Origin of the sequence: Methylophaga sp. UBA678, from assembly GCF_002299105.1 — a bacterium.
Classification (GTDB): domain Bacteria; phylum Pseudomonadota; class Gammaproteobacteria; order Nitrosococcales; family Methylophagaceae; genus Methylophaga; species Methylophaga marina.
The window spans coordinates 1-90,989 of record NZ_DBNG01000033.1; the positions used below are offsets into that span (position 1 = coordinate 1).

The window sequence follows — 90,989 nt, forward strand, 5'->3', positions numbered from 1 at the left end:
TTTCATAATATGCCAAAGAATAGGCTTTCCACCTATTTCTATCATTGGTTTCGGCTTATTGATGGACTCTTCACTGATACGGGTGCCTAAACCACCAGCCAGGATTACTGCTTTCATATTTTTATAACTGACGAGTGTAAAAATGTCAGTGTTTCATAAAAAGTTAAAGAGGGACAGTCCTTGCACTTTGACATAGGCTTGTTGAGCCGCCTGCAAACCCGTTGTTTGCGAGTTTAAGCGTGAAATGGCTTCGGCATAATCCAAGTCTTTAAGTTTAGTTAGGCTCGTTTCCAGACTAGCTAAGCTGTCTTCATTAATACTACGTTGCTGGTCTATTGAATTGATTCGGGCACCTACAGCGGTTCTTGCTGTCGTTAATGAATCAATGGCTGTCGACATATTATCAAGAAACTCACCATTATTAGGGGCTGTGCCTATAGTATTGGCTTTAAGCGCGGTAGAAAAATCATCAATGGTTTGGAAAACCGCCTGAGTAGTTGTGTCGGCATTGGTGATAACAAATAGCTCATCGCCGGGAAAGGTTGCTTCAACAGAATAATCGCTGCCTACACGCATACTGCGTTGCCCACCATCGCCGCCATAAGCAAATGTGGTAGTGTCAAACGCTTGTGTAAAAGATTGATAACCAGAGAATAAAAACTCGCCGTTCGCATCTGTGGTGTTCGCCAGGCTCACGAGAGACTTATTCAACTCATCAATTTCTTCTGCGATACCTGCTCGGGCATTGGCATCGTTGCTGTCATTAAGTGCTTGCACAGCCAGCTCACGGATCCGTTGAACAATATTTGTTGCACTGGTTAAGGCATTTTCAGCGGCATTAAGTTTGTTATTAGCCACATCGGCATTCGCCTGATACTGTTCGTTGATGCTGACTTCACGCTGATAGTTCAATGACTTTACTGCTGCCACCGGGTCATCTGACGGTCTTAGAATTCGTTGCCCCGTTGAGACTTGTAACTGGGTATCCGCCAACTGCTTTTGTTGGGCCAGCATCGTATCAACACTTTGCTGTTGAATATAGGATGTAGAAATTCTCATGATAATCTCCTAAACAGCATTAATCAGTGAATCAAAAATAGTATTGGACACAATAATGATCTGTGATGCCGCCTGATAGGCTTGCTGAAACTTGATCAGCTGAGCGGCTTCTTCATCCAGATTTACACCGCCTACCGCGTCGAAACGCTGTTCGGTCTGCTGCAACAATGCTAATTGTGTTTCCTGACTGGCTTCTGCTTGCTGAGTTCTGGTGGCGACATCAGACACCAGCACGGCATAACCTTCTGATAGGGAACGAGTTACACCGGGGGCAATGGTCACGAGCGTTTTATCTGTTTCCAGATTAGCCAGCGCCAAAGCGTTTTCGTTATTGCCAGAGCCAGAAATATTTATCGTACCTGTTGCCGCATCAAATTTAGAGGAAGCGGCAATAGCACGCGGATCACTGATTGCCAAGGAGATCGTGGCAGCGGTAATATTTGCCGGGTTAAAGAAATCCCCACCATCATTACCATCCAAATCAACTGAACCCTGACCGCCATTGGCAATATTCGTCGTGTTGTTGTGGACAGCATTAAAACCTTCCACAACGGCTTGTGCCAACACATCAAGCTCCGCTCTCACATCATCGATAATCGTGTCACGGAAATCCAAAGCCCCACCTAAGGTACCACCAGATAACTGACTGGTAATATTCGTACTACTATCACCGTAGCCAATACCTAATCTTGGTGGACTGGTTGAGGTATCCGTAACCGTCGTTAGAGCCATACTTTTTGTGCCCGCGACAAGGGCCTGGCCATTACCAATCAGGATATTTGTGGTGCCGTTTGATTGCTCAATAACATTCACTGAGACGATCTCGGAAAGATCTGTGATCAGTTTGTCACGCTTATCAAGTAAATCATTCGGTGATCCACCAGCACCTGTGGCGGCAGTAATGGCCGAATTTAACTCGGCAATACTTTTCGACAGATTATTGATGTCATCAATGGCAACGGTGATATCGTAATCAACCTGCTCGTCTAGCTTTGTTAGCTGTGAGTCCATGGTGTTAAAACGATTCGCTAAGAGTTCACCACGGGTCAGCATCAATTGTCTGGCCGCTATAGAGGTAGGATCGTTTGCCACCTCATTTACTGAGTTGAAAAACTCACTGATGCCTGTACTCAGACCTAAGTCTTCCGAACCAAGTAGATCATCTACCTGTTGTGAATAACTGAGATAGCTTCTTTGGGCTGCTTCTTGTGCGGTATACGTTCTAACCTGGCTCGCCAGAAAGGTGTCATAAACACGTTCAACCGAGGTTATCTGTACACCCGTACCAAAATACATATCTCCTTTGTAGTCAGGTGTACGGGTGGCTTGGTCAGCACGCTGGCGAGTGTATCCCTCAGTATTGACGTTACTGATGTTATGACTTGTCGTCGATAAATTACCTTGGGCTGTTAATAATGCCGATGTCCCAATCCCTAGCAGACTCATGGCATGCTCCTTAACTCGTCAGCGTGATTATGCATGGTCTGACTCCAGCGAAATTCGTGCCAGAATGTCACTATTCATTATGCGTTTTATTTTGTCAGCGTATTGAGGATCGGTTGCAAACCCTGCTTTATGCAGGTGTTCAACAAAGGCTTCAGCATCATTGGTGTGCTGCAATGCGTTACGGTAGCGTGGTTGAGTTTGTAAAAACTCAACGTAGTCATTGAAGCTATCTTGGTAAGAATCATAAGCACGGAATTGAGAAGCCTCGTTGTAAGCTTTGCCATCACGATACTCAAGTGCCACTTTACTGACACGCTCTCCGTCCCAGCTTTTATCCGCTTTGATGTTAAACAGGTTAAAGCTTGTTTCACCACTTTTGCTTTTTAATACAAATTTACCCCAGCCGGTTTCGAGTGCAGCCTGCGACAATATTACTTCAGGCGACACGCCTATTTTATCTGCAGCTTGTTGTGCATACGGCCACAAGGTTTGCACAAAATCTTTGGGTGAATTAAAAACCTTTTCCCCAAGATTCATTAAGTCTGCTTTTGTCTCAATCTCACCGTTTTCTGCATGAATCTCACGGATTTGTTTGATCATCAGTTCATTCACTTTCTTAGCAAGTGCTGGCCGAATAGTCACTGTGTCATAACTGTATGATTGATCCGTTCTCGCTGGTTGAGAGGACTGCAACTGATAACTTCCTAGCTGTTTGATGATGGCATCTTGCAGTCCCAGACCACCTCGCATCGATAAATCTGAGGCCAGTTGCTGATCAGCCATATCCTGATACATTTTGCTTTGTGTCGAATCAAACATGCCTTCAGCTAAACTGGCTTGGCGCATGGACTTGAGCATCATATTCACAAATAAAGACTCAAACTGACCAGCCACCTGCTTAAGTGTTTGCTCAGCATCACTACCTTTCACCGCTTGCTGACGCAGTTGGTTCAGACCATGAAAGTCAACAGCGGACTGGGCAATATTCGATTCGTAAGCCATGATTAAATGACCACTAAGTCTGCTTTAAGCGCACCCGCTTGTTTGAGAGCCTCAAGGATGGCGACCAAATCACCAGGTGCGGCGCCGACTTGGTTTACAGCACGTACGATTTCATCCAGTGACACGCCCGGGTTAAACACAAACATACGACTATTTTCTTCCGTGATGTTGATGTCGTAGTTAGGCGTCACCACGGTTTGTCCTTGTGAGAACGGTTCAGGCTGGCTAACCTCAGGATTTGCTGAAATAGTGACTGATAAGTTGCCATGAGTGACAGCAGCTGGACTCACTCTGACATGCTGACCAATCACGACCGTTCCGCTGCGTGAGTTAACCACGACTCTGGCAGGGGCCTCACCTGGGCTCAGCTCTAAATTTTCAATCAGTGATAAAAAGGGTACTCGTTGATTAGGATCTCGTGGCGCATTGACTTTTACGGAAGAAGCATCCATCGAAAAGGCCGTGTTTTTACCCAGAGTATGGTTAATCGCATCACTTAAACGACTGGCGGTGGTGAAGTCAGGGCTATGTAGATTCAGAATAATCGAATCTCCTACATTCAATGCATTTCTGACCGCCCGCTCGACGGTTGCACCGTTAGGCACACGACCAGCACTGGGAATATTGACGGTAACGCGTGAACCATCAGCTGCGTCAGCACCAAAACCACCTACAATTAAATTGCCTTGTGCCATGGCATAAATCTGTCCATCTGCCCCTTTTAAAGGGGTCATCAATAAACTACCACCACGTAAGCTTTTCGCATCCCCTAAAGAAGAAACGGTGATATCAATGGTTTGTCCAGGCTTCATGAAAGGCGGCAAATCGGCATGAACTGAAACGGCTGCAACGTTTTTACTTTTTGGGTCGGTGCCTGGTGGAATATTGATGCCCATTTCTACCAGCATGTTTCGTAAACTTTGGCCGGTAAACTTGGTTTTATCACCCGTACCATTGAGGCCGACCACAAGGCCATAACCGATTAATTGGTTATTTCGCACACCCGCAATTGAGGCTAGATCTTTGACCCGTTCGGCATAAGCCATACCCGAACTCATTATTAACGCAAATGCGACAAACACTTTGAACTTCATAACTTTCACCCTTTAGAAAGGCATTAATGCACTGACGAAGAATCGACTTAACCAGCCCATCACATTGGCATCATTAGTCGGACCATCTCCTACATAAGAAATCTGGGCATCGGCAATGCGGATAGACGAAATAGAATTATCGGCCTCAATATCTCTGGGACTGATCATGCCTGACAACCGAATATATTCATTGCCTTGGTTGATAGTGATGACTCGCTCACCACGAATCACCATATTGCCGTTTGGCAGTACTTCTACAACCGAAACACTGATATTACCGCTCAGTTTGTTATTCTGATCACTGTCGCCCGCACCAGTAAAATCTGAGTTAGAGCCAATACCAAATGCCAAATTGTTATCTGTTGTGTTGGCTAAAGGTAACTGACTGGGCAAATTGAATTGAGGAGTAGTACCAAACAATGTTGGATTATCGATGTTGTTACTATTTGATTTACTGACAGTAGTTTCTGTTTCTTTTTCGGCATCAGTCTGCTCTTCCAGCTTCACCGTCAAAATATCGCCGACTCGTCTTGCACGATAATCTTCAAATAGAGAAATATTATTGCGTGCGTCAAAAATAGCACCGTCATAATTATCTTGTGGCTCAATAGGAGCAGGACGAACAGCAGCAAACGCAGGGTCACGTTTGACTTCATTGTTGTAGCAACCCGATAACATTGCCACAGCAAGAAATACTAAAAATGGGGCAACTGTTTTCATTTTGACACTCCGAAAAAACCAACTTCACATGAAATAATGCTGCAGAGTTCGTGCCAAAAATGAGTGAGGTAGTGAATATTGAAAAAGAAAAAAGGCTACCTGGTGGGGGACCAGGTAGCCAAGTGCTGTAACTAGAGATTTTGGCTGGCGTACTGCAGCATTTGATCGGAAGTAGAAATCGCTTTTGAGTTCATTTCGTAGGCGCGTTGCGTTTCGATCATGTTGATCAGCTCAGTCACCACATTCACATTCGATGTCTCTAGAGCGCCGCCAATCGTTTGGCCAAACCCATCCAATCCAGGTGTTCCCGTTATCGGTGTGCCACTGGCACCCGTTTCCTGAAATAAATTCTCACCGATAGGCTGTAGACCTGTTGGATTAACAAAGTCAGCTAATTCGATGTTACCTACAATGGTCGGGGTAGCCGTACCTGGCTGAGTCACGCTGACCGTGCCATCTGAACCTACCGTGATACTCTGCGTGTCAGCAGGAATCGTAATGGAGGGTTCCAGCGGGTTACCGTTTGACATCACAATCTGACCATCAGAGTCTAATTGAAATGTACCATCACGAGTGTACGACAATGTGCCATCAGGCATTAAAATCTGAAAAAAACCACGACCATTAATAGCAATATCCAATGCTTGTTCAGTTTGAATAATATTACCTTGACCATGTAACTTTTCCGTCGCAACAGTGCGAACACCTGTACCAATCATTAAGCCGGATGGTAGTTGAGTGCTTGTTGAAGACTGGGCACCAGGCTGTCTTATAGTCTGATATAGCAAGTCTTCAAAAACGGCACGGTCTTGTTTAAAACCTGTTGTGTTCACGTTAGCCAGATTGTTTGAAATAACTGACATTCGTGTTTGTTGGGCATCAAGGCCGGTTTTGGCAATCCACAAAGCCTGATTCATAATTGTCTCCTGAAATCTATGCAGTCAGTATTACATTGAATGCTAATTACTCATCTGCATTAAACGTGCCGATGCCGCACTATTTTCCTGGGTTGTATCCATCATTTTGACTTGCATCTCATATTGACGCTGCAACTCAATCATATTTACCAGCGCCCCAACCGCATTCACATTGCTTCCTTCCAGTGTGCCGGAAGCGACTTTCACTGTGGCATCTAAAGGTGCTTCAGAGCCATCTTGCATACGCATGAGGCCATCACTATCTTTAAACACTTGCTGCAAGTCTGGTTTGACTAATTTAATCCTGTCTAATACGGCAAGGGCGTTTGCCGCTTCACCGATAGGACGAATAGATATCGTGCCATCACTGCCGATTTCGACAGTTTGTGCCGGTGGGATGGCAATAGGTCCACCTTCTCCCATCACGGCTAGGCCCGTTCCTGTGACGAGCTGCCCTGCTTCGGTGACATGAAGATCACCTGCACGCGTGTATCCTTCACGGCCATCTTTACCTTGCACAGCAATAAAGCCTTCGCCTTGAACAGAAATATCCAGATCACGCCCCGTAGATTGAATCGAACCAGTTTGATAATCCGTCTGAGGCCGTTCCAGCATTGAATAGACCCTGCTGGGTAAACCTTCACCAAACACTGGCATACTTCTGAACTGCTCAAAGTCAGCCCTGAACCCTGTTGTGTTCACATTCGCCAAATTATTGGCATTGGCTGCCTGAGCAAGCATGGTTTGTTGAGCGCCATTCATGGCGATATATAAGCTACGGTCCATTTTTTCACCCTCAATACGCTGTTTTAAACAGCGCATTTAAACTAAAAACGTTATCGCAGGTTGATAATGGTCTGAGTAATAGCGTTATTTGTCTCAATCGCTTTGGAGTTAGCCTGGAAGTTACGTTGTGCTGTAATCAGTCCTACTAGCTCTGCTGTCAAATCAACATTCGAGGTTTCTAATGCACCCGCCTGTATTTGACCAAAACTACCTGTCGCAGCTTCTCCTGCAATGACCGGGCCAGAATCCGTTGTTTCCTTCCATGCCGTACTACCAATTTTGTTCAGCGCTTGTGGATTGGCAAAGTTACCCATGGCAATCTTACCGATTGGGATGGCTTGACCATTACTATAGTTTGCGCGAATCAGTCCTTCTTCACTCACATCAACACCCGTCAAACGTCCGGTCGGAAAACCATTGACCGTCAAGGCACCGACGTTAAAGCTACCTGAGTTCTGTGTCGACCCTCTCAATGAGATAGTAATATCTTGAGTTTCGGCACCACTGGCCCACTCCGTAGCACCACCATCTGTGAAGGATATGACCACATCATCAAGCGCCGCCGTACCAGGATCGGCATCAACGCTGGCAAGTGTACCGTCGGCATTAAAACTGATTCTGGCATCGGTTTCTAACGCATAGGGGACACCAGCCGTACCACCTTTGACTTCACCACCATCCACATAAGCAGCCATTTGCCATTGATTGTCACCGACAGGTGTACCACCATCCAAGGCTGCTTCATCAATGTGCTGATAGTAAGTGGTCACAATATGTTCATTACCCAATGAATCATAAATCGTCGCTGATGTTGAAAAGCTGTATGTGGTGTCATCCGTCGGATCAATCGCCAAAATACCACCAGTACCACTATCGATAATGCCATCAGAAGTAGAAGGCAAATTGGTTGCAATGGTTAATGCCGTAGTTGCTTCAGGCGCACCCACTGAAGCAGGTAATTGAATAGGTGAAGTCGCATTCATGCTAGTAGCTGAAATATTGCCCTGTAAATCTACAGGGAAGGTTCTCAGATACCACCCCTCATTTGATACGATATAACCATCTTTATCCACACCAAACTCACCCGCCCGAGTGTAGATGACTTCACCACTATCCAACTCAGGTGCTAAAGCAAAAAAGCCTTGCCCACTTATCGCTAGATCCAAGGAATTATCGGTGAATTCCAGATTACCCTGGTTAAATTGCTGAGCCACGTTCTGTAACACTGCGCCACTACCAATCGCGGTTTGATTGGTTGAACCAAACGCCGACACGGCAAAGACGTCACCAAACTCTGCACGAGACATCTTAAAGCCTGTCGTGTTGACGTTAGCAATATTGTTTGATTTGACATTTAGATCGGCGGTTGCCGCATTCAAACCACTTAAAGCTGTACTAAATGACATAAGATGTTCTCCTAAAGAATTTCAACTACTTCGCTAAATGACGCAGAACCAATTCCGGCCAAATTCACTATCAGGCCATCGGTCGAGCTAATGGATACACTCGATACCTGAGCCATAACCCCGGTGGCAAAAGCCGTGTTAGATCCGTCTACCGTACCCGAGGCTTTAAACTGATAAACACCTTCTGGTAAGGCCTCACCATTGTCGTCAAACCCATCCCAGGTGAAATCGGTATAGCCCGAAGCAGCACCCATTTCGATGGTACGAACCACAACGCCAGCTTCGTCGTAAATATTCACTTTTAGATCCGTGACAGGATCGGCAACATTTATCCGCCCGGACATACCATCTGTTGCCGTTAAATTACCGATTGAAGATGGAAGTAGTACTTTACGTCCTACTAATGATGATCCCTGCAGTGCTTGGTTAGACTGCATCGAGTTAGAAAAAGTAGAGAACGAATCCTGCAAGTCAGATAAGCCTGTGACCTGAGCAAAAGATGCGATTTGTCCAAGAAAATCACCATTTTCCATGGGGTTCATTGGATCCTGATACTTTAATTGGGTGGTCATCAAAGACATAAAATCTTCCATGCCCAATGTGCCAGGATCTTTTTTGGTTTCTTCACTTGAACGATTTGAGTTCAAGAATGCATACGGATTGTTATCGTTAACGCCGCTCACAGCCATCTTTCACCCCTCCTTATTGCCCTAACTGTAATGTTCTTAACAGCAATTGTTTTGAGGTATTCGCGATTTCAACGTTATTTTGATAAGAACGTGACGCGGACATCATATTTGCCATTTCGGTAATGGGATCCACATTAGAGTGGAAAATATAGCCATCTTCGTTTGCCATTGGATGACTTGGGTTGTATTCCTGTCTAACAGGTGCCTGGCTTTCAACGACTCCCTGAACTTGCACTGCGCCCTGCTTATAACCTTCCTGAACATCATCAAGTACGGTCGCAAAGACCGGTTGTCTGGCTTTGTATGTTTGATCAACACTGCTACTGACACTGTCCACATTCGCTAGATTACTTGCTGTTGTGTTCAGACGCAGAGACTGAGCACTCATGCCACTACCGGCAATATCAAAAATATTAAATAAAGACATAGTGCCTACTCTCCTTTCAGTGCTCGTGTCATCGAACTAAACTTGCCACCCAAAAACTGAAGGCTGGCCTGATACTGAACAGCATTCTGCATAAACTGTGCCTGCTCAACCTCCTCATCGACACTATTGCCATCAAGTGAGTCCTGAGTGGCCACTCGATATTGGATGGGTCCCATCAGTCCATTGGATTCCGGATTAGTGGCATAGTGTTTGTTATTCGTCGTGTTCAGTTGGCTAGGAGAAGATCCTGCCATCGCATTCTTCAAAGTCTCTTTAAAATCAATATCCTGAGCTTTGTAATTAGGCGTATCAGCATTTGCCATATTGCTGGCCAGTAACTCTGCACGCTGTGATCGCACCCGCAATGCATCAGCATGAATTCCAATCGCACTATCAAAATTAATCGGCATCTGTACGCCTCCATCCTCATTTACAATTGTCCTTGAGCATTTAACGTGCCAACTAAACTAAGCGTATGAATTGCCGATAAACAGCTATGAATTCGGCAACATATTGGTCGAACATAGCGGCAAAGATTTCCCCCTATTGCCGCCATGTTGCTACACTTAAAAATGACGATATGGCTGATATTCACCGTTATTTTTCAAAATATGAGACAAGCCCCACAAAGTCTATTGATTGAAGCTTGACTGAGAAAATAAATAAGACTAAAACCGACCACATGGAGAGGACGATACGACGTGGTAAAAGACAAAATTAATCAAGGATTTACTTTAGTTGAATTGATGGTAACACTCGCTGTTGCAGCCATCATATTAGCTATTGCTGCCCCTAGTTTTTCTCAAATGATTCGAGACCACCGCCTTATCACGACAGCAAATGATTTTATGGGCACCATGCAACTGGCACGCAGCGAAGCTATCAGAAGAGGCATTCAAGTCACCATGCTACCGATTACCAATGGTGACTGGAGTAGTGGTTGGAATGTATTTACTGACTGGGATGCTGATGAATCGCTTGGAGATGTAGGGGCAGTTTGTGCAGAGAATCAGGATTGCTTTCTATCTCAACAAAATGCATTGGACAGCGTTACGTCAGTCGCTGCCGGAAATACAGGCAGTGGATTTCGGTTTATGCCGACAGGTGAAATTCTATCCACACTAGGTTTCCCAAATGGCAATATCACTTTTTGCTCGACAGGCAGCAATGAAAGAATTATTACCGTGAACCAGTCAGGTAGTAGCAGAATTTCTATCGGGAATGTTTGCCCATGATGAGACGTCAACAAACCGGCTTTACCTTACTGGAAGTTATGGTGGCAGTATTTGTCTTAGCTATAGGTTTACTTGGTATGGCACATTTACAAGTCACCACCCTCAAGGCCAACTCAACCGCAGGCCTCAAAACCCAAGCTAATATTCTTGCTGGCAGCATACTAGAGCGCATGAAAGCTAATACCACGGCAGCCTATGCAAAAAACTATGACATTCTTTTTAATCAAGGTACGCCAGCTGGCAATAGTGTTTCTGATACCGATATTCGTGAGTGGCGAGCTGCTCTAGCAGCCTATCTTCCAGCAGGTGAAGGACAAATTGTGTGTGGCAACTTTCTTGTGAACCAGCCCTTCATTTGCACAATCACGGTGAGATGGTCAGATATTCAAATTGGTGATGAGAATACTAATTATGGTGACTATGCGACCTCGACAATGGTTCTGGAAAGTGCAATATGAATAAAGAAAAAGGGTTTTCTCTAGTCGAATTGATGGTGGCACTTGTCATAGGCCTTTTACTGATTGCTGGGGTAATAGAGTTATTCGTTAGTACGCGTCAAACCTATCGTGTACAAGATATGAAAGCGCGCATGCAAGAAGATGGACGCTATGCAATTCATCACATTTCATCGCTTTTAGACCGCGCCGGTTACGTCGGTTGTAACTCTATCCCTACAGGGAATAGAGGGGCTACAGGAAGAAATTCAGGGGGTACAGGTAGAAGCCTAGTCAATAATCTGAACACGGCAAATAATTATTTCTGGGACATAGGTGGTGCCCCAGTCTTAGGCCACGAAGCAGATAACAACGGTGGCTGGTCTCCCGCATTACCTGCTGGAATCAATCAAGCGATTGCAGGTAGTGATGTTTTTACATTACGTACGGTTAACAATGTCTTTATTGAAGTTAGTCATTTCGATAGCAGTTTAGGCCCCTCTGCTCCGGTCAAAATTCCACAGAATAATCCTCTGGATGATTGCGATCCGGCGACAGAAGCAAATCCTGGTGAGTGTGCCAACATCGTGATTGCTTCTGACTGCAATAATAGCGTGATTTTTCAGGTGACCAATGATCCCTCAGTAGACGGCAATCTTCAACATGAAACAGGTATCGGTACACCTGGAAATAGTCGAGTTGACTTGGGACTATCTGGCCTAAGTCAGGGCTGGTTAAATACCATCACTACACATACTTTTTTTATTCGAAATGGCCCCAGTAATTACCCTTCTCTTTATCAGATGGTGCTGGGAAAAAATCCAGATGTACTTATCGAAGGTGTCGAACAGATGCAGGTGGAGTATGGTGTCGATACCAGCAATAACGGTAGTGTAGACCAATATGTCAAAGCAAATGCAGTGGCTGACTGGGAGCAGGTTATCAGTGTTCGCATCTCCTTAGTCATGATCAATATTGACCCTCAACAAAATGATAATGTGGCATTAGGGGATGGCACCTATACCCTCGAGGGCAATGTCATCACCCCGAATGACGGCAGGTTGAGACAAGTCTTTACTAAAACAATAACGCTCAGGAACCGTATATTATGAAAACTCAACAATCAGGTGCGGCCTTGATTGTCAGTCTCATTATGCTGTTATTGCTGACCATGATAGGAATCTTTGCCATGCGTACAGGTGTCATGGAAGAAAAAATGGCAGCTAATCAAATTGACAGAGATATAGCGTTTAAAGCAGCTGAAGTGGCGTTACGAGCTGGTGAAGGTACCGTCTTAAACTGGGTTAATCTGCCAATTTGTTCCGATACTGGTGCCCCCGGGTGTTGGACCAAACAATCTATGGATCCTGTCGGCACAGATGCGACCCCTTGGTGGCTTCAACGTAACGCCGCCTGGTGGACTGCAAATGGCACAGCCGCCACCCAACCACAAGGTGCTGTCAGCCCACCACGTTATGTCATTGAAGAAATTATAAAACCCGGAAATAGTAACGGTAATAAGCCTCGAGACCAGCAACAAGGTGGTGCTAAGTTCTACCGCGTTACTGCCCGCGGTGTGGGTGGCTCAGTGCAATCCGTGGTCCTTTTACAGTCTGTCGTTCGTATGAGGTAAAAATATGAATAAATTATCCTCTTTCACAGCGCTCGTATTATTGGGTATTTACTCGCTGACATCTTCAGCAGCTAATCTCAACATCAGTAATGTGCCACTCTATCTCGGTGGTGTGGTTGCACCGAATATCATGTTTACACTTGATGATTCAGGTTCAATGCAATGGGAGGTCATGCCTGATGAGAATTTACATTATGCGAATTACCTGTTCCCTAGACCGTCCAGTCTTTATGGTGGTGTTACCTACAGTAACCAGGTACCAAACTTTGATGACGATAACGTCCATAACTTCTTTTCACGCTCATCTGTCAACAACGCAGTGTTCTACAATCCAGATGTGACTTATGTGCCTTGGAGTAAGGCTGATGGCACGAGTATGGGAAATGCGAATCCATCAGCTGCGCTATATAATCCGGCCGATCCTTCACGTGGAAGTATCAACTTAAAAACTCAACAAACACAATATTCATGCTGGTTCAAACATGGCAGTAGCCTCGGTAGTGCTTATGGAGACCCATGCAATGGTAACCATAGTTTTTGGCCCATCACATACTACAAATACAATGGCAGCGCTTCTGACTCAGAGGCATTGCGATTAGATCGCTCTCGCTATACACGGGTAAGAATTACCGACTCCACTTCAGCTAGTACAACATTCACCAGTCCAAACGGTACGACTCGGACTCGTGATGAAGAAATACAAAACTTTGCTAACTGGTTTCAATATTACCGCTCAAGAATTTTGACAGCTCGTGCTGGTGTAGGCCGCGCATTTGCCACCCAATCTGAAAATTCCCGTGTCGGTTTTGCTGCAATAAACGAGGGTAGCCGCACTATCGATGGTGTCAGCAGTAACAGAGCCCTCATCAGAGGAGTCAGAAAATTTAGCGGTGCGAACAGGACCGCATTTTACGATAACCTCTACGATCATGTGATTAACAATTACGGGACACCACTCAGATCAGCTGCGGCCAGTGTAGGCCAATATTACGAAAGAACCGACAACAGAGGACCATGGGGAGCTAACCCAGGTACTGATGACTCCTCTGCTCACCTGACTTGTCGTCAGAGCTATCATATTCTCACTACAGATGGCTACTGGAATGGTGGAAGCCCAGGACTTGGAAATGTTGACAGTAGCAACGGCACCACCATCAGTGGTCCTAATGATGACGATTATACGTATTTAGCTTCTCCCCCTTTCTCTGATTCATGGTCAAATACACTGGCTGATACAGCCATGCACTACTGGAAACGGGATCTTCGCACAGACTTAGAAAATGAAGTACCAACCAATACGGAAGATCCAGCATTTTGGCAACACATGGTCACATTCACCGTGGGGCTCGGGGTCAAAGGCTCACTCGACCCAGAGAATGATTTAAACGCGCTTTCAGCCACCCCTCCGACCAAATCATGGTCTGACCCGGGAAGTTCAAACCCAGCAAAAATAGATGACTTATGGCATGCTGCAGTCAATAGTCATGGTAATTTTTTCAGTGCTGCTGATCCTGATGAGTTTGCCGAATCACTTGCTGGCATTTTACAAAATATCACATCGAGAACTTCGTCCTCCGCTGCTGTTGCCGTTAACTCGGGTGCCATAACTAGTGACAGTAAAGTCTATCAAGCCCGTTTTAACAGTGGCGACTGGACAGGACGACTACTAGCGTTTGGCTTTGATGACGATGGACAATTATTACCTTCAGCATTGTGGGATGCTGCTAATAAAATTCCAAGCGCTAATCAACGTGTGATATTCACCTCTGATGGTAATAATGGTTATGCATTTGACTGGAATGCATTGAATTCTAGTCAAAAATTATCATTAGGTAGCGAAGATGTATTGAATTATCTGCGTGGTAACCAATCGAAAGAACAGAGTAAATCTGAGGGTATCTATAGAACACGAACTAAATTACTTGGCGATATTATTAATTCCTCTCCAGTGTTACTTGGTCCTCCTAGATCAGATTATTACGATCAATGGGGCAATAGATCAGAAGATGATGAGCCAGAAGATTCTGTCCTATATTCTGAGTTTGTCAGCACCTATCTGAACCGAACCGCTATGATTTATGTAGGGGCGAATGATGGTATGTTGCATGCGTTTGATGCTGATTCTGGAGTTGAAAAGTTTGCCTATGTGCCCAATAGTGTCTACAACAACTTGAAAGAATTATCATCCCCCAGCTACTCACACAAATATTACGTTGATGCCAGTCCAACTGTGGTAGATGCATTTTTTGATGGCAGTTGGCATACAGTACTTGTTTCAGGTCTTGGCGCGGGTGGTCAAGGTTACTTTGCCTTGGACATTACGGATCCTTCAGCATTTTCAAATGAAACAGAATCAGCTAAAAAAGTGTTGTGGGAATTTACCGATAAGAATGATCCCGATATGGGATACACCATGGGACAAGCAAATATTGTTCGTTTGAATAACGGTAAATGGGCGGCCTTATTTAGTGGCGGGTACAACAATACTTTTGATAATGACGCTGATGGCAGTGCAAATAATGCAAGCCATGACAGTGAAGATGGCAATGGTTATATCTATATCGTAGATATAGAAACTGGTAGCCTGATTCGTAAGTTTGATACACAAACAGGCAAAAATGAGGATCCAACCGAACAGTTTAGACCAAATGGAATCGCCACGCCGACAGCTATCGACACAAACCAAGATGGCACCACCGATCTGATTTATGCCGGCGATATGTTTGGTAATGTTTGGAGCATTGAAATTGGTAGCAATAATAAGAATGACTGGGACTTTACATACAGAGATGCGGATACCAATAAACCACTGCCTTTATATTCGGCGTGTTTCGGAACAAGCTGTAACAAAGACAACATTCAACCAATTACAACACCAGTTAAAGTAGAGCTTCATAGAGAAAAAAATGGCTATTTACTTTTATTTGGTACCGGTAAATATTTTGAAGTTGGCGACAATACTCCAGTTGATCAAGTTACACAAAGTTTTTACGCTATTTGGGATCCGAGAGTATATGATGCTGATACATCCTCCTATACACGTTATGCATTTTCTCGGGCTCAACTCAATAAACGGGCAATGGCTGAATTTACGATTCTAGGCACGAATTATCGGACAATATCGGCCTCAGAATCAGATAAAATCATTAACTGGGGTACAGCTAACACTGATGACCGAGGCTGGTATGTTGACTTAGTCAGTGCATCATCAGGTGAAAATAGTGGTGAAAGACAAGTTTCTGAAGCCATTATCCGAGATGAAAAAGTGATCTTTACGTCACTTGTTCCATCAGAAGATGCATGTGATTTTGGTGGTAGTAGTTGGTTAATGGAATTAGATTATTACACGGGACTACCTCTGAACTATCAGCCGCTGGATATCAATGGCGATGGTGTGATTGATGCAAATGATCTCTATGTAGATACTGATGGTGACGGTGAGCCAGATACCGAGGTGCCAGTTGTCGCAGGTAAAGGCTATGACAGTATCATTTCTCCACCTAAAATCAGCAGACGTGTTCCTGGTTCTGGCTCCACTGAAGTGAAATTTATGAGTGATGCCGAGACAGGTGAGCTTATTTTAGAAGAAGAGTCTTCAAGTGAGGATGCGATAGGAAGACGATCTTGGATTCAACTGACTGATTAAGGACATATGTATGTTTAAAAAAAATTATTTATCCATCCTCTCTGTGTTATTAATACCAATGTCAGTATTTGCACAGACTTTTAGTCAGAGTGGAACAGTAACGGACTCATCGCTATCCTCAGATAGATTAGTGATTTCTAATCAAGAGTATCTTATCGACCATAATACGGTTGTGCATGGTCTTGCGCCACAAGGGGAAAAAGGCCCTATTGTGAATGTAGACACAGCTATAGGCTTTAACACGAATCGTGGTGCTGATGGCGAGCTCCCCTATATCACTGAAATATGGTTATTAAATGAATAAAACAATATATAGAGAAAATGGTTTTACACTTATCGAATTGATGATTGTGGTTGTCATTCTCGGTATTTTGGCTGCCATTGCTTATCCATCCTATCAAGAGCAAGTCAGGCAAACTCGACGAGCTAATGCTCAGGCTGATTTAATGGAACTGGCAAGTTATATGGAGAGGTATTACACAGAAAACTTTACTTACGTAGGCACACGGGGTGCCTTACCTTTTGCTCAGTCACCTAAGACTGGAACAGCCTATTACAATATCGTTGTAGCAGCGAATCCTACGGCGACAAGTTATCAATTAGTGGCAACAGCCCAAGGGAGCCAAGCAAATGACGTCAACTGCACCCCCCTGACAATAACTCAGACAGGTGCCACTGGTCCAGCTGGTTGCTGGTAGAAACATATAAAATAACCCAGTAAAAAAGCCGACTAACGTCGGCTTTTTTACTTTTCTCATATACTGAATTAACTTTGATCTACTTGTATCTGACCACTAGTAATCAAAGAGTTGATAATATCTGCATTTGACATACCAGATGCATCACTACCAACCAGTTGATCAATACTGGTATTTTGTAAAGTGATTGTTTGTGTCATATCACCACCATCGCCTTCTGGGGTTAACGAAAGTACAACGTCGTTACCTTGTTCAGCGACTGAGATATAGTCGGTAATATCATTACTTTCTTCTCCCTGCAGAATATCAGAAAGATCCAATATATCACCTTCACTGCCATTAAAATCAGTGACAGTATCTTCAGCAGGATTTACAGCGGTACCTTGGTCACCATCATGCCAGACGAATAAGTCAGCACCCTCGCCACCAGTTAAGATATCATTACCTGCTCCGCCGATAATAATATGCTCCCCATCTCCACCAACGACAATATCATCACCAGCTCCGCCATCAAGTGTTTCAGTGACAATAGGATCATCGTCAACACTTGCAGAACTACCACCATTAGTCGTGTCTGGCTGATATTTACCATCAAGACTGGTTCCATCACTGAAAGAGACCTTAAAAGGCACTTCTCGTGATCCAAAATCTTCACCTCTCGTCATCCCCCGGCCATCAGTATCAATACCGAAGGTGAGAGTCTCTCCATTCGTGAAAGTACCAGGTTCAAACGTGATGACTAGCTCATCAGTATCGCCATCTGTAACCATCTGAATGTCATCACTTGATATAGTTGAACCATCACCGAGGGTGAAGGTATAGCTATCGGTTCCTACCTGATCAAAAAAGGCATTATATTCGGCTAAGGAGATACGTACCTCCGTGACATATAATGCAGCAGCGGCTAATGCAGTCAAAGTGAAAGAAAACTGATTATCATTGCCCGTACCAGTTTGTCCTGGACTTACCCTGGCAATGACTTCTCTTTCACCTGAGCTATATGTACCGCCTGTACCGCCAATCAGAACATCATCACCAGCGCCGCCGTAGATAAAATCAACGTCGTCGCCACCAATCAGAATTTCATCTCGGAATGTGCCTTCCAACAGACTTCCATTCACATATGTAACAGAGACATTGGCAGAATCTTGCTGACTGCCTGCTTGATTCTGATAACTGAAACTGCCGCCATTACTATTGGCATCATTGAAGGTCACACTATTACCATTGACTAAAGCACTATCGGAATCCGATGAAGCACTAACTCCATTTAGGGAGTATGTTTCACCATCAGCACCACTATCATTAGCAAATAAAGCCCATTCAGGAATATCAACAGAGTTTTGATTAGTAATAACGACGTCATCACTGACGACTAACGTAGATAAATCCACATCTACATCGATAGTAAATGTGTTACTAGCACTATCACCATCGCCATCAGTGACCGCGTAGGTTATTTCTTCAGTGAAGCTACCGTTCGCAGAATCCCCTACCGTGTAGGTATATTCACCGTTATCCATATCAACCGTTAAAACACTTCCATTAGCGGTTGTAATCGTCCATACGTGTGTTGTCACATCAAAACTGGCGACAGCGCTACCGGCAGAAGCTGTATTCGTTAGTTGATTGTAAGTATAGCCAACACCATCGATCGTAATCTGACTAATCCAACCGCCATCGGCTCCTGCACTAGATGGGAGCCCACCATCAAGTAGATCACCAGAGACACTATTGCCTGTGACAGTGCTTGTTAAAGTATCACCAAGCTGAGAAAAATCTGTCACTGTAATGACCGGAATCTCTGAACTATTCACTCCATCATAAGCTATAGGCGCTAATTCCTCTGCTACAGCATCAGCCCCCATACCTAAAGCGTATGAAGTGATGCCATTATCAATTAAGAACTGCTCCCAAGCTTGTTGTTCACCGCTATCGATACCAACACCGATATACTTGCCATTAGCATCCGTTTCATTACTTTCATTTGGTGCGCCATCAGACATGAAATAGGCAAGGTTCTGAGCATCATCCAATTTACCTGTGTCATTAAACGCATCTATGGCTTGTTGGATAGCATCATCATAATTTGTTTCACCATCAGCTGTAAGCGAGTTGATGATTTCTTTTGCAGTGGCAGTGTCAACCCAGAGATTGGTTGGATTCTCAGCGTTATTGTTAAATGTCACTAAATTCACCATGACATCACCAAGGGCTTCGTACTGCTCGATTAAGTTCAAACTGGATTTAATCATTACTTCCAGTTTCGTCATGCCCTGAAACTCAGCAGATCCATTCATACTGTTAGACGTGTCAAGGATCAATAGTAGATTTGTATCAACTGATTGTCCTAGCGTTGTTGCACGTTGTTCCGGATTTGCGACAGGCGCATCATCTTGCACTGTAACGTTGAAACTAGCTGACGATGTGCCACCGAGGTCATCAGTTACGTTAACGTTTACATTTATGTTTTCAACAACACCATCGACATCACGTAACGGTTGAAGAAGCTCAACGGTGTAGGATGCTTGCGAATTTGAAATAGTACTGAGTAATACTGTAAAAACCTGGTTAGCTGAGTCACTAGAATCTGTTCCACTGATATAACCTATCAATGTCCCTGTAGAACTATCCCAAACGGTGTCTATCGCTGAACCATTAAGTGTTAATAAATCAGTGGTATCACCTGTGGTGGACAAAGAAATAGAGCTTAAATCATTTCCACCGAGATCCAAGCTAATCGTTTGTGTCGATGTTGCCGAACCACCTGATATTCCGTTCGCTAGTCCGCCTTCAGAAACCAAACTGGATGGCGCCTGGATAACAATATCACCTGGTGGCGGAGGAGGCGGTGGCGGATCAATTGGCGGTACATCAGACTGTTCAGGATCAGTATCATCAATAAACAGTAGATCTGCCTCAGGAAAGTCATAAGTATTGCTGACGCCAACGGTATCAAATCCTGCCTCGGGTATTCTTTCCGGCTCTAAATAGTCGACAAAGACCGCATCATGGCCTTCATTTCCCGCTGCATTACCCGCGCCAGCAGCAGTTTCTTCAGCAGTTTGTGTAGGATCTTGCCCTTCTAAAATAGCCTGTTGGATAGCATCAACATCGTCACTGACAGACTCTTCATTATCAGCAACGTCAATATTGACTGGATCAAATACTTCACTATCCAGCAATGCTTGAGAGCTTCGGCCCAGATCCATAACACTGCCGTCTGCAAACTCGATTTCAATGGCACCTTCTGCCCCTGTTGAAATCAAATCATTGGCATAAACCACATCACCCACTTGTAGTGTTCTTACAGAACCATCCGTGGAGGTGGCTGTTACAGCGCCAATGAGCGCTTTTACAACACCAATTTCTGTAGCCATATTTATTCCCCTGATCGCTGTACTGGAATAGCCAGCACGCGTAACTTATTCATCATGTCGTAATATTGCCCTGAGAGCCTTATTTGATCTACTGTACTTTGGTACTACACCCGCCGTTAAATGTGAAACTGTTCACATTTTTCAAATTCTTGATGGCGAATTCCTGCTTTTGAAAGCAATATCAGTACCATTAATTTCAACTAAGGGAGGAATGAGCTATCAGCTCTTGATGAGATTTTGCCGTTTTTCTTCTTTAGCTAGGTGATCAAGTACATCCGTCACTAACTTTCTAGGAATCCAGGCTTCCCCATCATGCACAACACGCACAGCTCTAACAATGGCATGCCGTTGTTCGTAAGCTACAAATCCTCGACATGTAAAAGCAGACAGCTTTAATTGTTCGTAAGTTGCAGGTTTATCGGTAATAATAATCGTTTTTGTATGCGGTGAGCGCAAATTAACATAGAAGCAGAGCTCATCAGCTGAAAGTTCGTCAGTCCGGTCTGAAATGACTAGTACATCAGGCTTAGATTTTGCGATCGCTTCCAGAAGTATTTCAAAGGAAGAGTCATATAATGCATTGGTCGTAATGTTATGCTGGCTCTGCAACAGAGCGAGTTCTTTCTTTATATCAGAACCAACCAGACACACATTTATCATGCATAAACCTCAAGCATTTTTGCCAATAACTGCCATTTTTGATCCCAACCAATAAGCGGTGATTGCCGGTAACTACTTCTCACATATTGCTGCATCTGACCTTCCACCACAGCAAGTAGTAAATTAGCCGTTTCATTTACAGGCCTTCCTCCGGCCTGAGTCAACGTCAACTCGCGTTCTCTAAGGATCTGCCTAAACTGCGTTTCTAAACGGTCAAAAAATTGACTCACTCGCTGTCTTAATCGTTCTGTTTCACCCGTTAAAGCTGCGCCCATTAATACACTGGTGATCCCCGGATTTTTGGTTGAAAACCCAAGCAGAAGCGTCATGATTTTCTCAATACGGTGCAACGCATTTTGTTCGTCTTGCAAAATACGTTGAATCAAGCCAAACACCGTGTCTTCAGCGAAACCAATTAAACCTTCAAACATCCTGGCTTTACTTGGAAAATGTCTATAAAGAGCCGCTTCAGACACGCCTAAACTCGCAGCGAGCTTAGCGGTTGTGATACGTTGTCCGGGACGCTGTTCTAGTTCTGATGCAAGCGCTTCCAGAATATCCTGACGTCGTGAACGTTTTGTTTCAGCTCTACTCGTTTGCACAGCCTCGCTCATCGACCACCTCCACGAATCAAAGTCCCTACCCCTTCATCAGTAAACATTTCTAGTAAAACAGCATGCTGAACACGCCCATCAATGATATGTGCAGTCGTCACACCCGACTGAACAGCGTCTAGCGCACAGCCTATTTTGGGGAGCATACCACCATATATGACCCCTTCGTCAATTAACTCATTGACTTGCTTAGCATTTAATCCAGTTAATAATTCACCATCAGCATCTAATAGTCCGGCAGTGTTAGTGAGTAGAATTAACTTCTCAGCTTGAAGAACTTCTGCAATCTTTCCTGCCACCAAATCAGCATTGATGTTGTATGACTCACCATCTTTACCAACACCAACTGGCGCGATGACGGGAATGAAATCACTGTGTATCAGCATATCAATTACGCTGGTATCAATGCTCGCGACTTTACCGACATGACCTAAGTCGATTAATTCTGATGGTTTGATATCAGGCGACCCGGTTATCTGCAGTTTCTCCGCAAAAATTAAACTGCCATCCTTACCTGTTAAGCCCACAGCTCTACCACCGTGATTATTGATTAAGTTAACTATACTTTTGTTAACTTGACCGCCCAACACCATTTCTACGATATCCATGGTTTCACGGTCAGTAACGCGCATACCATTCACAAATTCACTTTGCTTACCAACCCGCTGTAGTAACTCACCGATTTGCGGGCCTCCACCATGAACAATGACCGGATTAATCCCTACTGCTTTGAGTAACACCACATCTCTGGCAAAACTGTTTTTTAGGGCTTCATCGACCATGGCATTACCACCATATTTGATGACCAGTGTTTTGCCAGAAAACCGCTGAATGTAAGGCAAAGCTTCAGTTAATACCTGAGCGATATGGGTAGCACGTTGTGTGTTTAAACTCATTCTTATTAGTCTTAATTAAATTATAGTTTTAATGTCAGAGTGGGTTTCACTTGCTGCATTTGTTCCACAAACAACTGTTTGATTCTTTCTAACTCAACATCATTTGTGGCTTCAAAACGTAATGTCAACGCAGGCAATGTATTTGAAATACGCACTAATCCCCAGCCATCAGCATAATCCACTCGTATACCATCAACCGTCGAAACGTCACCACCATCTGCATTGAAATTGCTTATGAGCGTCGTCATAAACCGTTTGGCTTCTGGGTATGGCATGTTCACCATAATTTCAGGTGTTGATACACGTTGACTAATTTCAGAGAACAACTGGGTAGGTGTTCGTGACATCGGATCGGCGGCTAATAACTCGATTAACCTTGCTGCGGCATATGTCGCATCATCAAATCCATACCAGCGGTCATTAAAGAAGAAATGTCCGCTCATTTCAGCAGCCAACGCGGCATTATACTGTCGCATTTTATTTTTGATAACAGAATGTCCAGATGGCACCATCATTGGCTCGCCACCCGCAAAGCGTATCACGCCCTCAAGCAAACTCGTACTTTTTACATCATAGAGTATCGTAGCCCCTGGCGACTTTTCCAGAACATCCCTTGAAAACAAGATCATGAGTTGATCTGGCCAGATAATATTACCTTGCGTGTCGACCACTCCGAGGCGATCACCATCCCCATCCACGGCAATACCCAGCTCTGCGCCTGTAGACTTCACTTCAGAGACGAGTGATTTTAAGTTTTCTGGTTCGCCTGGATTAGGGTGATGATTAGGGAAACGGCCATCAACTTCACAGAATAATTCAATGACATGGCAGCCTATTTCTTTGAGCACTTTAGGTAATACTTTACCTGCAACACCATTGCCACAGTCCACTACCACTTTAATTTTGCGCTCGGGTTTTACCTCGGTTTTTATTCTTTGAATATAGGCATCTGTCACATCCGTTGCACTGATGTTGCCTCGTCCTGTTTCAAATGCACCCGTTTTAATACGACGGTATAAGGCGTGAACTTCATCACCTTCAAGCGTTTTTCCGGCGATAACGAGTTTTATTCCATTGTAATTAGCAGGATTGTGACTGCCTGTGATCATCGCGCCAGAATGCGTATTTAAATGCTCACATGCGAAATAGACCACAGGTGTGGGCACCTGCCCAAGATCAACCACATGACAACCTGTATTGGTAACACCGCGCATGAATGCTTTAGCTAAAGGTTGACTGCTTAAACGTCCATCATGACCAACAACTAACTCGGACACGCCTTGCGCCAACATTTGACTGCCCACAGCGCGACCAATCAATGTCATCACGGGAACAGTTAACTGCTCACCCACAATACCTCTAATGTCATACGCTCTGAATATGCCTTCATCAGGCATATTCTGTGCTGACGGTGGATTCAACTCCAGTTTCTTTTCTGGTGTTAACTGACTTTGCTGAGTATCTTCATGGAAGCTTTCTTTTGCTTCCTCGGGGCCCTCATCGACTTCTAATTCAAAATTAATAGTTGGCTCAGGTGACGTTTCTTTTTCGTCTAAAGAGTCGGGTTCAATAAAGATAGAAGAATCATTCTTGTCCGTCTTTTCTTCTTCATCATTTAATTCGAGCTCAAGAACATCAGAACGGTTGTCAACGGTTTCATCAAGACGATTAGATTTGAATTCATCAGTCACCATCTCATCATCTATTTGCTGAGGGGATGTCATCTCAGCATCTTTGTTCTCATATGGTTGGTCATAATCAATAACGTCATGATTGCTAGGCTCATTATCAGTAATTAACGACGTCTCTGTTTCAGCACTTAAGTCTGCTTCTGTTGCCTCATCATCTATGACAAAAACGCTGTTTGGTTCATCCACGGGGACGGGACGTTTCTTTTCTGGAATCGCCAATTGTTGAATAAACTCTCGAACGCCATAAAACTCCTGGAAAATCAGTGGGTATTTTGGTTTGAGTTTGACGTCTTGTAGATCATGAAGCTGCTCTTCCAGCGTATCGGCATCTGATCGTAATAATTTTTTCTGCCACCACTCTCGCACCCACCATATCAGTGCAATTAATAGCATCACAGGTAGAAATATCATCCATAGCGATGCACTAGTTGCAAGCGGTGCGGCCCAGAGTTTCACTTGCCAGTATGAATTGGATATTGGCTGACTAACAACAGTATCGGCATGTTTATATTGACTGTTGCCGAGCGTTGTCAGAATGCCCAGTGACATATCGCCCTGAGTAATTTCAACATACGCATCAGGAAGCAGTCCTGGATTAATCATTTGGATATCGACAGGCTCAAGCGCAACTGCCACCGCCGCATACTGTTGCTCATCATCAAGAGGTACTTTCGCCGCCAGTAAAATATGATCTGACTGGCCATCCTGCATGATCATAGCGACATCAGCCTGCGCTTGTGTATTCAGTTGTCGTAAGCTTTTTAAGGAAGCATAGGTAATGGGCAGGCAAGCTTCACGTGTAGGCGACTCATACTCTTGTGTGATTAAACAGACGGCCTTGGCTGTTGGAAAAAAAGTGTTCGCCACTGTCTTCCAGTCGTCAATTACGAAGATATTCTTAGTTTTTGCCAATTGCTTGGTTTCGTCTAACTCAGCCAGCCTCAGCGTTTGTTGCTGCCAAGCTGTTATTTGTTGCTGATAACTCGCAACAACGGCATCGATAATCTGTTGGTTATGTTGGCGCTCAGTACTTTCTTGTGCTGTGTTGGCCTTTTTATCAGCGAACAGGACGGCAATGCATAGCAATACGAGCACGGACAATAACAACATACTACTAACGAGCTTGCTTCCCAGCGCTATCGCGAGCTTATCCTTCATCGCCATGCCCATCCCCTTTGCTTGCTATCACTGACGTCCGGTATGGCCAAACCCACCCGTTCCGCGCTCCGATGAACTGAATTCATCAACTTGCTCAAATCCTACCTGCACGACAGGCACAAATACCATTTGTGCAATCCGTTCTCCTACGCTGATCTCAAAACTATCGCTACCGCGATTCCAGCAGGAAACAAACACTTGCCCTTGATAGTCACTATCAATCAGTCCAACCAGATTGCCTAAAACAATACCGTGTTTATGACCTAGCCCGGAACGTGGCAATAACACAGCCGCCAGACTGGCATCATCAATATGAATAGCCAGGCCTGTGGGAATTAACACTGTTTCGCCTGGAGCAAGAGTGACAGACTCATCAAGACAGGCACGCAGATCTAAACCGGCCGAACCTGATGTTGCATAGTCGGGCAGTGCAATCGTGTCGCCAAGGCGAGGGTCAAGAATTTTTAATTGAATTTTTTGCATAGAATCTTTTTATTATTAATGTCATCAGTTCTCGCGCCAACTGAGTTTTAGGCATCAGTGGCAATGTTTGTTCACCATCATTCCATATCACATGCAAAGCATTGTCATCGGCAGCAAACCCCTGTTTTTGTCCAACCCAATTCGCTGCGATCATATCGAGCTTTTTTCGTTCTAATTTCGACTGTGCATATTCCACCAGGTTTTGTGTTTCTGCAGCAAAGCCAACAACAAATGATGGCCTATTGTGGCTTGTCGTTACAGCCGACACAATATCTTTTGTTGGCTGGAGTTCTATTTGTAACGGCTGTTTTTCTGTTTTTTTTATTTTTTCTTGCTCAAACAGTTTAGGTCGGTAATCGGCCACTGCGGCACAGCTAATGAAAATATCACATGATTCCAAGCTGGCATCAACTGCATTTGCCATTTGTTCCGTCGTTTCCACATCAATCCGTTTCACGCCTGTGGGCGTTGTCAGACTGACCGGGCCGCTAATCAGCGTCACGTTTGCACCTGATTCTCTCGCCGCCTGAGCTAAAGCAAAGCCCATTTTCCCCGAACTTCTGTTACCAATAAATCTAACAGGATCTATCGGTTCGTAGGTCGGGCCAGCTGTAATCATGACGTGTTTGTCTATTAACTGGCCTGGCACCATCAACCGACTTAATTCCTCAATAATAGCCAAAGGCTCGAGCAATCTACCTTCTCCCTGTTCGCCGCAAGCCTGGTCGCCACTAGCAGGACCAATCACATGAATGCCGCGATGCCGCAGCAAGCTGAGATTGTTCTGTGTGGCAGTGTTGGACCACATTTTATTATTCATGGCCGGGGCGACAGCAATTGGCGCTTCCGTTGCCAGGCAAACAGCACTCAGTAAGTCGTCAGCACGACCGGCAACCAGCCTCGACAGACAGTCAGCCGTTGCCGGAGCAACCAGTATCCAATCTGCCCAACGAGCTAATGCAATATGGCCCATTGCAGACTCTTCATCAGCGTCCAACAAGGTCATCGATACAGGATGCCCACTCAATGTCTGCAATGTCAGTGGTGTAATAAATTCGGCCGCGCCATGTGTCATGACGACACGCACTTCAGCACCAAACTCTTTCAATCGACGAATTAAATCTGCGGCTTTATATGCAGCAATACTTCCTGTAACGGCGACAACAATTTGTTTGTTTTTTATGGATGAAACATTGCTCATTCGCCATCTTTCCTCAGCGCAAGTTCACGCAATGTTAAATCGCCTAAGACCTCGGCTTGAGCATCACCAATGTCTTTAAGTAATTTGTTCACATCTTTATCCATCATACCTTTGACATGATAGGCACTGTTCTCTTCGGCAGTGCGTAAACAGTTCAATAATGCTGCTACCTTGATTGTTGCCACATCACACGAGGGCACATAACGTGTTTCATCACCAGCAATTTCAATAAGAAACCCGCCTTTTTCAAGACTGGTGAGTAAATCCTGAACAGCATTATTCGTCAGTCCGGTTTGCTCTTCCAAGTGTTGAATCGTCAGCGGAGGTTGATTTTGACAAAATCGTCTTGCAATCACTGTCATCAGCCAAAGTCCTTCTCGTTCCCGTAGTCGAGGACTTAATATCAGCGGTTTACCTGCTAATTTCACCAGCTTAGGATGCTGAAGATAAAAGGCTACCTGAGATCCTGTTAATAAGATGAACCAGGCGAGATATAACCAGATCATAAAGAAAAACAAAATAGCAAAGCTGGAATAAATCGCCGTGTAGTTGGATGAAGAAGCCACAAATTTGGCAAATACGGTGCCGACCCCAATCCATAAAGCACCCGCCACTGAAGCACCAATCAGTGCCGGACTGAACTTCACTTTTGTGTTCGGTATAAAGGTGTATAAGAACGTAAATGCCGTGATAATCATCAGGTAAGGCAACAGCTTTGTGCCAATCACCAGCAATGTGCCAAAAGGTTCGATACTGCTTAATTGTTGAACAAACTCATGGTTTACAACGGTTGCCACCAGTCCCAATGCTGAAAAAATCAACACCGGGCCAATCATCACCACGCTCAGATAATCCGTAAAACGCCGGGCGAATGATCGCGATCGCTTTACACGCCAGACAAAATTGAACGCATTCTCAATTTTCTGGACCAGCGCAATAATGGTGTAGAACAACATCGCCACACCAATTGATCCTAAAACGCCGACTTTGACGTTCTGCACAAAACCAATAATATTTTCCGTTATTTCGGGACCACGCTCACCCAGCGGCTCCAACAAACTCAATAACATCGGTTCCATTTGGTTGTGAACACCAAACGCTTTCAAAACAGAAAACGCGACAGCAATTAAGGGGACCAAAGAAAGAATGGTGGTAAACACCAGACTCATGGCACGTAAATTCAACTCACCGGTTGCCAGTTCACGAATCATGATATATGTGACACGAATGGCATTAACCCATAAACGCCATAATGGCGAAGCATCTTCAGCAATGTCTTGCCACAAGGTTATTTCAAAAAAACGTTCAATGCGAAGTCGTTGTTTTTCATAAAAATTTAGAATGGAATTAAACATAAAAAACCTAAACCGGATTATCGATATCAATAAAATGATGGGTGATTCCAAACTGTTCCGCCAGCCGTTCACCCAATGCTTTCACCCCATAGCGCTCCGTGGCGTGATGCCCGGCCGCCATGTAGTTAATACCTAATTCACGCGCTATATGCACAGTTGGCTCAGAGATTTCACCACTGATATAAAGATCTAACCCCAGTTCAGCAGCCTGCGCTAAATACCCCTGAGCGGCACCAGTGCACCAACCAACCGTATTAATTTGGCGATCATGCCCTTGTATTACCAGCGGATCTCGTTTGAGTTGTTGTCGAACATGACTCGTGAATGCAGCTAGAGATACAGGCTCGGGTAGACTCCCACATAAACCTATTGCTGGATCTCCCATACCTGAAATTCGCCCATCAACTTCGATGCCTAACAATGCAGCAAGCTGGGCATTGTTACCTAAGTTTGGATGAGCATCCAAAGGCAAATGATAGGCGATTAAATTAACTTCATTTTCCAGCAATAATTTTAATCTGCGCTGCTTCATACCGATTATTCGGGCATCTTCTCCACGCCAGAAATAGCCATGATGGACGATGACAGCGTCGGCATTTCGATCTATTGCTTCCTCCAACAAGGCTTCTGAAGCCGTAACACCGGTCACCAGCGTTGAGATATCCTCACGACCTTCAACCTGAAGACCATTCGGGCAATAATCGTTAAAACGCTCAGGCTCTAAAAGTGTATTGATGTAGGCGAGAAATTCAGTTCGGGTTATCATCGACTTAAATCCCTGTGGCTAAGTAAGTCATCACTATAACAAAATGGAGAGCCATCAATGGAAGCAGTCAACATTATTGCACTCAGTATGGGTGCTGCATGGGCAAGCGGGATCAATCTCTATGCCACTATTTTTATGCTTGGTTACATGGGAATCACCGGAAATATTGTCTTACCTGATGAACTTCAGATTCTAACTGATCCGATGGTGATGGCCGCCGCTGGCTTTATGTACTGCGTAGAATTCTTTGCTGACAAAATTCCAGGTGTCGATTCCGGCTGGGATACGATGCACACCTTTATCCGAATTCCTGCTGGGGCGATGCTAGCCGCAGGCGCCGTAGGTGATGTCAGTGCAGCTGCTGAATTAAGCGCCGCGTTATTAGGAGGCAGCTTAGCGGCTGGCAGTCATGCAACCAAGGCAGGTGGTCGTTTATTGATTAATACCTCTCCCGAACCTGTGACGAATTGGGGCGCCTCTATCAGCGAAGATTTATTAGTGATTGCTGGTTTATGGACAGCGCTTCACCATCCAGTACTGTTTCTGATACTGCTTGTTGTGTTTGTTGCTTTGATGATTTGGTTATTGCCAAGACTATGGCGCTTGCTCAAGGCCATATTCAGTAAGGTTGGTCGTTGGCTTGGACTGACAAAAACGCCAGAAAGCAGTGTGGGTGAATCAACAACAAATACTGAAGACACACCAGTCAAAAAAATTGAGCACGATCCAAACTAATCTTTTTTGCGATAAACGGTGCTATGTGGCGTACGAACGAGATCAAAGGCATCGGTGTAACCACTAATTGTTTCTGACGCCCCAAGGAAAAGATACCCACCTTTGTTCAGTGATTGCGCCATCCGCTGCAGAATGTCTTTTTTGCGATCGGCCGAGAAATAAATCAGTACATTTCGACAAAAGATAATATCGAACTTGCCTAAGGTACCAAAGCTTTGCAACAGGTTCTGAGGTCTAAAACTTACTCGCTGTTTGACTTCATCAATAACACGCCAGCGCTCTCCCTGTTTGGTGAAAAACTGTTGGCGCCGTTGATCAGATAAGCCGCGACCAACGGCCACATCCTCATATTCTGCTTTTTTTGCCTGTACTAGCATTGAACTGGAAATATCTGTGGCGATGATTTGGCTGGAAGCCAGTCTACTTGATGATACTTTTCGGCAGTATTCACTTAACATCATGCTGATGGTATAGGGTTCCTGCCCGGATGAGCATGCGGCCGACCATATTCTAAGCGACGTTCCTCGCACCTTCTCTAATTCGGGGAAAATCACCTGACCAAGGGTCTCAAAAGGCTGAACATCTCGAAACCAAGACGTCTCATTGGTTGTCATGGCATCAATAACCGCATCACGCAGATGATGGGGCTGACCTCGCTCAACCGCACTAATCAACTCTGACAAGCTTGTCATCTTTTCATCGCGCAACAGACGCGTCAGTCTGCTGACAATGAGATATTGTTTGCCATCCCCGAGAAGAATACCGCAGGCATCTTCTAAGAAACGCTTAAAGCGCTGGTAATCAATATCCGTTATTTCTTGCGTCTGCATAGTGTCTCAGGGTTAAGTGTTAAAGGAATATATAGCATATCGGACAACAGACTTAAACATTTACCCTAACATCGGATAAAGTGATAAATCATTTCGTAAAGATGAAGTAATCAAATGAAAACATGTCTCATCACAGGCTGCTCCAGCGGCATTGGTTTATGTGCCGCCATCACATTACATCAGCGTGGTTATAAAGTCGTGGCCACGGTCCGCCAGGACAGCGACAAAGCAGCACTTGAGGAGCAAGGTATCTATACCATCATTATGGATTTAGCGGATGAAAACAGTGTGAGCGCAGGTTTTCAACAAGCATTAAACCACCTTAATCATCAACTGGATGGGCTGTTTAATAATGCTGCTTTTGGACAACCAGGCGCCGTTGAAGACTTATCACGCACCGCGCTGACAGAACAGTTTGAAACGAATGTATTTGGTACACAACAGCTAACCAATCTGGCTATCGCTCATATGCGCCAACAAGGCTATGGACGCATTATTTATAACAGTTCGGTCTTGGGATTAATCGCCTTAGCTTACCGGGGCGCCTATAACGCCAGTAAATACGCCATAGAAGGTTTGGCCGATACCTTACGAATCGAACTCCATGGCTCAGACATCCATGTCAGTCTGATTGAGCCAGGCCCAATCAGCAGTCGTTTTCGCGACAACGCCTACGCAAAGTATATGCAGCATATTAATAAAACTCACAGCGCTCATCGCCAAACTTATGAAGCGATGGAAGCCAGACTCAAAAAAAAAGGCCCAGCCGCCCCTTTCACGCTGCCTGCAGATGCTGTTGTAAAAAAATTTATTCATGCGTTAGAAGCTAAAAAGCCTAAAAGACGTTACTACGTCACTTTTCCTACTTATCTTTTTGCATATAGTAAGAGACTACTGCCAACAGGTGTACTAGACTGGATGTGCCGTAAGGTCTCCGATAGCTAGCTTGAAAGGATGCGTATCATGAACGAGCTGTCATCATGAGAAGTACCAGACACTCCAATTCAGTCTCCATGACTCAAAACTGGATTATGGTAAGCAGTGTTTTATCCGCTGTCATAGCCCTTGGTACTTTCTTCTTAATACGTTATTTTTTTCCGACATTTTCATCTATCACCTGGATTGCAGGAGCACTGAGTGTTCTCTCTTATTTATGTCTAACTCTATTGTTTTCTCGCTACATTATTCGCCCTCTGCAGTCAGGCATCGATGAGATAGGTCAACTGACTCTCTCCATCCCACTGGTTGCCAGCAAAAAATACATTGAGGCCCGCGAGCAATGTGAAAAAATCGATGAAGTCCAGTCAGACCCGGCCATCGTGAAGCTGAAACAAGCGCTGTGTGATTTAGCTAGTATGCTTGAAGCACTGGAAAGCAAGGTTAGTCAGCGTAATAAAGCGGTATTTAGGGCCCATCAAGCCTTGAAGAGTGAACGCGATTTCATCACACAACTCGTTGATACCGCTCAGATGATTGTGATGACTTCAGACGATCAACACATCATTCAGTTATTCAACCAATATGGTGAGCAATTGACCGGTTTTAGTCGTGACGAAGTGGAAGGTTCGGATGTCGCACGTTTTTTCCCTCCTGGTCACTGGTCCGAAACCGATCATATTCTGAAAGAGCTGCTACTTGGTAACATCCAGATTGCGCAGCAAGAGGCTGAACTTGTTGATAAAGCAGGACATTTAAAACAAATCTCTTGGTTTCATTCACGTGTAGAAAGAAATAATGAAACAACACTGATTCTCTCTGTGGGTCTTGATAATACACAAACCCGAGCAGCTGAAAAGCGTATCGTCTGGATGGCTGAACATGATCCATTAACGGATTTATGTAATAGAAGAAAATTTACTGAAGAATTCGAAAAGTCATTGCAAACAGCCATTCGTTATCAACATAACAATACGCTTTTGCTACTGGATTTAGATCGCTTTAAAGATATCAACGATACCAGTGGCCATCGAGCTGGTGATGAAGCCTTAAAACTTGTCGCAAAAACCCTCAATAGAATCACACGTTTTACTGATTTTGTTGCCAGGCTAAGTGGTGATGAATTCGCGATTATCATGCCGGAAAGTGATGAAGCTGGCGCCATCACTCTGTCGAAAAAGATACTGGCTGAGCTATCAACCATTCATCTGAATTATGCGTCTGTGCGTCATACCATCTCGGCCAGTATTGGTATCGTCAACTATCCCCTACAAGATGCCACGACCAATGAACTCATAGGCTTTGCAGATTTGGCCATGTATCGAGCGAAAGCTAACGGCAAAGGTCGCTATCATGTTTTTTCATTGGATGATCAAAGTCGTGAACAGCTACAAAAACGGGTTTATTGGAAACAAAAAATCGAAGAAGCCTTGGAAAATCATCTCTTCGTTCTCTATTTCCAGCCCATACTCAATCTGAATAATAATAACATTCAGCATTATGAAGTCCTGGTCAGAATGCGTGATCCCGCCACCCAAGAAATCACTTTACCCGGCAAATTTATCGAAATTGCTGAAGAAGTCGGACTCATTCAAAGCATCGACCATTATGTTTTACATCACAGCATAAAAAAATTAGGCGAACTACAAAAACAAGGTTCTAAAGTAGAGTTTGCTATCAATCTGTCTGGTGCCGTGGTGGATACCCCCGTTTTATTGCCCTATCTAAAAAAATTAATTAAACGCTTTGATGTGGACCCTACCGCCTTAATTTTTGAAGTTACCGAAACGGTGGCGGTTTCAAACCTGTATCAAGCGAAATTAATGATGACCGCCATCAAAGCGCTGGGATGCCGTTTTTCACTGGATGACTTTGGCGTTGGTTTTGCTTCATTCAATTACATGCGGGAACTGCCCATAGACATCATTAAAATCGATGGTATTTTTATACAAAATCTGGATATCAATAAAGACGATCAGCTCTTTGTTAAAGCATTAATTGATGTAGCAAAAGGGCTTGGTCGCCAGACCATTGCCGAATATGTCGAGAATGAAGCCATACTCCACATTCTACAAAGATACGGGGTCGACTTTGCTCAAGGCTTTTATATTGGCAAGCCCCAACAAGATTTATTACCCGAGTCAGATTAAATCTTACTGCCCTGCACCATGCAGGGACAAAATATTCAATATGGTGCAAAAAACCAGCACTCCCCCAGACAAAAACACCACTATCACACTGATATATAAATCATTATTAAACTGGCATAATAAATGCCAATTTAAATCCACCTTACTTTTTTAGTTCTGTGGAGAAATAAATGCTATGTCTTATATAAGCCCTGGTGAGTTTGTAAAAACAATGGTGGATGCTGGTGAGTCAAAATTATTCATGGCCACCCGAGATGTGTTGATTCGTTCATTTATGGCTGGTGCCATTTTAGCCATCGCCGTCGCTCTTGCTGTGACGGCCGCTGTACAAACCGGTATTCCAATAGTCGGTGCTTTAATCTTCCCCGTCGGGTTTTGTATTCTGAATTTATTAGGGTTTGATTTATTGACCGGTGTGTTTGCACTTGTGCCATTAGCTTTATTTGATAAACGCCCTGGTGCGACATTCAATGGTTTACTTAAAAACTGGGGACTAGTCGCTCTGGGTAATTTACTGGGGGCATTAACAACCGCTGTGTTGATTGGCATTGCCTGGACCTTCGCCTTCACAACCGAGCCCGGTGCAGTCGGACAAGCGATTGCTAAAGCGGCTGAAGCGAGAACACTTGGCTTTGCTGAGCACGGTGCAGCAGGTTGGTTTACCGTGTTTGTCAAAGGCATTTTATGCAACTGGATGGTGTCCGTTGGTGTGGTCGGTGCCATGTTATCAAAAGACGTGATGGGTAAGGTCATCGCAATGTGGATGCCGATTCTTATCTTCTTTGGTCTGGTATTTGAGCATGCTGTCGTCAATATGTATTTATTCCCGCTGGGAATGATGATGGGTGCACCTATTACTATTGCTGACTGGTTAATCTGGAATGAAATCCCCGTTATTTTAGGTAATTTAGTAGGCGGTTTATTGTTAACCGGCATGGTGCTTTACGCCACTCACCTTAAACCGGGACCTACTCGTAGCCGTGTTATCGAGCCGGCTAATAAAGTCACCGTTAACTAATATTGCATTCGTTAATATGTCGACATCACTTAATAATGCGAGAAATAAGATGAATAAACTGGACATGACTCAAGCCATCATGGTGGCTAAAGAAATTAAACAGCTACAGTGGGAAACGATTGCCAACACCATCGGTATGTCCACTGTGTGGACCACTTCAGCTTGCATGGGCATGAATAGCATGCCAGCCGAAAAAGCACATGCTTTATGTGAACTTTTAGAACTACCAGCCGAAGTCAAAACAGCACTTGAGGCTTACCCGATAAAAAGTTGGGATGAGAGCGTGCCTAAAGATCCATTGATTTATCGCCTCTATGAAATTGTTGGCGTATATGGCCCCACTCTGAAAGAAGTCATTCAAGAAAAGTTTGGCGATGGCATTATGAGTGCCATTGATTTTAATATGTCGGTAGAGCGGGAACACGACCCCAAGGGGGATCGTGTTGTTGTGACAATGAATGGCAAATTTTTACCTTATAAAGCCTGGTAAGTTGCCCCTTGGTGAAGGGAGATAAACCTCGGTTTTCTCCCTTCTTTTTTTCTCATGTTTTAGTGAAGCTTCAGTTCTTTGAAAACCAGTTTATCGGCTTCAACATCGATATTGACGGTATCACCCGCTGAGAACTTACCTGACAATAAGTCCTGCGCCAGAGGGTTTTCAATCTCCTGTTGAATCACGCGTTTCAGTGGTCTTGCACCATAGACAGGGTCAAAGCCTTCTGAAGCAATCAAATCCAAAGCCTCATCAGATAACATCAGCTTCATCTCACGCTCGGCCAGTCTTGCACGCAGATGAGATAACTGAATCTCAGCAATCGCACGGATTTGCGCCTGTTGTAATGGATGGAATACCACCACATCATCAACCCGGTTGATAAACTCCGGACGGAAATGTTGTGCCACAATCTCCATGACCGCCGCCTTCATGGCGTCATAATTTTCTTCACCGGCCATTTCCTGAATCACGCTTGAGCCCAGATTAGAGGTCATCACAATAACGGTATTACGAAAATCAACCGTGCGCCCCTGTCCATCAGTCAAACGGCCATCGTCCAACACCTGAAGCAGGATGTTAAAGACATCCGGATGGGCTTTTTCCACCTCATCTAACAAGATGACAGAATAAGGTTTACGTCTGACAGCTTCCGTCAAATAGCCACCTTCCTCATACCCAACATAACCAGGCGGCGCACCGACCAGACGAGCGACGGAATGTTTTTCCATAAACTCAGACATATCAATTCGAATCATCGCGTCCTGTGTATCAAACAGGAAGTTAGCCAGTGATTTACACAATTCTGTTTTACCCACACCTGTAGGCCCTAAAAACAGGAACGAGCCATTGGGACGTTGCGGATCAGATAAGCCTGCTCGACTTCTACGAATCGCATTGGCCACTGAGGTAACCGCTTCATCTTGACCAATCACTGTTTCGTGTAAGGCGTCGTCCATTTTCAGCAGTTTGTCACGTTCACCTTCCAGCATTTTAGAGATCGGAATGCCCGTCCATTTGGACACTACTTCAGCGATTTCCTCTTCACCCACTTTATTACGTAACAAGGTGAATTCTTGCATCTCGGCTTCTGTCGCCAGTTTCAGTTGTTTTTCCAACTCTGGAATACGTCCATATTGTAGTTTCGCCATTTTTTCATAATCAGCATTACGATTAGCTGCATCAAGTTCAAGACGCGCTTTTTCCAGCTCTTCTTTTACGTGCTGACTACCGTGTAGCGACGCTTTCTCAGACTTCCAGACTTCTTCCAGATCAGTATATTCTCTGGCCAGTTTTTTCATCTCGGTCTCAAGCGTTTCCAGTCGTTTTTTAGAGGCATCATCACTTTGTTTTTTCAGTGCCATGCGTTCAATTTTTAATTGAATCAAACGACGCTCCAGGCGATCTAAGACCTCTGGCTTGGAATCGATTTCCATACGAATGCGACTGGCGGCTTCATCAATAAGGTCAATCGCTTTATCTGGTAACTTTCTGTCTGTAATGTAACGGTTGGACAAGGTCGCCGCAGCCACAATCGCCGGATCCGTAATATCGACACCATGATGGACTTCATAGCGTTCTGTCAGTCCACGTAAGATGGCGATGGTCGATTCGACCGTAGGCTCACCAACGAGCACTTTTTGGAAGCGACGCTCTAAAGCCGCATCTTTTTCCACATACTGACGATATTCATTTAAGGTGGTTGCACCGATACAGTGAAGTTCACCACGCGCCAGTGCTGGCTTGAGCATATTACCAGCATCCATCGCGCCTTCCGCTTTACCGGCCCCTACCATGGTATGAATTTCGTCAATAAACAGAATAATCTGACCTTCTTGTTTCGATAGATCATTCAAAACAGCTTTCAGGCGTTCTTCAAACTCACCACGGAATTTAGCACCGGCAATCAAAGACCCCATATCCAGCGCTAAAACCCGTTTATTTTTCATACCATCAGGCACTTCACCATTGACGATACGTTGTGCTAATCCTTCCACAATGGCGGTTTTACCGACACCAGGTTCACCGATAAGAACGGGGTTATTTTTAGTACGGCGCTGTAAGACTTGAACAGTACGACGAATTTCATCATCACGACCAATCACCGGATCTAATTTGCCTGCTTCAGCTCTTGCTGTCAGATCAATGGTGTATTTCTCCAAGGCCTGCCGTTGTTCTTCTGCATTTGGATCAGTCACGCGCTCCCCTCCACGAATCTTATCGATGGCGTTATTAATCGCCGTTTTGTTACCACCATGCTGTCGTAATAGATCGCCATGTTGGTTTTTATCTTCTGCCAATGCCAATACAAACAGTTCACTGGAAATGTACTGATCCTGACGTTTTTGTGCCAGCTTATCGGTTTGATTTAATAACCGGCTTAAGTCTTGTGAAACATGGATATCACCATTGCCACCTTCCACTTGGGCCAGTCGTGATAACTGCTGTTCTAACTCCGCTTGATAAGCGGCAACACTGACACCACTCTGAGCCAGAATCGGTTTGACACTGCCATTTTGTTGTTGCAACAAAGCCAACATTAAATGTACAGGTTCAATGAACTGATGATCTTGCCCGACAGCCATACTTTGGGCAGCAGCGAGTGCTTCCTGAAATTTACTGGTTAATTTATCGATTTGCATAAGAGGTATTTCCCCTAAAAAAGTAAGTTAATACAGAAATGGGGTAAGCCTCGATAAAAATCAAGAGAACGAATGTGGATGTTTTTGCATGGTCTCGATATGACGCGTTAATTCAGCTTTAAGACCATCTATTTCCATCGCAGGTGGCAATATTTTGCCAACCGTTAAAACAACTCGGCTGGGCACAAAAGGCGCGAGTAACACGTGTCCCTGTGCTGTAATACCATCCAATCGCAGTGGATATATCGGTGTATTTGTCCATATGGCTAAGCGAACAACGCCTGCTTTTATTGGTCTTGGTGGATCGCTATCTAAATGAATTTTGCCGTGAGGAAATAAGGCGATTACCTCTCCCTGCTCCAGAGCACGCCTTGCCGCTCGCAATGCTTGTTCTGCTCTACCCTTGCGATCAACAGGAATACAACCTGCCGCTTTGAAAATCCAGTGAAGAACGGGGCGATGGTATTCCTCTGAGGCGATCAGAAACCGTAATGGTCGACGGCTCGCCGCAATCAGCAATAAAGGATCAAGCCCGGAAACATGGTTTGCAGCCACAATCGCTGGGCCTTGTTCTGGCAAGGGTAACACCAGACCAGGATGACGATGTAACACTTTGCAGAGAAGGCGGGTTAGCCCATCCAGCCAGTTCACATGCATGCCACCCCAGTCAGCGCGTGACTGAGATAAACACAAGATAAAAAAGGCGAAAACAAGAATAAGCGTTATCCACATACGCTTAACTCTCAAACGGCGCAGTATCTCCCATGCCATGTCGGGTGACTTCAGGTAAGTCATCAACAAATTCAACCACGGTGGTGGGTTCTGCACCACAGGCACCGCCATCAATAATTAGATCCACCTGCTTACCAATGGCATCAACAATGTCATCGGCATCGGTCATGGGCATATCATCACCAGGTAAAATCAAGGTTGAACTCATTAAAGGCTCATTCAGTTCTTCCAACAGTGCCAATGCAATCGTGTGTTCCGGAATGCGTAAACCTATGGTTTTTCGTTTGGGATGCTGTAATTTTCGAGGTACTTCCTTGGTCGCCGGTAAAATAAAGGTGTAAGGACCGGGAGTGTAGGCCTTTAAAAGACGAAAGACCGCATTGTTGAATTTTGCATAGGTTGAGAGTTCTGATAAATCCCGACACACCAAAGTAAAGTTATGATCGACATCCAGTTGGCGAATCCGACGCAGTCGTTCCATGGCATTGTTATCACCAATCTGGCATCCCAGTGCATAACCAGAGTCAGTGGGGTAGACAATCAAACCACCACGACGAATAATTTCGCAGGCCTGTTTGATGAGTCTGACCTGAGGATTCTCTGGATGTATTTGAAAAAACTGGCTCATATGAAATCACTTTATAAAATTTGGTCTTAATTCACCCATGTAGACCAGATGGGTGTCACATTTGGCGGCAAGTCTGTCATTTTACCGAGTTCAGTATAGCTATTGTCAGGGCTGTGAAAGTCGGAGCCTGCAGAAGCCAGCAAATCAAATTCTGTTGCCAGTCGTGCCATTGTTCTCACCTCTTCCGGGTGCTGAGAGCCTGATGCAACTTCAATACCCGCCCCGCCCAGATCTTTAAATTCAGCGACTAATTTCCGACGTTTTGTCGCCGTCATTTTATACCGTGCAGGATGCGCTATCACGGCTTGTCCACCAGCAGCATTAATCCAGTTAACGGTCTCTTCGAGGCTGGCCCAATTGCCACTGACATACCCCGGTTTGTTACGAACCAAAAAGCGCTTAAACACATCCTTCATATCTTTTGCATAGCCTTTTTCAACTAAAAAGCGAGCAAAATGTACACGTCCCATCATCGTTTCAGATGCATATTGACTCGCGCCCTCATAAGCGCCAGAGATGCCGGCTTTCTCTAAACGGGTTGCAATATCTATGGCTCGCTGACGCCGATAATCTCGCAAAGCTGATAATCCTTCCTGCAAAGCCGCATTATCAATATCAATTTGCAGACCGACAATATGCACGGTCGCACCATGCCAGCTGACGGAGATTTCTACCCCAGGAATCAGAACAAGATCCTGAGACAGAGCCTCCTTCATCGCCTGTCTGATGCCTTCTGTTCCATCATGGTCTGTCAACGCAAGATGAGTAACACCTTGCTGCTTGGCGCGCGATACCAACGCTTCTGGTGTGAGCGAACCATCAGAAGCGGTGGAATGGGTATGTAAGTCAAACTGAGTCATAGGTGATATTTTACGATAGAATGCAGACATCCTGCTTGAAGTGAAAAAACGAAATGAAATTATTCTTCGATTTCCTGCCAATAGTGTTGTTTTTTGTAGCGTACAAGTTCGGCGGCGGAGAGTACACGTTTAATGGCATTAGCTATCAGTTAGAAGGTATCTATGTCGCGACCGCCGTCATGATTGTGGTCAGTTTATTACAGGTTTGCATCACTTGGTTGTTGTATCGAAAAGTCGAACGTGCGCATTTAATCACTCTGGCCTTAGTACTAGTGTTAGGCGGGCTGACGCTCTGGTTACATACCCCGGACTTTATTAAGTGGAAACCCACGGCAGTAAACTGGTTATTCGCATTAGTCTTTATAGGGGCTTATCTGTTTACCGATAAATCGTTGCTGGAACGAATGATGGCGGATCATATTCAATTACCAGCCAAAGTCTGGACTCGTCTCAACCTGGCCTGGGTCGCTTTTTTTATATTATCCGGTCTCGTTAACCTGTATGTGGCCTTTAACTATGATGAAGCTACGTGGGTTAACTTCAAATTATTTGGCATGTTAGGACTAACCATCGTCTTTGTTGTGGCACAGTCCATTTATTTGGCCAAACATGCTGTAGAAGTAAAAAAATAGGGATTGTGAATTATGTTATATGCCATTATCAGCGAAGATAATCCAGACAGTCTCAGCAAGCGTCTTGCTGCCAGACCTGCGCATTTGGAACGTCTTCAAGTACTACAGAACCAAGGCCGTCTTGTTTTGGCTGGTCCTCACCCTGCTGTTGACACAGAAGCCCCGGGAGAAGCTGGATTCAGTGGTAGTCTGGTTGTTGCTGAGTTTGACAGCCTTGAACAAGCACAATCATGGGCAGCAGAAGATCCTTATGTGGATGCTGATGTCTACGCCAACGTCACCGTTAAACCCTTTAAAAAAGTCTTACCATGAGCACCATTGACGATATCAAAACTGCACTGCAAGCCCTATCACCAGAACTGATTGAAATTGAAGATGACAGCGATAAACATGCTGGTCATGCTGGCAATACAGGTGGTGGTCATTACAACGTGCTGATTGTCAGTAACGCCTTCTCAGGCTTAACACTTATCAAACGTCATCGTTTGGTTTTTGAGCAGGTTGAATCTCTGATGAAATCGAAAATTCACGCCTTGAGTATTCAGGCAAAAACGCCTGCCGAATATCACGTGTAGCTCATACCACCATGGCTGAAAATGCTGATCTTAAGCAAAAAAACCAAGCCTTTTTGCAAGGATTAGAAAAACAACGTCTTAACAAAGATTGCCTGCGAATTATTGATTTACGAGGCAAGGTAAGCGGGGAATGTCAGGCCTATGAGTTTGGTGGCCGTCGACATTATTTGGATGATAGAGCTTATCTCCTAGTCAAACAACTCATGCAGCGTACTCAGGGCCGCTACACCGTGGCAGTCTACGAAGCCGTACTGAAAACGATCAGACAATTAGAACAGGCCAGTATCACGGATGAGCCAAGGGAAGATGACCAAACAAAAATTCAACGACTGAAGCTGGATGAGAATTTTGCCCGAGCAGAGCAACGACTGAATTTTAGTACGCCCATCAAACTTCGGATGGCAGATGTGCTATACAGCGGCCATACCGTCAATATATCTTCAACGGCCATCCGGGTCACGATCAAACGTAGTTATACATTACACATTGGCGACTCTGTGACGGTTGAATTTAGCGAGCTTGCAGAAAAACACCGGCACACTTTTCTCTCGCTTCAGCGTTATCAGATATTAAAACTGGAACACGATGAAGCCTACTCCACCCTCATTCTTACCCAAGAAAACGCGGATATGGAATTTGTAGAGTGGATGTCTGGCTTTATTGAACACCTGGCTAAACAGCGTCATATTGATACCGAGTATGAGCTACTCAATTTACAAAAAGCTTTTTATCGACGCCTTTGGGTTAATCATCTTGCTTACCCGGTATTGTGGCAAGTGCAATATGCAGACTACCCGGATTATCAGGCTATTTTTTGTGCTGCTGAAGCACACTGGCAGACGCAACATTGGCAAACCAACCTGAGTGCACTGATTGAGAGTCTGCCAGCGCCTGAGCAGAAACAACAAGAGAAACGATTGATTTTGATCGGTGACAAACGCTTATGTTTTTCTTCATTAAAATCAGACAAGCAAGTCAGCGCATTACTTAATCACGCTAATATAGAGCAACAGCACCTGTTTCTGATGCTGCGAAGCCCAATCCAAATTGATGATTCTGTGTCTGCATCATCTCTGAGCATGCTCAAGGAACATGCTCCAGCCTACGCAGAACAGCTAGCAAATAATCTGCACTATCCACAATATGCTATTCGTTTGATCGACTTACAAACCGCGCTATCAGACACCGAAATCAAATCTACACATACGCAAGAGAGTACGCCAGAATGTTATGACATCCCGATGTGGGAGTTAAATGATTTGCCTACGCCATATGCCTTGAGTCATGTTATTAAACGCCAGGTTCAGCGATATCATATCCGTACTCCGGTCACCTTACATATCAATGAGCAAGAGTGGAATAGCACCAGTGTGGATGTCTCAAGTCATGGTTTATCAGTGACGCTACCATTAAACGTTGAACTGACTCTGGATAAAGTCGTTTATGTTGATTTTCCTCGCTGGCAAAGTCAGACAAAAAAGGTCAGTCTGCAACGTATTCCCTATCAACTCAAAAATAAAAAACGCTGGGAGAACAAGTATCAACTGGGGTTTGAACGCATTCATGAGCATTGCTCCGCCAGCCAGAATCAGTTTTTTGACAACATCATTGCCAGCAACCATTCACAACTCAAACAAAATCATGATGACCTGATACAGCATCATGAAAGTCGTTTATTCCTCCCCTGCTTACTTACTACCTCAGAATCGATTCCGCTATTTCTGGGCGTCGATGAATCAGGTCAGAGACACATCTCGGTCATTGGCTGCACGGAACGAAATGGTGCTGACCAGCATACGGATAATTTCTGGCGTTCTATCGAGATTCATCTAGCTGAACTGCATGAGCAAGTAAAAGGCTTGCAGGCTAAAGAAGGTGAATCACTGAACACCGCGTTATACGGATTTGAAACCCACCATGACCAATGGCAGTGGATGTTTGATCATCAGTTTATGACGCAAAGGGATAAGGATCGTTTTCTTCAGCGTGGGCTATCAGCCAAACAATTTCATGCATTTCAATGCTTTGTCAGCCCAATCAATGACAGAGAAGCTGATGAGCAGACTGATCTTATACCGCAGCTGAACCAACAGCGGAGTCAACAAGCTCATCGCATAAAAATAATGCGTCAACAGTTATCTCAATTATTTGCACTGCTAGAACTGACCGATATAACGCAGTTAATATCGCTGAAATACGCAACAACTAACCCTGTATAGGCCTTATGCAGCCGCTATCATCATTTTATCAATCAGCACTGAGCCACAACGCGTATTACCACGAATATCTACGTCACTTCCCACATCCACAATACCCATAAACATGTCTTGTAAGTTGCTGGCGATAGTAAATTCATCGACTGGGTATTGAATTTCACCATTATCTACCCAAAAGCCAGCGGCCCCTTGTGAATAGTCACCATTCACAATATTGACACCCATGCCCATGGTTTCTGTGACGATAATGCCTTTACCCATTTTTTTGATCAGTGCAGCCAAATCAGCATCAGTACTGCTATCAATCGTTAAGTTGTGCACACCACCGGCATTACCTGTTGTTTGCAGACCCAAGCGTCGGGCGGCATAACTGTCGAGCACATAGCCTTGCAACACACCATCTAAAATAATGTCACGATTTTGTGTGGCCACACCTTCACCATCAAAGCTGGCACTACCCAAGGCTTTGAGAATATGTGGTTGTTCATGCACATGAATAAACTCAGGGAAAATTTGCTCACCTTTTTTATCCAGCAAAAATGAGGCTTTGCGATACAGCGCACCGCCGCGGATAGCTGAGATTAACTGTCCGAACAGTGAAGGGGCCATCTGAGCAGTGAATATCACCGGGTAGCTACCTGTTTTTACTTCACCGGCACCTAATCTTGATAATGTCCGTTCTGCTGCTTTTAAACCGATGGACTCAGCACTCAGAAGATCATTAGCATCACGTTTGATGTCATACCAGTAATCGCGCTGCATACCGCGTGCATCTTGAGCAATAAGCGTTGCAGACAAACTATGTCGACTACTTTGAGTCGCCCCCATAAAGCCATGACTGTTAGCATAAACACGCTGACCTGTATGACTGGAAACGGTCGCTCCTTCAGAATTTGATATTCGTGGATCGTTATCGAGACCCGCCTGCTCACATAGCGTGGCAAGATCAATCGCCTTTTCAACATCAATCGACCATGGGTGATAGAGCGACAACTCTGGAAATACAGTGGCCATTAAATCAGCATCCGCCAGCCCGGCCGCTTCATCAGCCTGAGTATGTTTGGCAATATTACAGGCCGCCCCTACAGCTTCAGTGATGGCCGCTTCACTTAAATCAGAGGTACTTGACGATGCTTTGCTATGTCCAAAATAGACCGTGATACCTAAGCCTGTATCATTGTTGTGCTCCAACGTTTCGACTTCGCGTTGACGAACCGTGACGGATAATCCTTCACTGTGGCTAAGCCCAACCTCGGCAGCACTTGCACCGCGCTTCTTGGCTTCAGTCAGTGCCATTTCCGCAGCACGTTCCAATTCAACAGTATTTGTCATTCGACTCATAGTAGTGTTCAAATCCTCGACTTATTTGTCTTTTCTCAACAGCATGACATGCTTGTTCAGTTTATTCACGGTGATGACTGTCCGCACATACTGGACAGCTTGGATCAGGTTTCAGTTTTATCTCTCGCCAACTCATGGAAAGCCCATCCAGCAGTAATAAACGCCCCGTTAAAGGTGTCCCAATTTTTGCCAGTAGTTTTAATGTCTCCGCAGCCTGAGTACCGCCGATCATGGCCAGCATCGGGGCAAAAACACCACTCTCTGAGCAGGTTTCCTGCAGTTCGCCTTTATCTTCATACAAACAACGATAACAAGGCGAATCTGCTTGACGCGGATCATAAACAGTGACTTGCCCATCAAAACGGATAGCGGCACCAGACACCAGTGGTATCTGATTTTCCCTACTGATCTCGTTTAAGAAAAAACGTGTCTCAAAATTGTCGGTGCAATCCACGATCACGTTCACGTGACGCGATGTCGCCAGCATAGCAGGCTTATCCAAGCGCTCATCAATCATGTCGATAGTGATATCAGGATTCAGAGCATGAAGCTGTTCATATGCGGAGTCGACTTTTTTTCGACCGATATTCTTATGTGTATGAACAATTTGGCGTTGTAAATTGGCTAATTCAACCACGTCATCATCGACCAGTGTTAAATGGCCTACTCCTGAGGCAGCAAGATACATCGAAACAGGCGCACCCAGTCCGCCCATCCCGATAATCATGACATGACTATCGAGCAGACGCTGTTGGCCCTCAATATCCATCTGGGATAGTAATATATGTCGACTGTAGCGGAGTAGCTGTTCGTCATTCATCGTCTGTTAACTCTACTGAATAGCCCGGCATTATAACGTGAGTTGTGCTATGACAACCCGATCGTTACCACCAAAGTCCTGGTGAGCCGAAATCTTTACAAACCCTGCCTCTGAGAATAATTGCTGCACTGCACGGGATTGATCATGTCCATGCTCAATGAGTAACCAGCCACCTGGTTTCAGACAGATCGCAGCCTGCTTGATAATCTGGCGTATATCATCAAGCCCGTCCGGTCCTGATATCAACGCAGAAAGCGGTTCAAAACGAACATCACCCTGCTGTAGATGTGGGTCATCTGCTTCGATATAAGGCGGATTCGAGATTACCATATCAAACTGAGCTGGCTGACATGCACTCAACCAGGAAGCTTGAAAGAAATGAACGTGGCCAAGCCTATAGGATTGGGCATTTTGTTGCGCTAACTTGACCGCCTGTAGATGAAAGTCACTGGCAATGATAGTGACATCAGGCCGCTCATGTGCGATGGAGAGAGCGATGGCCCCCGTTCCTGTCCCTAAATCAATTATGCGCATACCCGGCTGCAGCTTTGGCAATGACAGCGCGACCAGTAATTCGGTATCGGCTCGGGGAATAAGTGTCGAATTATTAACCGCCAGATCGAGTGACCAAAACCCCCTGCTGCCCGTAATATGCGCTATTGGCTCACCGGTTTGGCGTCTCGTGATGAGGTGTTTGAAGTCTTGCCATTGCTGCTCTGTCAGATCTGTCTCGGCATCGAGTAACAGGCGTGTTGGCGAACACGTCAACACGTGACATAACAGATACTGCACATCGACATCGGGACTGTTTGAATGAGCGAGGCAAGTGCGACCATAGGCCTGTGCTTCACGAATCGATGGCAACATTAAATCAGAACAAAGATTAAGGCGAGTATAGCAATCACACCCACACCAATACTGATTTTACGCTGCATCATCAGTTGCGCCTGAATTTGTGCCCATTGCTCCTGATGACTAGTATCAAATTCATTTTTCATTGCTGTGACCTGGTTACGAATAAGCGGCAATATTTTTTCATTCACCAACCTTTCCAGGCTTTTGGCGACCAGCGGGTTTAGATCATGTTTTAACTGGCGAAGTACCGACTCACGCACCACATTTTGCTGTTTATCCAACCATTTGGTGGCATTTTGCTCCAAAGCACGATCAATGTTTGAACTTAAGTCCATCTCTTTTAGCGTTTGCTCTAAAACCGGTTCTGCGGTTATCGACACCAATTCATTCAGCTGAATTGATAAGGATTGTTTTAAAGCGGAAAACTGTTGTTCAGTGAGCTCTCTTACCAGCTGCACAACCTCATCACGGCCAAACTGGTCTGAAGCTTCAGACTGAGTCGTTGAGCTTGATTGCAACCGTTGTTCAACATCTCGAAGTAACTCATCTTTAAATGAGGCCAGGATGACATTTATCTCTGGCTGCGCTGACTCAGAATCAGCATGAGCAGCATCAGGCAATGGGATAGCGCTGAACTCAATTTCATCTAATATACTTTCCAGCTTATCCGCTTCGGGCGGTTTGCTCAAAACAGCTGAGGCACCTGCATCAAATGCTTTTTTCTGATCAGCTTCCGTTTCATTACCTGTACAAATGACGACCGGAATATGTCCCCATTGTGGGTGTTGTTTCAGCTGGGAGGTAGCTGTCAGGCCATCCATCGTCGCCATCATAACGTCCATAAAGATGATATCCGGTAAGGTATCCGTGGTCTGTAACCATTGCATCGCTTCTTCAGCGCTACCCCATTCCACACTGCTGTAACTATGGTCACGTAGCAATTTGCTTAAGGTCATTCTGGCAACGCGAGAATCATCCACCACTAATGCCATCAATTTAGTCATGATTATCCTCTGTTGATGTTAACCGGCGCGAAACGCATCCATTTTAATCGACTCGACTTTTTTACCCATCATGATGACCTCCCCCTGATAACGCTGCTGCATATCACTGGCGAACTCAAAAAAGTAATACCGCTGCAACTGTATACGACCTTGGCGATTACGTTTAAATCGTATCTTACGCCAGAACACCGTATCGTTTAAAAAAGCCACGCCGGTATTGGCGCAATACGATTTTGCTGCCAGCGTCGCGCGTTCAGCCACACCGCGACTGTCCCACCAAAACCAGGCTATAGCAGCTAGAATGATGACTAAAATTTCGCTGTCATTCATCCTAGATCACCCCATAATGTTTGAGAGACAGCCAGAGCTGCCACCGCGGCTGTTTCCGTTCGTAAAATACGTGGTCCAAATTGTACAGCCTGATAACCGGTATCTTTTGCCATCGCCACTTCGCTATCCGCTAAACCACCCTCTGGACCAATGAACATGGTTAGCGATTGAGGCTTTGACAACTCAGTAAAGCGTGTTTCTGCTAGAGGATCCAGTACCAAGTTCAGCTCATCCTGATAATCAGATAATACATCGGCTAATGTTTGAACTGGGCTTAATTCAGGCAAAAAACTCCGACCTGATTGCTCACAGGCACTAATCATGACACCTCTCCAATGATGAAAGCGTTTATCAGCGCGGTCACCATTTAGCTGCACATTGCAACGTTCGGTTATCACAGGCACAATTTTTTTGACGCCCAACTCCACCGCTTTTTGTATAGCAAAGTCCATTCGCTCACCACGTGAAACGCCTTGTAATAAGGTGATGCCTAATGGTGATTCTTTCTGTGTTTCAATCGCATTGCCCAGGCGCACGCGTGAATGCCGCTTTTCAACAAGGGTCAACTCTGCTTCATACTCCATACCGCCACCATTGAACAAACGAATATTGGCCCCTGGTTTGAGCCGCAGCACTTGAATGGCATGACGGTGCACGTCATCCGGTAAGACAAATTCTGATTCAGAAGATGACAGTGTTTCAGTATAAAATCGAGGCATGCGCATGTTGTTGGTGTCAAAAAGCAAGTAAAGTGATAAGCAGTTTACAGATTGTCATCGATAGATTGAATCAAATTCCTTTTTTCACTGTTATACTCAAGTCATGAATATAGACCGGCAACAAATTCAACACATTGTCAGGGACGTGGCCTTCACGACCCTTCTTCCATTGACCAATAACGTTAGCCGGGATTACAAAAAAGATGGCAGCATCGTCACCGCAGCAGATGATGCAGTACAAAGCGCTCTAAGTAAAAGGCTCGCCGAACTGTATCCTGATATTGCGCTACTGGGTGAAGAAATGTCTACCGAACAGCAACAGCAGCTTTTCGATTCTGGTAAGCCAATATGGTGTCTTGATCCGGTCGATGGCACCAGCAATTTTGCTTCTGGCTTGCCTCTTTACTCCATTTCATTGGCACTAATCGAGCAAGGTAAAGTGACTTTTGCTATGGTGCTTGATCCATCGAGAGATGAGAGTTTCACTGCTCTTCGTGGTCAGGGAGCCTGGTTAAATGATTTACCTCTGCGTTTAACCTCTCCTAGTCTCAGTTTGGATAACACTATTGCCTTTGTAGATTTCAAACGGCTACCTCAAGATTTAGCGTTGAAACTTGTCAGAGATCGTCCTTTTGCTTCACAGCGGAATTTAGGTTCTATCGCGCTCGAGTTATGCTGGCTAGCAGCCGGACGGGGCCATATTTATCTGCATGGTAAACAACAAATCTGGGACTATGCAGCTGGTGACTTGATCTTGGAAGAAGCCGGTGGTTTTGCTTCGACACTGTATGGAAACCCTTCATTTCGTTACACATTAGAGCCACGCTCTTCCTGTGCTGCCATTGATGAGGCGTTATTTCAAGTTTGGCAAAATTATTTGCTGGATGCCGTGAATGGTTAGAAAATCACTGGAATTTGTCACGCCAGACTGGACAATGCCCGACCATATTCAGGCATACACAACCACCAGAAAGGGCGGTGTCAGCCCGCCCCCATACGACAGCCTTAATCTTGCCGAACACGTTAACGATACACATGAGAATGTAGAAAAAAATCGTCAACTACTTGCCTCAGCCTTGACGCTGCCGGCTTCCCCGCTTTGGTTACAACAGACGCATAGTACTAAGGTCATCAACAGTCAGGACTGGTATGAAGGCATCGAAGCAGATGCCATCTACTGTAATCAAAACGATCACGTCTGCGCCATTATGACAGCGGATTGTTTGCCTCTATTAATTAGCAATGAAGCTGGTACTGAAATTGCCGCCATTCATGCTGGCTGGCGTGGTTTAGCCGATAGCATCATAGAAACGACTATATCGCGTTTTCAAGACTCAACAGATAAACTTCATGTTTGGCTGGGGCCCGCAATTGGTCCCGAAAAATTTGAAGTCGGTCAAGATGTGTTTGAGGCATTTATCAATCACTCAGATACCGCACAAGTCGCGTTTCAGCAAACGGATAATAGCCACTATTTGGCTGATATCTACCAACTTGCCCGTTTGAGATTAAGGCAGCTTGGCATCACACAAATGTCTGGTGGCGATGCCTGTACGGTGACCGAGACCTCACGCTTTTTTTCATACCGGCGCGATGGCGAGACCGGTCGCATCGTTTCGCTTATCTGGATCGGCAATAAATAAGGTATCATTACCGGCTTAATTCAGCCTTGTTGGATCATTATGGAATTACTCATCTGGATCATCGTTTTTAGTCTGGTAGGCGGACTTTTAAGCGTCGTTGTTGCTTCATCCTTTTTATTACTGCCCGAAAAACACCGTAGTTTAACGGTGCCACATTTGGTCAGCTTTGCGATTGGTGCCATGTTAGGCGCGTCATTTCTTGGCTTAATCCCTCACGCCATCGAACATGAATACGCCATTGATGCACATGCTATCGGCTTTACCTTACTTATTGGTCTACTCAGTTTCTTCGCGCTGGAAAAAATGGTGTTATGGCGACATTGTCATAGCCATCATGGTCACGAACATATCCCTGAACTCGACAGACCCGATCACCACGGTGGTCACCATCACGATCACAAGCATAAGTCTGCAGGGCCGCTAATTCTCATTGGCGATACAATTCATAACTTTGTCGACGGCATTTTAATTGCTGCCGCATTTTTAACAGACGTGCATTTGGGTATTGTGACGGCATTAGCTATTGCCGCCCATGAAATTCCACAAGAGTTAGGTGATTTTGTAATTTTGCTGCACAGCGGCTTTAGCCGCAAAAAAGCGCTTTATTACAATATTCTCTCGAGTTTAGGCACGTTGGCTGGTGCTTTACTGGGTTATTTTGCCCTTTCTGATATGCAACAAATTCTGCCTTATGTTCTGCTTGTTGCGGCATCCAGCTTTATTTACGTGGCTGTAGCAGATTTAATTCCTGGCTTACACGATAAGGTCAAGCCATCAGAGTCTTTGCAACAAATCAGCTTGATCGCCTTGGGCGTTATATTCATCTATATCGCTCATAGCACACTACATTAAGTATGACGGGAAGGAATCCTGATAAAAAGATTTTGATTGTCGGCCCATCATGGGTTGGCGATATGGTGATGGCACAATCGCTATTTATAGCGTTGAAAAAGAACAATCCAGAAGTCACCATCGATGTGCTCGCTATGGACTGGACTCGACCGCTGCTTCAACGTATGCCAGAGGTCAATGAAGCCATCAGTATGCCCATATCGCATGGTATTTTTGGCTGGAATATGCGTAAAAAACTCGGTCAGTCATTACGAGATAAACGCTACGACCAAGCTATTGTGCTGCCTAATTCCTGGAAGTCAGCATTAATTCCTTGGTTTGCAAAAATACCGCTAAGAACGGGATGGCTTGGAGAATATCGTTACGGCTTACTGAATGATGCCCGAAAACTCGATAAGCAGGCTTTGCCGATGATGGTCGAGCGTTTTGTCGCTCTGGCGCATCCAGCGTCATTATCACGAATTCCGCCCGCTTATGAAGCACCCTTGATGCTTGCCGAGCCTGCTAATGAAGCGATTAACCCCAAACGACAGTCGGACGGTCAAAAAAGACTTATTCTCTGTCCGGGCGCAGAATTTGGCCCAGCCAAACAATGGCCAACCTCTCATTACGCCGCTTTAGCTGATTTTTTTCTTACATCCGGCTGGCAAGTGTTGATACTGGGTTCCAAAGCGGATGTCAGCACCGCTGAAGAAATCATCCATCTTTCCAGTCAGCAATCAAACAACCTTATCAGCCTGGCTGGTCAGACAAAGTTAGAAGAAGCCATCGACCTGTTAGGAACAGCCGATCAGGTGGTCTCTAATGATTCAGGGTTAATGCACATCGCCGCTGCCTTACAAGTGCCATTAGTGGTTGTATATGGTCCGACCTCTCCGGCTTTCACCCCACCTTTAGCCAGCAACGCGCACATCACCCAGATAGACATCGAATGCAGTCCATGCTTTAAGCGTACCTGCCCATTAGGCCACCATAACTGTATGAAAAAACTGTCTGTTGACAGTGTGATTGAACTAATAAAAACAACATTATGAAACCGTTAAACTCGTTTTTTTCAGACTTATCCCTTCACAATATTCGTCTATTTACGGCATTCATTAGTCTGCTGTTTTCCGTATTGGCATTCTCCACCGATCAGCTGATTAATAGCGATGGTGTTTTATACTTGAATATGGCAAAAGCTTATATAGAAGGTGGATTGGCTGCGACAGCAGCCATGTACGATTGGCCATTTTTTTCCATCTTAATTGCCGTTATTCATCAATTTACAGGTATCCAACTAGAATTGAGTGGGCAGATCATCAATAGCCTGCTTTTTGTGGTTTTTACTGATGCGCTAGTACTGATTGCTAATAAATTATTAGCTAACCTAAGATACGTCTTTATTGCATCCTTAATCATTCTCTGTTTTTCTACACTTAATGACTACCGTAGTTATATTATTAGAGACATTGGCTATTGGGCTTTTATCTCAATTTCAATCTACCGAACCATTATTTTTTTAGAAAAGCCTAATTGGCAAAATGGTATTTACTGGCAATTATCCAGCCTATTAGCCCTGTTATTCCGTGTTGAAGCTATTGTTATTATTCTGGCAACGCCTCTATTCATAGTGTTCCAACTAGGATTTAGAGATGGCTTAAAATCAGCTATTAAACTCTGTTCATTATTCCTTCTTGGTGGCGTATTGGCTGCAGCCGTATTTACTCAACAACAAGGCATGAAAAGCTCCTTTGGCAAACTCCTCAGTGTGACCGAATTTCTGGACCACTCAAGTATTACTGAGGTATTTCATGAGAAAGCGACTATTCTAGGTAAAGAGTTATTGAGTCAATATTCCGAACGCTACGGCGGGATGATTTTAGCTTCAGGCCTTGTATATATGTTACTAGCAAAAATCATTACGGGTTTATCGCCGCTAAACCTTATTTTTTTTACCATGGCTAAAGTGCAGCAAAAAACAGGCTCGTCGGAAAGTAATACTCGTCGCTTCCTGCTTTTCTTCATTGGCATCAACCTCATTATTCTGCTTACGTTCCTATTTAAACATTACTTCATCAGTACCCGTTATGCAGTCATGCTAATTACTGCTGTGGTCCTGCTTATGCTACCTGCGATGTGTCGTCTGATTGATGATTACTGGCTAGCCAAAAATAAATTTGCCCTTACACTCATCCCCTTCTTACTTCTTGCGAGTATCATTGATACCTTCACCACCAGTGTGACCAAAGGCTATATAAAAGAAACTGCGATCTGGGCGAGCCAAAATTTGCCGGAAAACAGCCGGGTTCTCACCAACGATATTTTTATTGATTTTTATTTCCATGAAAATGAGCCTAAAGCGCGGTTAAAACTCGATAGAACGCTTCAAACTAACAAGCAGTTTGATTATTTTATTGTTATCGAGAAGCCCTCTCGCGCAGAAAGAAAAAAACAATATGCTAACTGGGATTTGATGCCAATTCATTACAGTGAGAACGCTCGAGGTGATAAGGCAGTCATCTATAGGGTGTTAAATATTGACAACTAGACCACGTCACGTTCTGCAGTTATGCCATAGCTACGATCCGCCTTTTGATGATTGCGCGCGACAATATGCATCATTATTTAAAGGCACTAGTTTCCTTGTTACAACGGTCTTCCTAACGGGAGCCCCCAGAGCTGACTTGTTAGAAAATACACTGTCTGATGAGGTCATTTTTCTTGAAAGCCCAAAGCATAAACTTAAAGGACTTAAGTTATCACTACTGAAACGAGTGAAGAGAATATCTCAACAAAAACACTACGAACTTTGTATTGCACATAGGACAAAACCCACATATTTAGCCCTCATTGCCACACAACTTCCTGTAATGAGTATTCATCACGCTTTTGGTGACTTTGACCGTTTAGGAAGAAGGCTTTTTACAGAATTCTTCTCATCTCGCTTATTACTCATAGGGGTATCCAAGGCTGTATCAGCCGATATAAAACAGCACTTACCCCGTTTTCCCGTAGATGGGATCGAAACTTTATATAACAGAGTGGATATAGAACACTCAAAAAATGAGCTCTTGAGTAAAGCTAAAGCCAGAGAAATGCTAGATATTCCTGATGAATCTTATGTTATCGGTAATGTAGGCAGATTACATCCTGATAAAGACCAAGAGACACTGATTCGGGCATTTGCCAAAGCAAAGCATGCGCTCCCTGAGAATACTTTGTTAATTATTATTGGCAAGGGCAAGCTTCAACAAAAACTTCATGATCTTGCTCAATCACTGAATGTAGAAGACAACATCAAATTTATTGGCTACATCAAAGATGCGAAGCGTTACTTTACAGCCTTCGATATTTTTGTCTTGACCTCTGATAGTGAGCCTTTTGGTATGGTTGTGCTGGAAGCTATGATCGCGAATCTACCTATAATTTGTAGTGATTGTGGAGGAGCAAAAGAAATTGTAGAAAACACAGGGCTATTATTTCCTTTTGCATCTTCTGAAAAGTTAGCAGAGTTACTGGTTCATTCAGCCAATAACAGAGAGTCAACATATAGTCATGATGCTTCGCTTATGAAACTACATACTTACTTTTCTGATGAAGCTGGGAGGAGAGCATTTTGGAAATTAGAGCAAATAAAGAAAATTCTCTCACCTTAACTGATTTGTTTTTGCCAATTAATCAGTATTTAAGAATAATGCATTACTTTACATAGCAAATATATTCAATAATCAGGTCGTATAAAAATGGCAGACATAAAACACAAAAACAAATATGACTTTGACACGATATGGCAACTGGATACAGATTGGTTCGAGCCCCCAAACCACAGACGCGGTGGCTGGAGTGGTGTGGTTAAATATGTACTTGAAACAACACATGGTGCTATTGATGTGTTTATCAAACGTCAGGAAAATCATCGCACAAAAACATGGTGTCATCCTTTAAAAGGCATTCATACCTTTCAAAAAGAATATAACAATATTCTTAAACTTACGGCTAAGCATATTCCTACACTTGAACCTGTCTATTTTTCATGTGACCAGTCAAGGGCGATACTGGTTACAAAAGAGCTTCGAGATTATCAATCACTCGAAAACATTTCTCCCTCAAGCTTATCAAATGTGTCACGTAAACAATTACTGAAAGCTGTAGCTCATGTATTGGTGAATATGCACCAAGCACATTTTCAACATAATTCACTTTATCCCAAACACATTTTTGCTAAGCCAGTATCTAACGGCTGGAAGATAAAAATCATCGATCTGGAGAAAATGAAACGTACATTGTTGGTCAGACAATCGATGCTGAGAGATCTGGGCACACTAGACCGTCATGCTAATGAAGATTGGTCAATGAAAGACCGCGTTTTCTTTTTACAACAGTATTTCAATGAACAACCATTGTCTAAAAAGACTAAACAACTTTTACATAAAATTGCTAAGCCCAAAAAAGCAAAACGTCATTAGTCGTGTTGACCGACTGCATGCGATATACTTACGCACTGTTTAACTCAAAGACATATATCACATCATGATCGTTTTAGGTTTGTCTGGCGCGGTAAATCACGACGCCTCTGCTGCTTTATATATTGATGGAAAGCTTGTAGCTGCTGCTGAAGAGGAGCGTTTTCTGCGTGACAAGCACGCCAAAGGGAAAATGCCTTATGAGGCCACTAAATTCTGTTTAGAACAGGCTGGTATTCGTCCCGATCAGATTGATATTGTGGCTTTCCCTTACGCTGAGATTGGCCTGAAATCACCCGCACGCTGGCACTATGCAAAGCGCCATTGGTATGCCCCTGACCGCGCACTTACCGCTTTATTCAGCGGTAACCGTCGATATTGGCGGAATCACCGAAATGTAATGAAGTTATTAGATGATCTAGGTATCGGAGCGAAACGCGTTAAATTTGTCCCAGTTGAACATCATCTAGCGCATGCCAGTAGTGCCTACCATTTGAGTGGTTTTAAAGAAAAAACAGCCATTATCGGTATTGATGGTAAAGGCGAATATGCCACTACTTTTTTTGGTTATGGCGAAAATGGCAAGATTCATAAGATCAAAGAATTCTATGATCCGGATTCACTTGGTGGTGTCTATGGTGCATTAACAGAATATCTTGGCTTTGAAATGCTGGATGGCGAATTCAAAGTAATGGGTATGGCCCCTTACGGTGATCCGAAGCGTTTCGACTTCTCACGTTTAATTGACTACAAAAACGGTGACTTCAAGGTCAATACCAAACTGGTCAATGTCGTAGGCACTCGCCGTTACAAGAAGAATGGCAAAGGCTACTTTTTCAGTCCTGAGTTAATCGAATGGCTCGGCCCTATGCGAGAAGGCGATGAAAAAGATGAGCCTTACATCGATTACGCCGCAAGCATCCAAGACCTGTTAGAGAAAACAGCTTTAAAACTGATTGATTTTTATCTGGGTGACATTATTAAAGACACTGGCAAAATCGCTTATGCTGGTGGTGTGGCTCTCAATGTGAAACTCAACCAGCGTATTATTGCCATGTCCGGTGTCAAAGAACTGTTTGTACAACCGGCGGCAAGCGATGCGGGTACTGCCATTGGTGCGGCCAGTTATGCTTCACAATTATCCGGTGTACCCGTAGAAAAAATGGAGCATGTCTACTTAGGCCCAGCCTATACCACTGAACAATGTATTGAGGCCTGTGAGCAATACGAACAGCCAGTTAAATGGGAGCGAATGAACAATGTCACCGCCGAAACAGCTAAAATTCTAGCTGATGGTAATCCAGTTTCCTGGTTCCAGGGGCATATGGAGTTTGGACCTCGCGCTTTAGGTAATCGAAGTATTCTGGGTTCACCGAGTCATTCAGGCGTAGCTGACAGAATTAATGCCCAGATTAAATATCGTGAACGTTGGCGCCCCTTCTGTCCTAGTATGCTGGATACAGTTGCACCAGAAATATTACAGACAGATCATCCTAGCCCGTATATGACATTTACATTTGATGTGGCTGAAAGTTGGAAGTCGCGTATTCCTGAAGTCGTGCATGAAGATGGTACGGCTCGGGCTCAAATTGTCACTCAAGCAACCAATCCTCGTTACTACTCACTGCTGCAGGAAATGGAGAAACTCACGGGCAATGGTGTGGTCTTAAATACCTCGCTGAATCGCCGCGGAGAGCCAATGGTATGTAGCCCAACTGATGCATTAAATATGTTTTTCGGTTCTGATCTACAGTATTTAGTGATGGAAGATATACTCATCACAAAGTAGATTGATTTAATCCATATAGCTCAGCATATACTCAACACGTTTTTTCCAGGTGTAGTGTTGGCTTATTTTCTGCTGTCCCCGTTTAGCTATAGCTAAACGGGCATCATCATTACTCAAATAATAAAGCACTTTTTCTACCAGCTCTTTTGAGCCCTTAAACGTCTCAATTTCCAAACCAATCTCGAATAAATCTGCCACTTCATCACAATAATCTGTTAAGACAAAACACCCTGCCGCCATTGCCTCAAAGATTCTTAAATTAACACCAGTTTCAGCTGCATAGAATGGTCCTCGAGTGATATTCAATACAATCTTAGAACTGACAAGATGCTGATAAAGTTCTTGTCCCCATAACGGTTTGTCATCAACTTTCTGTTGTAAAGCAGGTGACATTATTGATTGATTTCTTTTCCATCGATTTCCCTTGATAGAAACATAATCAGCAATATGTTCCAGCATAAAACAACGTCTCAGATCAGCGCTACCTACAAATAAAACGTCATGCTGATACTTAGCTGGCTCAGCTTCAACCAGATTAGCCCCAAAAGGTGAAAATATCGTATTAATATTTTTTCGATTGAAAAACTCTGTCACTACTTTTGAAAATGAAAATACGCGATCATAAACACGGACTTCATTCTCAATAAAATAGATAAACTCTCTACGCTTTGAATATAGATTGCAGCTATCAGTATCGTATAAATAGAGTTTTATACCTTTAGTTTTAGCTAAATCTGCGAGGTGGTTGGGTTTAATAAAGCGATATAAAAAACCTATAACAAAAATACTGTCAGGTTTAATTTCCTCAATTAATGATAACAACGACTCAAAACGTTTCTTGGGTAAGTAATAAAAACTATTTTTCTCAGATAGTTTTCGTTGTACTTTTGTGAAAGCTGAGCGAGGCTTATATAAGCTGATATTCTCCAACTTAGCTAAATCATAATATTCTGAGTTGTCTATACAAGCATGAATATCTCGACCGAGAGTGGCACCACCAATTCCATCCAGAATTAAAATTTTCTTGTCCGTCACCAACCAATGTCCTTATATTGCTTTTATAATTTTCTGTATGCTGGGTTGGTTAATAAATTGCTTTGATAACAGGCGTTGAAACTTTTCCCATTTCCGTTCAATCTTTCTTTTGCCGAAAAACCGAACATAACTGCTAATCGGAATAATATCCGAGTTACCGATATTATCGATAATCAAACACCTCATGCCATCATTCCGCTGCTGCAAAACCATATTTTTCGGTTTGAGTGTCATGGTAATAATGTTCTGTTCTAACAGGTCCTGTTTCAATCGGATTAGAGCCTGACTGATGGGTTCGACTAATGCAGAAGTCGATGCCAGATTATCCAGATAAAACTCTAATGTTTTTGAAACCTGACCATCCTCGTCACGAATCAAATCAAACACCGCACCAGATCCCATATTGGTGTCTTCATTACCATAGAACTTTGGCAAACTTAGCCAGTCGATATTTCGCTGTTGTAAAAATCGATAATAGGCCTGTTCACGACGTGTTTCTTCCTCACCACGTAAAACGACCACTTTGACGCATTTTGATGAATCATCAGGATGCACATGTACTTCTCTGTGCAAGCCTTTACCGACTAGAGTCGTGTTGGATAACTCAAGCATTACCATACCCGTTAGGATTTTGACTCTGCCAACGCCACGCATCGGTGACCATATCTTCAAGTGATTTTTCAGCAGTCCATCCAAGTAGAGATTTGGCTAATGTCGGATCCGCATAATTAGTGGCGACATCACCTGCCCGTCGTTCAACAATTTGATACTTCACTTGTTTATTTGAGGCTTGCTCAAAAGCTGCAATCACTTCAAGTACGCTGTAACCTTGACCAGTACCAAGATTGACCGCTTTACAACATGGCGCTGTTGCTTCAGATTCCAGCCAGTTAAGTGCTTCAAGATGTCCTCTAGCTAAATCCATCACATGAATGTAATCACGTACGCCTGTACCATCTACTGTGTCATAGTCACCTCCAAACACAGACAGGCACTCTCGTTTACCAATCGCAGTTTGTGTCACATAGGGCATTAAATTGTTAGGAATGGCACTGGGGTCTTCACCGATTAGGCCCGACTCATGCGCCCCTGCCGGATTAAAGTAGCGTAGCAATACAACACTTAATGTGTCTGGTGTGGCTTTTACCATATCCGCCAGAACTTCTTCTATCATCAATTTGGTGCGCCCATACGGATTAGTCGCGGATGTTGGAAATGTTTCATTAACAGGCATGGAAGCCGGGTCACCATAGACCGTGGCTGAAGAACTAAACACAAAATTCTTCACGGAGAACTGTTGCATTACTTCTAGTAAGACGAAAGTAGCATCAAGATTATTCTGGTAATACATCAAAGGGAATGCGCATGACTCCCCCACCGCTTTCAGGCCAGCCAAATGAATAACAGCGTCAATAGGATGCGTATTAAAAATACCTTGTAGGGCGGTTTTATCCCGACAATCGGCCTTATAAAAAGCTACTTTTTTTTCAGTAATCTGGCTGACACGATCCAATGCAATAGATGAACTATTACTGAGGTTATCCACCACCACAACCTCAAAACCGGCTTCTAATAGCACCACACAAATATGTGAGCCAATATAACCTGCGCCACCGGTAACCAATACCGTTTTTGTCATTACTTTTCCCTTTTTTGTTTTGCCAGTGATTTAATCACTGTGGCAGCCTGCTGCGGCATACTATACAAATCTTCTGTTGCGGCATAATGAAGCGCTTGCTGCGACCAATACTGTAACTTGTCTTTATCTAACATTTCTGCCAGATCTAAAGCCGTTTTTTCTGCACTCTCAGCGTCGCTAATAACCCGTCCCGCATCTGCCTTAGTCACGTGTTTGGTGTAACCACAGACATCAGATACCAAGCTTGGCAGCCCTGCCACCATGGCTTCAAGAATCACCGTACCTGTATTTTCTTTTCTTGCTGGGTGAATTAACAGATCGGCCGCCAGCAAAAATCGGGGAATGTCGGAACGTCCCCCAAGAAATGTCACTTGCTGAGCAATAGAAGCTTGCTGTGCCTGGCGTTGTAGATAACGGTTATCACCGTCACCTATCACCATTAACTTCGTTTTATCTTTGAGTTGTTCCGGCAACTTAGCTAGCGCGGCAATGGCTCGATCAACGCCTTTGGTTTTAAAGCCAGTCCCCACCATCAGTACTAACCATTCATCTTGGGCAATATTAAATTCAGCACGGACTTGCTGACGAATGTGTTCAGCATTGGCAGGACGCTGCCTGTCACGGTCAATACCTGGCGGTAAGCTGATTAAACGATTTTGAGGTGTCTGATAATGTTGTTCGAACAGCGCTTGTTGCACATCAGAAATCATCATCGACACAGTATTTGACTGCTTGCCAAAAACGGCTTCTTCACAAGCTTTATAAAATTTTACACGTCCGGAAAACTGTAAAAGCGCATACAGAGGATGTGACTTAATACGATCGATATAACAAGGGTCTGCCGCGTAATAAACATCCAGCCCCGGCATTTTATTAAATCCAATGACCAGGTCATAATTTTGCTGATGTAATTGTGGCAAAAGCTGATCAATATAGGATTGTAACTTGGCGTGGTTGCTCCAGCCCTTGGTTTCAATAATATGCACATTAAACTGCTCAGGGACGTCCCCTTGCCATTCCATCACATATACGTCGACCGTATCATCAGCTTGCAGGCAGCATTGCATGATATTCATAAAATCACGAGCAAGTCCGCCAAAAGGGAAAAACTTATATAAACAGACCGCGTATTTCATAAACGTGTATTTTGTCCCTGCAGCATAACTCTGAAAAAGGCCTCCAACTCAGGATTCTTCCAGTTTTTCAGAAAGCGTTTTTTATCTTGCAAGTGAGCCATGATCGCTTGTTTTTTATTGCCATATTCTCGCATAGCATCTAAATCAATAAGCCTGATTTTACCTTGCTTATCTAATAACAAGTTCTGCGCTTTCATATCACCATGGCCAACTTGCATTGTGTTCAGATCTGAAAAGATAGTTTGAATCTGACTCACTTCTGATTCCGTTGGCATGCGTTGCTGGTAAACATCTAACAACTCCTCGGCCTCATGGTATTCGCTAATAAAATAAGCTGTTTGTCTCAATGGACCCATGCGCTTTTCAATAAAGGCGAGAGGCTCGGTTGTCGGAATACCAGAAAAAACCAGTAAATTAGCATTGCACCATGATGCCGCGGCCCGGCTTGGTCGCCAGCAGCGGCTTATGGCATGACCCAGATTCTTAATATTATAACGTTTGATAACGACCTCACGGCCAGCCAGCTTTGTGCGTACAACTGTCGCCGTATTACCGGCTTTTAATACCTGAGCGCCAGCAAATAATGCCTCAATATCACGGACGGACTGAAGTTGACTCTGTTGCCAGAAATCTCGTTTTGCTGCGACCTGCCAATGAATATTCTTTTGATAATACGTCATCGTACATGGACGAAAACATTTCTTAAGAAATTGTGTTTTACGTTGCTGCCATGTTTTGTCTAACAGCTGACTAAACTGTTGCTGCTCATCGGCCGAATAATGCCAACCACGTCCTTCATAATAGGCTTTAAGCAAAGGCATCAAATGACTACGCTGTTGCAATGAAAACTGGGCAAATAGTCTGGCCAAGTTTGTCAGGCTAGTATCTTTATCAAGTGCTTTGCCGTCACCTGACTGTTTCACAGAGCCCAGATCGATAAGCACAATCTCATCACCGCTGAGTAATAAATTATCGAGATGAATATCATCTTGATAAATACCGCCTAAGTGCAGAGTCAACATTAACTTTGATAGCAATGCCAAGCGCTCAGTAACCGCCGAATCAAGATGAAACGCCTGGCTGTTTTCAATATAGTCATACACCAGTGCTGAACCATATGGCTCAGAGACCGAGAGCAATAATTTGGGTGTTTTTACTGTCACAGGCTTGACCGCATCAACACCTTGTAACTCCCGCTCAAAGTCTTTTTGGGCTTTTGCTTGATTGGCAAATAATTTAATTACGACATTTTTGCCGTGACTATCTATGGCTTTCATGGCCAAGCGGCGCTCAGGCAAGTCACGCAGAATTTGCACACACTGATAGTTGTTTTGTTCTAATTGCAGATCAAACGGCAATTGCGGTCGGCTATCAGTGCTGATAATGGCATTAATATCTGACATATTATTCAGCATATAATTTATCTGCCCGCAGTTTAACCTGCTGCCATAGGTCAGCATATTGAGATAGCGCCTGGCGCAAAGGTAGCTGAGTATAGGTTTTGATAAAGCGGAACAAATCTCGCTGGGTCAGCAGCACTTCATAAGCAGAAAAATATAAACTGCCCAAATCCTTTATTTGCCAGCGTAATGGCACTTTTTTCCGAATTTGAGCACGGTGCAGGTCAATTAAATATATCGGCATTGAGGGCTGATAAACATTGGTCTCAGCAAACGACTTATCCAGTAAAAAATGACAAAGATAAAAATCCCGATGATTCATACCATTTTTATGCATGGTCCCAGCGATATGGGCTAGTTTCTGGATTAAATCGTATTTGCTTTTGAATGACGGTGGTGTCTGTCGCCACTGCTGCCCCAGATATTCCAGACTCATGGTATCGGTCAAATCATCAGTAATCACAAAAGAATGGCGTTTGGCTGGATTCCATCCTTTTTCGCCATAGCCGGCTAAGGTCATGGTATCCAGATGATGAGACTGTAAAAACTGCACCGCCTGCCATTCATTTCTGGCACTGATAATCGGTAAGCGTAGAGACAACAGGTTTTTGAAAATTTCTTCCCAACCTACACCTTGATGATATTTTAGAAAGTAGCTGTGTTGTTCGACCTCGAAACGTAATGTCCGCCGCCCTTCTTTGTCACGAAAGATTTCACCCGGCATGGTCTGCAACCAAGGAAAGATAGCTTTATTCCGCCAAGCCTGGGCTAAGTCTTCACGTAAATACAGTGTATGTGTTTTCATTCAGTTTTATGATGTGATTCAGTCAAACTCAGTCTTGCCTCAAAACCGCCAGTCAGTCTGAATTTTGTTAAACTGTCGATGTCGAAAAGTGAGATGTTATCATCACTACACCAGTTTAAGGGGAAGCCGTGTCATTTAAAGCCACTATCGTACGTCATCAGGCGATGATCGAAAGTCTGTTTGCACTTGAACCACAAGTCACAGCACTTGCTGCCCGAATTTCAGATTGTGTAAAACAAGGCAATAAAATTCTGTTCTTTGGCAACGGTGGCAGCGCCTCTGATGCGCAACATTTAGCAGCAGAATTTGTGGTGCGTTATCACAAAGACCGTCGACCCTATGGTGCCATCGCTTTAACTACAGACACCTCAATTCTGACGGCTCACAGCAATGATTATCAGTTTGATACGGTCTTTGATCGCCAGATTCTCGCTTTGGGACGCCCAGGCGATATCGCCATTGGATTATCCACATCAGGTAATAGTGGCAATGTTATTAACGGAATCAAGACGGCTAAGGAGATGGGTATCTGGACCTGCGCTTTCACCGGTGAAGGTGGTGGTCAGCTAGCTGACATTGCTGATGAGTGTGTGGCCGTTCCCGTCAAAGAAACCGCTCGGGTACAAGAAGGACATATTCTGATTGGTCACTGGTTGTGTGAAACCCTCGACGAGACAGACTAAATTTATTCATGACTCAAACTACTCTTCACACCGATATCGTCATTATCGGCGCAGGCATTGCTGGCTTATGGCTACATCATCGCCTTAACGATATGGGTATCCATGCTTTGCTCATAGAGAATGGGCAAATCGGCCAGGGACAAACGCTTAGCTCTCAAGGCATTATTCATGGTGGCAGTAAATATGCCCTGAACGGTGTGTTATCCAAAGCAGCGCAAGTCATCAGTACCATGCCTGCTCGCTGGAAAAACGCCCTAAATGGTGAAGGTGATATCGATCTTCGTGATGTCAAAAAATTGGCTGATCACCAACTACTCTGGTCTAAAGACAAACTGTCTTCAAAGATGGTGTCGTTTTTTGCCAGCAAAGCCTTAAGCAGCCGCATGCAGCGTGTTGATAAACGGGATGCGCCAGCATTATTTCAGGATGCAGGCTTTAAAGGCACACTCTATCAACTTGATGAGCCTGTATTAGATATTCCAAGCCTGCTGAAAAAAATCACGGCAAAATGGCGTTCGCGTATGTTATCAGTGCCTAGCAATAGCCAATACCAATGGCAACGTTCAGGACAACAGCTGGAGTCAGTTCAGGTTGGCGATATCACTATCCATGCCCAACAATTTGTGCTGACAGCAGGAGAAGGCAATGAAGTCTTATTGCAATCGCTGTCGATTAAACAACCCAGCATGCAGCGTAGACCGCTACAAATGGTGCTATGCAAGAGCCAAAACCCCAATCAACCTCTGCCGACCATCTATGCCCATAGCCTGGGTAGTGGTTCCAAACCTATTGCGACAATTTCCAGCCATAAAACACAGCAAGGTGACACGGTCTGGTATATCGGCGGCAATATCGCTGAAGAAGGCGTTGCTAAATCGCAAGAAAACTTGATCACCGAAGCCAAGCAATTGCTCAACAATATTTTGCCATGGTTTGAATTGCCAGCTCTTGATTGGGCCACGCATGCGGTGAACCGCGCAGAGCCCAAGCAATCCAATCTTACCCGACCGGATCATGCTTTTATTGATTCACAACAGAATCTTCATATTTGCTGGCCCACCAAATTAGCTCTGGCACCGGATTTAGCCGATCAGGTTCTGAAAGCCATTAATGTCGATACTATAGAAAAACGTAGTTACGACAATCCTGATTTTCCTCATCCTGAGCTCGCTAAACCGTTATGGGACAGAGTTTTCTGATGGCCCATATAGAACAAAAAAATCCAATTGCGGAGACAGGTATACAGGTTTCACCTCTTGGTCTCGGTACCGTTAAAATCGGTCGCGATAAAGCGGTGAAATACCCTGATGGCTTTCAAATTCCAGATGATGAACAAGTGATTACATTACTTGAGCAAGCCTGGGAATCTGGTATTAATCTGATTGATACCGCACCGGCTTATGGTCGCAGTGAGCAACGCCTTGGACAATTATTAAAAAAAGTCCGGCGCGAATGGATTATTGCCACAAAAGCAGGCGAGTATTTTGATGCCGTAAGCGGTGAATCCCACTATGACTTTACGCCAGAATCACTAATTAAAAGCATCGAACATAGCTTAAAAACCCTGCAACGAGATGCGTTAGATATTGTACTGATTCACTCTGATGGCAATGATGAACATATCATCCGTCATCATGGTGCTCTGGAAGTCTTAGCTGACTTAAAACAGCGAGGTTGGATTCGTGCCAGTGGTATGTCCACCAAAACCGTTACAGGCGGGATGTTGACGTTGGAACAGTCTGATATCGCCATGGTGATGCATAATCTGCAATACCAGGAAGAACAGGCCGTCATTGAGCAGGCAGCCAAACTCAATAAAGGCATTTTCATTAAAAAAGCGCTTGGTAGTGGCCACCTGGCGAAACAAGCCGGTACAGACACGGTTCAGGACAATTTCGACTTTATCTTTAATGAACCAGCCGTAAGTAGTGTGATTATCGGCACGATTAACCCAGCTCACCTATATGACAATATCAGTAAGGCGGTTAAAGCTTTAGCTGAATAAATTCGTATTAAAAGCTAGTCGCGCTGATTAATTTTATTCACTATTGCTGTCGTAGAGCAGTTTTCCACCAGCCCCATCACTTTCACTTCACCGCCATAAGCTTCAACGATTTCCCAGCCGACCACGCCTTTTTTATCATAGTCACCGCCTTTGACCAGGATATCGGGCTGGATCAGTCGTAATAACTCCTCTGGCGTATCACCAGGGAAACAGGTCACCCAGTCCACATCAGCTAATCCAGCCAAAACAGTCAGACGTCTGTCTGCGGTATTAATTGGACGACCTTCACCCTTTAATTTTGTAACTGATTCATCAGTATTGATAGCAACAATCAGACGATCACCCAAGGCTCTGGCTTGTTGAAGGTAAGTCACATGCCCGGCATGCAAAATATCAAAACAGCCGTTGGTAAACACGACTTTCTCACCACGGTTTTTGGCTTGGTCTACCGCCATTTTTAACTGCTCAACGGTAACAGCACCGCCAATGCAATGATCGGTGTTGTTGATGCCCTGATGACGTTCATATTCCTGACGCAGTTCAGGTTCACTGACCGTTGAGGTGCCTAGTTTAGTCACCACAATACTGGCAGCTACATTTGCTAAAGTGACCGCTTGTTCCAGGCTGACGCCGGCAGCTAATGCTGTCGCTAATGTTGAAATAACGGTATCACCAGCGCCTGTCACATCAGCCACTTCTTTAGCGATAGCAGGCAAATGAAATTCAGGTTTATCCGCCTGCACTAGCGTCATACCATGTTCACTACGAGTAATGAGAATCGCTTTAATATTCAGAGATTTAATCAGCGTTTGCGCTTTGCTGATAAGATCCTGTTCTGATTCCACGGCGCCAACGACCGCCTCAAACTCACTCATATTCGGGGTAATCAGATCGGCACCACGATATTTAGTGAAATCGTCTCCTTTCGGATCCACCAAAATCAGGCTTTGTTTATCTCTGGCTTTTTCAATCCAATACTGCGGATGGGCTAAGGTACCCTTGTTATAGTCTGACAGCACAATCACTTTCGCATTATCGGTAACGTGCTCAGCTAAATGCTCCATATCCTGAGCCACTTGCTCTGTGAAACGCTGTTCAAAATCCAGACGGATTAACTGTTGATGACTGCTGATGACACGTGACTTGATAATGGTGCAGTTATGGGCGGCTTGATGAAATAAACAATTCACCCCCACCGCATGCAGTTTTTGTTTGAGGACATTGGCGGCTTCATCAGCCCCTGTGATGCCGGTGATATTACATTGTGCACCCAACGAAGCAATATTCATCGCCACGTTGGCAGCACCACCAGGTACATCTTCCAGGCGTACCACATTCACCACTGGCACAGGGGCTTCAGGTGAAATTCGGCTGGCTTTGCCATAGTAAAAACGATCAAGCATCAAGTCACCAATAACAGCAATACGGGCTTGATGGAATTCAGGAAAATCAAATTTCATAATGCGGTTTTATCACGCCAGAAAAGAAGTCAGAGGCGTTATTGTGCTTGTAAAACAGCGGCGAGTCTATTCCAGACTTGGTCTGGCTGCATCTCAGCCATACATACGGGCATACCGGATTTTGCTTCTGGCAGAGGACAACGTCGTTTATAACAAGGTGAGCACGACATTCCTGTAATCAAATGCTGCTGATTCTGGCCCGCTGTGCCAATCAGATGCGTATCCGTTGAGCCATATAGAGTAATGGCGGGTTTATCCATCATTGCGGCCATATGCGCAAGGCCGGTATCACTACACAAAGCGGCTTTGGCACCTTGCATAATGGCCACGACATTATCGAGTGGCAACCTCGGCAATGTATAGGCATGGTCGCTAACAGCGGCGATCTGCAAGGCTCGCTGATACTCTTCATCATTCCCTGAGGGGATTACCACAGAATATCCTGCTTCAATCGCTTTTAAGGTCAACGCTTGCCAATGCTGTACTGGCCATAATTTCGTTAGCCAACTTGCGTTGTGAACCAGCATTACATAATTTTTTGGTAGTTCAAATGCCAATTGTGGCAACTGACAGTGTGCCAAATCCACGCCATACTTTGCTTCGGAGTCAGGCAAAGGATAATCAAGCGCTTTTGCCATAATCTGACGCATACGCTCAACCGCATGCTGGTTTGGATTCACATTAAGTTTATGGCGATAAGCAAGATAAGCCGGCTTTTCACGACAACTGTATTTGTCCAGGCCGGAAACGGGTCCTTTTCTTAACAGACTGACCAGGGCACTTTTCAGATTATTTTGCATATCAATGACAACGTCATAGTCATCGAGATTGAGTGCTTTATAAAAATGACCTATCTCACCATTAAATAAATGACCAAACCAGTTTTGCCTCCAGCGTCGGTGTGATGTAGTAATCACACGCTTCACACGTGGATGCCATTGAGGTACCGCCGCAAAGGCACTATCCACCACCCAGTCAAATTCAATATCAGGAAAGACCTTAGCAGCATCAGTGAGCGCTGGCAGAGCATGCATCAGGTCGCCCATTGAAGTCAGTTTAATTATCAGAACGCGCATCAGCTGTTTAGTTAAAATCCAGCGTTAATGGATGCTCACGGTGATACTTGAGAATAGTTAAAAATGCATCCGGGTTTTTAATTTGAGTCAGCTCACCTTCACGCGGAAAAAGTTGATCCTGTAATCGAGACAGCCAGAAACGCAGTGCCGCCGCCCGGCAAACCATATTCCAATTGGCTTGCTCGGATTCTGTTAATGCTCTTTTTTGTAGATAGTGCGTCATAAGAGACTGGTAACGATTAGTTTCGGGTAAACCATCTTCTCCGACACACCAATCATTCACGGCGACAGCCAAGTCATAAAGTAAGTATTCATCACTCGCAAAGTAGAAGTCGATAATGCCGCTAAGTTTGTTACCCTCGAACAACGCATTATCACGGAATAAGTCTGAGTGAGTGACCCCTTCAGGTAATCCCAACGTCGCATAACCTTGCTGATAAGCAAGTTCATTTTTTAATATGCTCGCTCTGTCATCATCCAGCTTAGACAATAGTTGCTGTGCTGTTTGCTGGCGCCAGTCAGGACCACGCTCAGAAGGTCGTCTTGATTGAAATGACTGCCCCACAATGTGCATCTCAGCCAGTACATCGCCAATTTGTGCGCATTGCTCAACTGTAGCAGTCGTATTGACGCCCTTGCCTGGTAATCGCACAACCAGCGCCGCAGGTTTGCCACAGAGCTTCTTTAGATATTGCCCCTGGCTATCCGCTTCAGGATGCGCAGATGGAATATCATTCATATAAAAAAACGTCATCACATCAAGAAAATAAGCTAACTCACCAAAAGTGTGCTGCTCAAATAAAGTGAGTACATACTCACCTTTGCTTGTACTGACAAAATAATTGGTATTCTCGATGCCGTCACTGATGCCCTGATATGACACCAATTCCCCGACAGAATAATCATTCAAAAACGCGACTAAATCGTCGCGCTCGACTTCAGTGTAAACTGACATTAAAAGAACTCAGATAGATAAAGGACTTACCACTCCAATAGAATCCAGTTTGGAACGGCACCAGAGTCCAGCTCAAAGCTTTTTGTCTCAAGTGAACCATCCCCATCAGAGTCCATCAAGTAATAAGGTTTGCCAATAGACGGCGTAACTTTAATCATATAAAGCTGACCATTCATTCGGTACTCTTCAACAGTACGGTCATCTTCCTGGATAATATTGATATCGGGCTCCATGCTTTCACCGCTTTGTAATGGCTCAGGAATCACTGGTGGTTTTTCCATCACTGATTTTTCATCTGCCCAAACTTGGGTTGTCATTACCAGGGTAACTGCGCATACAATAGCGAATTTGTTAAACATGTGGATGCTCCGTGTCATTTGGCACTAAAGATAGCATTTCCGCTGCTTGGAGAAAAGCAGTCTGTTCCCTATTATCCAATTGGTCGTTATAACTTATGAGTCAATCTGCCCCTTTCGTTCTGGTCGACGGTTCTTCTTATCTCTATCGCGCATTTCATGCCATGTTCAAAGCGGATCTTCGTAACTCCGCTGGTGAGCCGACCGGCGCCGTCAGAGGTGTGACCGCGATGTTACGCCGCTTATTGGCCGATTACCCTGACAGTCCGATTGCTGTCATTTTTGATGCGAAAGGGAAAACCTTCCGTGATGAGTTATTCGCTGAATACAAAGCGCAGCGCCCGCCTATGCCGGATGACTTACGTTCACAAGTGCAGCCAGTGCATGACATTATTAAAGCCATGGGCCTGCCGCTACTGGTGATTGACGGCGTTGAAGCAGACGATGTGATAGGAACCTTTGCGCGTCAAGCGACTGAAAAAGGTCTGGATGTAGTCATCAGTACTGGCGATAAAGATATGGCCCAGCTGGTCAACCAGCATGTCACGCTGGTCAACACGATGACGGAAACTATGTTGGATATAGAGGGCGTAAAAGAAAAGTTTGGTCTGCCACCAGAACTGATTATCGACTTTCTAGCTTTGATGGGCGATAAGGTGGACAACATTCCCGGCGTGCCCGGTGTGGGTGAAAAGACCGCCTTAAGCCTGCTACAAAATCTGGGCAGCCTGAAAGATATCTATGCCAACCTGGAAGCCGTGCGTGAGCTTGATTTTCGTGGTGCGAAAAAAATGCCGGAGAAACTGGCAGAAAACAAAGAAATGGCGGAACTGAGTTATCAACTTGCCACGATAAAATGTGATGTTGAATTAGATATTCATCTTGAAGATATCAAAAATCAACCGCAAGACACCGAAGCACTGCTCAAGTTGTTTAAGGAACTCGAGTTCCGCAGTTGGATAAGTGAATTACAATCTTCAGATACCTCATCAACAGCGAATAATGATTCAGCTGATAACACTACGACAGAACAAAATTACGACACTATCCTGGATCAACAACAATGGCAGGTCTGGTTAGAAAAACTCCAAAAAGCGGAGCTGTTTGCCTTTGATACCGAAACCACCAGCCTCGACTATCTTGAAGCCAGAATTGTCGGTGTTTCGTTTGCAGTAAAAGCAGGGGAAGCGGCTTACTTACCGCTCAAACATGACTATCCAGGTGCACCGGAGCAATTGGACTTTGATAGTGTCATGCAGGATCTCAAACCCTTACTTGAAAGTCCTAAACACCTCAAAGTCGGCCAAAACCTGAAATACGATCGCCATGTATTACTCAATCATGACATCAATCTGCAAGGGATAGCTCATGACACCATGCTCGAATCCTATGTGCTTGATAGCACGGCAACCCGGCATGATATGGACTCATTAGCTCAAAAATATCTGGGCCGAGATACGATTCATTTTGAAGATATTGCCGGAAAAGGTAAAAAACAACTGACATTCAATGAGATAGGTATAGAACAAGCCTCGCCTTATGCCGCAGAAGATGCTGATATCACTTTGCAACTACACCAGACTTTATGGCCTAAAATTGAAAACATTCCGTCTCTGGCCAAAGTGTATCGAGAATTGGAAATGCCGCTATTGCCGGTACTAAACACATTGGAACGTAATGGCGTCAATATCGATATCTGGATGCTGCAGCAGCAAAGCGACAATATGGCTAGACAAATTGCGGATCTCGAAGAGCAGGCTTATGCCGTTGCCGGTCAAAAATTCAACCTGGGTTCACCAAAACAATTGCAAGAAATTCTTTACGAGAAACAGCAATTACCGGTGAAAAAGAAAACGCCTAAAGGTCAGCCATCAACGGCAGAGGAGGTCTTACAAGAATTAGCGGACGAAGGGTATGAACTGCCACAAATCATTATGCAATATCGTGGACTGAGCAAACTGAAATCCACTTATACCGATAAGTTGCCTCTTCAGGTCAATAAAACCAGTGGGCGAGTACACACTTCGTATCATCAGGCCGTCACCGCTACTGGACGATTATCCTCCTCTGATCCTAATCTACAGAATATTCCTATCCGCAGTGAGAATGGTCGCCGCATTCGTGAAGCCTTTGTTGCATCGGATGGTTACGTCTTATTAGCAGCCGATTACTCACAAATCGAACTACGCATTATGGCGCATTTATCTGGTGATAAAAGCTTACTGAATGCCTTTGCTAATGGCGAAGATATTCACCGTCATACCGCCTCAGAGATCTTTGGTGTGGCATTAGAAGACGTCACCAGCGATCAACGCCGTAGCGCCAAAGCCATTAATTTTGGTCTGATTTATGGCATGTCTGCACATGGCTTGTCTCGACAACTCGGTATCGAACGCCATCAGGCTGCGGACTATATGAATGTCTATTTTGAACGTTACCCAGGCGTTCGTCAGTATATGGACAGCACTCGCCAGCAGGCCAAAGATCAGGAGTATGTTGAAACCATCTTTGGACGACGTCTGTACCTACCAGAAATTAATTCCAGTAATGGTATGCGCCGCCAATATGCCGAACGCACAGCGATTAATGCGCCTATGCAAGGCAGTGCAGCTGACATCATCAAACGCGCCATGATTGATATCCATACCTGGTTAGCTGATGCCGATAATGGCATCAAAATGATCATGCAAGTACACGATGAGCTGGTATTTGAAGTGCCGAAAGAGCAGCTGGATATGGCAAGAAAGACCATTGAAGATTTTATGGTGAAAGCCGCTCAATTAAATGTGCCACTGGAAGTGGGTATTGGGGTTGGTGATAATTGGGAGCAAGCACATTAAAGCTTTGCGTATTTCGGACTAAAGCCCGAGTTCATTTATTTTGCTTGCCCTTCGGGTTCCCTGCGCTTCTCATCGTGACTGGGCACTAGCGAACTCGCTAACGCTCAAACATGCGCAAGTGCTATTCCAGTCACGCTTGCGATGCTCAGCTTCGCAAAGGGCGTTGAGAATTTATTCACTTCAGCTTCCGCTCTTATTCTTCCGTGTATGTGCTGACGAGTAGCACAGTTTTATCTGGATTAGGGTTGGCCAGTGTCTGAGCGAAGCGAGTTTTGGCCAACACCCAGATAAAACGAGCAACGCAATGGAGCCGTAGGCCAGCACAGTCGCGCGCCCTTGGGTTGTTAGGGATTTGGGCGAACAAATCCCTAATTCGCCATTATGGCGAAATTAAAAGGAGCTGGCTCTTGGCTTCAAGACAATCACAAGACTGATAAAAATTTAGGAATCTGAGCGCTTTTTAGCTCGCGGATGAGCAGAGTCATACACTTTCGCTAAGTGCTGAAAATCCACATGGGTATAAATCTGGGTTGTACTGATATCAGCATGTCCCAAAAGCTCCTGCACCGCACGTAAATCACCACTGGCTTCAAGCATATGCGATGCAAATGCATGCCTGAGTCGATGAGGATGAACACGATCAGAAATACCTTGTTTTTTACCCCAGTAACTCAGTCGTTTTTGGATAGAACGCACACCTAAACGTCGTCCTTGTTGCGTGATAAAAACGGCTGGTTGATCAAAAAAGCCGAGTTGATCGCGTTTATCCAGCCAATCTTGTAATGCAGATAAAGCTTTGCCACCAAAAGGACAAACCCGGTCTTTATTTCCTTTACCAGTGACATGCACCAGATGATCACCAAAATCGATATCTCGTAACTCAAGAGCAGCCAGTTCAGCTAATCGCAGACCGGAGGAATAAAAGAGTTCCATCATGGCACGGTCTCTTGCAGCCACAAAAGTATCAGGGCGTGTGTTATCCAGTAAGGCATTCATCTGATCCACATCCAGTGTAGATGGCAAGCGTTTTTCTGTTTTAGGTGCTTGTACTGCTTGCGCTGGATTGAAGTCAACCAGGCCTCGTTTAATCAGAAACTGATAAAAAGAACGCGTCGCTGATAACATGCGCTGAATGGTTTTGCCAGACAAGCCTTTACGATGCAAAAAAGCGATGAACTGTCTGAGCTGACTGGATTTAAGAACCGTCCAGTCTGAGATATTTTTTTGCTCGATATAGTCTGCAAGTTGCAGTAAATCGCGACGATAATTGTTAACTGTATGTTCAGACAAGCGCCGCTGTTGCGACAAATTGTCCAGAAAGTCATCAACAGGGTGAATTATCTCACTGCGCATGCTGTTGGTGAGTATATTGTCTGACAACACGCATAAATACTTCACCCAAGAAACGCAGATAGTCGGTCGCCATATCCGCATGGAAACGATTAGCATCGACACTGCCAATGGCTAATAAACCGGCACAAGGTTGATGACCTAAAGGCAAACACGCAACAGAATTAATCTCTTCAGCCCGTTCATCAAACAGTAATCCTTTCTGTGCTTTGGTTAAGCGACCACACACGGGTTCTTGTTTGGTAAATAAGTTGTCAAAAATACGTAGTTTTTTATCATCAGCATGAAGCTGTGACACATTGGCTTCAAGTTGAGGTAAATCAAGTTTATGCTGGCCCTGATAGAACAGCCTCAATGCCACTTCATCTGCAGCAAACTCATGCTTGAGTTCTGTCTGAATTAAGTTGATGAGATCAGCCAAATCCACAGCATCCATGATGCTTAAACAAAGATTGTGCACACGCTTTTCTAATGCTGCGTTACTGTGTGCATTATCAATCAGCGCATGAAGCTGTTCATTAAGCTGTTGGTTTTTTTCTTGTAAGCGATGGGTCTGTCTCTGGGCTAGAGAAATAGTCCCTTCCGGAGAGCTGTTCAGGTTTAGCAACTCCAGCAGATGAGGCTGCTCAAGAAACAGATCAGGATGTGCCTCTAAATACTGTTCAATCTGTTCCAGTGTTAAATCTGTTGTAGTGTCGACCACGCAATTTCTCCGTCAAATACATGCTCTGCAGGGCCGGTCATCCATACAGAGGCATTTTCATCTGGCCAGCTAATCTGCAACTGCCCTCCAGGTAAAGAGACAGTTACATCTCTGGCTAATAAACCTCGGCGAATACCTGTTACAACGGCGGCACAAGCCCCTGTGCCACAGGCTGTTGTTTCACCTGAACCGCGTTCAAAAACACGTAACCGAATCGTTTCTGAATTCACTAATTGCATAAAGCCGACATTAACACGTTCCGGAAAACGTTCATGAGACTCCATAACAGGACCTATTTTTTCTACGACAGCAGTATCGACATCATCGACCAGCATCACCGCATGTGGATTTCCCATCGAAACACTGGCAATTTCGACTTTATCATACCCCTGCACATCTATGAGGTAGGTCACTGCTTCAGATTCAGCCATAAAAGGCACTTTTTCTGGTGCAAAAGCCGGTTTTCCCATATCGACCCGAACGTTACCGTCAGCTTGTATTGTTGGGTAAATCACACCTGATGCCGTTTCCACAGCAATTGTTTCTTTAGTGGTCAACCCCTGATCATGAACATAGCGAGCAAAACAACGTGCGCCATTCCCGCATTGCGAGACTTCACCACCATCGGCATTAAAAATCCGGTAACGAAAATCCACATCGGCCGATGTGGATTTTTCAACCAGCAAAAGCTGATCACAACCAATACCAAAATGCCTATCCGCCATAAAGCGGATTTGCTCTGTGCTCAGTTGTACATTTTGCTGAATGGCATCAATCACAATGAAATCATTGCCCAAGCCATGCATTTTGCTGAATTTCAACATCATCTATGCCTGTATCGTGTGCTCGCCGGCGAATAAGTCATTGATAGTCTCACGCTCTCTGACGAGATGAATTTTATCATCTTCAACCATCACCTCCGCTGCTCTTGGGCGAGAGTTGTAATTCGAACTCATAGCAAAACCATACGCCCCTGCAGAGCGGATAGCTAACAAATCACCTTGCTCGAGAGCAAGCTCACGGTCTTTACCTAAAAAGTCGCCGGTTTCACAGATAGGGCCGACAATGTCATAGTTGAGCGCTTTCGTGCTCGGATGTTGCTTGACGGTTTGGATTTGTTGCCATGACTGGTAGAGTGCAGGGCGTAACAAATCATTCATTGCCGCATCCACAATCGCAAAGCATTTGGCTTCCGTTGGCTTAATGAACTCGACTTTTGTTAATAAAATGCCTGCATTACCAGCAATCGCACGTCCAGGCTCCAAGAGAATCTCCAGGTCACGGTCTTTTAATAATGGAGCCAGTGCCTGTGCGTATTCAGCTGGTGTGGGAGGCGTTTCATCACGGTAATGAATGCCTAAACCACCGCCGATATCGAGATGTTCAATGTGAATACCATCTTCAGCTAGCCCATCTATCAGCGTCAATACACGCTCCAAAGCATCCACAAAAGGAGCTACAGAGGTCAGCTGAGAACCGATATGACAATCCACCGCGACTACATCTAAATTTGGCATGTTTTGAGTAGAACGATACACCTCACGTGCATCCTCAATCGCGATACCAAATTTGTTCTCCTTCAGCCCTGTCGAAATATATGGATGAGTTTGCGCATCCACATCGGGATTGACGCGAATGGAAACAGGCGCTTTTTTTCCTAATCGACCTGCAACAGTATTAATACGATCTAATTCAGGGATCGACTCCACGTTAAAACAACGTATGCCGTGTTGCAGTGCATATTCAATTTCCTGCTCAGTCTTACCGACACCAGAAAAAACGGTTTTAGCCGGATCACCACCAGCGGCAATGACTCTGGCTAATTCGCCCATCGAGACGATATCAAAGCCCGAGCCTTGTTTTGCCAGCACGTTTAATACAGCCAGATTAGAGTTTGCTTTCACGGCATAACAAACAAGGTGAGGATAGCCTGAAAAAGCATCATCAAACGCTTGCCAGTGATTCTCCAATGCGGACCGCGAGTAAATATAAACAGGTGTGCCATATTGTTCTGCAATTTTATCAACCGACACATTCTCTGCGTGCAATGTGCCCGCCTGATAATCAAAATAACTCATTTCTACCTTACCCTGCCGCAATTAAATTTGTCTGGCCTTCCGGCATGTAGAGATCCCCTTTTTGTCCACAGCCAGTCACGGCCATCAGCACGCAAACCAGCAATGCCAGTCTGGTCCAGCAAGAAATTGCTCGCATTTTATTTCCTCAAAAAATTTATTCGGCAGTATATAACGTTGCAGACTGATTCGTCTTAAATCTGAAAACTAGAATTTCTCGTTTAACTTACATACTATTAGTGTTCCTAGATTAGCTTATGTTAAGGAATCACAAATAGTCATGGCAAATATGGCAGCCCCCATGAGACTCAGTGGCCTCGCTCGACGCCTAGTTAACGAAGGTCTTTTAACTGAAGAGCAAGCACTGCATGCCCAGTCTGCAGCCAAAGAAGCCAAGCAGCCTTTCGTGACATATCTGGTTAATCACAAAATTCTGGCCAGTGCCGATATTGCGGCGATTGCCTCCCAGGAATTTGGTGTACCGCTTTTCGATATTGATGCGATGAATCTGGATCTGGCTGCGACGTCACTGATTCAGGAAAAGTTAATCCGTCAACATAACGCATTGCCTCTATTCCAACGTGGTAAACGTCTCTATGTTGCCGTGTCAGACCCGACAAACTTACAAGCACTAGATGAATTCCAGTTCAATACGGCCATGAACACGTTTCCGGTGTTGGTTGATGAACAAAAACTCTCCAACATTATCGAAAAAGCGCTGGATAAAACCAATGAAAAATTAGATAACTTCGATGATGAAGAACTGGATGATATAGATCTTGGTCCCGATGAAGATGCAGACAAAGCGGATCAACTCAACGATAAAAACATTGATGATACCCCTGTCGTTCGTTTTATAAACGGTATTCTCACCAATGCTATCAAGTCCGGCGCATCCGATATTCACTTTGAACCTTATGAACAAAAATACCGGGTCCGGGTGCGTATCGATGGCATGCTTCACGAAATGAAAACAGCACCTGTCGCTCTGGGTGGACGCATTGCAGCACGTTTGAAAGTCTTATCACGCTTAAATATCGCAGAACGTCGCGTGCCACAGGATGGTCGGATGCGACTCAAAATGTCGAAAAATAAAGCTATCGATTTTCGTGTGAACACCTGCCCGACTTTGTTTGGTGAAAAAATCGTTTTGCGTATCTTGGATCCGACCAGTGCTCAATTAGGTATTGATGCTTTAGGTTACGAAGAAAATCAAAAGAAAACGTTTCTGGAAATCATGCATAAACCCTACGGCATGGTACTGGTTACAGGTCCGACCGGTAGTGGTAAAACCGTCTCGCTTTATACCGCATTAAATATCCTCAATACTGGTGATCGTAATATCTCGACCGCTGAAGATCCGGCTGAAATTAGTTTACCGGGTATTAATCAGGTTAATGTTCATCCAGCCATCGGCCTCACCTTTTCCGAAGCTTTACGTGCATTTTTACGTCAGGATCCTGATGTCATCATGGTCGGTGAGATCCGTGATCTGGAAACGGCAGAAATTGCCATCAAAGCCGCACAAACCGGACACATGGTGTTTTCTACTTTACATACTAATGACGCACCACAGTCATTAACACGCCTTATGAACATGGGGGTACCAGCCTTTAATATCGCTTCTGCCGTCTCTCTCATCATTGCTCAACGTCTGGCGAGAAGACTGTGCTCAAAATGTAAAGCACCAGAAACACTTCCTGATGAAGCACTGTTAACAGAAGGTTTCACACAGGCTCAAATTGATGCCGGTGTCACAGTTTATAAAGCGGTAGGATGCGATAGTTGTACAGAAGGCTATAAAGGCCGTGTCGGTATTTATCAGGTCATGCCGGTATCCGAGGCAATGGGTCGCATCATTATGGAAGGTGGTAATGCAATCCAGTTAGCGGATCAGGCTGAAAAAGAAGGCATTGACGATCTTCGTAAGTCTGGACTCAAAAAAGTCGCAGCTGGCTTGACCAGTCTTGAAGAAGTCAATCGTGTAATCAAGGAGTAAGATGTGGCTCAAGCACAAGCGGCTAAAGCAAAAAAAGTCAAAGTACCCGATATCTTTCTCTGGCAGGGAACCAATAAACAGGGCCGAAAAGTTAAAGGTCAGATCAGTGCTGAAAATCTGAATCAGGCTAAAATGGATCTGCGTCGCCAAGGGATTACGCCGTTAAAAGTACGCAAAAAACCTAAAGACCTATTCGCGCCAAGAAAACCAAAAATCAAGCCGTCTGACATTGCTGTATTCAGCCGAATGCTCGCCACCATGATGTCTTCAGGTGTGCCACTAATGCAATCATTGCAAATTATCGGCGAAGGCCACGAAAACAGTAGTATGCAAGAAATGATTCTGGCCATTAAAGCTGATGTCGAGTCAGGCACGAGTCTGGCTGAATCCTTGTCCAAATACCCTCATCATTTTGATGATTTATATGTCAACCTCATTAATGCAGGTGAGCAATCTGGTGCATTGGAAACGTTGTTACATGAGATTGCAGCCTATCAGGAGAAAACGGAGGCCTTAAAAGCTAAAATTAAAAAAGCCCTTGTTTACCCTGCCTCAATTGTCGTCGTGGCCTTTATTGTGACGGCCATCCTGATGATTTTTGTTATTCCCCAATTCGAGTCACTTTTCAAAGGCTTTGGGGCTGATCTGCCTGGTCTAACAAAGTTAGTCATCCGAGTATCCGAAGTTTTCCAGGAAAAATGGTGGTTAATTTTTGGCATCATTATCGGTGCCATCTATGCCGCGATGGAATCTCGTAAGCGTTCACGCAAGGTTCAACATTTCCTCGACAGGATGTTACTTAAAATTCCTGTTGTGGGTGAGATCATGCGTAAAGCCGCTATCGCCCGCTTTGCCAGAACTTTTTCAACCATGTTCAAAGCCGGTGTGCCGATGGTAGAAGCAATGACCTCCGTTGCTGGCGCCACCGGTAACGTGGTTTTTGGTGAAGCAACACTGGTTATGCGTGATGATGTTGCTACCGGCACACAATTGAACAAAGCCATGATTGATGTCGAATTATTCCCTAATATGGTTGTACAAATGGTCGCTATCGGTGAAGAGTCCGGCTCATTGGATGCTATGTTGGCGAAAGTTGCCGAATTCTTTGAAAGTGAAGTGGATGATGCTGTCGATAATATGACGGCTCTGTTAGAGCCTCTCATCATGGTGTTTTTGGGTGGTATTGTCGGCACTCTGGTTATTGCGATGTATCTTCCTATATTTAAACTCGGTGCAGCTATTTAACCATGCCCATTATTGATTATCTGGCAGTATCGCCAGTCGCCTGGATAGTTGTAGCCAGTATACTTGGCCTACTGGTTGGCAGTTTTCTGAATGTCGTTATTTATCGTCTGCCTATTATTATGCAACGCGAATGGGCCGAGCAGTGTGCTGAGTTAACTGGAGAAGTCAGTAGTCAGCCTGAAACCGCCTTCTCTCTTTCCAAACCACGCTCTGCTTGTCCTCATTGTGGTCATGCCATCTCAGCTTTAGAAAATATTCCCGTTATCAGCTACTTAGTATTAGGTGGTAAATGTAAAGCATGTCGAACACCGATATCTATACGCTATCCCATTATCGAACTTATATCAGCATGCATGTCAGCCACCATAGCTTGGCAGTTTGGCTTTGACTGGAATGCCATAGGCGGGCTTTTTCTTAGCTGGGCCCTGCTTGCTTTAACGTTTATTGATGTCGATCATCAGCTCTTACCTGACAAAATTACGCTTCCACTCATCTGGTTAGGATTAATTTTTAACTTAGGTACGGTTTACACTGATCTTAATAGTAGTGTTATTGGCGCTGTGGCAGGCTATCTATCACTTTGGAGTATCTATCACCTGTTTAGACTAGTCACAGGTAAAGAAGGTATGGGCTACGGTGATTTTAAGCTTCTTGCAGCACTAGGTGCCTGGATGGGCTGGCAAGCGTTGCCGATGATTGTTTTATTATCATCCTTTGTTGGCGCGGTCATCGGTGTCACACTCATTCTACTAAAGCAGCATCAGCGTGATATTCCTATTCCATTTGGGCCTTATCTTGCCATTGCCGGCTGGATAGCTCTTGTGTGGGGAGATACGATTAACAGCACTTACCTTCATTGGTCAGGACTTGCTTAATGGTATTTAAGGTTGGCCTCACTGGTGGCGTTGCCAGTGGAAAATCGACCATCACTAATCTCTTTCACGACCAATACCAGATTGATGTAATTGATGCAGATAAGATTGCACATAATCTTTTAGTAAAAAACTCAAGTTGTTATCACGAAGTCGTTGAGACTTTCGGAGAGTCCGTTTTATTGGATAATGGTGAAATTAATCGTCGTTATCTCCGCGAACGCATATTTCGTGAAGCTGCTGCTAAACAACAACTTGAAGCCATATTACATCCTGTCATTCGTCAGCAATTGTTCAGTGAGGCGGAGCATGCAACATCAGCTTATTGTATTTTATCTGTGCCGCTGTTAATCGAAGTAGGTCTGCATAGAGAAGTCGATCGAGTTTGCGTTATTGATGTCAGTGAAGATGTACAGTTAGCGCGCTTAATCAGCCGTGATAAGCTCTCTACTGAAACCGCTATAGCCATGATCAAAAACCAATGTGACCGCGCAGTACGCTTGCAACATGCCGATGATATTATTAATAATAATGATTCAAAAGATTCATTGGCTCATCAAGTGGCTAAATTACATGAACTCTTCTTAAAGTTTGCTGACCAATCACATTAAGTTGCTTGCCAGCATAGAGTCATGGACAATAACCTCATTCACTTACCGTTATAAAAAAAGACCCGTGTCAGATTCGATAATTTTTGAACAACCACTCAATGAACGAATTCGGACCTTTCTGAGGTTAGAATTTCTATTTAAACGTGTTGATTCTGCATTGAAGGGCCAATCCGAAATGCATCATCGCGATGCATTGGATGGGATATTGAGCATGCTCAGTGTATTTGAGCGTAGCGATATGAAACAAGAATTAATGAAAGAGATCGAACGCTTGATTGCCAATCTTTCAGCGCTTGAGAATACGCCAGGAGTGGACCGGCAGGCATTAGATGCATTACTTTCGGATCTCGATCAAAGCCTGGATGCTTTGCATATCCAGAAATCAGGCTTAGGTCAGCAGCTAAGAGACAATGAGTTTTTATACAGTATTCGCCAGCGCTCCAGTATTCCCGGCGGTACCTGTGAATTTGATTTACCTTCTTACCACTTCTGGCTACAACATACTGTCGCTGAGACGCGTTCAGAACAACTTCAGCTTTGGATGAATGAATTTATCTCGGTCAGAAATGCAGTGGAATTAAGCTTACGTCTTATCCGTGGCAGTGTTGGGTTTAGAGATGAAGTGGCAGAAGCAGGCTTCTATCAACGTAGTCTGGATTCAAATCAGCCTTACCAGCTTATTCGGGTTGAAATTCCACGTGATAAAGCCTATTTTCCTGAAGTCAGTGGAGGGAAACATCGATTCACTGTGCGCTTCATGCTGTTTGATATCCAACAGCGACCGCAACAATCATTCGAAAGCATCCCCTTTAAACTCAGCTGTTGTGCAATGTAATCATGGTAACGATTGTTAACTGCCCACAATGTGGTAAACAAGTTCCTTGGCAAGCAGATCAAATCTGGAAGCCCTTTTGTAGTGAACGCTGTAAGCTAATCGACCTCGGTGAATGGGCTTCTGAAGGACACAAAATTCCTGGTCCTCCGGTTAATACCCCTCTGGATGATGATGACTCAGACTATCACTAGCCTTAGGCATCACCTGCAGTCAAAATACCTTGTTCATAAGAAAAATTAAGCATTCGATTCAGTGGAATCAGTGCCTTTTGACGAACATCCTCATCGACTTCAATCGTATTATTCATCTCGACCAATGTCTTATGTAAGTTCACAAGCGTATTCATTGCCATCCACGGACAATGGGCACAGCTTTTACACGTAGCACTTTTACCACCTGTCGGCGCAGGTATTAAACGTTTATCTGGAACAGCCTGACTCATTTTATAAAACAAGCCGTAATCCGTAGCAATAATCAACGTATCCGCTTTTGAGGCTTTACCCGCGGCAATAATTTGTTTAGTTGAACCCACAAAGTCTGCCTTGGCAATCACCGCCTCAGGTGACTCAGGATGCACTAACACCTCTGCCTCAGGATATTTTTTCATAAGTTGTTCAAGTTCATACAGCTTAAACTCGTCATGAACAACGCAATGGCCTTGCCATAACAACATATCGGCATCGGTTTTATTCTTGATATATTGACCCAGATGGCGGTCAGGACCCCATATAATTTTTTTACCGTCGGCTTTCAAGGATTCAATAATCTGAATGGCGTTACTGGATGTCACAATCCAGTCAGCACGGGCTTTTACTTCAACACTGGTATTGGCATAAACCACCACAGTGCGATCAGGGTGCTGGTCACAAAATTCACTAAAGGCGTCTATTGGACAGCCCAGATCAAGTGAACATTCTGCTTCCAGTGTCGGCATAATCACGGTTTTTTCCGGACTCAGTATTTTTGCCGTTTCCCCCATAAAGCGAACACCACAAACAACTAATGTATCAGCTGGATGCTTAGCACCAAAATTAGCCATATCCAGAGAGTCAGACACATAGCCGCCAGTCTGTTCAGCCAAAGCCTGCAGCTCATCGTCAACATAATAATGAGCAATCATCACGGCATTTTTTTCTTTTAGCAGGTGTTTGATTTTCTCAATATAATCCGCTTTTTCTTCTTCTGAAAGCCAGGGTGTTGGCGCCACATTGTCGATGATTGAGTCAATTTTTGACTGAAGAGATTGAGGAATGGCTTCTGCTAAACTCATAATTCTAAACTGCCTGTGTGGTATTCAATTGCTGTTGTATTGCTGTCACAATAATTTTATTGGCTGCTGGAAATTCGTAATAATCGAGGGCTGCAATATCAACCCATTTAATGGTTTGACCTTCATGCCCTGTTGGCGTTCCATCAAAAGCATCTATCCACCAGACGTCCAGTAATACTGACTTATCGCCATAATCATGACTGTGCTCTATAAGCGGTTCAGCACGGAGAATATCGATAGCTAATTCTTCTTTGATTTCTCGCGTCAGAGCCTGCTGGACCGTCTCGCCCGACTCGACTTTACCGCCGGGGAATTCCCATAAATTACCCTGATGCTGGTCAGGCTTACGCAGCGCAATAAGCACTTCTTTTTGCTGCACAATAACGGCGACAGCCACATGTATTTGACTCATTTATTCTGACCCGTGAGCGTGAATAACGCCCCACAGTAAGGGCAAGCGACTTCACCTTTCGTTTCTATATCGAGATATACCCGAGGGTGTGCATTCCACACCGGCATATCAGGCATGGGACAGCTCAAAGGGAGATCGTCAGGATGAACCCAATAATGTTTTTCAGCACACGATTTATCACTATTTTGTTCACCCATAAGATCTCCTAGATAACTATTCAGCCTGTGGATTTTTCCTCAATCTAATGTTCAGCTCTTTCAATAACGTATCATCAATAGGGCTAGGGGCATCAGTTAATAGACAACTGGCTGATTGTGTTTTTGGGAACGCCATGACATCACGAATAGATGCCGCTCCGGTCATCAGCATGACCAAGCGATCCAAACCAAATGCCAGCCCGCCATGCGGAGGACAGCCATATTTCAGTGCATTTAATAAGAAGCCAAATTTATCCTGTGCTTCTTCTTCATCAATACCCAGTAATTCAAATACTTTTTGCTGAACATCGGTCTTATGAATACGCATTGACCCACCGCCCAGCTCTGTACCATTCAAGACCATGTCATATGCACGTGACAGACATTTTTCTGGGTCAGAATCTAACAAGGCCAGATCCGATTCGCGTGGTGCTGTAAACGGATGATGTAGCGCATGCCAGCGTTCTGACTTTTCATCCCATTCAAACATAGGGAATGCGACGACCCATAAAGGTTTCCAGCCACGTTCAACCATACTAAGATCATGGCCCAGTTTGACACGCAATGCACCCAGAGACTCGTTAACGATGGTGGCTTTATCAGCGCCGAAGAAGACCAAATCGCCAGTTTCGGCAGAAACGCGCTGCATGATGGCAGAAACAACTTCATCAGGTAAAAACTTCAGAATCGGAGACTGCAAGCCTTCGCGTCCCGCCTCAGCATCATTTACCTTGATATAAGCCAGCCCTTTAGCACCATAAATGCTGACATATTTCGTGTAGTCATCAATTTCTTTACGACTCAGGTTATTACCACCTGGTACTTTCAAAGCTGCCACACGACCGCGTGGATCATTAGCGGGTGCAGAGAAGACTTTAAAATCGACTTCGCCCATTAAATCACTGACATCAACCAATTCCAGCGGAATGCGCAGATCAGGTTTATCACTACCAAAACGATCCATGGCTTCAGCATAGGTCATTCTTGGGAAAGGATTCGGTAAGGCTTCTTCCAGCACATTAGCAAAAAGACTGCGAATCATTTCTTCCATCATGTTCATGAAATCTTCTTCTTCAACAAAAGAAGTTTCAATATCAATCTGAGTGAATTCAGGTTGACGATCCGCACGTAAATCTTCATCACGGAAACAACGGACAACTTGGTAATAGCGGTCCATACCTGACATCATCAACAACTGCTTAAAAAGCTGGGGAGATTGCGGCAACGCGAAGAACTCACCCTGATGGGTACGGCTAGGTACAAGGTAATCACGAGCCCCTTCTGGTGTAGCTTTTGTCAGAATGGGTGTTTCAATATCTAAAAAGCCGTTTGAGTCGAGATAGCTACGTAACTGACGGGTAATCTGTGAACGAAAACGTAAGCGTTGTTGCATTTCAGGACGACGTAAATCGATATAACGATAACGCAGACGAATATCTTCATTGACGTCCAGCAATTCATTCAACGGGAAAGGAGGAGTTTCTGATGCGTTGAGTATTTCAAGTTTCTTAGCAATGATCTCAATCTTACCGCTACGCAAATCAGCATTATCACTACCGGCAGGTCTGAGCTGAACAATACCCTCAATTTTCAGAACATATTCACTTCTTACACGTTCAGCATGAGCAAAACAATCAGCATCTTCAGGATTACAAACAACCTGGACTAACCCTTCGCGGTCCCGTAAATCAATAAAAATGACACCACCGTGATCTCGTCTACGATGCATCCAGCCAACAATAGAAACTGACTGACCTTCGAGGGTTTCATTTACCTCGCCGCAATAATGGCTACGCATAATAACTTCCAATCTTTAAAATTTTTATAGTTTGCAATTGAGTTCTGAATAGTTGAATTCGAACCCATCAATTTATTTAACTTAGGCTTTTGTTGTCGGCCTGTTGTTTGTGCAATTGTTCTTTCTTCCAATCTGGAACAACAACCCCCATTGAGATAATCATTTTCAAGCCTTGTTCGACTGTCATATCCAACTCAATAACATCCTCTTTCGGCAGCATCAGCACAAATCCTGAGGTGGGATTCGGTGTCGTTGGTATAAACACACTCATCACTTCAGATTGTGTTTTTTCTTGTACTTCACCAAGCTGATCAGATGTCATAAAGGCTAGGCTCCAGACACCTTTCCTTGGATATTCCACTAACAATACACGACGAAATGACTGACCATCGGTTGTTAATACTGCTTCTAATATCTGTTTAATGCCAGCATATAGTGTTCTGACTAAGGGAATCCTAGATAACAAAGATTCCCAAGCATTAACTAAACGTCTTCCTAATAAGTTGGCAACAATCATACCGGTTGCTAACACCAATACAACCGCTAACAAAACGCCTAATCCAGGGATGTGAAACCCTAATAAATTATCTGGCTGATACACATGAGGTAATAGTAATAATGTTTGATCTAAAAACCCCACGATAGCGCGGATAACTAAAAAGGTGATACCCAAGGGCATCCATACAAGTAATCCGGCTATCAGGTATTTACGCATTTACTTTCTAAATAAAATGTATCAATCAATGGCAGCCACAGCCTGTTCCGCATGCAGCTGCACTAGTCTTTTTTGCGCTATCGCTTGCCCCACTCTCAGCTAAGTTACGTTTACTACCTGTTTTAAAGTCAGTCTCGTACCAGCCATCTCCTTTCAAGCGAAATCCTGAAGCTGATACCAGTTTACGCAGCTGCGCTTGTTCACATGCCGGGCAATGCACAAGGGGCTCATCACTAATTTTTTGCAGTGCTTCAAACTCATGTCCACAGGCATCACAGCGATATTCATAAAGTGGCATTATTCCTTCCTCATACTATAGAAAAATGTTGGAGACCACTTTTAATAGTGTCTCGAAAACCGCATTTCAAGAGTTAAACTCATTAATTATAACTAAAAAGTTCTCTTGCCGCCGTGCTCACTTTCAACATGGGTATTTTAATACGCTAAACTATATCGATGAGATCCCATAATGATTGGCAGGCCATACGCCGACTTCTTCCCTTTTTAAAGAAATTCAAAGGCCGTGTATTGTTCGCACTTGGCCTTCTGACGCTAGCAAAATTGGCTAACGTAACCGTCCCTATTACTCTGAAACATGCCATTGATGCTCTAGACCCTCAACATCAAGAGATTATTTACCTTCCCATTTTTATGCTGGTTGCATATGGTCTTTTACGCTTTGCTAGCAGCGCTTTTAGTGAGCTGCGTGACGCCCTGTTTGCCAAAGTAATATTTCGCTCGGTTCGGCGAATAGCGACACAAATTCTCTCACACTTACACGATCTATCTTTGCAATTTCACTTACAGAGACAGACGGGGGGCATATCACGTGATATTGAGCGTGGTAGCCGAGGCATCAGTTTTCTGATGAACTTCATGATATTCAATATATTACCAACACTGGTAGAAATAGGCCTTGTTAGTGCCATCTTGCTTATCAACTATGACAGCATTTTTGCGATTATTACCACCAGCACCATTCTCATATATATCTTCTACACACTCATCATCACTGAATGGCGAATGCGTTATCGTCGAAGAATGAATGAGATGGACTCTCAAGCTAATAATCAGGCAATAGACAGCCTGATGAATTACGAAACGGTCAAATACTTCAACAATGAGACTCTCGAAGTGTCTCAATACGATGAAAAACTGGCTTCCTGGGAAAAGTCGGCCATACATAATCAGACATCGTTATCGGTATTAAATATCGGACAAGGCATTATCATTTCTGCTGGTCTGACCGCTCTCATGTTACTTGCCGGTCAAGGCGTCGTTAATGCTCAGTTATCACTTGGTGATTTGGTACTCATCAATGCTTACCTCCTCCAACTCTATATGCCGCTGGGCTTTCTTGGTTTTGTCTACAGAGAAATTCGTCACTCACTGGCAGATATGGAACGGATGTTTAATTTGCTCGATCAACAGCGTGAGGTACCAGACAGCAGGGATGCAGTTGAGATTGATGTGAATGCAGGAGAAATTAAATTTGTTAACGTAAGTTTTTCCTATCATGCCGATAGAATGATATTAAAAAATATCAATTTCACAGCTAAAGCAGGACAAAAACTCGCTATCGTCGGCCCCAGTGGTTCAGGAAAATCAACTATTGTCCGGCTACTCTATCGCTTCTATGATCCACAAGTTGGTCATATCGAAATAGACAATCAAGATATAAAGACGGTTAGCCAAAACAGTTTACGAAAGCACATTGGTGTTGTTCCTCAAGACACCGTTTTATTCAACGATACGATTTATCACAACATTGCTTACGGCAAGCCCTCAGCCAGCAATGAACAAGTCATTATGGCTGCAAAACAAGCTAATTTAGATGACTTTATTAATAATCTACCAGACGGGTACGAAACCATTGTAGGTGAACGAGGATTAAAGCTATCAGGGGGGGAGAAACAGCGTATCGCCATCGCACGAACACTGCTAAAAGCGCCTGAAATCCTATGCTTTGATGAAGCCACTTCAGCGCTTGATAGTCATGCAGAGCAGCGTATTGGGCAAGAAATCATCAATATCAGTGCGAACAAAACCTCACTGGTTATTGCACATAGACTTTCCACTATTGTCGATGCGCATCAAATATTGGTGCTAGACAAAGGGCAGATTGTAGAACAAGGGACACACCAGCAACTCCTACATCAACATGGCGTTTATGCATCCATGTGGCGCCTCCAGCAAAACTACAGAGAAATACCTCATCGTGAGTAAACGGGTTATTTGACACATTTCCATGAGTTTTTTTGGACTTTCTGACAAAACTCAGGTTAGTATGTCGCGCGGTTCTGACCGACATAAATCAATACATACAACAAGATAACGATTTATACCCGTTCAGTTTCGGTTCAGTTTGGTTGTGCCAAACTTGCATCGCACTGGGTCAAATAACCCAATAAAACAAGAGGATTAAAAATGAAATATGGTAAATCACTTATTGCTGCGACTTTAACTGCGGCTACTTTAATGTCGACTTCTGTAATGGCTGAAAACCATACTGTGACAGCTCAAGTAACAGCTTTCAAACCAATGGTTATTAAAGTACAACCAGGTGATACTGTTTCTTTCGAAAACATGAACGGACATATCGCTAATACAAAATTCGTTCAAGCTGACGGTGAACATGAATATATTCCAGAAGGCGCCACCGGCTGGACTTCACAAATGGGTGAAAACTTCACCACACCAGAATTAACAAAAGAAGGTGTTTACTTATATAAATGTGACCCTCACTGGGGTGCAGGCATGGGTGGTGTCATCATTGTCGGCGAACCAACAAACTTAGAAGCTATCAAAGCAACTAAACCAAAAGGCGCTCTGAAACGTCTAGTGAAAAAAGCTGAAAAAGCTGTCAAATAAGATCGACTAAAATCGTTCTGAAATGAGAAGCCCGCCTAATTCTAGGCGGGCTTTTTTGATCATTTACTTCCAGTACTATGATAATATTTATGAGTTTTGTAGTTAACCGTGTCATCGAACAATAATAATTGGTGCGGTTAATAAAGAATTTAAAGATTTTCAGATAGCTGGGAGGACTCCGTCGATGAGTCACAATGTCGATACAGGCAAAAGGCGTTTTCTGACTGCAGCTGCCAGTGTTGTTGGTGGCGCTGGTGCAGTTGCCGTTGCCGTACCATTTGTTTCGTCCATGTTACCTAGTGCTAAGGCTCAGGCCGCCGGTGCACCCGTTGAAGTGGATATTAGTAAGTTAGAAAAAGGGCAGTTATTGACCGTTGAGTGGCAAGGAAAGCCTGTCTGGATTTTCAGACGTAGTGAAGAAACTATCCAAACGCTTGTTTCTCTGGATGAGAAACTCGTCGACCCTCATAGTGAAATGGCTAGTCAACAACCCTCTTATTGCCAAAACGAAGCACGCTCTATTCGAGATGAATTGATGGTGCTTGTTGGCATTTGTACACATTTAGGCTGCTCCCCGACATACCGACCAGAATTAGCACCAGAAGATCTTGGCAAAGATTGGAAAGGTGGTTTCTTCTGTCCATGTCATGGTTCAAAGTATGACCTCGCTGGTCGTGTTTTCCAGAATATGCCTGCTCCGAAAAATATGCTCGTGCCTCCTTATCATTTTGAAGGCGACAATGTAGTGATTGTAGGTGAAAGTTTAGAAGGAGCCGCGTAATGTTTTCCGGATTTATGAACTGGGTAGATGCCCGCTTCCCTGCATCAAAAATGTGGCGTGAGCATCTTTCTGAATATTATGCGCCAAAGAATTTTAATTTTTGGTACTTCTTTGGTTCATTAGCTTTACTGGTTTTAGTCATACAGATTGTCACCGGTATATTTCTAACCATGAATTACAAACCTGACGCAGCCTTAGCGTTTGCTTCTGTTGAATACATCATG

At 44.3% G+C, this 90,989-nt stretch carries 90 protein-coding genes and 1 pseudogene; 38 read left to right on the forward strand and 53 right to left on the reverse strand.

The genetic code is table 11. The features are described 5' to 3' along the window. The 12 genes from B3014_RS14365 to flgB all read right to left on the reverse strand — a co-directional run. Positions 1-117: sugar phosphate nucleotidyltransferase (locus B3014_RS14365; RefSeq protein ID WP_289287016.1), on the reverse strand; the 117-nt coding region annotated here is incomplete at its 3' end. 36 nt (positions 118-153) lie between these two features. Beyond that, a complete protein-coding gene (gene flgL, locus B3014_RS14370) occupies positions 154-1,059 on the reverse strand; it encodes a flagellar hook-associated protein FlgL (protein WP_289244612.1) in 906 nt (301 codons plus the stop codon). Positions 1,060-1,068: 9 nt separating this feature from the next. Then, entirely contained in the window at positions 1,069-2,505 is a 1,437-nt protein-coding gene (gene flgK / locus B3014_RS14375) for a flagellar hook-associated protein FlgK (RefSeq protein WP_289244611.1), read from the reverse strand. 27 nt (positions 2,506-2,532) lie between these two features. Next, positions 2,533-3,507 (reverse strand): flagellar assembly peptidoglycan hydrolase FlgJ, encoded by a 975-nt coding sequence (flgJ, locus tag B3014_RS14380; RefSeq protein ID WP_289244610.1) that lies wholly within the window; start codon positions 3,505-3,507, stop codon positions 2,533-2,535. A 2-nt stretch (positions 3,508-3,509) separates the two neighbouring features. Next, positions 3,510-4,601 (reverse strand): flagellar basal body P-ring protein FlgI, encoded by a 1,092-nt coding sequence (locus tag B3014_RS14385; RefSeq protein ID WP_289244609.1) that lies wholly within the window; start codon positions 4,599-4,601, stop codon positions 3,510-3,512. A 12-nt stretch (positions 4,602-4,613) separates the two neighbouring features. After that, a complete protein-coding gene (locus B3014_RS14390; protein ID WP_289244608.1) occupies positions 4,614-5,321 on the reverse strand; it encodes a flagellar basal body L-ring protein FlgH in 708 nt (235 codons plus the stop codon). Positions 5,322-5,452: 131 nt separating this feature from the next. Then, on the reverse strand, positions 5,453-6,238 hold the full coding sequence (flgG, locus tag B3014_RS14395; protein ID WP_286305621.1) for a flagellar basal-body rod protein FlgG: 786 nt from the start codon (positions 6,236-6,238) through the stop codon (positions 5,453-5,455). A 42-nt stretch (positions 6,239-6,280) separates the two neighbouring features. After that, positions 6,281-7,024: a flagellar basal-body rod protein FlgF gene (gene flgF / locus B3014_RS14400; protein WP_286305622.1), complete on the reverse strand. Its 744-nt coding sequence runs from the start codon at positions 7,022-7,024 to the stop codon at positions 6,281-6,283. Positions 7,025-7,074: 50 nt separating this feature from the next. Then, positions 7,075-8,430: a flagellar hook protein FlgE gene (flgE, locus tag B3014_RS14405; protein WP_286305623.1), complete on the reverse strand. Its 1,356-nt coding sequence runs from the start codon at positions 8,428-8,430 to the stop codon at positions 7,075-7,077. 11 nt (positions 8,431-8,441) lie between these two features. Further along, a complete protein-coding gene (locus tag B3014_RS14410) occupies positions 8,442-9,119 on the reverse strand; it encodes a flagellar hook assembly protein FlgD (RefSeq protein ID WP_286305624.1) in 678 nt (225 codons plus the stop codon). A 13-nt stretch (positions 9,120-9,132) separates the two neighbouring features. Continuing rightward, positions 9,133-9,546, reverse strand: a complete 414-nt coding sequence (gene flgC / locus B3014_RS14415) for a flagellar basal body rod protein FlgC (protein WP_286305625.1) — start codon at positions 9,544-9,546, stop codon at positions 9,133-9,135. Positions 9,547-9,551: 5 nt separating this feature from the next. Then, positions 9,552-9,956, reverse strand: a complete 405-nt coding sequence (gene flgB / locus B3014_RS14420) for a flagellar basal body rod protein FlgB (protein WP_289244607.1) — start codon at positions 9,954-9,956, stop codon at positions 9,552-9,554. Positions 9,957-10,247: 291 nt separating this feature from the next. Here flgB and B3014_RS14425 point away from each other — a divergent pair, with 291 nt between their 5' ends. From B3014_RS14425 to B3014_RS14455, 7 genes are read left to right on the forward strand one after another with little or no spacing between them, the layout of a single operon-like run. Next, complete coding sequence (locus B3014_RS14425) at positions 10,248-10,781, forward strand: GspH/FimT family pseudopilin (protein WP_289244606.1); 534 nt, start codon at positions 10,248-10,250, stop codon at positions 10,779-10,781. Next, positions 10,778-11,239 (forward strand): type IV pilus modification protein PilV, encoded by a 462-nt coding sequence (pilV, locus tag B3014_RS14430; protein ID WP_289244605.1) that lies wholly within the window; start codon positions 10,778-10,780, stop codon positions 11,237-11,239. The genes B3014_RS14425 and pilV overlap by 4 nt, the downstream gene beginning before the upstream one ends. After that, entirely contained in the window at positions 11,236-12,327 is a 1,092-nt protein-coding gene (locus B3014_RS14435) for a PilW family protein (protein WP_289244604.1), read from the forward strand. The genes pilV and B3014_RS14435 overlap by 4 nt, the downstream gene beginning before the upstream one ends. Further along, positions 12,324-12,848 (forward strand): pilus assembly PilX family protein, encoded by a 525-nt coding sequence (locus B3014_RS14440; RefSeq protein WP_289244603.1) that lies wholly within the window; start codon positions 12,324-12,326, stop codon positions 12,846-12,848. The genes B3014_RS14435 and B3014_RS14440 overlap by 4 nt, the downstream gene beginning before the upstream one ends. 4 nt (positions 12,849-12,852) lie before the next feature. Beyond that, on the forward strand, positions 12,853-16,494 hold the full coding sequence (locus B3014_RS14445; protein ID WP_289244602.1) for a pilus assembly protein: 3,642 nt from the start codon (positions 12,853-12,855) through the stop codon (positions 16,492-16,494). Positions 16,495-16,504: 10 nt separating this feature from the next. Then, entirely contained in the window at positions 16,505-16,798 is a 294-nt protein-coding gene (locus tag B3014_RS14450; RefSeq protein ID WP_289244601.1) for a hypothetical protein, read from the forward strand. Then, positions 16,791-17,192, forward strand: a complete 402-nt coding sequence (locus B3014_RS14455; RefSeq protein ID WP_289244600.1) for a type IV pilin protein — start codon at positions 16,791-16,793, stop codon at positions 17,190-17,192. The genes B3014_RS14450 and B3014_RS14455 overlap by 8 nt, the downstream gene beginning before the upstream one ends. A gap of 68 nt (positions 17,193-17,260) precedes the next feature. Here B3014_RS14455 and B3014_RS14460 read toward each other — a convergent pair whose 3' ends face one another. From B3014_RS14460 to B3014_RS14500, 9 genes are all read right to left on the reverse strand, one after another. Continuing rightward, positions 17,261-20,572 carry a retention module-containing protein gene (locus tag B3014_RS14460; RefSeq protein WP_289244599.1) on the reverse strand — a complete coding sequence of 1,104 codons (3,312 nt, stop codon included), beginning with the start codon at positions 20,570-20,572 and terminating at the stop codon, positions 17,261-17,263. 219 nt (positions 20,573-20,791) lie between these two features. Then, complete coding sequence (locus B3014_RS14465) at positions 20,792-21,232, reverse strand: hypothetical protein (protein ID WP_286305635.1); 441 nt, start codon at positions 21,230-21,232, stop codon at positions 20,792-20,794. Beyond that, positions 21,229-21,846: a nucleoid occlusion factor SlmA gene (gene slmA, locus B3014_RS14470; RefSeq protein ID WP_286305636.1), complete on the reverse strand. Its 618-nt coding sequence runs from the start codon at positions 21,844-21,846 to the stop codon at positions 21,229-21,231. The genes B3014_RS14465 and slmA overlap by 4 nt, the downstream gene beginning before the upstream one ends. After that, positions 21,843-22,742: an acetylglutamate kinase gene (gene argB / locus B3014_RS14475; RefSeq protein ID WP_286305637.1), complete on the reverse strand. Its 900-nt coding sequence runs from the start codon at positions 22,740-22,742 to the stop codon at positions 21,843-21,845. The genes slmA and argB overlap by 4 nt, the downstream gene beginning before the upstream one ends. 20 nt (positions 22,743-22,762) lie before the next feature. Then, positions 22,763-25,597, reverse strand: a complete 2,835-nt coding sequence (locus B3014_RS14480) for a phosphomannomutase/phosphoglucomutase (protein WP_289244598.1) — start codon at positions 25,595-25,597, stop codon at positions 22,763-22,765. A gap of 21 nt (positions 25,598-25,618) precedes the next feature. Continuing rightward, positions 25,619-26,074, reverse strand: coding sequence for a dUTP diphosphatase (gene dut / locus B3014_RS14485; RefSeq protein WP_286305640.1), 456 nt, complete (start codon positions 26,072-26,074; stop codon positions 25,619-25,621). Continuing rightward, positions 26,046-27,275 carry a bifunctional phosphopantothenoylcysteine decarboxylase/phosphopantothenate--cysteine ligase CoaBC gene (coaBC, locus tag B3014_RS14490; protein ID WP_289244597.1) on the reverse strand — a complete coding sequence of 410 codons (1,230 nt, stop codon included), beginning with the start codon at positions 27,273-27,275 and terminating at the stop codon, positions 26,046-26,048. The genes dut and coaBC overlap by 29 nt, the downstream gene beginning before the upstream one ends. Continuing rightward, positions 27,272-28,630 carry a YihY/virulence factor BrkB family protein gene (locus tag B3014_RS14495; protein WP_289244596.1) on the reverse strand — a complete coding sequence of 453 codons (1,359 nt, stop codon included), beginning with the start codon at positions 28,628-28,630 and terminating at the stop codon, positions 27,272-27,274. Before B3014_RS14495 ends, coaBC begins: the two co-directional genes overlap by 4 nt. Before the next feature lie 7 nt (positions 28,631-28,637). Next, positions 28,638-29,396 (reverse strand): Nif3-like dinuclear metal center hexameric protein, encoded by a 759-nt coding sequence (locus B3014_RS14500; RefSeq protein ID WP_289244595.1) that lies wholly within the window; start codon positions 29,394-29,396, stop codon positions 28,638-28,640. A 57-nt stretch (positions 29,397-29,453) separates the two neighbouring features. Between B3014_RS14500 and B3014_RS14505 the strand changes: the two genes are divergently transcribed. After that, on the forward strand, positions 29,454-30,131 hold the full coding sequence (locus tag B3014_RS14505) for a DUF4126 domain-containing protein (protein ID WP_289244594.1): 678 nt from the start codon (positions 29,454-29,456) through the stop codon (positions 30,129-30,131). Here B3014_RS14505 and B3014_RS14510 read toward each other — a convergent pair. Further along, positions 30,128-30,961 carry a CheR family methyltransferase gene (locus B3014_RS14510; RefSeq protein WP_289244593.1) on the reverse strand — a complete coding sequence of 278 codons (834 nt, stop codon included), beginning with the start codon at positions 30,959-30,961 and terminating at the stop codon, positions 30,128-30,130. The two genes, B3014_RS14505 and B3014_RS14510, sit on opposite strands and share 4 nt — an antisense overlap. A gap of 114 nt (positions 30,962-31,075) precedes the next feature. On the opposite strand from B3014_RS14510, the gene B3014_RS14515 reads away from it, so the two are divergent. From B3014_RS14515 to cynS, 4 genes are all read left to right on the forward strand, one after another. After that, a complete protein-coding gene (locus B3014_RS14515; RefSeq protein WP_289244592.1) occupies positions 31,076-31,906 on the forward strand; it encodes an SDR family NAD(P)-dependent oxidoreductase in 831 nt (276 codons plus the stop codon). A gap of 35 nt (positions 31,907-31,941) precedes the next feature. Continuing rightward, positions 31,942-34,047 (forward strand): putative bifunctional diguanylate cyclase/phosphodiesterase, encoded by a 2,106-nt coding sequence (locus B3014_RS14520; RefSeq protein ID WP_289244591.1) that lies wholly within the window; start codon positions 31,942-31,944, stop codon positions 34,045-34,047. Between the two features lie 175 nt (positions 34,048-34,222). Continuing rightward, entirely contained in the window at positions 34,223-35,065 is an 843-nt protein-coding gene (locus B3014_RS14525; RefSeq protein ID WP_289244590.1) for a formate/nitrite transporter family protein, read from the forward strand. A gap of 49 nt (positions 35,066-35,114) precedes the next feature. Beyond that, on the forward strand, positions 35,115-35,555 hold the full coding sequence (gene cynS, locus B3014_RS14530) for a cyanase (protein ID WP_289244589.1): 441 nt from the start codon (positions 35,115-35,117) through the stop codon (positions 35,553-35,555). Positions 35,556-35,614: 59 nt separating this feature from the next. Here the strand turns inward: cynS and clpB are convergent, their stop codons facing one another. Genes clpB through B3014_RS14550 form a run of 4 tightly spaced genes read right to left on the reverse strand, consistent with a single transcriptional unit; the run spans position 35,615 to position 40,420 of the window. Beyond that, entirely contained in the window at positions 35,615-38,200 is a 2,586-nt protein-coding gene (gene clpB / locus B3014_RS14535; RefSeq protein WP_289244588.1) for an ATP-dependent chaperone ClpB, read from the reverse strand. 60 nt (positions 38,201-38,260) lie between these two features. After that, positions 38,261-38,971 (reverse strand): lysophospholipid acyltransferase family protein, encoded by a 711-nt coding sequence (locus B3014_RS14540; RefSeq protein WP_289244587.1) that lies wholly within the window; start codon positions 38,969-38,971, stop codon positions 38,261-38,263. Beyond that, the gene (locus tag B3014_RS14545; protein WP_286305652.1) at positions 38,937-39,560 is read right to left on the reverse strand and encodes an L-threonylcarbamoyladenylate synthase; all 624 of its coding nucleotides are present in this window, start codon (positions 39,558-39,560) and stop codon (positions 38,937-38,939) included. The genes B3014_RS14540 and B3014_RS14545 overlap by 35 nt, the downstream gene beginning before the upstream one ends. Before the next feature lie 26 nt (positions 39,561-39,586). Beyond that, positions 39,587-40,420, reverse strand: coding sequence for a PHP domain-containing protein (locus B3014_RS14550; protein WP_289244586.1), 834 nt, complete (start codon positions 40,418-40,420; stop codon positions 39,587-39,589). 53 nt (positions 40,421-40,473) lie between these two features. On the opposite strand from B3014_RS14550, the gene B3014_RS14555 reads away from it, so the two are divergent. The 4 genes from B3014_RS14555 to B3014_RS14570 are packed head-to-tail and all read left to right on the forward strand — an operon-like array spanning position 40,474 to position 43,846. Next, positions 40,474-41,052 (forward strand): septation protein A, encoded by a 579-nt coding sequence (locus B3014_RS14555; protein ID WP_289244585.1) that lies wholly within the window; start codon positions 40,474-40,476, stop codon positions 41,050-41,052. A 12-nt stretch (positions 41,053-41,064) separates the two neighbouring features. Then, a complete protein-coding gene (locus tag B3014_RS14560) occupies positions 41,065-41,364 on the forward strand; it encodes a YciI family protein (RefSeq protein ID WP_289244584.1) in 300 nt (99 codons plus the stop codon). After that, positions 41,361-41,627, forward strand: coding sequence for a BolA family protein (locus B3014_RS14565; RefSeq protein ID WP_289244583.1), 267 nt, complete (start codon positions 41,361-41,363; stop codon positions 41,625-41,627). The genes B3014_RS14560 and B3014_RS14565 overlap by 4 nt, the downstream gene beginning before the upstream one ends. Before the next feature lie 11 nt (positions 41,628-41,638). Then, a complete protein-coding gene (locus B3014_RS14570) occupies positions 41,639-43,846 on the forward strand; it encodes a PilZ domain-containing protein (protein WP_289244582.1) in 2,208 nt (735 codons plus the stop codon). A gap of 3 nt (positions 43,847-43,849) precedes the next feature. On the opposite strand, the gene pmbA is transcribed toward B3014_RS14570, so the two are convergent. The 6 genes from pmbA to B3014_RS14600 all read right to left on the reverse strand — a co-directional run bounded on the left by pmbA (position 43,850) and on the right by B3014_RS14600 (position 48,912). Then, positions 43,850-45,184 (reverse strand): metalloprotease PmbA, encoded by a 1,335-nt coding sequence (pmbA, locus tag B3014_RS14575; protein WP_289244581.1) that lies wholly within the window; start codon positions 45,182-45,184, stop codon positions 43,850-43,852. A gap of 61 nt (positions 45,185-45,245) precedes the next feature. Beyond that, positions 45,246-46,004 (reverse strand): HesA/MoeB/ThiF family protein, encoded by a 759-nt coding sequence (locus B3014_RS14580; protein ID WP_289244580.1) that lies wholly within the window; start codon positions 46,002-46,004, stop codon positions 45,246-45,248. A gap of 30 nt (positions 46,005-46,034) precedes the next feature. Continuing rightward, positions 46,035-46,871, reverse strand: a complete 837-nt coding sequence (gene prmC, locus B3014_RS14585) for a peptide chain release factor N(5)-glutamine methyltransferase (RefSeq protein WP_289244579.1) — start codon at positions 46,869-46,871, stop codon at positions 46,035-46,037. Further along, entirely contained in the window at positions 46,871-47,863 is a 993-nt protein-coding gene (locus B3014_RS14590; protein ID WP_289244578.1) for a response regulator, read from the reverse strand. The genes prmC and B3014_RS14590 overlap by 1 nt, the downstream gene beginning before the upstream one ends. An 18-nt stretch (positions 47,864-47,881) precedes the next feature. Further along, entirely contained in the window at positions 47,882-48,193 is a 312-nt protein-coding gene (locus B3014_RS14595; RefSeq protein ID WP_286305661.1) for a DUF3301 domain-containing protein, read from the reverse strand. Then, complete coding sequence (locus B3014_RS14600) at positions 48,190-48,912, reverse strand: 16S rRNA (uracil(1498)-N(3))-methyltransferase (protein WP_289244577.1); 723 nt, start codon at positions 48,910-48,912, stop codon at positions 48,190-48,192. Before B3014_RS14600 ends, B3014_RS14595 begins: the two co-directional genes overlap by 4 nt. Before the next feature lie 103 nt (positions 48,913-49,015). Between B3014_RS14600 and B3014_RS14605 the strand changes: the two genes are divergently transcribed. The 8 genes from B3014_RS14605 (at position 49,016) to B3014_RS14640 (ending at position 57,641) form a co-directional block, all read left to right on the forward strand. Beyond that, entirely contained in the window at positions 49,016-49,813 is a 798-nt protein-coding gene (locus tag B3014_RS14605) for an inositol monophosphatase family protein (RefSeq protein WP_289244576.1), read from the forward strand. After that, positions 49,806-50,555: a peptidoglycan editing factor PgeF gene (gene pgeF, locus B3014_RS14610; protein ID WP_289244575.1), complete on the forward strand. Its 750-nt coding sequence runs from the start codon at positions 49,806-49,808 to the stop codon at positions 50,553-50,555. The genes B3014_RS14605 and pgeF overlap by 8 nt, the downstream gene beginning before the upstream one ends. 39 nt (positions 50,556-50,594) lie before the next feature. After that, positions 50,595-51,407, forward strand: coding sequence for a ZIP family metal transporter (locus B3014_RS14615; protein WP_289244574.1), 813 nt, complete (start codon positions 50,595-50,597; stop codon positions 51,405-51,407). A 2-nt stretch (positions 51,408-51,409) separates the two neighbouring features. Continuing rightward, positions 51,410-52,441 (forward strand): lipopolysaccharide heptosyltransferase II, encoded by a 1,032-nt coding sequence (gene waaF / locus B3014_RS14620; protein ID WP_289244573.1) that lies wholly within the window; start codon positions 51,410-51,412, stop codon positions 52,439-52,441. After that, entirely contained in the window at positions 52,438-53,937 is a 1,500-nt protein-coding gene (locus B3014_RS14625) for a hypothetical protein (RefSeq protein WP_289244572.1), read from the forward strand. Before waaF ends, B3014_RS14625 begins: the two co-directional genes overlap by 4 nt. Positions 53,938-54,073: 136 nt before the next feature. Then, the gene (locus B3014_RS14630) at positions 54,074-55,045 is read left to right on the forward strand and encodes a glycosyltransferase (RefSeq protein WP_286305668.1); all 972 of its coding nucleotides are present in this window, start codon (positions 54,074-54,076) and stop codon (positions 55,043-55,045) included. A gap of 87 nt (positions 55,046-55,132) precedes the next feature. After that, entirely contained in the window at positions 55,133-55,855 is a 723-nt protein-coding gene (locus B3014_RS14635; protein ID WP_289244571.1) for a lipopolysaccharide kinase InaA family protein, read from the forward strand. Between the two features lie 64 nt (positions 55,856-55,919). Next, positions 55,920-57,641 (forward strand): carbamoyltransferase family protein, encoded by a 1,722-nt coding sequence (locus B3014_RS14640; protein WP_289244570.1) that lies wholly within the window; start codon positions 55,920-55,922, stop codon positions 57,639-57,641. Between the two features lie 6 nt (positions 57,642-57,647). Here the strand turns inward: B3014_RS14640 and B3014_RS14645 are convergent, their stop codons facing one another. From B3014_RS14645 to rfaP, 6 genes are read right to left on the reverse strand one after another with little or no spacing between them, the layout of a single operon-like run. Next, positions 57,648-58,676 carry a CgeB family protein gene (locus B3014_RS14645; RefSeq protein ID WP_289244569.1) on the reverse strand — a complete coding sequence of 343 codons (1,029 nt, stop codon included), beginning with the start codon at positions 58,674-58,676 and terminating at the stop codon, positions 57,648-57,650. Between the two features lie 12 nt (positions 58,677-58,688). After that, positions 58,689-59,288, reverse strand: a complete 600-nt coding sequence (locus B3014_RS14650; RefSeq protein WP_289244568.1) for a YrbL family protein — start codon at positions 59,286-59,288, stop codon at positions 58,689-58,691. After that, entirely contained in the window at positions 59,281-60,315 is a 1,035-nt protein-coding gene (gene galE / locus B3014_RS14655) for a UDP-glucose 4-epimerase GalE (protein ID WP_289244567.1), read from the reverse strand. The genes B3014_RS14650 and galE overlap by 8 nt, the downstream gene beginning before the upstream one ends. Next, complete coding sequence (locus B3014_RS14660) at positions 60,315-61,451, reverse strand: glycosyltransferase family 4 protein (RefSeq protein ID WP_289244566.1); 1,137 nt, start codon at positions 61,449-61,451, stop codon at positions 60,315-60,317. The genes galE and B3014_RS14660 overlap by 1 nt, the downstream gene beginning before the upstream one ends. Continuing rightward, the gene (locus tag B3014_RS14665) at positions 61,448-62,854 is read right to left on the reverse strand and encodes a protein kinase domain-containing protein (protein WP_289287013.1); all 1,407 of its coding nucleotides are present in this window, start codon (positions 62,852-62,854) and stop codon (positions 61,448-61,450) included. Before B3014_RS14665 ends, B3014_RS14660 begins: the two co-directional genes overlap by 4 nt. A gap of 1 nt (position 62,855) precedes the next feature. After that, the gene (gene rfaP, locus B3014_RS14670) at positions 62,856-63,656 is read right to left on the reverse strand and encodes a lipopolysaccharide core heptose(I) kinase RfaP (protein ID WP_289244564.1); all 801 of its coding nucleotides are present in this window, start codon (positions 63,654-63,656) and stop codon (positions 62,856-62,858) included. A gap of 128 nt (positions 63,657-63,784) precedes the next feature. Here rfaP and B3014_RS14675 point away from each other — a divergent pair, with 128 nt between their 5' ends. Genes B3014_RS14675 through B3014_RS14685 form a run of 3 tightly spaced genes read left to right on the forward strand, consistent with a single transcriptional unit; the run spans position 63,785 to position 66,344 of the window. Next, positions 63,785-64,339, forward strand: coding sequence for a D-sedoheptulose-7-phosphate isomerase (locus tag B3014_RS14675; protein WP_286305676.1), 555 nt, complete (start codon positions 63,785-63,787; stop codon positions 64,337-64,339). An 8-nt stretch (positions 64,340-64,347) separates the two neighbouring features. Continuing rightward, entirely contained in the window at positions 64,348-65,538 is a 1,191-nt protein-coding gene (locus B3014_RS14680) for an FAD-dependent oxidoreductase (protein ID WP_289244563.1), read from the forward strand. After that, a complete protein-coding gene (locus tag B3014_RS14685; RefSeq protein ID WP_289244562.1) occupies positions 65,538-66,344 on the forward strand; it encodes an aldo/keto reductase in 807 nt (268 codons plus the stop codon). Before B3014_RS14680 ends, B3014_RS14685 begins: the two co-directional genes overlap by 1 nt. A 14-nt stretch (positions 66,345-66,358) precedes the next feature. On the opposite strand, the gene hldE is transcribed toward B3014_RS14685, so the two are convergent. Genes hldE through B3014_RS14705 form a run of 4 tightly spaced genes read right to left on the reverse strand, consistent with a single transcriptional unit; the run spans position 66,359 to position 70,194 of the window. After that, a complete protein-coding gene (gene hldE, locus B3014_RS14690; RefSeq protein ID WP_289244561.1) occupies positions 66,359-67,804 on the reverse strand; it encodes a bifunctional D-glycero-beta-D-manno-heptose-7-phosphate kinase/D-glycero-beta-D-manno-heptose 1-phosphate adenylyltransferase HldE in 1,446 nt (481 codons plus the stop codon). 38 nt (positions 67,805-67,842) lie between these two features. Beyond that, positions 67,843-68,880: a lipopolysaccharide heptosyltransferase I gene (gene waaC / locus B3014_RS14695; RefSeq protein WP_289244560.1), complete on the reverse strand. Its 1,038-nt coding sequence runs from the start codon at positions 68,878-68,880 to the stop codon at positions 67,843-67,845. 7 nt (positions 68,881-68,887) lie between these two features. Continuing rightward, the gene (locus B3014_RS14700) at positions 68,888-69,835 is read right to left on the reverse strand and encodes a homoserine kinase (RefSeq protein WP_286305680.1); all 948 of its coding nucleotides are present in this window, start codon (positions 69,833-69,835) and stop codon (positions 68,888-68,890) included. A 26-nt stretch (positions 69,836-69,861) separates the two neighbouring features. Continuing rightward, complete coding sequence (locus tag B3014_RS14705; protein WP_007144524.1) at positions 69,862-70,194, reverse strand: DUF2782 domain-containing protein; 333 nt, start codon at positions 70,192-70,194, stop codon at positions 69,862-69,864. A gap of 95 nt (positions 70,195-70,289) precedes the next feature. Between B3014_RS14705 and polA the strand changes: the two genes are divergently transcribed. Continuing rightward, a complete protein-coding gene (gene polA, locus B3014_RS14710) occupies positions 70,290-73,031 on the forward strand; it encodes a DNA polymerase I (protein ID WP_289244559.1) in 2,742 nt (913 codons plus the stop codon). Between the two features lie 441 nt (positions 73,032-73,472). Here the strand turns inward: polA and xerC are convergent, their stop codons facing one another. The 5 genes from xerC to lptM are packed head-to-tail and all read right to left on the reverse strand — an operon-like array spanning position 73,473 to position 77,298. Then, entirely contained in the window at positions 73,473-74,384 is a 912-nt protein-coding gene (xerC, locus tag B3014_RS14715; RefSeq protein WP_289244668.1) for a tyrosine recombinase XerC, read from the reverse strand. After that, positions 74,374-75,084 carry a DUF484 family protein gene (locus B3014_RS14720; RefSeq protein ID WP_286305683.1) on the reverse strand — a complete coding sequence of 237 codons (711 nt, stop codon included), beginning with the start codon at positions 75,082-75,084 and terminating at the stop codon, positions 74,374-74,376. The genes xerC and B3014_RS14720 overlap by 11 nt, the downstream gene beginning before the upstream one ends. Beyond that, positions 75,060-75,908, reverse strand: a complete 849-nt coding sequence (gene dapF / locus B3014_RS14725) for a diaminopimelate epimerase (RefSeq protein ID WP_343749708.1) — start codon at positions 75,906-75,908, stop codon at positions 75,060-75,062. Before dapF ends, B3014_RS14720 begins: the two co-directional genes overlap by 25 nt. Positions 75,909-75,911: 3 nt before the next feature. Next, positions 75,912-77,162 carry a diaminopimelate decarboxylase gene (lysA, locus tag B3014_RS14730; RefSeq protein WP_289244558.1) on the reverse strand — a complete coding sequence of 417 codons (1,251 nt, stop codon included), beginning with the start codon at positions 77,160-77,162 and terminating at the stop codon, positions 75,912-75,914. 7 nt (positions 77,163-77,169) lie between these two features. Further along, a complete protein-coding gene (lptM, locus tag B3014_RS14735) occupies positions 77,170-77,298 on the reverse strand; it encodes an LPS translocon maturation chaperone LptM (RefSeq protein WP_286305684.1) in 129 nt (42 codons plus the stop codon). A 141-nt stretch (positions 77,299-77,439) separates the two neighbouring features. Between lptM and pilB the strand changes: the two genes are divergently transcribed. The 6 genes from pilB to yacG all read left to right on the forward strand — a co-directional run bounded on the left by pilB (position 77,440) and on the right by yacG (position 82,912). Then, positions 77,440-79,158, forward strand: a complete 1,719-nt coding sequence (gene pilB, locus B3014_RS14740; RefSeq protein WP_289244557.1) for a type IV-A pilus assembly ATPase PilB — start codon at positions 77,440-77,442, stop codon at positions 79,156-79,158. A gap of 3 nt (positions 79,159-79,161) precedes the next feature. Continuing rightward, positions 79,162-80,403, forward strand: coding sequence for a type II secretion system F family protein (locus tag B3014_RS14745; RefSeq protein ID WP_289244556.1), 1,242 nt, complete (start codon positions 79,162-79,164; stop codon positions 80,401-80,403). Positions 80,404-80,405: 2 nt separating this feature from the next. Next, the gene (locus tag B3014_RS14750) at positions 80,406-81,278 is read left to right on the forward strand and encodes a prepilin peptidase (protein ID WP_289244555.1); all 873 of its coding nucleotides are present in this window, start codon (positions 80,406-80,408) and stop codon (positions 81,276-81,278) included. Continuing rightward, positions 81,278-81,886, forward strand: a complete 609-nt coding sequence (gene coaE / locus B3014_RS14755; protein WP_289244554.1) for a dephospho-CoA kinase — start codon at positions 81,278-81,280, stop codon at positions 81,884-81,886. Before B3014_RS14750 ends, coaE begins: the two co-directional genes overlap by 1 nt. 64 nt (positions 81,887-81,950) lie before the next feature. After that, positions 81,951-82,721 (forward strand): cell division protein ZapD, encoded by a 771-nt coding sequence (gene zapD / locus B3014_RS14760; RefSeq protein ID WP_286305689.1) that lies wholly within the window; start codon positions 81,951-81,953, stop codon positions 82,719-82,721. A gap of 2 nt (positions 82,722-82,723) precedes the next feature. Then, entirely contained in the window at positions 82,724-82,912 is a 189-nt protein-coding gene (yacG, locus tag B3014_RS14765; RefSeq protein WP_286305691.1) for a DNA gyrase inhibitor YacG, read from the forward strand. A gap of 2 nt (positions 82,913-82,914) precedes the next feature. On the opposite strand, the gene nadA is transcribed toward yacG, so the two are convergent. The 6 genes from nadA to B3014_RS14795 all read right to left on the reverse strand — a co-directional run bounded on the left by nadA (position 82,915) and on the right by B3014_RS14795 (position 87,411). Next, the gene (gene nadA / locus B3014_RS14770) at positions 82,915-83,991 is read right to left on the reverse strand and encodes a quinolinate synthase NadA (RefSeq protein WP_289244553.1); all 1,077 of its coding nucleotides are present in this window, start codon (positions 83,989-83,991) and stop codon (positions 82,915-82,917) included. A 4-nt stretch (positions 83,992-83,995) separates the two neighbouring features. Continuing rightward, positions 83,996-84,403 (reverse strand): 8-oxo-dGTP diphosphatase MutT, encoded by a 408-nt coding sequence (mutT, locus tag B3014_RS14775; RefSeq protein WP_286305693.1) that lies wholly within the window; start codon positions 84,401-84,403, stop codon positions 83,996-83,998. After that, entirely contained in the window at positions 84,400-84,600 is a 201-nt protein-coding gene (locus B3014_RS14780) for a zinc-finger domain-containing protein (RefSeq protein WP_286305694.1), read from the reverse strand. The genes mutT and B3014_RS14780 overlap by 4 nt, the downstream gene beginning before the upstream one ends. A gap of 16 nt (positions 84,601-84,616) precedes the next feature. Beyond that, positions 84,617-86,398, reverse strand: coding sequence for an aspartate--tRNA ligase (aspS, locus tag B3014_RS14785; protein WP_286305695.1), 1,782 nt, complete (start codon positions 86,396-86,398; stop codon positions 84,617-84,619). A gap of 76 nt (positions 86,399-86,474) precedes the next feature. Next, a complete protein-coding gene (locus tag B3014_RS14790; RefSeq protein WP_289244552.1) occupies positions 86,475-87,113 on the reverse strand; it encodes a DUF502 domain-containing protein in 639 nt (212 codons plus the stop codon). A gap of 25 nt (positions 87,114-87,138) precedes the next feature. Then, positions 87,139-87,411: an FmdB family zinc ribbon protein gene (locus B3014_RS14795; RefSeq protein WP_286305697.1), complete on the reverse strand. Its 273-nt coding sequence runs from the start codon at positions 87,409-87,411 to the stop codon at positions 87,139-87,141. A gap of 158 nt (positions 87,412-87,569) precedes the next feature. Here B3014_RS14795 and B3014_RS14800 point away from each other — a divergent pair, with 158 nt between their 5' ends. The 4 genes and pseudogenes from B3014_RS14800 to B3014_RS14815 form a co-directional block, all read left to right on the forward strand. After that, on the forward strand, positions 87,570-89,339 hold the full coding sequence (locus B3014_RS14800; RefSeq protein WP_289244551.1) for an ABCB family ABC transporter ATP-binding protein/permease: 1,770 nt from the start codon (positions 87,570-87,572) through the stop codon (positions 89,337-89,339). A 201-nt stretch (positions 89,340-89,540) separates the two neighbouring features. After that, positions 89,541-89,984, forward strand: coding sequence for a plastocyanin/azurin family copper-binding protein (locus B3014_RS14805; protein ID WP_286305698.1), 444 nt, complete (start codon positions 89,541-89,543; stop codon positions 89,982-89,984). A 184-nt stretch (positions 89,985-90,168) separates the two neighbouring features. Next, on the forward strand, positions 90,169-90,765 hold the full coding sequence (petA, locus tag B3014_RS14810; protein ID WP_286305699.1) for a ubiquinol-cytochrome c reductase iron-sulfur subunit: 597 nt from the start codon (positions 90,169-90,171) through the stop codon (positions 90,763-90,765). Further along, positions 90,765-90,989 (forward strand): annotated as a pseudogene (locus B3014_RS14815) (cytochrome b); the annotation flags it as partial. The gene petA and the pseudogene B3014_RS14815, both read left to right, overlap by 1 nt.

Excerpts from the sequence above, each read along its gene's own strand:
- B3014_RS14705 (WP_007144524.1), bottom strand. The coding sequence starts at position 70,194 with ATGTTTAACAAATTCGCTATTGTATGCGCAGTTACCCTGGTAATGACA.
- coaBC (WP_289244597.1), bottom strand. The coding sequence starts at position 27,275 with ATGAGCAATGTTTCATCCATAAAAAACAAACAAATTGTTGTCGCCGTT.
- lysA (WP_289244558.1), bottom strand. The coding sequence starts at position 77,162 with ATGAGTTATTTTGATTATCAGGCGGGCACATTGCACGCAGAGAATGTG.
- B3014_RS14465 (WP_286305635.1), bottom strand. The coding sequence starts at position 21,232 with ATGATAAATGTGTGTCTGGTTGGTTCTGATATAAAGAAAGAACTCGCT.
- B3014_RS14580 (WP_289244580.1), bottom strand. The coding sequence starts at position 46,004 with ATGAATGACGAACAGCTACTCCGCTACAGTCGACATATATTACTATCC.
- coaE (WP_289244554.1), top strand. The coding sequence starts at position 81,278 with ATGGTATTTAAGGTTGGCCTCACTGGTGGCGTTGCCAGTGGAAAATCG.
- dut (WP_286305640.1), bottom strand. The coding sequence starts at position 26,074 with ATGCAAAAAATTCAATTAAAAATTCTTGACCCTCGCCTTGGCGACACG.
- aspS (WP_286305695.1), bottom strand. The coding sequence starts at position 86,398 with ATGCGTAGCCATTATTGCGGCGAGGTAAATGAAACCCTCGAAGGTCAG.
- B3014_RS14665 (WP_289287013.1), bottom strand. The coding sequence starts at position 62,854 with ATGTCAGATATTAATGCCATTATCAGCACTGATAGCCGACCGCAATTG.
- B3014_RS14550 (WP_289244586.1), bottom strand. The coding sequence starts at position 40,420 with ATGACTCAGTTTGACTTACATACCCATTCCACCGCTTCTGATGGTTCG.
- rfaP (WP_289244564.1), bottom strand. The coding sequence starts at position 63,656 with ATGAAAACACATACACTGTATTTACGTGAAGACTTAGCCCAGGCTTGG.
- B3014_RS14505 (WP_289244594.1), top strand. The coding sequence starts at position 29,454 with ATGGAAGCAGTCAACATTATTGCACTCAGTATGGGTGCTGCATGGGCA.
- B3014_RS14545 (WP_286305652.1), bottom strand. The coding sequence starts at position 39,560 with ATGAGCCAGTTTTTTCAAATACATCCAGAGAATCCTCAGGTCAGACTC.
- B3014_RS14700 (WP_286305680.1), bottom strand. The coding sequence starts at position 69,835 with ATGTCAGTTTACACTGAAGTCGAGCGCGACGATTTAGTCGCGTTTTTG.
- flgK (WP_289244611.1), bottom strand. The coding sequence starts at position 2,505 with ATGAGTCTGCTAGGGATTGGGACATCGGCATTATTAACAGCCCAAGGT.
- B3014_RS14590 (WP_289244578.1), bottom strand. The coding sequence starts at position 47,863 with ATGACTAAATTGATGGCATTAGTGGTGGATGATTCTCGCGTTGCCAGA.
- polA (WP_289244559.1), top strand. The coding sequence starts at position 70,290 with ATGAGTCAATCTGCCCCTTTCGTTCTGGTCGACGGTTCTTCTTATCTC.
- waaC (WP_289244560.1), bottom strand. The coding sequence starts at position 68,880 with ATGCGCGTTCTGATAATTAAACTGACTTCAATGGGCGACCTGATGCAT.
- waaF (WP_289244573.1), top strand. The coding sequence starts at position 51,410 with ATGACGGGAAGGAATCCTGATAAAAAGATTTTGATTGTCGGCCCATCA.
- cynS (WP_289244589.1), top strand. The coding sequence starts at position 35,115 with ATGAATAAACTGGACATGACTCAAGCCATCATGGTGGCTAAAGAAATT.
- B3014_RS14500 (WP_289244595.1), bottom strand. The coding sequence starts at position 29,396 with ATGATAACCCGAACTGAATTTCTCGCCTACATCAATACACTTTTAGAG.
- B3014_RS14600 (WP_289244577.1), bottom strand. The coding sequence starts at position 48,912 with ATGCCTCGATTTTATACTGAAACACTGTCATCTTCTGAATCAGAATTT.
- hldE (WP_289244561.1), bottom strand. The coding sequence starts at position 67,804 with ATGAAATTTGATTTTCCTGAATTCCATCAAGCCCGTATTGCTGTTATT.
- nadA (WP_289244553.1), bottom strand. The coding sequence starts at position 83,991 with ATGAGTTTAGCAGAAGCCATTCCTCAATCTCTTCAGTCAAAAATTGAC.
- flgL (WP_289244612.1), bottom strand. The coding sequence starts at position 1,059 with ATGAGAATTTCTACATCCTATATTCAACAGCAAAGTGTTGATACGATG.
- B3014_RS14390 (WP_289244608.1), bottom strand. The coding sequence starts at position 5,321 with ATGAAAACAGTTGCCCCATTTTTAGTATTTCTTGCTGTGGCAATGTTA.
- dapF (WP_343749708.1), bottom strand. The coding sequence starts at position 75,908 with ATGTTGAAATTCAGCAAAATGCATGGCTTGGGCAATGATTTCATTGTG.
- B3014_RS14595 (WP_286305661.1), bottom strand. The coding sequence starts at position 48,193 with ATGAATGACAGCGAAATTTTAGTCATCATTCTAGCTGCTATAGCCTGG.
- xerC (WP_289244668.1), bottom strand. The coding sequence starts at position 74,384 with ATGCGCAGTGAGATAATTCACCCTGTTGATGACTTTCTGGACAATTTG.
- flgE (WP_286305623.1), bottom strand. The coding sequence starts at position 8,430 with ATGTCATTTAGTACAGCTTTAAGTGGTTTGAATGCGGCAACCGCCGAT.
- B3014_RS14750 (WP_289244555.1), top strand. The coding sequence starts at position 80,406 with ATGCCCATTATTGATTATCTGGCAGTATCGCCAGTCGCCTGGATAGTT.
- B3014_RS14450 (WP_289244601.1), top strand. The coding sequence starts at position 16,505 with ATGTTTAAAAAAAATTATTTATCCATCCTCTCTGTGTTATTAATACCA.
- flgF (WP_286305622.1), bottom strand. The coding sequence starts at position 7,024 with ATGGACCGTAGCTTATATATCGCCATGAATGGCGCTCAACAAACCATG.
- clpB (WP_289244588.1), bottom strand. The coding sequence starts at position 38,200 with ATGCAAATCGATAAATTAACCAGTAAATTTCAGGAAGCACTCGCTGCT.
- B3014_RS14605 (WP_289244576.1), top strand. The coding sequence starts at position 49,016 with ATGAATATAGACCGGCAACAAATTCAACACATTGTCAGGGACGTGGCC.
- B3014_RS14385 (WP_289244609.1), bottom strand. The coding sequence starts at position 4,601 with ATGAAGTTCAAAGTGTTTGTCGCATTTGCGTTAATAATGAGTTCGGGT.
- yacG (WP_286305691.1), top strand. The coding sequence starts at position 82,724 with ATGGTAACGATTGTTAACTGCCCACAATGTGGTAAACAAGTTCCTTGG.
- flgJ (WP_289244610.1), bottom strand. The coding sequence starts at position 3,507 with ATGGCTTACGAATCGAATATTGCCCAGTCCGCTGTTGACTTTCATGGT.
- petA (WP_286305699.1), top strand. The coding sequence starts at position 90,169 with ATGAGTCACAATGTCGATACAGGCAAAAGGCGTTTTCTGACTGCAGCT.
- argB (WP_286305637.1), bottom strand. The coding sequence starts at position 22,742 with ATGAGTTTAAACACACAACGTGCTACCCATATCGCTCAGGTATTAACT.
- B3014_RS14540 (WP_289244587.1), bottom strand. The coding sequence starts at position 38,971 with ATGGCATGGGAGATACTGCGCCGTTTGAGAGTTAAGCGTATGTGGATA.
- flgG (WP_286305621.1), bottom strand. The coding sequence starts at position 6,238 with ATGAATCAGGCTTTGTGGATTGCCAAAACCGGCCTTGATGCCCAACAA.
- B3014_RS14555 (WP_289244585.1), top strand. The coding sequence starts at position 40,474 with ATGAAATTATTCTTCGATTTCCTGCCAATAGTGTTGTTTTTTGTAGCG.
- B3014_RS14615 (WP_289244574.1), top strand. The coding sequence starts at position 50,595 with ATGGAATTACTCATCTGGATCATCGTTTTTAGTCTGGTAGGCGGACTT.
- B3014_RS14445 (WP_289244602.1), top strand. The coding sequence starts at position 12,853 with ATGAATAAATTATCCTCTTTCACAGCGCTCGTATTATTGGGTATTTAC.
- B3014_RS14525 (WP_289244590.1), top strand. The coding sequence starts at position 34,223 with ATGTCTTATATAAGCCCTGGTGAGTTTGTAAAAACAATGGTGGATGCT.
- B3014_RS14515 (WP_289244592.1), top strand. The coding sequence starts at position 31,076 with ATGAAAACATGTCTCATCACAGGCTGCTCCAGCGGCATTGGTTTATGT.
- B3014_RS14570 (WP_289244582.1), top strand. The coding sequence starts at position 41,639 with ATGGCTGAAAATGCTGATCTTAAGCAAAAAAACCAAGCCTTTTTGCAA.
- B3014_RS14790 (WP_289244552.1), bottom strand. The coding sequence starts at position 87,113 with ATGCGTAAATACCTGATAGCCGGATTACTTGTATGGATGCCCTTGGGT.
- mutT (WP_286305693.1), bottom strand. The coding sequence starts at position 84,403 with ATGAGTCAAATACATGTGGCTGTCGCCGTTATTGTGCAGCAAAAAGAA.
- B3014_RS14635 (WP_289244571.1), top strand. The coding sequence starts at position 55,133 with ATGGCAGACATAAAACACAAAAACAAATATGACTTTGACACGATATGG.
- B3014_RS14495 (WP_289244596.1), bottom strand. The coding sequence starts at position 28,630 with ATGTTTAATTCCATTCTAAATTTTTATGAAAAACAACGACTTCGCATT.
- pilV (WP_289244605.1), top strand. The coding sequence starts at position 10,778 with ATGATGAGACGTCAACAAACCGGCTTTACCTTACTGGAAGTTATGGTG.
- prmC (WP_289244579.1), bottom strand. The coding sequence starts at position 46,871 with ATGTTGCCATCGATTCGTGAAGCACAGGCCTATGGTCGCACTTGCCTC.
- B3014_RS14805 (WP_286305698.1), top strand. The coding sequence starts at position 89,541 with ATGAAATATGGTAAATCACTTATTGCTGCGACTTTAACTGCGGCTACT.
- B3014_RS14685 (WP_289244562.1), top strand. The coding sequence starts at position 65,538 with ATGGCCCATATAGAACAAAAAAATCCAATTGCGGAGACAGGTATACAG.
- lptM (WP_286305684.1), bottom strand. The coding sequence starts at position 77,298 with ATGCGAGCAATTTCTTGCTGGACCAGACTGGCATTGCTGGTTTGCGTG.
- B3014_RS14460 (WP_289244599.1), bottom strand. The coding sequence starts at position 20,572 with ATGGCTACAGAAATTGGTGTTGTAAAAGCGCTCATTGGCGCTGTAACA.
- flgB (WP_289244607.1), bottom strand. The coding sequence starts at position 9,956 with ATGCCGATTAATTTTGATAGTGCGATTGGAATTCATGCTGATGCATTG.
- B3014_RS14800 (WP_289244551.1), top strand. The coding sequence starts at position 87,570 with ATGAGATCCCATAATGATTGGCAGGCCATACGCCGACTTCTTCCCTTT.
- slmA (WP_286305636.1), bottom strand. The coding sequence starts at position 21,846 with ATGAGCGAGGCTGTGCAAACGAGTAGAGCTGAAACAAAACGTTCACGA.
- B3014_RS14560 (WP_289244584.1), top strand. The coding sequence starts at position 41,065 with ATGTTATATGCCATTATCAGCGAAGATAATCCAGACAGTCTCAGCAAG.
- B3014_RS14520 (WP_289244591.1), top strand. The coding sequence starts at position 31,942 with ATGAGAAGTACCAGACACTCCAATTCAGTCTCCATGACTCAAAACTGG.
- B3014_RS14680 (WP_289244563.1), top strand. The coding sequence starts at position 64,348 with ATGACTCAAACTACTCTTCACACCGATATCGTCATTATCGGCGCAGGC.
- B3014_RS14440 (WP_289244603.1), top strand. The coding sequence starts at position 12,324 with ATGAAAACTCAACAATCAGGTGCGGCCTTGATTGTCAGTCTCATTATG.
- pilB (WP_289244557.1), top strand. The coding sequence starts at position 77,440 with ATGGCAAATATGGCAGCCCCCATGAGACTCAGTGGCCTCGCTCGACGC.
- B3014_RS14795 (WP_286305697.1), bottom strand. The coding sequence starts at position 87,411 with ATGCCACTTTATGAATATCGCTGTGATGCCTGTGGACATGAGTTTGAA.
- B3014_RS14510 (WP_289244593.1), bottom strand. The coding sequence starts at position 30,961 with ATGCAGACGCAAGAAATAACGGATATTGATTACCAGCGCTTTAAGCGT.
- B3014_RS14565 (WP_289244583.1), top strand. The coding sequence starts at position 41,361 with ATGAGCACCATTGACGATATCAAAACTGCACTGCAAGCCCTATCACCA.
- pmbA (WP_289244581.1), bottom strand. The coding sequence starts at position 45,184 with ATGAGTCGAATGACAAATACTGTTGAATTGGAACGTGCTGCGGAAATG.
- B3014_RS14435 (WP_289244604.1), top strand. The coding sequence starts at position 11,236 with ATGAATAAAGAAAAAGGGTTTTCTCTAGTCGAATTGATGGTGGCACTT.
- B3014_RS14640 (WP_289244570.1), top strand. The coding sequence starts at position 55,920 with ATGATCGTTTTAGGTTTGTCTGGCGCGGTAAATCACGACGCCTCTGCT.
- B3014_RS14625 (WP_289244572.1), top strand. The coding sequence starts at position 52,438 with ATGAAACCGTTAAACTCGTTTTTTTCAGACTTATCCCTTCACAATATT.
- B3014_RS14650 (WP_289244568.1), bottom strand. The coding sequence starts at position 59,288 with ATGCTTGAGTTATCCAACACGACTCTAGTCGGTAAAGGCTTGCACAGA.
- B3014_RS14480 (WP_289244598.1), bottom strand. The coding sequence starts at position 25,597 with ATGGCGATGAAGGATAAGCTCGCGATAGCGCTGGGAAGCAAGCTCGTT.
- B3014_RS14660 (WP_289244566.1), bottom strand. The coding sequence starts at position 61,451 with ATGAAATACGCGGTCTGTTTATATAAGTTTTTCCCTTTTGGCGGACTT.
- flgC (WP_286305625.1), bottom strand. The coding sequence starts at position 9,546 with ATGTCTTTATTTAATATTTTTGATATTGCCGGTAGTGGCATGAGTGCT.
- B3014_RS14455 (WP_289244600.1), top strand. The coding sequence starts at position 16,791 with ATGAATAAAACAATATATAGAGAAAATGGTTTTACACTTATCGAATTG.
- B3014_RS14780 (WP_286305694.1), bottom strand. The coding sequence starts at position 84,600 with ATGGGTGAACAAAATAGTGATAAATCGTGTGCTGAAAAACATTATTGG.
- galE (WP_289244567.1), bottom strand. The coding sequence starts at position 60,315 with ATGACAAAAACGGTATTGGTTACCGGTGGCGCAGGTTATATTGGCTCA.
- pgeF (WP_289244575.1), top strand. The coding sequence starts at position 49,806 with ATGGTTAGAAAATCACTGGAATTTGTCACGCCAGACTGGACAATGCCC.
- B3014_RS14410 (WP_286305624.1), bottom strand. The coding sequence starts at position 9,119 with ATGGCTGTGAGCGGCGTTAACGATAACAATCCGTATGCATTCTTGAAC.